Annotated in this window: 112 protein-coding genes, 1 tRNA gene, 1 pseudogene, 1 riboswitch and 1 other annotated feature (2 of these 116 cut by a window edge); of the genes and pseudogenes, 56 read left to right on the forward strand and 58 right to left on the reverse strand. The window is 54.6% G+C overall.

The features are described from left to right. On the forward strand, positions 1-50 hold the 3' end of the coding sequence (locus tag VSX58_RS03345; RefSeq protein WP_327613579.1) for a RidA family protein. 295 nt of this gene lie to the left of the window's left edge; only the last 50 of its 345 coding nucleotides appear in the window; the start codon falls outside the window, past its left edge; its stop codon occupies positions 48-50. A gap of 21 nt (positions 51-71) precedes the next feature. On the opposite strand, the gene VSX58_RS03350 is transcribed toward VSX58_RS03345, so the two are convergent. Further along, a complete protein-coding gene (locus VSX58_RS03350; protein ID WP_327616812.1) occupies positions 72-311 on the reverse strand; it encodes a YoaH family protein in 240 nt (79 codons plus the stop codon). Between the two features lie 147 nt (positions 312-458). On the opposite strand from VSX58_RS03350, the gene pabB reads away from it, so the two are divergent. From pabB to VSX58_RS03375, 5 genes are all read left to right on the forward strand, one after another. Then, positions 459-1,919 carry an aminodeoxychorismate synthase component 1 gene (pabB, locus tag VSX58_RS03355; protein WP_327616813.1) on the forward strand — a complete coding sequence of 487 codons (1,461 nt, stop codon included), beginning with the start codon at positions 459-461 and terminating at the stop codon, positions 1,917-1,919. 30 nt (positions 1,920-1,949) lie between these two features. Then, positions 1,950-2,552, forward strand: coding sequence for a CoA pyrophosphatase (locus VSX58_RS03360; RefSeq protein WP_327617057.1), 603 nt, complete (start codon positions 1,950-1,952; stop codon positions 2,550-2,552). 163 nt (positions 2,553-2,715) lie between these two features. After that, positions 2,716-4,080 carry an L-serine ammonia-lyase gene (locus tag VSX58_RS03365; RefSeq protein ID WP_327616814.1) on the forward strand — a complete coding sequence of 455 codons (1,365 nt, stop codon included), beginning with the start codon at positions 2,716-2,718 and terminating at the stop codon, positions 4,078-4,080. Between the two features lie 174 nt (positions 4,081-4,254). Further along, entirely contained in the window at positions 4,255-4,878 is a 624-nt protein-coding gene (locus VSX58_RS03370) for a LysE family translocator (RefSeq protein WP_327616815.1), read from the forward strand. A gap of 102 nt (positions 4,879-4,980) precedes the next feature. Beyond that, positions 4,981-5,301, forward strand: coding sequence for an isochorismate lyase (locus VSX58_RS03375; protein ID WP_327616816.1), 321 nt, complete (start codon positions 4,981-4,983; stop codon positions 5,299-5,301). Between the two features lie 100 nt (positions 5,302-5,401). Here VSX58_RS03375 and VSX58_RS03380 read toward each other — a convergent pair whose 3' ends face one another. Then, on the reverse strand, positions 5,402-6,952 hold the full coding sequence (locus VSX58_RS03380) for a TerC family protein (protein WP_327613585.1): 1,551 nt from the start codon (positions 6,950-6,952) through the stop codon (positions 5,402-5,404). Between the two features lie 576 nt (positions 6,953-7,528). On the opposite strand from VSX58_RS03380, the gene manX reads away from it, so the two are divergent. The 5 genes from manX to mntP all read left to right on the forward strand — a co-directional run bounded on the left by manX (position 7,529) and on the right by mntP (position 11,919). Next, positions 7,529-8,488 carry a PTS mannose transporter subunit IIAB gene (gene manX / locus VSX58_RS03385; protein WP_327616817.1) on the forward strand — a complete coding sequence of 320 codons (960 nt, stop codon included), beginning with the start codon at positions 7,529-7,531 and terminating at the stop codon, positions 8,486-8,488. Positions 8,489-8,732: 244 nt separating this feature from the next. Further along, on the forward strand, positions 8,733-9,530 hold the full coding sequence (locus tag VSX58_RS03390) for a PTS mannose/fructose/sorbose transporter subunit IIC (protein WP_327616818.1): 798 nt from the start codon (positions 8,733-8,735) through the stop codon (positions 9,528-9,530). 15 nt (positions 9,531-9,545) lie between these two features. After that, positions 9,546-10,388 carry a PTS mannose transporter subunit IID gene (locus VSX58_RS03395; protein WP_327616819.1) on the forward strand — a complete coding sequence of 281 codons (843 nt, stop codon included), beginning with the start codon at positions 9,546-9,548 and terminating at the stop codon, positions 10,386-10,388. Between the two features lie 98 nt (positions 10,389-10,486). Beyond that, positions 10,487-10,945, forward strand: a complete 459-nt coding sequence (locus VSX58_RS03400; protein WP_327616820.1) for a DUF986 family protein — start codon at positions 10,487-10,489, stop codon at positions 10,943-10,945. A 196-nt stretch (positions 10,946-11,141) separates the two neighbouring features. Further along, positions 11,142-11,336, forward strand: a riboswitch (yybP-ykoY riboswitch). Positions 11,337-11,346: 10 nt separating this feature from the next. Next, positions 11,347-11,919, forward strand: coding sequence for a manganese efflux pump MntP (gene mntP / locus VSX58_RS03405; protein ID WP_327616821.1), 573 nt, complete (start codon positions 11,347-11,349; stop codon positions 11,917-11,919). A 98-nt stretch (positions 11,920-12,017) separates the two neighbouring features. Here the strand turns inward: mntP and rlmA are convergent, their stop codons facing one another. The 3 genes from rlmA to VSX58_RS03420 all read right to left on the reverse strand — a co-directional run bounded on the left by rlmA (position 12,018) and on the right by VSX58_RS03420 (position 13,326). Beyond that, positions 12,018-12,869 carry a 23S rRNA (guanine(745)-N(1))-methyltransferase gene (rlmA, locus tag VSX58_RS03410; RefSeq protein WP_327617058.1) on the reverse strand — a complete coding sequence of 284 codons (852 nt, stop codon included), beginning with the start codon at positions 12,867-12,869 and terminating at the stop codon, positions 12,018-12,020. A gap of 91 nt (positions 12,870-12,960) precedes the next feature. Further along, entirely contained in the window at positions 12,961-13,170 is a 210-nt protein-coding gene (cspE, locus tag VSX58_RS03415; RefSeq protein ID WP_048639002.1) for a transcription antiterminator/RNA stability regulator CspE, read from the reverse strand. A 39-nt stretch (positions 13,171-13,209) separates the two neighbouring features. Beyond that, positions 13,210-13,326, reverse strand: coding sequence for a DUF2627 domain-containing protein (locus VSX58_RS03420; RefSeq protein WP_327616029.1), 117 nt, complete (start codon positions 13,324-13,326; stop codon positions 13,210-13,212). A gap of 1,011 nt (positions 13,327-14,337) precedes the next feature. On the opposite strand from VSX58_RS03420, the gene VSX58_RS03425 reads away from it, so the two are divergent. The 5 genes from VSX58_RS03425 to VSX58_RS03445 all read left to right on the forward strand — a co-directional run bounded on the left by VSX58_RS03425 (position 14,338) and on the right by VSX58_RS03445 (position 18,910). Then, a complete protein-coding gene (locus tag VSX58_RS03425) occupies positions 14,338-15,252 on the forward strand; it encodes a metal ABC transporter substrate-binding protein (protein ID WP_327616822.1) in 915 nt (304 codons plus the stop codon). Further along, positions 15,249-16,145: a manganese/iron ABC transporter ATP-binding protein gene (locus VSX58_RS03430; protein WP_327616823.1), complete on the forward strand. Its 897-nt coding sequence runs from the start codon at positions 15,249-15,251 to the stop codon at positions 16,143-16,145. The genes VSX58_RS03425 and VSX58_RS03430 overlap by 4 nt, the downstream gene beginning before the upstream one ends. Continuing rightward, the gene (locus VSX58_RS03435) at positions 16,142-17,005 is read left to right on the forward strand and encodes a metal ABC transporter permease (RefSeq protein WP_327616824.1); all 864 of its coding nucleotides are present in this window, start codon (positions 16,142-16,144) and stop codon (positions 17,003-17,005) included. Before VSX58_RS03430 ends, VSX58_RS03435 begins: the two co-directional genes overlap by 4 nt. Further along, positions 17,002-17,862 (forward strand): metal ABC transporter permease, encoded by an 861-nt coding sequence (locus VSX58_RS03440; protein WP_327616825.1) that lies wholly within the window; start codon positions 17,002-17,004, stop codon positions 17,860-17,862. The genes VSX58_RS03435 and VSX58_RS03440 overlap by 4 nt, the downstream gene beginning before the upstream one ends. Positions 17,863-18,049: 187 nt before the next feature. Further along, positions 18,050-18,910, forward strand: coding sequence for a fructosamine kinase family protein (locus VSX58_RS03445; RefSeq protein ID WP_327616826.1), 861 nt, complete (start codon positions 18,050-18,052; stop codon positions 18,908-18,910). A gap of 43 nt (positions 18,911-18,953) precedes the next feature. On the opposite strand, the gene VSX58_RS03450 is transcribed toward VSX58_RS03445, so the two are convergent. Further along, positions 18,954-19,502, reverse strand: a complete 549-nt coding sequence (locus tag VSX58_RS03450; RefSeq protein ID WP_327616023.1) for a YniB family protein — start codon at positions 19,500-19,502, stop codon at positions 18,954-18,956. A 498-nt stretch (positions 19,503-20,000) separates the two neighbouring features. Here VSX58_RS03450 and hxpB point away from each other — a divergent pair, with 498 nt between their 5' ends. The 4 genes from hxpB (at position 20,001) to VSX58_RS03470 (ending at position 24,316) form a co-directional block, all read left to right on the forward strand. After that, positions 20,001-20,666, forward strand: coding sequence for a hexitol phosphatase HxpB (gene hxpB, locus VSX58_RS03455; RefSeq protein WP_327616827.1), 666 nt, complete (start codon positions 20,001-20,003; stop codon positions 20,664-20,666). A gap of 482 nt (positions 20,667-21,148) precedes the next feature. After that, complete coding sequence (gene kduD / locus VSX58_RS03460; protein WP_327617059.1) at positions 21,149-21,910, forward strand: 2-dehydro-3-deoxy-D-gluconate 5-dehydrogenase KduD; 762 nt, start codon at positions 21,149-21,151, stop codon at positions 21,908-21,910. Between the two features lie 269 nt (positions 21,911-22,179). Further along, entirely contained in the window at positions 22,180-22,755 is a 576-nt protein-coding gene (locus tag VSX58_RS03465) for a metal-dependent hydrolase (RefSeq protein WP_327616828.1), read from the forward strand. Between the two features lie 166 nt (positions 22,756-22,921). Further along, complete coding sequence (locus VSX58_RS03470; RefSeq protein ID WP_327616829.1) at positions 22,922-24,316, forward strand: L-cystine transporter; 1,395 nt, start codon at positions 22,922-22,924, stop codon at positions 24,314-24,316. A gap of 84 nt (positions 24,317-24,400) precedes the next feature. Here the strand turns inward: VSX58_RS03470 and VSX58_RS03475 are convergent, their stop codons facing one another. Together VSX58_RS03475 and osmE are read right to left on the reverse strand one after the other, a co-directional pair. After that, positions 24,401-24,910 carry an RcnB family protein gene (locus VSX58_RS03475; RefSeq protein ID WP_327616830.1) on the reverse strand — a complete coding sequence of 170 codons (510 nt, stop codon included), beginning with the start codon at positions 24,908-24,910 and terminating at the stop codon, positions 24,401-24,403. A 313-nt stretch (positions 24,911-25,223) separates the two neighbouring features. Next, entirely contained in the window at positions 25,224-25,556 is a 333-nt protein-coding gene (gene osmE / locus VSX58_RS03480) for an osmotically-inducible lipoprotein OsmE (RefSeq protein ID WP_327616018.1), read from the reverse strand. Positions 25,557-25,783: 227 nt separating this feature from the next. On the opposite strand from osmE, the gene nadE reads away from it, so the two are divergent. From nadE to VSX58_RS03500, 4 genes are all read left to right on the forward strand, one after another. Continuing rightward, positions 25,784-26,608: an ammonia-dependent NAD(+) synthetase gene (gene nadE, locus VSX58_RS03485; RefSeq protein WP_327616831.1), complete on the forward strand. Its 825-nt coding sequence runs from the start codon at positions 25,784-25,786 to the stop codon at positions 26,606-26,608. Positions 26,609-26,684: 76 nt separating this feature from the next. Next, positions 26,685-27,575 (forward strand): aromatic amino acid DMT transporter YddG, encoded by an 891-nt coding sequence (yddG, locus tag VSX58_RS03490; RefSeq protein ID WP_327616832.1) that lies wholly within the window; start codon positions 26,685-26,687, stop codon positions 27,573-27,575. Positions 27,576-27,662: 87 nt separating this feature from the next. Beyond that, a complete protein-coding gene (locus tag VSX58_RS03495; RefSeq protein ID WP_327616833.1) occupies positions 27,663-29,384 on the forward strand; it encodes an ABC transporter ATP-binding protein in 1,722 nt (573 codons plus the stop codon). Between the two features lie 173 nt (positions 29,385-29,557). Next, positions 29,558-29,914, forward strand: coding sequence for a nitrous oxide-stimulated promoter family protein (locus tag VSX58_RS03500; protein ID WP_327616834.1), 357 nt, complete (start codon positions 29,558-29,560; stop codon positions 29,912-29,914). A 356-nt stretch (positions 29,915-30,270) separates the two neighbouring features. Here VSX58_RS03500 and ihfA read toward each other — a convergent pair whose 3' ends face one another. From ihfA to VSX58_RS03545, 9 genes are all read right to left on the reverse strand, one after another. Next, positions 30,271-30,567, reverse strand: coding sequence for an integration host factor subunit alpha (gene ihfA / locus VSX58_RS03505; RefSeq protein WP_009112984.1), 297 nt, complete (start codon positions 30,565-30,567; stop codon positions 30,271-30,273). 4 nt (positions 30,568-30,571) lie between these two features. Next, the gene (gene pheT, locus VSX58_RS03510) at positions 30,572-32,959 is read right to left on the reverse strand and encodes a phenylalanine--tRNA ligase subunit beta (RefSeq protein ID WP_327616835.1); all 2,388 of its coding nucleotides are present in this window, start codon (positions 32,957-32,959) and stop codon (positions 30,572-30,574) included. A gap of 15 nt (positions 32,960-32,974) precedes the next feature. After that, a complete protein-coding gene (pheS, locus tag VSX58_RS03515; protein WP_327616836.1) occupies positions 32,975-33,958 on the reverse strand; it encodes a phenylalanine--tRNA ligase subunit alpha in 984 nt (327 codons plus the stop codon). A 97-nt stretch (positions 33,959-34,055) separates the two neighbouring features. Continuing rightward, positions 34,056-34,180: a sequence feature (Phe leader region), on the reverse strand. Next, entirely contained in the window at positions 34,130-34,174 is a 45-nt protein-coding gene (gene pheM, locus VSX58_RS03520) for a pheST operon leader peptide PheM (RefSeq protein ID WP_121626058.1), read from the reverse strand. Its footprint overlaps the feature before it by 45 nt. Positions 34,181-34,326: 146 nt before the next feature. After that, the gene (gene rplT / locus VSX58_RS03525) at positions 34,327-34,683 is read right to left on the reverse strand and encodes a 50S ribosomal protein L20 (RefSeq protein WP_327615996.1); all 357 of its coding nucleotides are present in this window, start codon (positions 34,681-34,683) and stop codon (positions 34,327-34,329) included. 43 nt (positions 34,684-34,726) lie between these two features. After that, the gene (gene rpmI / locus VSX58_RS03530; protein WP_048639028.1) at positions 34,727-34,924 is read right to left on the reverse strand and encodes a 50S ribosomal protein L35; all 198 of its coding nucleotides are present in this window, start codon (positions 34,922-34,924) and stop codon (positions 34,727-34,729) included. A gap of 98 nt (positions 34,925-35,022) precedes the next feature. After that, on the reverse strand, positions 35,023-35,565 hold the full coding sequence (gene infC, locus VSX58_RS03535; protein WP_072065893.1) for a translation initiation factor IF-3: 543 nt from the start codon (positions 35,563-35,565) through the stop codon (positions 35,023-35,025). Between the two features lie 3 nt (positions 35,566-35,568). Continuing rightward, positions 35,569-37,497, reverse strand: a complete 1,929-nt coding sequence (gene thrS, locus VSX58_RS03540; protein ID WP_327616837.1) for a threonine--tRNA ligase — start codon at positions 37,495-37,497, stop codon at positions 35,569-35,571. Positions 37,498-37,785: 288 nt separating this feature from the next. After that, entirely contained in the window at positions 37,786-38,208 is a 423-nt protein-coding gene (locus VSX58_RS03545; protein WP_327616838.1) for a hypothetical protein, read from the reverse strand. Between the two features lie 236 nt (positions 38,209-38,444). Here VSX58_RS03545 and VSX58_RS03550 point away from each other — a divergent pair, with 236 nt between their 5' ends. Then, a complete protein-coding gene (locus VSX58_RS03550; RefSeq protein WP_327616839.1) occupies positions 38,445-38,879 on the forward strand; it encodes an FMN-binding protein in 435 nt (144 codons plus the stop codon). Between the two features lie 179 nt (positions 38,880-39,058). On the opposite strand, the gene VSX58_RS03555 is transcribed toward VSX58_RS03550, so the two are convergent. From VSX58_RS03555 to VSX58_RS03585, 7 genes are all read right to left on the reverse strand, one after another. After that, complete coding sequence (locus VSX58_RS03555) at positions 39,059-39,325, reverse strand: YebO family protein (RefSeq protein ID WP_327616840.1); 267 nt, start codon at positions 39,323-39,325, stop codon at positions 39,059-39,061. 201 nt (positions 39,326-39,526) lie between these two features. Then, positions 39,527-40,318 (reverse strand): DNA-binding transcriptional regulator KdgR, encoded by a 792-nt coding sequence (kdgR, locus tag VSX58_RS03560; RefSeq protein WP_327616841.1) that lies wholly within the window; start codon positions 40,316-40,318, stop codon positions 39,527-39,529. A gap of 182 nt (positions 40,319-40,500) precedes the next feature. Further along, complete coding sequence (htpX, locus tag VSX58_RS03565) at positions 40,501-41,382, reverse strand: protease HtpX (RefSeq protein ID WP_327615990.1); 882 nt, start codon at positions 41,380-41,382, stop codon at positions 40,501-40,503. A gap of 285 nt (positions 41,383-41,667) precedes the next feature. Further along, positions 41,668-42,900 (reverse strand): L-lactate MFS transporter, encoded by a 1,233-nt coding sequence (locus tag VSX58_RS03570; protein ID WP_327616842.1) that lies wholly within the window; start codon positions 42,898-42,900, stop codon positions 41,668-41,670. Positions 42,901-43,066: 166 nt separating this feature from the next. Next, positions 43,067-43,816: a LytR/AlgR family response regulator transcription factor gene (locus VSX58_RS03575; protein WP_327616844.1), complete on the reverse strand. Its 750-nt coding sequence runs from the start codon at positions 43,814-43,816 to the stop codon at positions 43,067-43,069. Continuing rightward, complete coding sequence (locus VSX58_RS03580; RefSeq protein WP_327616845.1) at positions 43,813-45,555, reverse strand: sensor histidine kinase; 1,743 nt, start codon at positions 45,553-45,555, stop codon at positions 43,813-43,815. The genes VSX58_RS03575 and VSX58_RS03580 overlap by 4 nt, the downstream gene beginning before the upstream one ends. A gap of 116 nt (positions 45,556-45,671) precedes the next feature. Then, a complete protein-coding gene (locus tag VSX58_RS03585; protein ID WP_327616846.1) occupies positions 45,672-47,840 on the reverse strand; it encodes a sensor domain-containing phosphodiesterase in 2,169 nt (722 codons plus the stop codon). A 612-nt stretch (positions 47,841-48,452) separates the two neighbouring features. Here VSX58_RS03585 and VSX58_RS03590 point away from each other — a divergent pair. After that, complete coding sequence (locus VSX58_RS03590; protein ID WP_327616847.1) at positions 48,453-49,844, forward strand: NAD-dependent succinate-semialdehyde dehydrogenase; 1,392 nt, start codon at positions 48,453-48,455, stop codon at positions 49,842-49,844. A 449-nt stretch (positions 49,845-50,293) separates the two neighbouring features. On the opposite strand, the gene VSX58_RS03595 is transcribed toward VSX58_RS03590, so the two are convergent. From VSX58_RS03595 to icd, 3 genes are all read right to left on the reverse strand, one after another. Beyond that, positions 50,294-50,554 carry a hypothetical protein gene (locus VSX58_RS03595; protein ID WP_327615984.1) on the reverse strand — a complete coding sequence of 87 codons (261 nt, stop codon included), beginning with the start codon at positions 50,552-50,554 and terminating at the stop codon, positions 50,294-50,296. Positions 50,555-51,016: 462 nt separating this feature from the next. Beyond that, positions 51,017-52,207: an MFS transporter gene (locus VSX58_RS03600; protein ID WP_327616848.1), complete on the reverse strand. Its 1,191-nt coding sequence runs from the start codon at positions 52,205-52,207 to the stop codon at positions 51,017-51,019. 289 nt (positions 52,208-52,496) lie between these two features. After that, positions 52,497-53,750, reverse strand: a complete 1,254-nt coding sequence (gene icd / locus VSX58_RS03605) for an NADP-dependent isocitrate dehydrogenase (protein ID WP_327616849.1) — start codon at positions 53,748-53,750, stop codon at positions 52,497-52,499. 101 nt (positions 53,751-53,851) lie between these two features. On the opposite strand from icd, the gene rluE reads away from it, so the two are divergent. The 8 genes from rluE to VSX58_RS03645 all read left to right on the forward strand — a co-directional run bounded on the left by rluE (position 53,852) and on the right by VSX58_RS03645 (position 62,238). Further along, complete coding sequence (gene rluE / locus VSX58_RS03610) at positions 53,852-54,505, forward strand: 23S rRNA pseudouridine(2457) synthase RluE (protein ID WP_407654840.1); 654 nt, start codon at positions 53,852-53,854, stop codon at positions 54,503-54,505. Continuing rightward, entirely contained in the window at positions 54,498-54,950 is a 453-nt protein-coding gene (locus tag VSX58_RS03615; protein WP_327616850.1) for an NUDIX hydrolase, read from the forward strand. Before rluE ends, VSX58_RS03615 begins: the two co-directional genes overlap by 8 nt. A gap of 84 nt (positions 54,951-55,034) precedes the next feature. Further along, on the forward strand, positions 55,035-56,156 hold the full coding sequence (gene mnmA, locus VSX58_RS03620) for a tRNA 2-thiouridine(34) synthase MnmA (protein WP_327616851.1): 1,122 nt from the start codon (positions 55,035-55,037) through the stop codon (positions 56,154-56,156). Continuing rightward, positions 56,149-56,775: a high frequency lysogenization protein HflD gene (hflD, locus tag VSX58_RS03625; protein WP_327616852.1), complete on the forward strand. Its 627-nt coding sequence runs from the start codon at positions 56,149-56,151 to the stop codon at positions 56,773-56,775. The genes mnmA and hflD overlap by 8 nt, the downstream gene beginning before the upstream one ends. A 170-nt stretch (positions 56,776-56,945) precedes the next feature. Next, entirely contained in the window at positions 56,946-58,316 is a 1,371-nt protein-coding gene (purB, locus tag VSX58_RS03630; RefSeq protein ID WP_327616853.1) for an adenylosuccinate lyase, read from the forward strand. A gap of 447 nt (positions 58,317-58,763) precedes the next feature. Beyond that, positions 58,764-59,459, forward strand: coding sequence for a two-component system response regulator PhoP (gene phoP, locus VSX58_RS03635; protein WP_327616854.1), 696 nt, complete (start codon positions 58,764-58,766; stop codon positions 59,457-59,459). Then, on the forward strand, positions 59,452-61,050 hold the full coding sequence (gene phoQ / locus VSX58_RS03640; protein WP_327616855.1) for a two-component system sensor histidine kinase PhoQ: 1,599 nt from the start codon (positions 59,452-59,454) through the stop codon (positions 61,048-61,050). Before phoP ends, phoQ begins: the two co-directional genes overlap by 8 nt. Before the next feature lie 66 nt (positions 61,051-61,116). Next, positions 61,117-62,238, forward strand: coding sequence for a ribosomal protein uL16 3-hydroxylase (locus VSX58_RS03645; RefSeq protein WP_327616856.1), 1,122 nt, complete (start codon positions 61,117-61,119; stop codon positions 62,236-62,238). A gap of 637 nt (positions 62,239-62,875) precedes the next feature. On the opposite strand, the gene pepT is transcribed toward VSX58_RS03645, so the two are convergent. Next, positions 62,876-64,111: a peptidase T gene (pepT, locus tag VSX58_RS03650; RefSeq protein ID WP_327616857.1), complete on the reverse strand. Its 1,236-nt coding sequence runs from the start codon at positions 64,109-64,111 to the stop codon at positions 62,876-62,878. A gap of 420 nt (positions 64,112-64,531) precedes the next feature. On the opposite strand from pepT, the gene potA reads away from it, so the two are divergent. From potA to potD, 4 genes are read left to right on the forward strand one after another with little or no spacing between them, the layout of a single operon-like run. Then, positions 64,532-65,647, forward strand: coding sequence for a spermidine/putrescine ABC transporter ATP-binding protein PotA (potA, locus tag VSX58_RS03655; RefSeq protein ID WP_327616858.1), 1,116 nt, complete (start codon positions 64,532-64,534; stop codon positions 65,645-65,647). Then, complete coding sequence (gene potB, locus VSX58_RS03660; RefSeq protein WP_327616859.1) at positions 65,631-66,491, forward strand: spermidine/putrescine ABC transporter permease PotB; 861 nt, start codon at positions 65,631-65,633, stop codon at positions 66,489-66,491. The genes potA and potB overlap by 17 nt, the downstream gene beginning before the upstream one ends. Next, positions 66,488-67,264 (forward strand): spermidine/putrescine ABC transporter permease PotC, encoded by a 777-nt coding sequence (gene potC, locus VSX58_RS03665; protein ID WP_327616860.1) that lies wholly within the window; start codon positions 66,488-66,490, stop codon positions 67,262-67,264. Before potB ends, potC begins: the two co-directional genes overlap by 4 nt. A gap of 31 nt (positions 67,265-67,295) precedes the next feature. Then, positions 67,296-68,339 carry a spermidine/putrescine ABC transporter substrate-binding protein PotD gene (gene potD / locus VSX58_RS03670; RefSeq protein WP_327616861.1) on the forward strand — a complete coding sequence of 348 codons (1,044 nt, stop codon included), beginning with the start codon at positions 67,296-67,298 and terminating at the stop codon, positions 68,337-68,339. 52 nt (positions 68,340-68,391) lie between these two features. Here potD and VSX58_RS03675 read toward each other — a convergent pair whose 3' ends face one another. From VSX58_RS03675 to VSX58_RS03710, 8 genes are all read right to left on the reverse strand, one after another. Next, complete coding sequence (locus VSX58_RS03675) at positions 68,392-68,619, reverse strand: FeoC-like transcriptional regulator (RefSeq protein WP_327615933.1); 228 nt, start codon at positions 68,617-68,619, stop codon at positions 68,392-68,394. A gap of 45 nt (positions 68,620-68,664) precedes the next feature. After that, the gene (gene feoB / locus VSX58_RS03680) at positions 68,665-70,998 is read right to left on the reverse strand and encodes a Fe(2+) transporter permease subunit FeoB (protein WP_327616862.1); all 2,334 of its coding nucleotides are present in this window, start codon (positions 70,996-70,998) and stop codon (positions 68,665-68,667) included. Between the two features lie 27 nt (positions 70,999-71,025). Continuing rightward, entirely contained in the window at positions 71,026-71,256 is a 231-nt protein-coding gene (locus VSX58_RS03685; RefSeq protein WP_327615931.1) for a FeoA family protein, read from the reverse strand. Between the two features lie 39 nt (positions 71,257-71,295). Further along, the gene (locus VSX58_RS03690) at positions 71,296-71,535 is read right to left on the reverse strand and encodes a FeoA family protein (RefSeq protein WP_327616863.1); all 240 of its coding nucleotides are present in this window, start codon (positions 71,533-71,535) and stop codon (positions 71,296-71,298) included. Between the two features lie 36 nt (positions 71,536-71,571). Then, a complete protein-coding gene (locus tag VSX58_RS03695; protein ID WP_327616865.1) occupies positions 71,572-71,844 on the reverse strand; it encodes a hypothetical protein in 273 nt (90 codons plus the stop codon). A gap of 318 nt (positions 71,845-72,162) precedes the next feature. Next, entirely contained in the window at positions 72,163-74,178 is a 2,016-nt protein-coding gene (prc, locus tag VSX58_RS03700) for a carboxy terminal-processing peptidase (RefSeq protein WP_327616866.1), read from the reverse strand. Between the two features lie 19 nt (positions 74,179-74,197). Continuing rightward, on the reverse strand, positions 74,198-74,926 hold the full coding sequence (proQ, locus tag VSX58_RS03705) for an RNA chaperone ProQ (RefSeq protein ID WP_327616867.1): 729 nt from the start codon (positions 74,924-74,926) through the stop codon (positions 74,198-74,200). A 95-nt stretch (positions 74,927-75,021) separates the two neighbouring features. Then, positions 75,022-75,516 carry a GAF domain-containing protein gene (locus VSX58_RS03710; RefSeq protein WP_327616868.1) on the reverse strand — a complete coding sequence of 165 codons (495 nt, stop codon included), beginning with the start codon at positions 75,514-75,516 and terminating at the stop codon, positions 75,022-75,024. 344 nt (positions 75,517-75,860) lie between these two features. On the opposite strand from VSX58_RS03710, the gene rsmF reads away from it, so the two are divergent. After that, positions 75,861-77,312 (forward strand): 16S rRNA (cytosine(1407)-C(5))-methyltransferase RsmF, encoded by a 1,452-nt coding sequence (gene rsmF, locus VSX58_RS03715; RefSeq protein ID WP_327616869.1) that lies wholly within the window; start codon positions 75,861-75,863, stop codon positions 77,310-77,312. A 124-nt stretch (positions 77,313-77,436) separates the two neighbouring features. Beyond that, positions 77,437-77,628, forward strand: a complete 192-nt coding sequence (locus VSX58_RS03720; RefSeq protein WP_327614867.1) for a YdfD/YebW family protein — start codon at positions 77,437-77,439, stop codon at positions 77,626-77,628. 59 nt (positions 77,629-77,687) lie between these two features. On the opposite strand, the gene VSX58_RS03725 is transcribed toward VSX58_RS03720, so the two are convergent. Then, positions 77,688-78,752: a malate/lactate/ureidoglycolate dehydrogenase gene (locus VSX58_RS03725; RefSeq protein ID WP_327616870.1), complete on the reverse strand. Its 1,065-nt coding sequence runs from the start codon at positions 78,750-78,752 to the stop codon at positions 77,688-77,690. A gap of 380 nt (positions 78,753-79,132) precedes the next feature. Further along, positions 79,133-79,606 (reverse strand): GNAT family N-acetyltransferase, encoded by a 474-nt coding sequence (locus tag VSX58_RS03730; RefSeq protein WP_327616871.1) that lies wholly within the window; start codon positions 79,604-79,606, stop codon positions 79,133-79,135. Positions 79,607-79,743: 137 nt separating this feature from the next. Here VSX58_RS03730 and VSX58_RS03735 point away from each other — a divergent pair, with 137 nt between their 5' ends. From VSX58_RS03735 to VSX58_RS03750, 4 genes are all read left to right on the forward strand, one after another. Further along, a complete protein-coding gene (locus tag VSX58_RS03735; protein WP_327616872.1) occupies positions 79,744-79,920 on the forward strand; it encodes a hypothetical protein in 177 nt (58 codons plus the stop codon). A 297-nt stretch (positions 79,921-80,217) separates the two neighbouring features. After that, entirely contained in the window at positions 80,218-80,673 is a 456-nt protein-coding gene (locus tag VSX58_RS03740) for a cupin domain-containing protein (protein WP_327617061.1), read from the forward strand. Positions 80,674-81,010: 337 nt separating this feature from the next. Further along, positions 81,011-81,667 carry a VOC family protein gene (locus VSX58_RS03745; RefSeq protein WP_327616873.1) on the forward strand — a complete coding sequence of 219 codons (657 nt, stop codon included), beginning with the start codon at positions 81,011-81,013 and terminating at the stop codon, positions 81,665-81,667. A 155-nt stretch (positions 81,668-81,822) separates the two neighbouring features. Next, entirely contained in the window at positions 81,823-82,350 is a 528-nt protein-coding gene (locus tag VSX58_RS03750; protein WP_327616874.1) for a GNAT family N-acetyltransferase, read from the forward strand. Between the two features lie 556 nt (positions 82,351-82,906). On the opposite strand, the gene VSX58_RS03755 is transcribed toward VSX58_RS03750, so the two are convergent. After that, a tRNA-OTHER gene (locus tag VSX58_RS03755) sits at positions 82,907-82,987 on the reverse strand. Positions 82,988-82,998: 11 nt separating this feature from the next. Continuing rightward, positions 82,999-83,211 (reverse strand): transcription antiterminator/RNA stability regulator CspE, encoded by a 213-nt coding sequence (cspE, locus tag VSX58_RS03760; RefSeq protein ID WP_327614873.1) that lies wholly within the window; start codon positions 83,209-83,211, stop codon positions 82,999-83,001. Between the two features lie 382 nt (positions 83,212-83,593). On the opposite strand from cspE (VSX58_RS03760), the pseudogene VSX58_RS03765 reads away from it, so the two are divergent. Next, a pseudogene (locus tag VSX58_RS03765) lies at positions 83,594-83,881 on the forward strand (tyrosine-type recombinase/integrase); the annotation flags it as partial. Between the two features lie 422 nt (positions 83,882-84,303). Here VSX58_RS03765 and VSX58_RS03770 read toward each other — a convergent pair. Both VSX58_RS03770 and ftnA read right to left on the reverse strand, forming a co-directional pair. Next, positions 84,304-84,660 (reverse strand): YebY family protein, encoded by a 357-nt coding sequence (locus VSX58_RS03770; protein WP_327616875.1) that lies wholly within the window; start codon positions 84,658-84,660, stop codon positions 84,304-84,306. 393 nt (positions 84,661-85,053) lie between these two features. After that, positions 85,054-85,569 (reverse strand): non-heme ferritin, encoded by a 516-nt coding sequence (gene ftnA / locus VSX58_RS03775; protein WP_327614877.1) that lies wholly within the window; start codon positions 85,567-85,569, stop codon positions 85,054-85,056. A 524-nt stretch (positions 85,570-86,093) separates the two neighbouring features. Here ftnA and VSX58_RS03780 point away from each other — a divergent pair. Next, positions 86,094-86,324, forward strand: a complete 231-nt coding sequence (locus VSX58_RS03780) for a DNA polymerase III subunit theta (protein WP_327616876.1) — start codon at positions 86,094-86,096, stop codon at positions 86,322-86,324. Between the two features lie 299 nt (positions 86,325-86,623). On the opposite strand, the gene VSX58_RS03785 is transcribed toward VSX58_RS03780, so the two are convergent. After that, complete coding sequence (locus VSX58_RS03785; protein ID WP_327616877.1) at positions 86,624-88,660, reverse strand: S9 family peptidase; 2,037 nt, start codon at positions 88,658-88,660, stop codon at positions 86,624-86,626. 338 nt (positions 88,661-88,998) lie between these two features. Here VSX58_RS03785 and purT point away from each other — a divergent pair, with 338 nt between their 5' ends. Then, positions 88,999-90,180: a formate-dependent phosphoribosylglycinamide formyltransferase gene (purT, locus tag VSX58_RS03790; RefSeq protein ID WP_327616878.1), complete on the forward strand. Its 1,182-nt coding sequence runs from the start codon at positions 88,999-89,001 to the stop codon at positions 90,178-90,180. Between the two features lie 61 nt (positions 90,181-90,241). Here the strand turns inward: purT and VSX58_RS03795 are convergent, their stop codons facing one another. Together VSX58_RS03795 and zwf are read right to left on the reverse strand one after the other, a co-directional pair. After that, on the reverse strand, positions 90,242-90,883 hold the full coding sequence (locus VSX58_RS03795; RefSeq protein ID WP_327616879.1) for a bifunctional 4-hydroxy-2-oxoglutarate aldolase/2-dehydro-3-deoxy-phosphogluconate aldolase: 642 nt from the start codon (positions 90,881-90,883) through the stop codon (positions 90,242-90,244). A gap of 146 nt (positions 90,884-91,029) precedes the next feature. Then, complete coding sequence (gene zwf, locus VSX58_RS03800; RefSeq protein ID WP_327616880.1) at positions 91,030-92,505, reverse strand: glucose-6-phosphate dehydrogenase; 1,476 nt, start codon at positions 92,503-92,505, stop codon at positions 91,030-91,032. A gap of 366 nt (positions 92,506-92,871) precedes the next feature. On the opposite strand from zwf, the gene VSX58_RS03805 reads away from it, so the two are divergent. Continuing rightward, complete coding sequence (locus tag VSX58_RS03805) at positions 92,872-93,765, forward strand: MurR/RpiR family transcriptional regulator (protein WP_327616881.1); 894 nt, start codon at positions 92,872-92,874, stop codon at positions 93,763-93,765. A 160-nt stretch (positions 93,766-93,925) separates the two neighbouring features. Beyond that, on the forward strand, positions 93,926-95,368 hold the full coding sequence (gene pyk, locus VSX58_RS03810; protein WP_327614884.1) for a pyruvate kinase: 1,443 nt from the start codon (positions 93,926-93,928) through the stop codon (positions 95,366-95,368). Between the two features lie 54 nt (positions 95,369-95,422). Here pyk and lpxM read toward each other — a convergent pair whose 3' ends face one another. The 3 genes from lpxM to znuA all read right to left on the reverse strand — a co-directional run bounded on the left by lpxM (position 95,423) and on the right by znuA (position 98,996). After that, the gene (gene lpxM, locus VSX58_RS03815) at positions 95,423-96,403 is read right to left on the reverse strand and encodes a lauroyl-Kdo(2)-lipid IV(A) myristoyltransferase (RefSeq protein ID WP_327614945.1); all 981 of its coding nucleotides are present in this window, start codon (positions 96,401-96,403) and stop codon (positions 95,423-95,425) included. A 226-nt stretch (positions 96,404-96,629) separates the two neighbouring features. Further along, positions 96,630-97,952, reverse strand: a complete 1,323-nt coding sequence (mepM, locus tag VSX58_RS03820) for a murein DD-endopeptidase MepM (RefSeq protein ID WP_327616882.1) — start codon at positions 97,950-97,952, stop codon at positions 96,630-96,632. A 12-nt stretch (positions 97,953-97,964) separates the two neighbouring features. After that, positions 97,965-98,996, reverse strand: coding sequence for a zinc ABC transporter substrate-binding protein ZnuA (znuA, locus tag VSX58_RS03825; RefSeq protein WP_327616883.1), 1,032 nt, complete (start codon positions 98,994-98,996; stop codon positions 97,965-97,967). Positions 98,997-99,071: 75 nt separating this feature from the next. Between znuA and znuC the strand changes: the two genes are divergently transcribed. Together znuC and znuB are read left to right on the forward strand one after the other, a co-directional pair. Further along, positions 99,072-99,830 (forward strand): zinc ABC transporter ATP-binding protein ZnuC, encoded by a 759-nt coding sequence (gene znuC, locus VSX58_RS03830; protein WP_327616884.1) that lies wholly within the window; start codon positions 99,072-99,074, stop codon positions 99,828-99,830. Further along, positions 99,827-100,612, forward strand: coding sequence for a zinc ABC transporter permease subunit ZnuB (gene znuB / locus VSX58_RS03835; protein ID WP_327616885.1), 786 nt, complete (start codon positions 99,827-99,829; stop codon positions 100,610-100,612). The genes znuC and znuB overlap by 4 nt, the downstream gene beginning before the upstream one ends. A gap of 9 nt (positions 100,613-100,621) precedes the next feature. Here the strand turns inward: znuB and ruvB are convergent, their stop codons facing one another. From ruvB to aspS, 6 genes are all read right to left on the reverse strand, one after another. Continuing rightward, positions 100,622-101,626, reverse strand: coding sequence for a Holliday junction branch migration DNA helicase RuvB (gene ruvB, locus VSX58_RS03840; protein ID WP_327614890.1), 1,005 nt, complete (start codon positions 101,624-101,626; stop codon positions 100,622-100,624). A 7-nt stretch (positions 101,627-101,633) separates the two neighbouring features. After that, a complete protein-coding gene (gene ruvA, locus VSX58_RS03845) occupies positions 101,634-102,251 on the reverse strand; it encodes a Holliday junction branch migration protein RuvA (RefSeq protein ID WP_327614891.1) in 618 nt (205 codons plus the stop codon). A gap of 229 nt (positions 102,252-102,480) precedes the next feature. Continuing rightward, a complete protein-coding gene (ruvC, locus tag VSX58_RS03850) occupies positions 102,481-103,002 on the reverse strand; it encodes a crossover junction endodeoxyribonuclease RuvC (protein WP_327614892.1) in 522 nt (173 codons plus the stop codon). A 63-nt stretch (positions 103,003-103,065) separates the two neighbouring features. After that, entirely contained in the window at positions 103,066-103,809 is a 744-nt protein-coding gene (locus tag VSX58_RS03855) for a YebC/PmpR family DNA-binding transcriptional regulator (RefSeq protein ID WP_327614893.1), read from the reverse strand. Between the two features lie 23 nt (positions 103,810-103,832). Further along, positions 103,833-104,285, reverse strand: coding sequence for a dihydroneopterin triphosphate diphosphatase (gene nudB / locus VSX58_RS03860; RefSeq protein ID WP_327617062.1), 453 nt, complete (start codon positions 104,283-104,285; stop codon positions 103,833-103,835). Further along, complete coding sequence (gene aspS / locus VSX58_RS03865; protein ID WP_327616886.1) at positions 104,278-106,074, reverse strand: aspartate--tRNA ligase; 1,797 nt, start codon at positions 106,072-106,074, stop codon at positions 104,278-104,280. The genes nudB and aspS overlap by 8 nt, the downstream gene beginning before the upstream one ends. 266 nt (positions 106,075-106,340) lie before the next feature. On the opposite strand from aspS, the gene VSX58_RS03870 reads away from it, so the two are divergent. From VSX58_RS03870 to cmoB, 4 genes are all read left to right on the forward strand, one after another. Next, positions 106,341-107,156 carry a DUF72 domain-containing protein gene (locus VSX58_RS03870; RefSeq protein ID WP_327616887.1) on the forward strand — a complete coding sequence of 272 codons (816 nt, stop codon included), beginning with the start codon at positions 106,341-106,343 and terminating at the stop codon, positions 107,154-107,156. 202 nt (positions 107,157-107,358) lie between these two features. Beyond that, positions 107,359-107,754, forward strand: coding sequence for an MAPEG family protein (locus VSX58_RS03875; RefSeq protein WP_327616888.1), 396 nt, complete (start codon positions 107,359-107,361; stop codon positions 107,752-107,754). Between the two features lie 212 nt (positions 107,755-107,966). After that, a complete protein-coding gene (gene cmoA / locus VSX58_RS03880; protein ID WP_327616889.1) occupies positions 107,967-108,710 on the forward strand; it encodes a carboxy-S-adenosyl-L-methionine synthase CmoA in 744 nt (247 codons plus the stop codon). Further along, positions 108,707-109,678: a tRNA 5-methoxyuridine(34)/uridine 5-oxyacetic acid(34) synthase CmoB gene (gene cmoB / locus VSX58_RS03885; RefSeq protein WP_327616890.1), complete on the forward strand. Its 972-nt coding sequence runs from the start codon at positions 108,707-108,709 to the stop codon at positions 109,676-109,678. The genes cmoA and cmoB overlap by 4 nt, the downstream gene beginning before the upstream one ends. Before the next feature lie 30 nt (positions 109,679-109,708). Here the strand turns inward: cmoB and VSX58_RS03890 are convergent, their stop codons facing one another. The 3 genes from VSX58_RS03890 to VSX58_RS03900 form a co-directional block, all read right to left on the reverse strand. Continuing rightward, on the reverse strand, positions 109,709-110,248 hold the full coding sequence (locus VSX58_RS03890) for a flavin reductase family protein (protein WP_327616891.1): 540 nt from the start codon (positions 110,246-110,248) through the stop codon (positions 109,709-109,711). 794 nt (positions 110,249-111,042) lie between these two features. Next, a complete protein-coding gene (gene cutC / locus VSX58_RS03895) occupies positions 111,043-111,801 on the reverse strand; it encodes a copper homeostasis protein CutC (protein ID WP_327616892.1) in 759 nt (252 codons plus the stop codon). Between the two features lie 264 nt (positions 111,802-112,065). Then, entirely contained in the window at positions 112,066-112,614 is a 549-nt protein-coding gene (locus VSX58_RS03900) for a VOC family protein (protein ID WP_327616893.1), read from the reverse strand. 776 nt (positions 112,615-113,390) lie between these two features. On the opposite strand from VSX58_RS03900, the gene argS reads away from it, so the two are divergent. Continuing rightward, entirely contained in the window at positions 113,391-115,121 is a 1,731-nt protein-coding gene (argS, locus tag VSX58_RS03905) for an arginine--tRNA ligase (RefSeq protein ID WP_327616894.1), read from the forward strand. A gap of 104 nt (positions 115,122-115,225) precedes the next feature. Here argS and murJ read toward each other — a convergent pair whose 3' ends face one another. Next, positions 115,226-115,343: the 3' portion of a murein biosynthesis integral membrane protein MurJ gene (gene murJ / locus VSX58_RS03910; protein ID WP_327616895.1), read on the reverse strand. Its footprint extends 1,418 nt past the window's final position; 118 of the gene's 1,536 nt are visible here — the last part of the coding sequence; its start codon lies off the right edge, out of view; its stop codon occupies positions 115,226-115,228.

The raw sequence follows: 115,343 nt of genomic DNA on the forward strand, positions 1-115,343 counted from the left end.
TGATGGATCCCAGATACAAAATCGAAATAAAAGCGATCGCCGCGCTGTAACACCGCACCAGAGGAGGATGGCTAGCGCTCTTCCTCTTCTTCTCCATCGTCGAAGAAACCCGGCTCATCGTCATCCGCTGCGGCGGTTTCTTCATCGTCAAACATCGCGACAGCCCTCTCTCCCTGATGTTCTTCACGAATTTCGGCCGCCACCGTCGCGATAGCCTGACCGCTGCTCATTCCCTGCGACATCAACTCCTGAATACGCTCTACGGCTTTTTGCTGCTGCGCATGCGTCAGCGCGGGCATACCTGCAATCATGATAAACTCCCGATGGTTGCAACGGGGCGTATCTCCGCCATACACCGGAGGTTGCGGTTTGTGATACGCTCACCGTTAAAATTTATAAGGCGCCAGGCCAGCACCCAAGACATTCACCTGCCAAGCATGGGATTATACAAAAATACGATGCGCTCATCTCCCGTTTATCACCCGCTACCCTATCGGCCACAGGCGCTGTTGACGCTTTTCGCCGCGTTTTCTCAACAGCCGTGGGCGATGCTATTGCATTCGGGCTTTGCCGATCATCCCCATAGCCGTTTCGACGTCATGGTGGCGGATCCGAAGGCCACGCTATGTACTCGCGGCGAGCGGACCGAAATCACCCAGGGCGGCAGCCGGCGACTCTCCGACGCCGACCCCTTTGAACTGTTGCAACAGCAGATCGACCGGCTGGGGATCGCGGCGGACGCGCACCCCGACTTTCCCTTTCAGGGCGGCGCGCTCGGGCTGTTCGGCTATGATTTGGGGCGGCGCATCGAAACGCTGCCCGCGCGCGCGCGGCGGGATATCAGCCTGCCCGACATGGCCGTCGGCCTGTATGACTGGGCGCTCATCGCCGATCACCGGCGTCAGACGTTAACGCTGGTGACGCAGGGCGATCTCCAGGCGCGTCTGGCGTGGCTAAACAGTCCTCCCGCTTGCCCGGCGCAAACGGATTTTCAGCTGACGAGCCCATGGCGCGCCAATATGTCGCGCGGCGAGTACGGCGACAAGTTTGGTAAAATACAAGATTATCTGCGCTCCGGCGATTGCTATCAGGTCAACCTGGCGCAGCGCTTTGCCGCCGACTACCAAGGCGATGAATGGCAGGCTTTTTTACAGCTATCGGCGAATAATAAAGCGCCCTTTTCCGCCTTTTTGCGGCTGCCGGAAAATACGCTGATCAGCGTCTCTCCCGAGCGTTTTCTGCAGTTGGAGAATCGACGAATCCAGACCCGCCCGATTAAGGGCACGCTGCCGCGGCTGGCGGATAAACGCGCGGATAGCCTGCAGGCCGAGCGGCTGGCGCGCTCGGAGAAAGATCGGTCGGAAAACCTGATGATTGTCGATCTACTGCGTAATGATATCGGCCGGGTCGCGGTTCCCGGCAGCGTGCGCGTACCGGAGTTATTCGTTGTCGAGCCTTTCCCGGCGGTTCACCATCTGGTCAGCACTATCGTCGCCGAATTGCCCGCGGACTGTCATGCGGCCGCGCTGCTGCGCGCCTGCTTCCCCGGCGGCTCCATTACCGGCGCGCCGAAAATTCGGGCGATGCAAATCATCGAAGAGCTGGAGCCGCAGCGGCGCAACGCCTATTGCGGCAGTATCGGCTATCTAAGCGTGTGCGGCACGATGGATACCAGCATAACCATCCGTACCCTACTGACCGAGCGAGGGAAAATATACTGCTGGGCCGGCGGCGGCATCGTCGCCGAGAGTCAGGAGCAGGCGGAATATCAGGAAACTTTTGATAAAATAGATCGCATCCTGCCGCTATTAAGTCAACTGGGCAAAAACCTATCCCCGGCGAACGACGCAAACCACGCCGCACGGCGGGGAACAAACGGCGCGCCGCCGGCTGAAGCCGGCTCCCGCGCAGTCAAATAATTCGGGCTAATATTCGAGACGCCTTCAGTGATTGCAACAGACTCGCCGCAGAACCGCTCAACGCCGCCGCTTAATCTGGCGGAATTTATCACGCGTTTTCAACTACAGGCGCCGCGCGCTTGTCCGCCGGCCCATCAGCTGCGCCGGGCCGCCGTGCTGGTGCCGATTGTCCGCCATACCCCCCCGACGCTGCTCCTGACCCGCCGTTCGTCCGTTCTCAGAAAACATGCCGGACAGGTCGCCTTTCCCGGCGGCGCCGCCGACAGCGGCGACCGCTCGTTAATAGAAACGGCGCTGCGCGAAGCGCAGGAGGAAGTGGCGATCCCTGCACGGAATGTGCAGGTGCTGGGGGTGTTGCCGCCGATCGATAGCGTCAGCGGTTTTCAGGTCACCCCCGTTGTCGGCCTCATCCCCGCCGATACCCGCTTTTATCCGAATGAAAGCGAAGTGGCGGAGCTATTTGAGATGCCGCTTGAGGTTGCCTTCGCCCTGGAGCGCTACCACTCACTCGATATCGAACGGCAGCGCACGCCGCGCCGGGTTTACTTTTCCTGGTATCGGCAGCAGTTCGTCTGGGGGTTGACCGCCTCGATCATCCGCCAGCTTGCGCTGCACGTTTCCAGTAAAGCATGACGCGCCTCGTTATCGCGCTGCGGGGACGAAATGCGCGCCGGTTGGCATAAGTTTATTTCATGCGAAAAAGCGGGCTGCGCCACATATTCCACACTACAATAACCCGCCTTAAGAATTTTATTCTAGCCGTTGGCTATATCTGCGCTGTTAAGGAGTTTTTAGCGTGATAAGCGTTTTCGACATGTTTAAAGTCGGTATCGGCCCTTCCAGCTCTCATACCGTAGGGCCGATGAAAGCCGGCAGGCAATTTGTCGATGAGTTGATAAGCCGGGATCTCCTGAGCGCCGTCACGCGCATCGCCGTTGATGTGTACGGTTCTCTATCGCTAACGGGGAAAGGCCACCATACCGATACCGCCATCGTCATGGGGCTGGCCGGCAATATGCCGGATAGCGTCGATATCGACGCCATTCCCGGCTTCATCCGCGATGTTGAACAGCGCCAGCGCCTGCTGTTGGCCGACGGGCGGCATGAGGTCGATTTTCCCCGTGAAGGCGGCATGGTTTTTCGCAGCGAGTACCTGCCGCGGCACGAAAACGGCATGACAATCACGGCGTTCCGCGGGCCCCAGGTCGCGCTCCGCAAGACCTACTACTCCATCGGCGGCGGATTCATCGTCGACGAAGAGAACTTTGGCGCAAGCGTTTTAAACGAAGTCTCCGTTCCCTATAGCTTTAACTCGGCGCAAGAGATGCTGGCGCACTGCAAACAAAGCGGTCTTTCGCTGTCCGGCCTGCTGCTGCGCAACGAACTGGCGTTGCACAGCCGTCAAGATATCGAGACGTATTTCGCGCATATCTGGCAAACCATGCGCGCCTGCATCGACCGCGGCGTCAACACCGAAGGCGTCTTGCCTGGCCCGCTGCGCGTTCCCCGTCGCGCCTCCGCGCTACGCCGCATGCTGGTGGCGTCCGACAAACTGTCGAACGACCCGATGAACGTCGTTGACTGGGTGAATATGTTCGCCCTGGCGGTGAATGAGGAAAATGCGGCCGGCGGGCGCGTCGTGACCGCGCCGACGAACGGCGCCTGCGGCATCGTACCCGCCGTTCTGGCCTATTACGACCACTTTATCGAGCCGGTAGCGCCGGATATCTATATTCGCTATTTTCTTGCCGCGGGGGCCGTCGGCATTCTGTACAAAATGAACGCCTCCATTTCCGGCGCCGAAGTGGGCTGTCAGGGCGAAGTGGGCGTCGCCTGCTCGATGGCGGCGGCCGGGCTGGCGGAACTGATGGGCGCCAGCCCGGAACAGGCGTGCGTGGCGGCGGAAATCGGCATGGAGCACAATTTGGGCTTAACCTGCGATCCCGTCGCCGGCCAGGTTCAGGTGCCGTGCATCGAGCGCAACGCCATCGCCGCGGTAAAGGCCATCAATGCCGCGCGCATGGCGATGCGCCGCACCAGCGAGGCACGCGTCTCCCTGGATAAGGTCATCGAAACCATGTACGAAACCGGCAAAGACATGAACGCCAAATATCGCGAAACCTCGCGAGGCGGGCTGGCGATAAAGGTTCAATGCGACTAGCGCGCTATCGGCATCTCATTATTCCGTTCTCCCTCTCCTTTCGTCTCTCCTCTCGTTCCGCCGCCGTACGGCGGCGCCGAGATTGCAATAAACTCGCTGGCTACCGTCGCTTGCTAACGCCGCGCCGAAAGCGCACACTTGTACTAGTTAACTGGATCATGCAAAGGGATGAAAATGTCAAATATCCTAATCGTATACGCCATGGCGTCGCTGGCGGTCACCGTTATTCCCGGGCCGACCATGCTGTTGGCGTTAACCAATGGGGTGACAAAAAATATCAAAGTGATTTCTTGCGGTATTCTGGGCGCGGCCTTATCCGATTTTATTCTGATCGGTCTGGTCGCCATCGGCCTGGGTTCATTGATGCTCGCCTCTGAAACCCTGTTTTCGCTGGTGAAATGGATCGGCGTCAGTTACTTATTCTGGCTTTCATTACAACTTTGGCAGGCGAAAACGACGCTCTTGTCGCCAATAGCGCAGCACGGCGGCGCTTCGCACTCGGCCAATCGCGCCTTCGCGCGCAGCCTGTTAGTCGCCCTATCCAATCCCAAAGGGCTGCTGTTTTTCTCCGCTTTTCTGCCGCAATTCATCGTCGTTAATGAACCTCAGCTACCTCAATATATCGCTTTCGCCTGCACCACTGCGGCCATCGATATCGCCATCATGGTCGGATACGCCTTCGGCGGCGTGCAGGCCGCGCGCGCCTTTACTGCGATTGGTTTAAGAAGGCTCAATCGCACCTGCGCCGCCATAATGGCATTTCTGGCCGGGGGGTTGGCGATCTACCGCAAAAGCTGACGCCCACGCAACCGGGGAGCGGATTGCGTTAGGCAAACGGTTAAATTTGAAACGGCGCCGGGAGGGCGCCGGCGGAAAACTTATGATAAAAAAGGAGTGAAAATGGGATACAAACAGGTTAACGCGCCGGAAAACTGCGCCGACATGGGTGAAATAAGAGCGGAAATCGATGCGCTGGACCAGGAGGTCATTCATCTTCTCGGCCAACGTTTCGCCTATGTGAAATCCGCCGCAAAGTTCAAGAAAAGTCCGAATCAGGTTCAGGCCCAGGCCCGGTTTGACAGTATGCTCGCACAGCGCAGAGTCTGGGCGGCAAACGCCGGGCTAAGCCCTGAGGTCATCGAAAAGATGTTTCGCGATCTGGTGACGTGGTTTATCGCGCAAGAAATGGCGCATTGGTCGCAGCCGCAGAGCGCCTCTTAACGAACGAAACGCCGCCGCGTGGTACGGCTTGCCCATCCGGGACAAGCCGTATTGGCGCTCCCGCGCATCGTCGACACGTTACGGCGCGGGAAAGCGGCGATTACTCTTCATCTTCCTCAACCGGCGCGGCGATTTTCTCTACCCGCACCAGTTCGATACGATATTCCGAGACTTCCAGAATTTTGCAGCGTAGTTGATGAACTTCGATGACGTCCCCGACGTTGGGAAACTCGTCGCTGTGCGACAGCAGCATTCCCGCCAGCGAGGAGTAGTCCTCTTTCGGACTGACCAGATCGCTGCTGTTGAGCACCTGCTGCAAAGCGTGCAGGTCCGTGCCGCCTTTTACCAGCCAGCCGTCGCCATCGGCGACGATATCCAGCGTCTCATCTTCATCCGGGAACTCGCCCGCGATGGCTTCCAGCACATCCAGCGGCGTAACCAGGCCCTGTACCACGCCGAACTCGTTGCTGACCATCACCAGGCCGCCCCTGGCGCGACGCAGCACCGGCAGCAGATTGATGACGTCCAGCGTCTCCGGCACCACAATCGGCGGGTTTGCCGCGGCGATGCTTTCCACATCGCTATGCTCTTCTAACGCCACCAGCAGCTCTTTGGCGCGCACCACGCCGACCAATTCATCCAGCGATCCCCGGCATACCGGGAACAGGCTGTGGGGGGTATCCAACAGCTGAATGCGGATCTCTTCAACGGAACGCTCGCAGTCCACCCAGGAAATTTCAGTGCGGGGCGTCATCACGCTGCGCAGAGAGCGCGACGCCAGCGTCAAAACGCCGCTGATCATATAGCGCTCTTCTTCGGCGAAGGCGTCAGACGTCACTTTTTGCGGCGCTTCATCCTCGTCGACGGCGGTCTTGCGGGCGCCCATCAGCCGTAAAATCGCCTCGGCGGTGCGCTCACGCAGAGGCCGTCGCGACTGGTGCTTCATAAAGTTATGCCGGGCAATCTGGTTAAACAGTTCGATCAGAATCGAGAAGCCGATCGCCGCATACAGGTACCCTTTGGGAATGTGGAAACCGAAACCTTCCGCGACCAGGCTCAAGCCAATCATCAGCAGGAAGCTGAGGCACAGCACCACCACGGTGGGATGGGCGTTGACGAAATTGGTGAGCGGCTTGGACGCCAGCAGCATTACCCCCATCGCGATAATCACGGCGGTCATCATCACGCCGAGATGGTTTACCATCCCCACCGCGGTAATCACCGCATCCAGCGAGAAGACCGCATCCAGCACGACAATCTGGGCGACGACCGCCCAAAAGCTGGCGTGCGCGCGGTGGCCGTTCTCATCATGCGCCTTATTTTCCAACCGTTCATGCAATTCCATGGTGGCTTTAAACAGCAGAAACAGCCCCCCCGCCAGCAGAATCAGATCGCGGCCGGAGAAGCTAAACTCGCCGACGTGAAACAACGGACGAGTCAGCGTTACCATCCAGGAAATTAGCGACAACAGTCCCAAACGCATTAACAGGGCCAGCGATAAACCGATAAGACGGGCTTTATCTCGCTGTTTGGGCGGCAATTTATCGGCCAGGATGGCGATAAACACCAAATTGTCGATACCCAGAACAATTTCAAGTACCACCAGCGTCAATAGGCCTGCCCAGATTGAAGGATCTAGCAAAAATTCCATGTCAGACTCCGAAAAATGAACGAGCAAATGACTTCAATGCATGCACGGCATTGAATGGCAATAAGAAGAATGGATGTGAATCAGAATGACGCAGAAGGTGATCGGAATGACCAGCCAAGTACAGAAAACCACCAGCGTTAGCGGGTACGCAGAAAACGTTTTGTCGGTGACAGTCCATGGGAAGGGCTAATGCCCAGCGCTCCTTAGTAATTTAACAGAGGATTACTCTAACAGGTTGATCCCATTTTTCACAAAGAATTTATTGCGCTTGTCCGGCGAGATGTAAAATTTTCGTTATTTACCCCACACTTTCATAACCGCGCAAATATTACGCGATCGCCATCACGCTATTTATTTTTTCGCTGGATAAAATAAATCCGGTAATCCGTTAATAACCAGGCTGCAAATTCATTTAATACCATGAATTAAATATGGATTTTTACTCGTAGGGCAGTCAGGTCAGTTGTTTCGATCGCGCAAAGAGGGTAACGGGCAGTCGTCGGTTTAACAGGCGTTGTCCCGATATCCGGACACATTACACACACTATTCGATCGTGAATAATGAGGAGGTAGCAAGTGAGTATTGCGATAATGCTATGCACTCACGGCACCACCGCGGGGCCGCTGCTTAAAACAGCCGAAATGATTCTGGGTGAACAGCAAAACGTCGCCTGGATAGATTTCGTCCCCGGCGAGAATGCTGAAACATTAATGGAAAAATATCAGGAGAAGCTATCCCAGTTGGATACTTCGCTGGGCGTATTATTTTTAGTCGATACCTGGGGAGGCAGCCCGTTCAACGCCGCCAGCCGGATGGTAACGGACAAGGAGAACTATGAAGTCATTGCCGGGGTGAATATCCCCATGCTGGCGGAAACCTTTATGGCGCGGGACGATAATCCGCAGTTCGCCGAGCTGGTTTCCATCGCCCTTGAAGCGGGCCGCGACGGGGTAAAGGCCCTGAAAACGCAAGAGCGGCGAAAAATCGCCGCATCCCCTCCCCCCAAAGCGCCTTCCGCGGCTCCCGCCGCCGGCTCCGGCGAACATATGAAGATCGGGCTGGCGCGTATCGATGACCGCCTGATTCACGGCCAGGTCGCCACGCGCTGGACAAAAGAGACCAACGTCACCCGCATTATCGTCGTCAGCGACGACGTCGCCGCCGACAACGTGCGCAAAACGTTATTGACGCAGGTCGCTCCGCCGGGCGTTACCGCGCATGTGGTCGACGTGGCGAAAGCGATTCGCGTCTACAACAATCCGAAATACGCCGCCGATCGGGTCATGCTGCTATTCACCAATCCGACCGACGTGCTCACCCTGGTTGAGAATGACGTGCGGATAACCTCGGTCAATATCGGCGGTATGGCGTTCCGGCAAGGGAAAACGCAGGTAAATAATGCGGTCTCTATTGATGAAAAGGATATCGCCGCGTTCAAAACGCTGGATAAACGCGGAATCGAACTGGAAGTCAGAAAAGTTTCAACCGATAGCAAAATCAAAATGATGGACTTAATCAATAAGATGGCCCGTTAGCGCAGGCAGAAATCAGGCTGTGCAACGGTTGATTTTATACCCGAAAAATTTCAAGCGGCAGGACACGGCGCTATCGCTTTGAACAACGCGGCGTACTGATTCTTTACGGGCGAGAGTGATGGATAACCTCGCGACGCGGCGGGAGCGCGATAAATTCGTCGGCGACGAATTTGACCGGCCAACGTACCCGCGGCTTGAAAGATTGACGGGAATACTCAGAAACGTTTTTCATAGGAGAAGTACAATGGAGATGACCACGCTTCAAATTGTGCTGATATTTCTCGTAGCTTGTGTCTCGGGGATGGGCTCGATTCTTGACGAGTTCCAGTTCCACCGCCCGCTTGTCGCCTGTACGCTTATCGGCGCGGTATTGGGCGATCTGCAGACCGGAATTATTATCGGCGGCACGCTGGAAATGATCGCGCTCGGCTGGATGAACATCGGCGCGGCGGTGGCGCCCGATGCGGCTCTGGCTTCCATTATTTCAACCATTCTGGTGATTGCGGGCGGACAGAGCGTCGGCGCGGGGATTGCGCTGGCCATTCCGCTGGCGGCGGCGGGCCAGGTGCTGACCATAATCGTCCGCACCATTACCGTCGCCTTCCAACACGCCGCCGACAGCGCGGCGGAACGCGGCAACCTGAGCGCCATCAGTTGGCTTCACGTCTCAGCGCTGCTGCTCCAGGCCATGCGCATCGCCATCCCTGCCGTTATCGTCGCGATCTCCGTCGGTACGGATGCCGTTCACGCCATGCTGAATTCGATTCCCGATGTCGTCACCAACGGTCTGAATATCGCCGGGGGCATGATCGTCGTCGTGGGTTACGCAATGGTCATTAACATGATGCGCGCCGGTTATCTGATGCCGTTTTTCTACCTCGGCTTCGTCACCGCCGCATTCACCGATTTCAACCTGGTCGCGCTGGGCGTGATTGGCGTGGTGATGGCCGTGCTGTATATCCAGCTCAGCCCGAAATACAACAAGACGCAGAGTCAGCCCGCGGCGGCGGGCGGCGGCGACCTTGATAACGAATTGGACTAACAGGAGTGAGAGAAAATGGTTGAATCAACGCATGTCAAAAAGCTCACTGCCGGCGATATCCGCGGCGTGTTTATACGCTCCAACCTTTTCCAAGGGTCATGGAACTTTGAACGTATGCAGGCGCTCGGTTTCTGTTTTTCCATGGTGCCGGTGATCCGCCGTCTCTATCCTGAAAATTCGGAGGAACGTAAGCAGGCGATTAAGCGCCATCTGGAATTCTTCAACACGCAGCCATTTGTCGCCGCCCCGATTCTGGGAGTGACGATGGCGATGGAAGAGCAGCGCGCAAACGGCGCGCCGATCGATGATGGCGCGATCAACGGTCTAAAGGTCGGCCTGATGGGGCCGCTGGCCGGCGTCGGCGACCCGGTATTCTGGGGGACCGCCCGTCCGGTGTTCGCCGCGTTGGGCGCAGGGATCGCCATGAGCGGCAGTCTGCTGGGCCCGATCCTTTTCTTCGTGCTATTCAATCTGGTGCGGCTGCTGGTTCGCTACTACGGCGTCGCGTACGGCTATCGTAAAGGCGTGGATATCGTCGGCGATATGGGCGGCGGTTTCCTGCAGAAGATGACCGAGGGGGCGTCCATTCTCGGTCTGTTTGTTATGGGGGCGTTGGTCAATAAATGGACGCACGTCAACGTCCCGATGGTCGTCTCAAGGATAACCAATCAAAACGGAGAAACCACGGTCACCACGGTTCAGTCAATCCTGGATCAGCTGATGCCCGGTTTGATTCCCCTGCTGCTCACGTTCGGCTGCATGTGGCTGCTGCGACGCAAGGTGAACGCCCTGTGGCTGATTATGGGATTCTTCGCCATCGGCATCTTTGGCTACTGGATCGGTCTGTTGGGTCTGTAGCGCGTTAATCTGCCGGGGGGCGCCTCCGGCAGACTCCGTTTTGAAGAATCCTGCAGCAAGTCGTCAGAAGCCCCGCCTCTTATTATCTGGAGTTATCTATGACGGTTACGGACATCGCTCTGGTTGTATCGATTACGCTGGCGCTGCTTTATGCTATCTACGACGAATTCATCATGGACAGATTAAAGGGGAAAACCCGGCTGCGGGTGTTGCTAAAACGCGTGAATCGGCTGGATGCGCTTATATTCATCGGCTTAACCGTCATTCTTATTTACCGCAATATCATGAATAAAGGTCCGGTAATTACCACGTCGCTTTTGCTGTTTCTGGCATTCATGGCGATCTACCTCGCCTATATTCGGCGGCCTAAGCTGTTGTTTAAATCGACAGGTTTCTTTTACGCCAATGTATTTATTTTTTATAGCCGAATTAAGAGTATGAATTTATCCGAGGATGGCGTTTTGGTAATCGACTTAGAAAAACGTCGATTATTGATACAGGTCAATCAACTTGACGATCTTGAAAAGATTTATCATTTCATGATTGAAAATCAATGAGTTATGTATAATCCATTATAAAATGAAAATATTGTTAAACATTCCATTAACTTATTTGTGGTATTTTACCCCTATCGACTCCGCTGTTATTTCACTCAATGCTTACACTTATTAAGCAAATGAAAATCATTATCAATCGCATTGTTAACACATAATATTTTTATTGTTGTTTATGCCATAAATAATATGTTAAGGTTGCGCCGTCATTGGGGAGTAGCCGGTTTCTGAGAATTAATTCAGAAATGCTCGTATCAACATACTCGTTTTATCTCCTTACCCAGAAGAGTGTAAAACGTGGTGCGGGCGGCCGATTGGCAGGCGAGACCATAGACACGAAGATCGTCATGAGGTTGGGGACGATCTGCGTGGATATGGAGAAGCACCCAGCCGAGGCTACTTACATGAACCTATCAGCTACTCTCATCCTTGCTTTCGGCATGTCTATGGATGCCTTCGCCGCGTCCATTGGCAAAGGCGCCGTATTGCATAAGCCCAAATTTCGCGACGCCGTACGTACCGGCCTTATCTTCGGCATTATCGAAGCGATTACGCCGCTCATCGGCTGGGCGCTCGGCTTTTTCGCCAGCCGCTTCATTCTTGAATGGGATCACTGGGTTGCATTCAGCCTGCTGTTGATTCTTGGCGTGCGCATGATTATGAACGGCTTCCAGAGCGCGCAGGACGAGGGCGGCGGGCAGCTCAAGAAACATAGCCTGCTGGTTCTGGTTTTTACCGCTATCGCAACCAGTCTGGACGCCATGGCGATTGGCGTGGGGCTTGCCTTCCTGCAGGTCAACATTTTTCATACCGCGATGGTGATTGGCTGCGCCACCATGATCATGGTGACGCTCGGAATGCTGATCGGCCGCTATATCGGCCCGATTCTGGGTAAAAAAGCGGAAATCGTCGGCGGTCTGGTGCTCATCGGCATCGGCTGCAATATTCTTTATGAACACCTTGGCTATTTCGCCTGACGTGCCAAAACGCCGATAAGATATTCATTGGCGGGGACCGACTCCGCGCCCTGCCCGCATTAACTCCCGACCTCGCCGCGCTTCCCGCGCGCTGGAAATTACCCCGCAGCCCGCGTCTCGCTTGCCCCGTCATCCTCGACGCGCCGGTGAAAGCGAATAATAAAGTCGGTTTCGCAGATAAACTGCGCGGTTTCCCGCAGTTTCTTACTCACTTCCGGCGTCGCTCGCCAGGCGAACGGCGTCATCTGCAGTAACGCCGCGCCTTCCGCCCCCGACAGACGAAGCGAATATGCCAGCGTTTGTTGATCGGCCAGATGAAACCCAGACAGCGCTTCATCCCTGAGCGGATGCAGCTGCACCCGGTCATAGACTTCGGCCTTGAGTTGATAAAGATGACGCGGTCCCGGCGATACGGTAACGACCCAGCCACCCGCTTTAACGGTGCGCTGCAATTCGGCGTCATTACATGGCGCATAAATTTTCAATATCGCATCCAACGACCGATCGTTAAACGGCAGCCGCTGGCTTGACGCGACGCAATAATCGACGTCGCGATAACGCTTCGCCGCGCGCTGTATGGCGGCTTTTGAAACATCCAATCCATAAACGGCTATTGCCGTGCGCTGCCGCTTTAGACAGTCGGCCAGGGCCGCCGTGTAGTATCCCTCTCCGCAGCCGATATCCAGCACGGCGCCGGCCTCTTGCGGCAAGAGCGTATTAATGCGCCGCGTGACATATTCGCGCAACGGCTGATAATGCCCCGCGTCCAGAAACATCCTGCGCGCCTGCATCATTTCGGCGCTGTCGCCCGGCTGTCTGGAACGTTTAAACTGTACCGGCAATAGATTCACATAGCCTTCTTTCGCACAATCAAAGCTATGACGGCCGCATGACCACTGTTGTTTGATTCGATGTAATGGGTGCTGACACAGCGGACATTGATAAGCTATCAGCATGTTTTCCTGCTTAAAAAAATAGTATTCATAAAAAATAAGCAACAAAAAACCCGCACCATGGCGGGTTTTGCAACGTAAGCGGTACTTACAGCGCGGTAACGTTGACGGCGGACGGGCCTTTCTGACCATCCTGAATTTCGAATTCTACGCTCTGGCCTTCAGCCAGGGTTTTGAAACCGTTGCCTTGAATCGCAGAGAAGTGTACGAACACATCTTTGCTGCCATCAGCAGGAGTGATGAAACCAAAGCCTTTAGACTCATTGAACCACTTAACCTGACCTTTAATCTTTGCCATTTCAGATATTTCCTTTAATTGTTTAAACCGCCAGAGGCGTTATACAGACAAACCAAAGTCGTTACTGCTTGAGGCACTAAGATAAGGATCGGCAGAGAAGTGGTATTCAACGCTAGCGTTTGTACTCAAGTCTTCTTTACTGAAAATGCCATTCATATACAGAACTGTACCTCGTTTTACCCAAGTGCGTTATTACACACTCCGTAATCAATGGCAAGCCATTTTTTGCCAGTCATCGACGTGCCGCACAGATTGAGGCTTTTGATGCGCCAATAAGTGCTCAATAACGCACTAAATCACTATAAATGATAGGATTAAGTTATCTCTCACCGCACATCCCATCACCCTACAGCTGCTATAGAAAACACCGTCCGCGGCACAATTGCAACTATTACCCACGCCCCGCTCATAGGAAAATTAGATAAGCTTATGAAACGTCGTCAGGCCAGAGTGGCAATCACGGGAAATAAGGAAGTAATGTATTGATTATTATCGAATATCACCGTCATGCTTCAAGTTGCCCATGCGTTGGCTGTGTTACTCGCCCATCCATGGGGCAGCCGCAAGCGCTGGACAAAAACGCTGAAGCGTTTTTGTCCAGCAGTTTGAATTAGTTAGGACATATATCACTGCCATCTCGGCGATGTCTCGCGATAGGGCTTGAGATTGAAAAAGTTAAGAAACGATGCTCCGACCTACTTCGGCCAATCAATTCCCCAGCAGCATAACGATAAACAGCGGAACGAGAACTATCAGTAGAAACCAGCTTGCCAATTTCCAGCGTCTTTCCGATTTGGTGCTCATGAGTTTATGTTCCTTCCAGAAATAAAACGTATGCCAAAAACCCTACACATACTGTTTTATCGGCAGGTTCAGCCATTTTTTTAGCCCCGCTCTCGCATGGCTGCTAATCTCTCTTTATTCCATATAAACAGTGCGAATATCAGCCGTTGGCGTTAGACTTACGTTGCAAGGTTGATTTCGTTTCATTAAATTAGATTAAATTTTTTGTTACCAAAGGAGCATTGTGGACCCTTCACTGCTATGCCTATCGCCTTCAGCCTGCCTGGTCGTCCGACACCTCGCCACTTTTCATCTGCCCCTTGACTTAAATGATATTGATAATTATTCTCAAAAACATCATTCACAGCTTGTAAGGATATATGCATGACTATTTCCCTGATTCGATTACCGACTTTTTGGCATCGAGTCCTGTTGCCTTGCACCCTGCTATTTGCATCCGTTTCCGCCGTTCACGCCGCGGAAAAACTCAAGGTGGTAACCACATTTACCATTATTCAGGATATCGCGCAGAATATTGCCGGCGATGCGGCCACCGTAGAGTCCATCACCAAGCCCGGCGCGGAAATTCATGATTATCAGCCCACCCCGCGCGATATCGTTAAAGCGCAGTCGGCCCAGTTGATATTATGGAACGGCATGAATCTGGAACGCTGGTTCGCACGTTTTTTTGAGAATGTAAAAGATGTCCCGGCGGTGGTGGTGACGGAAGGAATCGCCCCGCTGCCGATCCGCGGCGGCAGCTATAACGGCAACCCCAATCCCCATGCGTGGATGTCGCCGTCTAACGCATTAATCTACATTGAGAATATTCGCGCAGGGCTGGTGAAATATGATCCGGCCAACGCGGAGATCTATAATCGCAATGCCAGCGCCTATGCGGAAAAGATTAAAGCGATCGATGCGCCGTTAAGAGCGCGGCTGGCGCGTATTCCCGCCCAACAGCGCTGGCTGGTGACCAGCGAAGGCGCATTCAGCTATCTGGCGCAAGACTACCAGTTCCGGGAAGCCTATCTATGGCCGATCAACGCGGACGAACAGGGCTCGCCGCAGCAGGTGCGCCAGGTGATTGATACCGTCCGGGCGGAAAAAATCCCCGTAGTATTCAGCGAGAGCACCATCTCGGACAAACCGGCAAAACAGGTGAGCAAGGAGACCGGCGCTAAATACGGCGGCGTGCTCTATGTGGATTCGCTGTCGAACGAAAAAGGCCCGGTCCCCACCTACATCGATCTGTTAAAGGTTACGGTAGAAACCATCGCCAAAGGGTTTGAACAATGAGCAGCAATACCACGGCGACACAGTCATTAGAGGTCAGCGATGTTTCCGTGACCTACAGCAACGGGCATCAGGCGATTCGCCATGCCTCTTTCGCCCTGCATGGCGGCACTATCTGCGCGCTGGTGGGCATTAATGGCAGCGGGAAATCGACGCTGTTCAAAAGCATTATGGGGCTGGTGAAGCCTACCACCGGACAGGTGTTGCTGAATAACAAGCCTATCGCTCAGGCGCTGAAACAGAACCAGGTGGCCTACGTCCCGCAAACCGAAGATGTGGACTGGAACTTTCCGGTGCTGGTCTCCGACGTGGTGATGATGGGACGATATGGAAAGATGAATTTTCTGCGCATTCCCAGCCAGCGGGATCGCGCCCTTGTGACCGACGCGTTGGCGCGCGTCGGCCTGTCGGCGCTGCATCACCGCCAGATAGGCGAACTGTCCGGCGGACAGAAAAAGCGGGTTTTCCTCGCGCGCGCGCTGGCCCAGCAAGGCAGCGTATTGCTTCTGGATGAACCTTTTACCGGCGTCGACGTAAAAACCGAAAATGCGATTATCGATCTGCTGCGCACGCTACGCGACGAAGGGCATCTGATTTTGGTTGCGACGCACAACCTCGGCAGCGTGCCGGAATTTTGCGATAACGTGATTCTGGTGAACGGAACCGTCCTGGCGTCGGGGCCGACCCGCACCACCTTCACCCAAAGTAACCTAGAGAAAACCTTTGGCGGCGTATTGCGTCATATTCATCTTGGCGGCCCCAATCTCCATGACGACGATGACGCCCGTACGGTGACCGTACTGACCGATGACGAGCGCCCCGCCGTTTTCTACGGCTCAACCAAAAGCGATCCTCCCGCCGTCCGCACTCCTCCGGAGGAGAAAGAAAACCGATGATCGACATTTTGTTGCAACCCTTCAGCTACAACTACATGGTTAACGCGATCTGGGTCAGCGCAATCGTAGGCGGCGTCTGCGCGTTTCTTTCCGCCTACCTGATGCTAAAAGGCTGGTCGCTGATGGGCGACGCGCTGTCGCACTCGGTGGTGCCCGGCGTGGCCGGCGCCTATGCCCTGGGGCTGCCTTATGCCGCCGGCGCTTTTTTTACCGGAATGCTGGCGGCGCTGGCGATGACGCTGCTCCGCCACATTACCCGCTTGCGCGAGGATGCGGTGATCGGCTTTATCTTTTCGACTTTTTTCGCCGTCGGCCTGCTGATTATTTCGCTTAACCCCACCTCCGTTAACGTGCAATCGATTATCTTCGGCAATATCTTGGGGATCCCCGAGGAAGACATTATCCAGGTCGAAATCATTATCGGCGTCACCTTTGTGGTGCTATGCCTGCTATGGAAAGATCTGCTCGCGGTGTTCTTTGACGAGAACCACGCCCGCTCCATCGGCCTTTCGCCGCTGAAACTGAAAATTATTTTCTTTACCCTGCTCAGCGCCTGCACCGTGGCTGCGCTGCAAACCGTCGGCGCGATTCTGGTTATCGCGATGGTGATCACCCCCGGCGCAACGGCCTATCTGCTCACTGATCGCTTCAGCCGCCTGGTGTTGATTGCGATCGCGTTCGGCGCGCTGACCAGCGCCCTCGGCGCCTATCTAAGCTTTTTCCTCGACGGCGCCACCGGGGGGGTGATTGTCACGCTGCAAACGGCCCTATTCCTGCTGGCATTTCTATTCGCGCCCAAGCATGGCCTGCTGGCCTCGCGCCGCTTACGCCGACGTATTCAAATGGAGGATGCGCGATGAGCCTGGTTTTCAATTGGATAGTCGAACCGCTATCCTATCCGTTTATGCAGCGCGCGCTGCTCGCAGCCATTGTGACCGGGGCGGTTTGCGCGGTGTTGTCCTGCTATCTGGTGCTGAAAGGCTGGTCGCTGATGGGAGACGCGATATCTCATGCCGTCCTGCCCGGTATCGTGGTGGCCTTTCTGCTGGGCATACCGCTGGTTATCGGCGCCTTTGTGTCCGGTATATTCTGCGCGATCGCCACCGGGTACGTGAAAGAGCACAGCCGAATCAAGGAAGATACCGTGATGGGGATTATTTTTTCCGGCATGTTCGCGCTGGGATTGGTGCTATTCGCGCGTATCGATACCGATCAACACCTGAACCATATTCTATTCGGCAACGTGCTGGGCATCACCGCTCCGGAGCTGACGCAAATACTGCTGATCGCGTTCGTCACGCTCTCCGTGATCCTGCTGAAACGCCGCGATTTCATGCTCTACTGTTTTGATCCCAGCCACGCCCGCGTTATCGGCCTGCCGGTGAAACTACTGCACTATGGGCTGCTCTGCCTGCTGGCGTTGACCATCGTCGCATCGTTGCAGGCGGTCGGCGTTATTCTGGTCATCGCCATGTTGATCGCCCCGGGTATCATCGCTTTTATACTGTGCAAACGCTTTGACCGGATGCTGGCGGCGGCGACGCTGGTTTCCGTGACCTCCTGCATCGCCGGTACGATGATCAGTTTTTATATCGACGGCGCCACCGGTCCCTGCATCGTCATCGTACAGGCGCTGTTTTTCGCGATTGCGCTGATTTATCACCAACTGAAACAGCGCCGCCGCGCCGCCGCGCAGATTTCGGCCACCCCCTCCTAATCCGCTTGCGCGCCGGGCCCGCCGGCGCGCTTATTTTCAATCGCGGCTATACTTTTTCCTGCGGGTTTCTTTTCGCCGCTCCACCAATCATCATCACTGTGCGACAGATTCAGTTTTTATAGAGTTCAATCAATTACCGTAACGGTATAAAGACGGGGTCAGGCAACATCAACGGGAGGATGGTCTTATGTGGCAAGCTGTCAGCCGGCTTTTAGAAGAACATCTCGGTGCTGCTGAAATTCGGGAACGCCGAGAATTGCCGGGGGGCGAGATCCACCCGGCCTGGTATATACGCTATGGCGACCATGAGGTGTTCGTTAAATGCGACGGGCGTGAAATGCTGCCGAAATTCACCGCGGAAGCCGATCAGCTCGCGTTGCTGGCGCGCAGCCATACCGTAAAGGTGCCGGAGGTCTATGGCGTCGGCAGCTCGCGCGCCAACAGTTTCCTGCTGCTGGCGTACCTGCCGGTCAAACCGCTTGATGCCCACAGCGCCTGGTGCCTTGGCGAACAGCTGGCGCGGCTGCATCAATGGAGCGATCAGCCGCAGTTCGGCCTCGACTTTGATAATGACCTGTCGACCACCCCTCAGCCCAACTGCTGGCAGCGCCGCTGGTCATCATTTTTCGCCGAGCAGCGCATTGGCTGGCAGTTACAGCTGGCTGCGGAAAAAGGCATGCACTTCGGCGACGTCGACACCCTGATCGAGCGCGCGGAGGCGCGGTTGGCCGGACATCAGCCGCAGCCGTCGCTGCTGCACGGCGATCTCTGGCCCGATAATTGCGCCAACAGCGGCAACGGATGCTATCTGTTCGATCCGGCCTGTTATTGGGGAGACAGAGAGTGCGATTTGGCGATGCTGCCGCTCTACCCGACGCTGCCGCCTCAGATTTACGATGGCTATCAGAACGTCTGGCCGCTGGATAAGGATTTCATCGATCGGCAGCCCGTCTATCAGATTTACTACCTGCTTAACCGCGCCAATCTTTTTGGCGGGAAACACATTATTGAGGCCCAGCAGGCGATAGAACAGCAGCTCTACGACTGACGGCGCCGGTCAGCCTGGCGCATGGCCGCGCCAGGCTAGCGAGCTACGCCAGCAGCCCCAACAGCCGCAGCGCCATATAACCGACGCCCGCAACGATGAGAGGTAGAATATAGAGCGGAAAGAGTTGCAGAAAAATGGTGTGGCGCGGCACAACGACGCGTGACTCCAGCTTCTCGCGCGAATTGCCTTCTGCGCCCTTCACTTTTTCTAGGATCATCTGATCCTCAATCCCCTCGCGAATCGCCGTCACCTGCCGGGACATACGGGCGCCGGAGCGCTGTAGCGCCAATCCGACGAAAATCAGGAGATAGATCAGCCAAAACATCAGGCTGGCGGATTTAAACAAGTTCGAAAAATCGGGAACCGGCGAGTTATACCAGAATATATTCAGAAAAGGGGTATTGAAACGCGTCATATCGACCATCAGATGCACAAAATCCAGCAATACCGCATCGATGCCCTGTTTTTTCTGAGTAAATGCATAAAGGTAGTTGGCGAATGAGATAATGGTGGACAGCAAAGCCGGAATAAAAATTATCCATCCCGCGATACGTTTAACCACGGCTATACGTCCAGCCTGTTGATACGTCATGAGTTCCCCTTCTGAACGACGCTGTTTTTTACCACGAACCAGTATATACCCTAAAATAATTCGAGTTGCATGCAGGCAAGGTCGCGGCACTCCGAAGTATGACGGGCATACGCATAAAAACGCTAGCAGCCTACTGCAAGTTTATTGTCAGTCAACGTTTTATTGCGCAAGCGCCTTTGATAAGCAAGATATTAACCTATACCCTAAATCATTCGAGTTGCCGGACAAAACGCCAAAAGCGTTTTTGCACAGCGCCTGCGGCGGCCCCAGCGGGGCCAGTAACAAAGCCAACGCACGGGCAACTTGACGTATGGCGGGTATAACCGAATGCTGGTCATTTAAGCCGGTTTTTAGGGGAAACACCGGGGGAGGTTCCCGCAGGGACGCCTCATCCCGCTGGTCGCCCCGTGCATCTCGATGCTTAAACGATCGGCATTAGGGTATAACTTTTTCTTTTCTCAACGGATTCACCTATCTCACTTTTACGGGACCGATGACATGACAGCGAACACCTCTATCCGCGCGGCGATTTTTGATATGGATGGCCTGCTGATTGATTCCGAACCATTATGGGACATGGCCGAGCTGGAGGTCATCTCATCGCTGGGGATTGATACGTCGCTACGCGCATCCATGCGGGATACGCTGGGGCTGCGCATCGATATGGTCGTTGATCTCTGGTATCAGTTGGCGCCATGGCGCGCGCCCAGCCGGGAAACGGTTGTCAATCGGATCATCGAACGGGCGATGGCGCTGGTGGATGAGCGCCGCCCTTTACTACCGGGCGTCGAGCACGCGCTGCAGCTCTGCCGTCGGCAAAATCTTCTCATCGGGTTGGCGTCGGCATCCCCCCTCCCTATGCAAAAACAGGTTTTGCGCACCTTCGATTTAACGCGCTATTTTGACTTTTTAGCCTCGGCGGAACATCTGCCTTACAGCAAGCCGCATCCGCAAGTCTATTTGAACGCGGCGCAGGGGCTGAACGTTTCACCGCTGCAGTGCGTGACATTAGAAGATTCGGTAAACGGCATGATAGCGACCAAGGCCGCCCGTATGCGTTCGATTGTCATACCGCAGGCCGAATTCAGCAACGATGCGCGTTGGGCGCTGGCCGATCATAAGCTGGATTCGCTGCGGCAGCTTAACGTCGGCCATATTGCATAAAGCGATCGTGAAAACCGTGGGCCGTAAGCGCGCAGCAACATGAGTGCGCCGCGGCCATTGCCGGCGTGCTAGCCTTGCCGCTCCGCCATTGCATAAAACCTCTGCGCCTCTGCGTCAAGCCGCCGGCCGGGCGCGCGTTGCCGACAAATTTAACCTTCCTCCGCCGCGCCGGACTCGGCAATAAACCCGCCCGTTTGGCGTCGCGCAAAGCGCTGCGCCCTTGTCCCGCCGTCCGAATAAGCGCGGCATAGATAAAAGCATGATGTTCATCAAAACAAAATAAAACATCATTTCATTTTTATTGAATTAATGTCTCGGTATGACTATCATCAGCATACAACGAGGAAAAGTCGGGCAGAGTAGTATAAATGTGACATTGTCACTGCCACGCGATGTCACCGCTTTGCCCGGCGCTTCTTCAACCTTTTCACTACGGTAACAGCTAACGATAACCTATTGTCGCGGATGGAGAGATTATGGCTATGATTTTAGATTCCTTCGATTTGCAGGGTAAGATCGCGCTCATCACGGGTTGTGATACCGGGCTCGGCCAGGGTATGGCTATCGGATTGGCGCAGGCCGGTTGCGATATTGTCGGCGTCAACATTGTTGAACCCGAAGAGACCATAGAGAAAGTTACCGCCCTGGGTCGCCGCTTTCTCAGTCTGACCGCGGATATGAGCGACATTGCCGGCCATGCCGATCTGGTTGCCCAGGGCGTTGCGGAGTTTGGCAAAATAGACATACTGGTCAATAACGCCGGCATTATCCGCCGCGAAGACGCCATCGCATTCAGCGAAAAGAATTGGGACGACGTGATGAATCTGAACATCAAGAGCGTGTTCTTTATGTCGCAAACCGTTGCCCGGCAGTTCATCAAGCAAGGCCACGGCGGTAAAATCATCAATATCGCGTCCATGCTCTCTTTTCAAGGCGGCATTCGCGTGCCGTCCTACACCGCGTCAAAAAGCGCGGTGATGGGGATTACCCGCCTGCTGGCGAATGAGTGGGCGAAGCACAATATCAATGTTAACGCGATCGCCCCCGGCTACATGGCCACCAACAACACCCGGCAGCTACGCGCGGATGAAGAGCGCAGCAAAGAAATTTTGGATCGCATCCCCGCCGGGCGCTGGGGGTCGCCGCAGGATCTTATGGGCCCGGCGGTGTTCCTGGCTTCCAGCGCATCGGATTATATCAATGGCTACACCATCGCCGTTGACGGCGGCTGGCTGGCTCGTTAACGGCCGTCCTCAGAACGGATTTCATATGCGAAAAATGAGAAAGGCGCGACGCACCGCGCCTTCTTTACCGATCACAGAGGCGGCCGAGACATACCGGCGAGAACGCGGTCGCAACAGAATAAAAACGCGCGGGCATTTTTACCCTGCGACGCGGATTATCCAGGGTATAAAATGCGCGATTGGTAATAAATAGTTACGCCGTAACTACTTCCTGGGATCGGGAGAATCTCATATACTGTATAAAATAACAGTTTAGTATGAGACCCCTCATGACCGCGGAAGGACATGTCCTATTCTCTGTTGCCTGTGTGATCCTGGCTAAAAAAGTGGAGCTATCGCCGGAACTGGCAGCGGGAGACTGGTGGCATCTGCTCCCCGGCGCCCTGCTGACCTCGCTCCTGCCGGATATCGACCATCCCAAATCTCTGCTCGGGCAAAGGCTGAAGTGGATATCGACGCCCATCGCCCGCGCTTTCGGCCATCGGGGATTCACGCACAGTTTGCTCGCCATCGCCGCCGGCATGTTTTTTATGCAAACGCGCATGCCCGCCGGCTGGCTGCTCCCCACCGATGTCTATCACGCCATGATCGTCGGTTACTTAAGCCATATCGCCGCCGATGCTCTCACCTCAGCCGGCGTGCCGCTGCTCTGGCCCTGCCGCTGGCGTTTCCGCTTGCCGGTACTGAATGGGCAAAAGGGCAATCAGTTAGAACGCGTTCTCTGTATCGCCTTTATCGGCTTTTCCCTGTATCAACCGCAAAAAAATCTGAACTGTTGCAGTTATGAACAATCACTCAGCCTCATCCAGTCGGCGCAGGCGCACATTTCCCGGCTGTTAAAGTAACCCCGGCGCCTCAATAGCCGACTGCGGCGGAAAAACGCCGAAATTATTAGCTATAATTTATAACTTATAGCCATATAACAAACTTATGGCGGAGCTGATATTCTTACGCGCGTTTTTTTATTGATGCTGAAAAATTACTTATCTGATTAATTAGGGAGAAGTGGCGATGAACTTTCCGCTGCTATTAAATATTTTGGCGTTTGCCGCCCTCTTGTTGTTGCTGGGATACGCCGGCCGCAACGCGTCGTGGAGCCTGGCGAAGAAAGTCTTGCTGGGCTTGATTATCGGGGTATTGTTCGGCCTGGCGCTGCACCAGATCTACGGCAGCGACCATCCGGTGCTCAAACAGTCCGTCGCCTGGTTTAATATCGTCGGCAACGGCTATGTCCAACTGCTGCAAATGATCGTGATGCCGCTGGTATTCATCTCCATTTTGAATTCGGTCGCGAAGCTGCATAACGCCTCGTCATTAGGGAAAATCAGCATACTGACGCTTGGAACACTGCTGTTCACTACGCTCATCGCCGCATTAATCGGGGTTTTCGTCACCAACCTGTTCGGATTGACCGCCAGCGGGCTGGTTCAGGGCGAGCAGGAAACCGCTCGCCTATCCGCCATCGAAAATAGCTATGCCGGCAAGGTTTCCAATCTGAGCATTCCGCAGATAATCCTTTCCTTTATTCCCAAAAATCCTTTCGCCGAGCTGACCGGCGCCAACCCCACGTCAATCATCAGCGTGGTTATTTTCGCCGTGTTCCTCGGCGTCGCCGCGCTGCAGTTGATGAAAGATGACGCGGCCAAGGGCGAACGCGTCCTGACGGCCATTGATACGCTGCAATCCTGGGTGATGAAGCTGGTTCGTCTGGTGATGAGACTTACCCCGTACGGCGTATTGGCGCTAATGACCAAGATGGTCGCCAGCTCCAACCTGCAAGATATCCTAAAATTGGGCAGTTTTGTGGCGGCGTCCTACCTGGGTCTGGCTATCATGTTCGGGGTACACGCGCTGATTCTGTCGCTAACCGGCATCAACCCCGCCCGCTTCTTCCGCAAGGTATGGCCGGTGCTGACCTTCGCCTTTACCAGCCGCTCCAGCGCGGCGACTATTCCGCTGAGCATTGAGGCGCAAACCCGACGCATCGGCGTGCCGGAATCCATCGCCAGCTTCGCCGCGTCGTTCGGCACCACCATCGGCCAAAACGGCTGCGCCGGGCTTTATCCGGCGATGCTGGCGGTCATGGTCGCCCCGACGGTCGGTATTAATCCGCTCGATCCGCTCTGGATCGCCACGCTGGTCGGCATCGTCACCGTCAGTTCGGCCGGCGTCGCCGGCGTGGGCGGCGGCGCCACCTTCGCCGCGCTGATTGTACTGCCGACGATGGGATTACCCGTTACGCTGGTGGCGCTGCTGATCTCCATAGAACCCCTGATCGATATGGGACGTACGGCATTAAACGTCAGTGGTTCGATGACCGCGGGAACCGTGACCAGCCAGCTATTGAAACAGACGGATAAAGCGCTGTTTAACGCGCAGGAAGAGGCGGAGTTAACGCACCGCTAGCGTGACGCCTTTTACATCGCGATGCCAAAATATAACGAGCCGGCAGTTCACTGCCGGCTCGTTAATTTTTTCGCCGCTTGAGGCTTAATTCTGCAGCGCGCTATTGAGAAGGATAGAGGTGATGATCCCGGTCGCCGCCGCGATCAGCACATAGTTGCCGTCAATATAGGCCCAGTGCTGGCCCGCAGGCGGCTGGCGCAACCCACGGGCGCGCCAGTCGTTAACCCGGTAGTCGTCGCCGCGAAAACGCGGCGGTACGGGGTGCCCTTTCCTGAAATCATTGCCGCGTGCGACAAACCGATCCCGCTCCTGGAAATGGGGCGAATTCCGCTGCTCGCGCGGCGCCTGTTTTGCCGTTTGCCCGCGCCTTTCACCATTGTTGCGTTCGGCGTTATTATTGCGTTCGCCGTTAGGGGCATTTCTCTGATTGCCGTTGGCATTAGGCGCATGTCGCTGTTCGCCGCCGTTTTGATTATTACGCGGCTGCACTCTCTGGTCCTGCGGCCCGTTCATGCCTTCCGCGAAAGTGATGCCGGAGAAAGACCCCGTGGCCAGGAGTAACGACATGATTAGTGCCAGTGTTTTTTTCGTCATTGCATTTTCCTCGATGCATAAACAGCCTTATTGAACTGGTTAACTGCAATATCGGTCACAATATCGTTAGACGAAAGACAGAACTATCTTAAAACCCGCTATCTGACAAGACATTACCGAATCCAAACGGAATCTTAACACTAACGGCCATGGGCCAACGGGAAGCGTATCGGGAGTGGTCGGCGCGCGGAGCGCCGCGGGAGAACATGCTGGAGAGCGCCTAACAGGACGATGCGTATTCCAGCATGTGATTAACGACCAAAAATTATATTTTAAATCAATAAATCATACGGTCAGACGATAAAGAATTGGGTTATCGCTGCGGCGAGGTATCGTATGCCTGGCAGCTCTGGAAACCTTTATTCAGAACGTGTCCGGTTTCGTCATAGCTGACAAAATAATTTTGCGCCGTTCCATCACGGTTTTTCAACAGATAATTAGCGCATGTGCCTTTCGCATTAACCAATTTCACCTCCGATGCGCCCGCTCCGGCAATCTGACGAACCTGCTGCTTCGTCATCCCTTTTTTCACATCCTTGACCACCGGTTCCGTCACTAAACTTTCCGCCTGATTGTAAGTTGTACACCCGGCAAGAAAGAGCGCGCCTACAGCCGCCATACACAGTACGAGTCTATTATTTTTCATTGCATTACCTCATATGAATGGGTCACTGATAAGACTAGATGACAAAAAGCGTTTATTCAAATTATCGCCTTACTTATATCCGCGTTCGCTCAATGGCCGGAAAGCGGCGGCCCATAGGGAAAACATCTGGCGGCAAGCTTGTTCTTTTTCTTCGCGCCAATTAGCTTTACACTCTGACGATCAAGGCAATTTAGGCAGAATCAACCCGTTCAGGAAGGGGGAACCTCATGTCATTACAACAAGACATTATTGGCGCATTGGGCGTCAAGAGCGCTATCGACCCGGCGCAAGAGATCCGCGTCAGCGTTGATTTCTTAAAACGTTATCTGGCGGCGCATCCGTTCGTGAAGTCGTTGGTTCTGGGGATCAGCGGCGGTCAGGACTCCACCTTAACCGGCAAGCTGTGCCAGACCGCCATCACGGAAATGCGCAATGAAACCGGTAATCAAGACTACCAATTCATCGCCGTGCGGCTGCCCTACGGCGTTCAGGCCGATGAAGCCGACTGCCAGGAAGCCATTGCTTTCATCAAGCCGGACAGGGTGCTGACCGTTAATATCAAACCGGCGGTGGAGGCCAGCGAAGCGACGCTGAAGGCGATCGGCATTGAGCTGTCCGACTTCGTGAAAGGCAATGAGAAAGCCCGTGAGCGCATGAAAGCGCAGTACAGCATCGCCGGGATGAATGCGGGCCTGGTGGTGGGAACGGATCACGCCGCGGAAGCGGTAACCGGTTTCTTCACCAAATATGGCGACGGCGGCACCGACATCAATCCGATATTCCGTTTGAACAAACGCCAGGGCAAAGCCCTGCTGCGCGAACTGGGGTGCCCGGCGAAACTTTACACCAAAGCGCCGACCGCCGACCTGGAGGACGACCGCCCGGCGCTGCCGGACGAAGTGGCGCTGGGCGTCATCTATGAAAAAATTGATGACTACCTTGAAGGTAAGACAATCGATGTGAAAGACGCGGCGATTATTGAAAACTGGTACCGCAAGACCGAACATAAACGTCGGCCGCCGGTTACCGTTTTTGACGATTTCTGGCGCTAACGCGCCGTCGATGCGCGATACGGGGCGGATACCGACGCGGTATCCGCTTTTTATTGATATAACCTAGACCCCCATCATGAGCTTAACGCCACAACGCGCGACGCTTGCGGGCTTATCGGCCATCATTCTGTGGAGTACCTCCGTCGGACTGATTCGCAGCCTTACCGAGACGCTCGGCCCCATCGGCGGCGCGGCCATGATCTATTCGGCCAGCACCTTATGTCTGTGCCTATTTTACGGCGTTCCGCGCTTTAAAACGCTGCCGAAGGTTTATCTGCTGATCGGCGGCCCGCTGTTTGTCTGCTATGAAATTTTTCTCTCCCTCTCCATTGGGTTAGCCAATAACCGTTTACAGGCGATGGAGCTGGGCATGATCAACTATCTGTGGCCCTGCCTGACGATTCTGTTTGCTATCTTTATCAATCAGCAAAAAAGCCGCATCCTGCTCTGGCCGGGACTGGCGCTCTCTTTGGCCGGCATCGTCTGGATTATGCAGGGGGACGGCGAGTGGTCACCCAGGGGGCTGTGGCAAAATATCCTCACCAATCCCCTGGCCTATGGATTGGCATTCTCCGCCGCGGCGATATGGGCGCTGTACTGCAACATCACCAAACGTTACGGCCAGGGGAAGAGCGGCATCCCCCTCTTTTTCCTCGTCGTCTCATGCGTACTGTGGGCGCAATATGCGCTCAGCGCCGAAGGCCCGATTGCGTTAACGTTGCCGTCGTCGCTCGAGCTTATCTTTATGGGCGCATCGACCGCGCTGGCCTATTCCGCCTGGAACGCCGGGATTCAATCCGGCAATTTGACCCTGTTGGCGACCGCGTCTTATTTTACGCCGATCCTCTCTACGCTGATGGCCGCGCTATGGCTAAAAACCTCTCCGGCGGTCTCTTTCTGGCAGGGCGTGCTGATGGTGACGGCCGGCTCCCTGCTCTGCTGGCTGGCCACCCGGCGGTCAGGATGACAAACCGTTCATTTTATTTGCGTCTCCCGCTGGAGACGATTACCTGTTATAGTGATTTTCACATTTCTTTAACTCAAGTTTTATTGCATGTTACGGCGTTTCTTCTCTTACTACGCCCCTTATAAGGGGCTGTTCGTGCTCGATTTCGGCTGCGCCATCATCGCCGGTTTGCTCGAACTGGGGTTCCCGATGGCGATCAAATCATTTATCGATACCCTGCTGCCGGCGCAAAACTGGACGCTGATTCTGCTGGCCTCGGTCGGTCTGCTGGCGGTTTACCTGCTGAATACCGGTCTGATGGCGATCGTCAACTATTGGGGACATGCGCTGGGCGTCGGCATAGAAACGGATATGCGGCGGCAGGCCTTTGAGCATCTGCAAAATTTGCCGTTCCGCTATTACGACAATACGAAAACCGGCCATATCATTACCCACGTCACCAAAGATCTGGAGGAGGTGGGCGAGATTGCGCACCACGGCCCGGAAGATCTGTTTATTGCCGTGATGACCTTCATCGGCGCATTTATCCTGATGGCGACGGTACATCTGCCGCTGGCGATGCTGACTATCGTCATCGTGCCGTTTATGACTTTCCTGGTGAGTCGCTATGGCGCTCGGATGACGGAAACCTGGCGCCAGCTCTTCGGCCAGGTGGGTAATTTCAACGCGCGCATTGAAGAGAGCGTGGGCGGCATCCGCGTCGTGAAAGCCTTTGCCAACGAGGCGCATGAAAAGCGGCTATTCTCCCACGACAACGAAAACTACCGCCGTACCAAGCTTCAGGCCTACCGCATCATGACGGCCAGCCTGACTCTCAGCTATCTGAGCACGCGGCTGATACAGCTAATCGTGATGTTGGCCGGCATCTGGTATGTCATCGCAGGCGAACTCAGCTACGGCGGCTTTATCGGCTTTCTGCTGCTGATCGAGGTTTTTTTCCGCCCGGTGGCCAAAATCACCTCCGTACTGGAAAGCTATCCCAAGGGGATCGCCGGCTTCAAACGTTTTACCCAGCTTATCGATACCGTGCCGGAGATTACAGACGCGCCGAACGCGCGGCATATCGCCAGGCTGAAGGGCGATATTCGCTTTAACCAGGTCAGTTTCGGCTATACCGCCGATCGCCCGATCATTCATAACGTGACGCTTTCCATCCGTGCGGGAGAGACCGTCGCCTTCGTCGGCCCCTCCGGCGCGGGGAAAACCACGCTCTGTTCATTACTGCCGCGTTTTTACGATCTGACCGGCGGCGGCATTACCATCGACGGCATAGATATCCGGGAAATGACGCAGGCATCCCTGCGCAGCCAGATCGGCATCGTTCAGCAGGAGGTTTTCCTGTTCGGCGGCACCATTCGCGAAAACATCGCCTACGGCAAGCTCGACGCCAGCGATGAGGAGATCATGCAGGCGGCGCGGCGCGCCAGGCTGGATGAGCTGATCGACGCGCTGCCGGACGGGCTGGATACGGTGGTGGGCGAACGCGGCGTCAAGCTCTCCGGCGGGCAAAAACAGCGTTTGTCCATCGCGCGTATCTTTTTGAAAAATCCGCCGATTCTGATCCTGGACGAGGCCACGTCGGCGCTGGACACCGCGACGGAGCAGGCGATTCAACAGTCGCTGAATGCGCTTTCCAGCGGACGCACCACGTTAGTCATCGCCCACCGCCTGGCGACGATACAGAACGCCGGACGCATCGTGGTGGTGGATAACGGCGGCATTATCGAACAGGGCAGCCACCGAGAGCTGCTGGATCACAGCGGTATTTATGCCAGACTGCACCAGGCGCAGTTCGGACGCGCCTCCTGATTATTTTATGGCGGGCGTCCTGCCCGCCCCCTTTCAGGCCGCCGCAGGCGGCGTTGAAAATCGCTCCCGGCGATTTTCAGCGCTTTTTCCCCGCGCCGCGACGTCCGGAGTTTTAACGCCAGCGAATTGCTTTTAAAATAGCGCGATGGATATCACATCAATACGTGGGCGCTATGGCGAGACAACCTCTGGGCAAGCATCGACGGCGCGAGCTGCGTACCGTCGAACTGATGATCGAACTGTACGAAAAGCATCATCCCGCGCCTGACGACGATCGGCAACAATACCGTCGCCTGTTTGACTACGCGACCAACCGTCTGGAACGCTGCTATTTCGGCGAAGCGAAGCCCGCTTGCAAACACTGCCCCATTCACTGCTATCAGCCGGTAAAGCGGCGGGAAATCAAAGCGATCATGCGCTGGTCCGGGCCGCGCATGCTGCTTCACCACCCTATTCTCGCCATCCGTCATTTGATTGACGATCGCCGACCGGTGCCCGACCACCCGGAAAAAAACGGCGAAAAGAAATAGATGGCGCCCGGACGGCAGGAAAGCCGGCGGCTCGCGCGGATGATCAATCACCATCGCGCGCCCGACATAGGAGGCTCGCCAGCCCTCGATGAACCCCGGCTTCCGGCTAAATTATGCCGGGTAACGGCAAATCCCATCATGACTCCCTGTACTTGTGCCGTAACGCCGATCGTTTAAGCATCGAGATACACCGGGCGACCACCGGGGTGAGGCGTCCCTACGGGAACCTCCCCGGTGTTTCCCCTAAAAACCGGCTTAAGTGAACGGCATTACAGGCATAGTCGGGGGTTTTAATATGCGCTGTAATCCCATGAACAAAAAAAAGGCCGCTTACGCGGCCTTTTGGGACAGGATATTTACTCTTTGGGAGAGGCGTTCTCTACCCTACTCTTTAACTTTTGCCCCGGACGGAACGTGACCACACGGCGCGCCGTAATCGGAATATCTTCGCCAGTTTTTGGGTTACGTCCCGGTCGTTGGTTCTTGTCTCGCAAATCAAAATTGCCGAAGCCCGACAACTTGACCTGCTCGCCATTTTCCAAAGCGCGACGAACTTCTTCAAAAAACAGCTCGACTAGCTCTTTGGCATCCCGTTTGCTCAGCCCAAGCTTCTCAAACAGGTATTCTGACATTTCAGCTTTAGTAAGCGCCATAGGTTCAATCCCTCAAGGATGCTTGGAATCGCTGTTTTAACGCTGCTACGCATTGTGCAACGGTAGCGGCAATTTCCTCTTCTGCCAGTGTACGGGAAGTATCTTGCAAGATCAGACTCACAGCCAGGCTCTTGTACCCATCCGCTACGCCCTTTCCTCGGTACACGTCGAATAAGTTTACGCCAACTAACTGATTTGCGCCAACTTTCTTACATTCGGCTAAAACATCGCCAGCGGGGACGTTTTCAGCCACGACAACTGCGATATCACGACGGTTTGCAGGGAAACGAGAAATATTGCTCGCATCAGGCAGCACGCGGTCTGCAACCTTGCTCCACAACACTTCGAACACCACGGTTCGGCCGTTAAGATCCAGCTTACGTTCCAGTTCCGGATGGATAACCCCAATAAATCCAATACGTTCCCCGCACAGATAAATAGCAGCACTTTGCCCCGGATGCAATGCCGGATTGCTTTCCGCCTTGAATTCAACCGCGGATAATTTACCGGTCAAGGCCAGGACGGCTTCTAAATCGCCTTTCAAATCATAGAAATCCACGCTTTGTCGAGCCAGATCCCAATGCTCTTCGTAGCGGCTGCCGGTAATCACGCCGGCTAACATCAGTTCCTGACGAATGCCCAGATCGGCGCGGCTGTCCGGTACGAAACGCAGGCCGCTTTCAAACAGGCGCAGGCGGCTTTGCTGGCGGTTCTGATTGTAAACCACCGCGCCCAGCAGGCCGCTCCACAGAGACAGACGCATAGCCGACATCTCGGCGGAGATCGGGCTAGGCAGAATCAACGCGTCTTCGCCAGGATGAATTAACTCCTGAACTTTAGGATCGACAAAACTGTAAGTAATTGCTTCCTGATAGCCGTGGTCGACCAATATTGTCTTCACGCGCTTGAGCGAAAGATTCGCTTCGCGATGAGAAGTCATCTGCAGCGGCGCCTGCGTGGCGACATTCGGAATATTGTTATAGCCATAAAGGCGCGCGACCTCTTCCACCAGGTCTTCTTCAATTTCCATGTCAAAACGCCAGCTTGGCGCGACGGCCTGCCAGCCGGCGTCGGTTTTCGTCAATTTACAGCCGAGACGCCGCAAAATATCGCCGACCTGCTCATCGGCGATATCATGGCCGATCAACCGGTCCAGCTTCTCGCGGCGCAGCGTAATAGTGGCCCGGGTCGGCAGATCCGCCGCGCTGGCCGTCTCTACCACCGGACCGGCCTGACCGCCGCAGATATCGAGCAGCAGACGCGTAGCGCGCTCCATCGCCTGGCGCTGCATGGCCGGATCGACGCCGCGTTCATAGCGGTGGGACGCGTCGGTATGCAAGCCGTGGCGACGCGCGCGGCCGGTAATCGACAGCGGATTAAAGTATGCGCACTCCAGCAGCACATTCCGGGTATTCTCATTAACGCCCGAGTGTTCGCCGCCAAAAATCCCGCCTAACGCCAGCGCTTTCCGCGCATCGGCGATCACCAGCGTATCGGATTCCAGCTTCACCTCATTGCCGTCCAGCAGCGTCAGCGCCTCATTTTCCTGCGCCATCCGAACAACGATGCCGCCGTCAAGACGATCGAGGTCGAAGGCATGCATCGGCTGGCCTAATTCCAGCAAGACGTAATTGGTGACGTCAACGACGGGATCGATGGAGCGAATACCGCAGCGGCGCAGCTTTTCGCGCATCCATAGCGGCGTGGCGGCCTTAACGTCAATGCCTTTCACCACCCGGCCGAGGTAACGCGGGCAAGCCTGGGGCGCATCGACCCGGATCGGGAAGGTATCCGCGATCGTGGCCTCGACGGGCGCCACGCTCGGCTCGGTCAGCGCTAACTGATTCAGCGCCGCAACGTCGCGCGCCACCCCGATGATGCCCAGACAGTCGGCGCGGTTCGGCGTAACGCTGATATCAATGGCGTTATCGTCAAGCTTAAGGTAATCGCGAATATCCGCGCCGATCGGCGCATCCTGCGGCAGCTCGATAATACCGTCGTGGTCGTCTGAAATGCCCAGCTCGGAGAACGAGCACAGCATCCCTTCGGACGGCTCGCCGCGCAGCTTGGCCGCCTTGATTTTAAAATCGCCCGGCAATAGCGCGCCGATAGTGGCCACCGCGACCTTTAAGCCCTGACGGCAGTTCGGCGCGCCGCACACGATGTCCAGCAGGCGATCGCCGCCCACGTTGACTTTCGTTACGCGCAATTTATCCGCATTGGGGTGCTGGGCGCACTCCATAATCTCTCCCACGACCACGCCGTGGAAAGCGCCGGCGACCGGCTCAACGCCATCCACTTCCAGACCGGCCATGGTGATCTGTTCTGCCAATGCTTCGCTGTCAATCGCCGGGTTTACCCACTCGCGCAACCAGAGTTCACTGAATTTCATGATGATATTCCCGCCTTACTTAAACTGTTTGAGGAAGCGTAAATCGTTTTCAAAAAACGCGCGCAGATCGGTCACGCCGTAGCGCAACATGGTCAACCGTTCCATACCCATGCCGAAGGCAAAACCGGAGTAGACTTCCGGGTCAATGCCCACGTTGCGCAGCACGTTGGGATGCACCATGCCGCAGCCCAGCACTTCCAGCCACTTGCCGTTTTTGCCCATCACATCGACTTCGGCCGAAGGCTCGGTAAACGGAAAATAGGAAGGACGGAAACGGACCTGAAGATCTTCTTCAAAAAAGTTACGCAGGAAATCATGCAAGGTTCCCTTCAAATTGGTAAAGCTGATGTTTTTATCCACAATCAGCCCCTCCATCTGATGGAACATCGGCGTATGCGTCTGGTCGTAATCATTACGGTATACCCGCCCCGGCGCGATGATGCGAATCGGCGGCTGCTGTGTTTCCATGGTGCGGATTTGCACGCCGGAGGTCTGGGTGCGCAGCAGGCGCGAGGCGTCGAACCAGAAGGTATCGTGATCGGCGCGCGCCGGGTGGTGTCCGGGAATATTCAGCGCGTCGAAGTTATGATAGTCATCCTCAATTTCCGGCCCCGTCGCCACGGAGAAGCCCAGCTCGCCGAAAAAGGTTTCGATGCGATCGATGGTGCGGGTGACCGGGTGCAGACCGCCGTTCTCAATAGTACGGCCCGGCAGGGACACATCGATGGTTTCTTCGGCCAGACGGGCGTTTAGCTCGGCGGATTCCAGCGCCTGCCTGCGCGCATTCAGCGCCTCCTGAACCTCTTGTTTAGCCTGATTAATCACCGCACCCGCGGCGGGACGCTCTTCAGCAGGCAGCTCGCGCAGCGTGGTCATCTGAAGGGTTAAGTGACCTTTTTTGCCGAGATATCCGACGCGCACGGTATCCAGCGCGGCGACGTCCTGGGCCTCTTCTATGGCTGTTCTGGCTTTGGCTACCAGTTCTGCGAGATGTGGCATTGCATTCCTCTTCTTCTGCCTGTATGGCCAACTGTCATGATGGAAAAATGTTACCCAAGAGCGCGATGCTCTCGCGTAGGGAAAATTATGCGCATTAAACAAAAAAGCCTCCCTGAGGGAGGCTTAGGCGCTACTTTTCGTTTCTTTTCTTACGCGCAAAGCCCCCTGAGTTCAGGCGCTAAAGTAAAAAAAGAAACGGAAAATAGCAGCGTGCATACTTGCGTTACCTTGTCGTCATCATAAAACGGGAAAACACCACTGCGTTATTGAAAGATGCGCCAGGCAAAATGTCAACAGTAATGCTAGTTAGCACAGCCGGTGCCGGGACAAAACTAAAAGAGGGAGCAACGCTCCCTCTTTCAACTGGCTTACGCCAGAGCCGATTTCGCTTTTTCGACCAGCGCGCTGAAGGCGACTTTGTCGAATACGGCGATATCAGCCAGAATCTTACGGTCAATTTCAACAGAGGCTTTTTTCAGGCCGTTGATGAATTTGCTGTAAGACAAGCCATTTTGACGGGCTGCTGCGTTGATACGTGCAATCCACAGCTGGCGGAACTGACGCTTACGTTGACGACGGTCGCGGTATGCGTACTGACCAGCTTTGATTACTGCCTGGAAGGCAACACGATAAACGCGCGAACGGGCACCGTAGTAGCCTTTCGCTTGTTTCAATACTTTTTTGTGACGTGCGCGAGCAACCACACCACGTTTTACGCGAGCCATATGCTCTCTCCTAAAGTCTTATTCTAAATTCAAAAAAGGGTGCTTATGCGTAAGGCAGACATGCGATAACCAGGCCCAGATCTCCTTTGGAGACCATGTCCTTCGGACGCAGATGACGTTTACGTTTAGTCGCTTTTTTGGTCAGAATATGACGCAGGTTAGCATGCTTACGCTTGAAACCGCCGCTGGCGGTTTTTTTGAAGCGTTTAGCGGCGCCACGTACTGTTTTAATCTTTGGCATGTTAATTTCCACTTCGCATTGTTAATTACAATGAATCAGATAAGGCGAACAAAACCCGCACGGCGCGAACGCGGCGCGGGTCCAGCTACTTGAATGCCTTACTGTTTCTTCTTAGGTGCGAGCACCATGATCATCTGGCGGCCTTCAATCTTCGATGGGAAGGATTCAACCACCGCCAGTTCACTCAGATCGTCACGAACGCGATTAAGCATTTCGATACCAATCTGTTGGTGCGCCATTTCACGACCGCGGAAACGCAGCGTGATTTTGGCTTTATCGCCATCTTCCAGAAAGCGAACCAGGTTGCGTAGTTTGACCTGATAGTCGCCATCATCGGTACCAGGCCGGAATTTGATTTCCTTGACCTGAATGACTTTTTGCTTCTTCTTCTGTTCCTTAGTGGCCTTACTCTTCTCATAGAGGAACTTGCCGTAATCCATGATTCGGCAAACCGGCGGCTCGGCGTTCGGACTGATTTCAACTAAATCAACACCTGCTTCCTCGGCTTTTTCTAATGCTTCGTTCAGACTTACAATGCCAAGTTGTTCGCCTTCGACGCCGGTCAGGCGTACCTCTTGCGCGCGAATTTCTCTGTTGATGCGATTAGGACGCGCCGGTTGAACTCGTTTTCCGCCTTTAATACCTTATTCCTCCAATTGATGAAGACTACGGCTGCGAATCTCTTGCTGCAGCTTACTGATGACTTCATTGACGTCTATGCTTCCCAAATCTTTGCCCTGGCGGGTGCGGACGGCAACTTTTCCCGCCTCGACCTCTTTATCGCCGCAGACCAGCATATAGGGAACACGCCGTAAAGTGTGCTCGCGGATTTTAAAGCCTATCTTCTCATTTCTCAAGTCTGCTTTTACGCGAATGCCCGCTTCTTGCAATTTTTTGGTCAATTCGCTGACATAATCAGACTGGCTATCGGTGATATTCATAACCACCGCTTGTACCGGGGCTAGCCAGGTTGGGAAGAAACCGGCGAACTCTTCGGTAAGGATACCGATGAAACGCTCCATCGATCCCAAAATGGCCCGGTGAATCATTACCGGCACCTGACGTTCGTTGCTTTCGCCGACATAAGAGGCGTTCAGACGACCCGGTAATGAAAAGTCGAGCTGCACCGTACCACACTGCCAGGCGCGATCCAAACAATCATGCAAAGTAAATTCAATCTTGGGACCGTAAAACGCCCCTTCGCCCGGCTGATATTCAAATTGAATACCGTTCTCCGTCAAGGCGGCGGCCAAATCTTCCTCGGCGCGATCCCAGGTTTCATCGCTGCCGATGCGTTTTTCCGGACGCGTGGAGAGTTTTACCGCGATCTTTTCAAAGCCGAAGGTGCCGTACATATCGTACACCATCTTGATGCAGCTATTGACCTCATCGCGAACCTGCTCTTCAGTACAGAAGATATGCGCATCGTCCTGCGTGAAGCCGCGCACGCGCATCAGGCCGTGCAGCGAGCCCGAAGGTTCGTTGCGGTGGCAGCTGCCGAACTCCGCCATACGCAGCGGCAGATCGCGGTAGGATTTCAATCCCTGATTGAAAATCTGTACGTGCCCCGGACAGTTCATCGGCTTGATGCAATACTCGCGGTTTTCCGACGAGGTGGTGAACATCGCGTCTTTGTAGTTATCCCAGTGTCCGGTTTTTTCCCACAGCACCCGGTCCATCATGAACGGGCCTTTCACTTCCTGATACTGGTACGCTTTTAACTTCATGCGTACGAAGGCTTCCAGCTCGCGGAAAATGGTCCAGCCGTCGTTGTGCCAGAACACCATGCCCGGCGCTTCTTCCTGCATATGGTACAAATCGAGCTGTTTACCGATCTTGCGGTGATCGCGCTTGGCCGCCTCTTCGATACGCTGCAGATAGGCGTTAAGCTGCTTTTTATCCGCCCATGCGGTGCCGTAGATACGCTGCAACATTTTATTTTTACTGTCGCCGCGCCAGTAGGCGCCTGAGGTTTTCTGCAGCTTGAAATGATGACAGAAGCGCATATTCGGCACGTGCGGACCGCGGCACATATCGATATATTCTTCATGATGATACAAGCCTGGGCGATCGTCATGACTGATATTTTCGTCGAGAATGGCTATTTTATAGGTTTCGCCGCGCGCGGAGAAAACGTCACGCGCTTCCTGCCAGCTGACTTTTTTCTTAATGACGTCATAATCTTTGCCGGCAAGCTCATGCATGCGCTTTTCAAGCAAATCGACATCTTCCTGGGTCAGGGTCCGATCGAGATCGACATCATAATAAAAACCGTTGTCAATCACCGGGCCGATGGCCATTTTGGTATCAGGCCATAACTGCTTAATCGCATGCCCCAGCAGGTGCGCGCAAGAGTGACGGATAATCTCCAGGCCGGCTTCATCTTTAGCGGTGATGATGGCTAATTGGGCATCGTTTTCAATCTTGTCGCCGGCATCCACCAGCTCGCCATTCACACGTCCGGCGATGCAGGCTTTTGCCAGTCCTGGTCCGATATCGAGAGCTACATCAAGGGGGGAAACGGCGTGGTCGTAATGACGCTGACTTCCATCAGGAAGAGTAATAACAGGCATTATAATTCCCTTATTTGCAGTGGTGACCCGCACGAAAGATCACATACAAAATATTTTTTCATTTAAATTCAATTTATTACCCATGCTATTCCTCTCTACTCTGCGGAATATGTACACATGGCGAGACATAAAATCAAGCATGCAGCCTGCGTGACATGGATAACGTCCCGGCAATAATACACCGTATAATGCCGGCGTTAAAGCAAAGCGGACAAGGTAATCAACGCGCGAAAGTCATTGATTCTCCCGGTATGACGCGCCACAAACCGCGCTGCGGAAAGCGGATATTTAGTTGAGTTTACTTTCTTGATCCGCGTTCATCGCTATCCGCGCGTATACGGACGCATACCCCATCAAGTCCTGTCTGGCGGCCAAAAATGAAGGATTCTGCGCATTGCGGAAAATCGTGTAATCGCCCTGAGGGTAGAAATCGCTGACAACGGTATGTCTGATCCCGCCGCTTTCATAGGTATAAATGTAGGTATATCGGTTATGGCTTTTTTCCCAACCTCTGCACCTTACGTTGGTATCGCCGTGCTTCTCCAAATAGTGGATCGACTCGATAACCTGCTTAACGGTAAATCCCCCCACGTCGTCGATACCGGATCTCAGAATAATTTTACTGTTCATCACGTTTTCAGGGGGCGTTTCTTCAAGACAGCCCGTCAGGAAGAGTGGGATAAGCAGCGTAAGAGCTATTTTTTTATACATGACAACGACCTAGATTGCTCGACGTTATAGCTCTATCGGTTGTTTCGGCTAAATCTTTAAGAATAGAGCCCGATTGCCACATGAAAAGTGTGGCAATGATTTAAATCTGTTAAATAGCCCGCTTTATTTAGGCGGACGCCGCGCTAATCTACCGATCGTTCCCTGCCGATGATTCGCTTATTAACACGACCGTTATCCCTAGATATCGTTGCCAATCCTTTTTAAGGAAATCACGTATGAAAACTAAGTTGTTGTCTATCATGCTGACGGGATTTTTCGCCGTTACCGTCTTTGCCGCCAACGATGCAATTAAAGATGGCACTTATAAGGCCGAGAGCGCCAAATTTGATGATCATGGCTGGAAACCTTTCCTGGAGCTGATTTACAAGGATGGGAAGATCACCGCGGTAAAATTCGACTACACCAGCGAAAAAGACGGGCGCCTGAAAACCTCGGATCAGGCATATGGAAAAAGCATGACCGCCGCGGCGGGCACGTCGCCGGAAATTTATACGGCAAAACTGGCCGAAAGCCTGGTGGCGAAACAAGATATTGCGGACGTCGACGGGGTGACCGGCGCCACTCACTCAACGGAAGACTTTAAAATACTGGCCAGCGCGGCGATGGAGAACGCGAAAACGGGTAATTTAGAGACCGCGAAAGTGGAATGATTGCGCTCGTCAGCCGCAAAGTGCAGCTATCCCGCCGGAGGCCAACACATGGGATAGTCTGCACTTACGCTACCGCAGCAGGGAAACCTGTGGCCGAGAACGACCTGATATCCTTTGGGCAAATACGCCTGGCGCAGCGCGCCGCCGGCATGAGCCTATTGCCTTACCGCCGGCGGAGACTAGCGCTCCGGGATAATGTTCTTCAAATCAAGCGCGACGTCGTCTTGCCCCGGCGACTTGTCGGCGCCCTGCGGGGTTGGTTTCGGCGCCAGCCTTTTCAAGAGTTCCAACTGCTGTTGCTGCTGTTCAACTATCTCGCGCAACAGTTTAATTTGCTCATTGGCCCTGACGCTCGCCCGGTTGATAAAAAACCAAACCAGCAATATCAGCAGCGCGACCAATGCGGCGAAAACAATTTCTAATGTATCCACACCTATTCCGTTCATAACAATCTGCCAAACGACAACTTACGAGAATCCATCTTAGCACCAAGCTCTGGGTAAGTTCGACAACCCCAGCCGTACCCGACGCATCCAGGCGCGCAAACCGCCGCCGGGAGCGATCTTCAACGCCGCCGGCGACGGCCAGGAGAGAGACGGGAACAAGCCCGCGATAAAAGGCCGCAACAGGCGTGTCAAAGTCCCTGCTCAGAACGGGTAGTCGTGATAGCCCATCTGTTCCGAGATGTTTCTGGCGGCGGTATGTAATATACCGACGTATTCGAGCTTGTTTGCCTCGGAAAAACGGATGGTCGGAAATGAAATGCTTAGGCCCGCGATAACGACCCCGAAGCGGTCGAAAACAGGAACGGCGATGCAGCGCAGCCCTTCTTCCTGTTCTTCGTTATCTTCGCCGTAGCCCTGCGCACGCACGATATCCAGTTGGGCCATCAGCGCGTCAAGCCCGCAGAGCGTATGCGGCGTACTGCGGGTGAACTCGATGTTTTCAAAGATTTCGTTCACCTCCTGGCGATCGCGCCAGGCCAACAGCACCTTACCGATGGCGGTACTGTATAGCGGATTACGGCGGCCGATACGGGAATACATGCGCAGGTTGTACATCGAGTCGATTTTATGGATATAGACAATGCTGTCTTCATCCAACGCGCCAAGGTGAATGGTTTCCCGCGTAAGAGCGGAAAGCTCCCGCATTTGAATATCGGCGCTGCGGATTAAATCGACGTTTTGCAGCGCTTTGGCGCCGAGTTCAAACAGTTTCAACGTCAGCGAATACTTTTCCGATTCCCCTTCCTGCGCCACATAGCCCAACGATTTCATCGTCTGCAAGAATCGATAAACGGTACTTTTAGACATCAGCACGCGCTGAGACAGTTCGGTAATGCCGATTTCGCGCTCTTCGCCCAATGCCTGCAGAATACCGAAAACTTTTAGCACGGATGACACGGAATCAGGCTGTTTATCTAAATCTGCAATCGCCATTTTTCTAGTTACCCTACTTGATTTTTCTTGTTTTAAAAAAATAGAACAGTGGTTTTAGTATAAAGGGAAGATTTTGATTATGGCAATATTTAAGCAGGAGAAGAGACGCATTCGGCATGGTTGCATACGACAAATACGACAAAGGCCCGTAACGGGCCTTTGAGGGGCGATAGCCAATTCGGTTATTTCAGGTAGGCGCCGGAGCGCAGCGCTTCGATTCGTTTGTCCAGCGGCGGATGCGACATAAACAATTCGCTGAACGACTTGGATTTACCATTGATGCAGAAAGCCATAATGCTGCCCTCTTCCTGCGGTTCATAGCTGGTCTTCAAGCGCTGCAAAGCCGCAATCATTTTTTCGCGCCCGACCAGTTTCGCCGACCCGGCGTCCGCATGGAACTCGCGATAGCGCGAGAACCACATGGTAATGATGCTGGCAAGAATACCGAACACCAGTTCCAGCACCGTCGCAACGGCGAAATAGATCATCGGGTTGCCATTGCTGCTTTCGCCCTCGTCGCGATTGCCGGACAGGAAACCGGAAGCAAGCTGGGCAAGAATACGGGAAATAAAGATGACAAAGGTGTTCACGATGCCCTGAATCAGCGTCATGGTCACCATATCGCCATTGGCGACGTGGCTGATTTCGTGCGCGATAACCGCTTCCGCCTCATCGCGGCTCATGTTTTGCAGCAGCCCGGTACTGACCGCAACCAGCGAGGCGTCACGACGGGCGCCCGTGGCGAATGCGTTGATATCCGGCGCATGGTAGATCGCCACCTGAGGCATGACGATGCCGACCTGCTGAGACTGCGAACGGACGGTTTCCAGCAGCCAACGTTCGGTTTCATTGCGTGGCTGCTCGATCACTTCACCACCGACAGATCGTAATGCCATCCATTTAGACATCAACAGCGAAACAAACGCGCCGCCGAAGCCAAACAGCCCAGCCATTATCATTAACCCCTGGACACTGCTGGATTGAATTCCCGTCAGGCTGAGAATCAGCCCGAAAACCAACATCACCGCCAGGTTGGTGATCAGGAAAAGCGCAATACGCATCATAGAAGTTTGATTTCCTCTCGCAGAAAAATAAAAGTTTGCAACGCTTACATCGTATGGGTTGCGATGACATTTTCAAGCATTCTTAACTTTTCAGTTACCAAATCAACATAACTTTACATTTTATAAGGAGAAATGCCGATTATACCGGCAGGTCGGCGACGGCGATTGATAACAAATCCATCACAGAAAGCGGCGGGGCAAACAACAAACGGGAGCGATAACGCCCCCGTTTGCATCAAGCTGATTGACAACGGCGGGACGGCGATGACGGGAGACGTTCGCCCATCAGCTTTGCGCATGAGCCATTGCGGCGTTCGCGCTATTTACAGAGCAGGCGCGCGGCTGTTTCGGCGGTTTTATCCACAGGGCGATCAGCAGTGACGCCGCCGACATAATGACGATCGCCATAAAGGTCGCCTGGAAACCGCCCAATTGCGTGGCGATAAACGAACCGGACAACGCGCCGATGCCGAATCCCTGATAAATCACGCCATAGTTTTTACTGTGATTTTTCAGGCCGAAGAAGTCGCCCACGATTGCCGGGAATACGGTAATGTTGCCGCCGAAGCAGAAGGCGATCGCGCTCACGCAGACAAAGAACAGGAGCGGATTGAGCGGCAGGAAAGTCATAACGGACACCGCGACCGTGGTCACCAGCAGGGTAAAGGATATTACGCGCAGGCGGCCGATATTGTCCGACATGGCGCCAAGAACAATGCGTCCCAGCGTATTGAATACCGCGATCGCAGAAACCGCGTTGGCCGCCGTCTCCATACTCATGCCGGCCATCTGAACGCCGATATCTTTTACCACGCCGATCAGATACAGACCGCTCATGCAGGCGGTAAAAAAGATGACAAACAACAGGTACGACTCTTTCGTCGCCAGCATCTCCCGCAGTGAAAAGTCGTAAACGCGCCCCTGCGCGGACGGCATACGCGCTGCCGCGCTCGCATCGGGCTCCTTCAGCAGCGCGCTGCCGGCGAGGATCATCGCCATCACGATAACGCCCCAGTAGAAGAACGCCGCCGAAACGCCGACCTCAGCGATCAGAAAATGATTAACATACTTGAATAACAGACTGCCCGTACCAAAGGCGCCGACGGAAACGCCGGCGATTAAGCCTTTACGCTCGGGAAACCACTTAATCAGGTTGGACAGCGTGGTGATATATGCGGTGCCATCGGCGAAACCGACCACCACGCCCATCAGAAGATAGACCAGCGTCAGCGATGACGCGCCGGCGCTGGCCATCAGGCCCAACCCCAACGCGATGCCGGCGAACAAAGTCAAACGGCGAATACCGATACGCTCCTGCAATTTGCCGGCAAACAGCGTCGCCACGGCCAGACTGAAACTGGTAATGGAAAACGTGGTGGACACGGAGCTCAGCGACCAGCCGAACTTATCAACCAGAGGCTGATTGAATAGGCTCCAGGTATAAATCGTACCCAGCCCCATTTGCGTAATGATGGTGCCTAAAACAATTAAACTTCGATTTGCTGATTTCGCCTTCATGGGTTTTCCCCTGCGTCAGAAGTCTGGCTAAAAATATAAGCTGACGCGATGGGAAATATATCGCCGCAAACACCGTCAGCCTATGGGCTGAAGCCAGTATACAAGCGGGCTGACAGTGGTTGTTTAAATAGGGAATGAGATGCCTGAAATGCGGAATGAAATGCCGCTAAAGACGCATCAACGACCTAAACTCTTTTATCTTGCTGCGGCTCACCGGCACCTCGAAGTCCAGATCGTTAAGACGCAGGATATAGGTATTGTTGAACCAGGGAACAATTTCGCGGATTTTGGTCAGGTTTACGCAGTAAGAACGGTGACAGCGGAAGAAATACTCCTCCGGCAAACGGTTGCAGAATTCGGTGATATTCATCGGCATGACGAACTCCTCGCGCCGAGTATATACCAGGGTGACTTTCTCCTGCGCCGCCGCGTAATAGATATTGTTAATATCCGTTACGATAATGCGCTCGTCCTTCACCAGATTGATGGTTTGCTGCGTGTTGCGCTGCGCGCCGGCGCCGTTTCCCGGCTCGGCGACCGGCAGCGACTGTCTCTGCCGCCAGAGCGCTTCCAGCTTATTCAGCATCGTCACGATACGCGACTCGTGATAAGGCTTGAGGATATAGTCGAAGGCCTCGACTTCAAAAGCTTCGACCGCATGCTCCTTATACGCGGTAATAAAAATGATATAAGGCTTATGGGCGAATTTACTGATATTTTGCGCCAGGCAAACCCCATCCAGCGATGGGATATTGATATCGAGAAAGATGGCGTCGACTTCGTTATGTTGCAGATATTTTAATACATCAAGTCCGTCGTCGAAGGTCGCCTCAATACTGATATTGCTGTGCGCCTTGATAAGGTAGCTCAACTCTTGCTGAGCCAGGAATTCATCCTCAACAATTATCGCTTTCACTGCCCTTCTCCTGACTGCATGATTCCAGCGCTCAATTTATCCGGCGAACCCTCCGCTTGCGAAGTCGTCGGCTGTTTACTGTGCCGGGGAATATAGAAGTAGATCTCCGTGCCCGGCTCCAGCCGCCGGATGTGTAGCCCTTCGCCATATAATAAACGCACCCGGTGATGAACATTCAGCAGGCCGATCTTATTGCCCGGCACTTCGTTTCTCGCCACCCGATCGATGGTTTCCTGACCGATCCCGTGTCCGGTGTCTTTCACGGCGACCAGTAATTTGTCGCCCAAATCTTTCACCGATACCACCACCGTGCCTTTGCCTCTACAGGGTTGAATGCCATGAACGATGGCGTTCTCCACCAGCGGCTGAATCAGCAAACTGGGAATTCTATAAGAAAGGTCGTCATCAATATCGTAGATAACGGTTAATTTGGCGCCGAAACGCGCCTGCTCAATAGCGATATAGTCGCGGATTTGATAGAGCTCTTTCTTTATATCAATCAGCGAATCGTCGTTAAGCTCAAGGTTATAGCGCAGGTAGCGCGACAAATTGATCACCAGTTGGCGGGCGGTATCCGGATTAATACGAATCGAGGAAGAGATGGCATTCAGCGCATTAAACAGAAAATGAGGATTAATTTTGCTCTGCAACGCCCGCAACTCCGCCTTGTTGGCCATATCGCGCAGCTGTTCCGTGCGCGAAACCTCAATCTGCGTTGACATAATCTGTGATAGCCCCACGGCCATCACCCGAAGCGAATAGGTAATTTTATGCGCGTGACAATAGTAGATCTTTAGCGTGCCGGTCACCTGCCCGTGCTCCCATAAAGGAATTACGATCATGGAGTGAATCTGCGGCGTCAGGTGCTGTTCATCATTATTTTTAATAATGATTTTGCCGTCATTGATCGCCTTCTGCGTCATGGGGCTAATAATATCGTGCCCGACATTGTATTTCTCTTCGCCAACGCCGACATAGGCTAGAATACGTCGCGTATTGGTAATCGCCACCGCATCCGCATTAATTTCCGTGCGGATGATATTGCAGATGGTCGTCAGGGAATCGCTGTTGATATTACGAAAATAGGGCAACGTTTTGTGGGCGATATCCAGCGCCAGCTTAGCCTGCCTGGCGGCGATCACTTCCTTTTCATTGGCGACGCTTTGCACCAGTAAAACTATCAGCCCGATGCACACCGTGCCCAGAATCATCGGCGTGGCAATTTTGGAAACGATATCGAGCCCTAATTCGATCGGCTTCGCCCAGGCCACCACCAGCAGCATCGTGAGCGATTCACACAGCATGCCGCCCAGAATCCCCACGCTCCACTGCTGCTCTTTTTTGACCTTCAGATTAATGTAACCGGCCATGACGCCGGCAATCACGCTGGTAATCAGACAGGGAACGGAGCTAATGCCGCCGATATCGATTAAATAACGGTGAATCCCGGCGATCGCGCCGGTGGCGATGCCGACCCACGGGCCAAACAAGATGCCGCCCGACATCACCGCAATCACGCGCACATTGACCAGAGAGCCTTCGACGTTGATGCCTGAGTAGGTGCCGAACAGCGCGAACAGTGAAAAAATGGCCGTGACCATAATGCGCTCTCTGACCGAGTGCTGCTCCTTTTGCAGCAACTGACGAAACTGACGCGTCCTGGTGAGGAAAAACAGACAGATCAGCATCAGCGCCGCGCGGTCGAACACCGCCAATAGCATCTCAAATATTTCGTGCACAGAACATTCCGCAGCTCAGACGACAGGCTCGCCACTATAGAAAAAATGCGATCCATATTCCACTTTTAACTGCCGGCACGGATTGCGGCGGCGCCGCGTTCAAAACAGAGCGGCGATTACTCGACCAGGGAGTCATTTAACGTCAGCAGCCGGGTGAACTCCTTCGCCGGCATCGGATGACCGAAGAAATACCCCTGAGCCTCGTCGCAACCGCGGCTTTTCAGCAGCTCGCACAACGCCTGCGTTTCGACGCCTTCGGCGATCACCCCGAGGCCAAAACTTTTGCCAAGATAGAGTATCGCCCAGACAATGGCCGCATCCGTCGACGATTCACACATGGTGCGCACAAACGTTTGATCGATTTTGAGGCGCGTGACCGGATAGTTTTTTAACACGCTGAGGGAGGCATAGCCGGTTCCGTAGTCGTCAAACGCGATGCCGATCCCCGCCTTTCGCAGCTCATACAGCGGTTGCAGCATGTTTTCATCCTGACGCAGGATGATATTTTCCGTAATCTCCAACTCCAGCGAACCGGGCCGCAGCCCGGTTTCGCGCAAAATATCGGCAACTTTTTGCGCCAGCGTGCCCGAGCGGAACTGGGCGCTGAACAGGTTGATGCTGATACGAAAATTTTCGACGCCGGCCTCACACCAGGCGGCGGCCTGTTTACAGGCGGTTTTCAGAACCCAGTCGCCGACGCGTTCGGCCCAGGGGCCGCACTCCAGCGCGGTGAGAAACGCATCCGGTCCAAGCAAGCCTTTATCGGGATGACGCCAGCGCAGCAACGCTTCCGCCCCCACTATTTTGTTATTCGCCAAACTGACAAGCGGTTGGTAAAACACCTCAAACTCATGTTTTTCATAGGCCTGGGCGAACTCCGACTGGAACGCCTGCTTGGCCTGAAAATTTTCCCGCAGGGCGCGCGTAAAGAAACGATGGCAATTACGCCCTTCCACCTTGGCCTGATGCAGCGCCAAATCCGCGTTGGTCAACAGCGCCTGAACGGTGACGCCGTTTCCCGGGCTAAACGCCATCCCGATGCTGGCGCTGACGGTAATCTGGCGCGTCTTCGCCGCCATCTTCTGCGATATGGCATAGATAAGCTGCTCGGCAATGTTGGCGGCCACGTCCCGATTGCTCAACCCGGGAAATAACAGAGCGAATTCATCGCCTCCCATACGCGCCACCAAAACGTCGGGACGCACGTTCGCCATGATTTTCTTCGCCACGTTGACCAGAATATCATCGCCGCTGGCGTGTCCCAGTCCATCGTTGACATCCTTAAAATTATCCAGGTCGAGCAGCATAAGACAAAGCGTCGATTCGGTTTTCAGCATCCGCGCCAGGTTTGACGTCAATAAGGTGCGATTCGCCAGCCCGGTCAGCGGATCCCGGTGCGCCAGCAAAAATAGTCGTTCTTCGTTGCGCCGCCGCTCGGCGACGTCATGCAAGACGGCGCCGTAATGTACCTGGTTCTTCTCTTTCCACATACACAGATAGAGTTCGACGAGAAGCGAAGCGCCGCTTTTGGTGCGCACGTTCAGCTCCAGCATGGCGCTTTTGGCCAACGCGATCCTATCCGTGGACAGCGGCTTCAGCCGAGCGATGGAAAAATCAGGAATGATGGTATCGATGCTGCGGCCGAGAATTTCGCCATCGGCGTATTCAAGCATCCTTTGCGCGGCGTCATTCCAAAAAGTAATGGCGCCCTTTTCATTAAGGCAGATAGCGATATCGGAAGAGGTTTGAGCAATATCTTCAAAACGCCGCTGCCCCGCCTTACGCGCCAGATTAAGCCGCCGCATTTCCAGCCGCTCCATCACCAGCGCGGCCAGATCCTGCAAGTTGTGTTCATCTCTGGCGCTGAGAGCGGGCCGCGGCCTGATATCGATAATGCATAGCGCGCCGATAGCGTAGCCGGAAGGCGTGCGTAGCGGAATGCCCGCATAAAAGCGCAGGCAAGGCCCTCCCGTAACCAGCGGATTGTCTTTAAAATGCGGATCTTTACTCGCATCGGGAACAACCAGGATCCCCGTTCCCTGAATCGCATGCGAACAAAAAGCCATTTCTATCGGCGTCTCCTTTACCGACAGGCCAACTCCCGCGGCAAACAGCTGCCGTTCTGACTCCAACAGAGAGACCAAAACAATAGGTACATTAAAAATGTTCGCCGCCAGATTAATCAGGTTGTTAAGACCGGAATCAAACAACACATTTTTAATGCCGTACTCATGAAGAGCAGCAAGGCGATTAGCTTCATCTTTACCTATTGGCGCTCGGCTCATGAAGTCCCCCCGTGGTATCCGTCGTTTTAAAGCATCAGCGTTCAATGTATAAATACAACCAACTATGTAACGGGATAGAACAATATGAACAAAAAAACAACGTCATAAGAGAAGAAAAACATACCGTATCCGCAGTAAAACGATAAAACAAATCATAACTGATAGATTATTATAATAAAAAACCCCACCATTAGTTTCCTGTAGAAATAATAACAATCTTGAATATTAAATCTTAATAATGATTTTTAGGGGTAAGATTAACGCCCGTATCGGGGCGGAATTGGGGGTCGATGCAGGATAAATAGGCGCGGCGCGCCCGCTTGACTTAGCGCTTTTTTGCATGATGATGGACGGACGAAACGCGGCGCAACACAGAATAGGGCGAATATTGAATTGGAATAAAATAAGCGTATTATGATTTTATGTTGAGGCAAAGTTAAATTCACGTCAGAAGATTGATGTAGCTTTGCAAAATTACATAACTAAAAACAGGCGTTCGCTGCTCATCAAGGTATGCTCTATCTTGATACGGCGTCCTACCACAACCACAACTGATTGGATACATTTCAGCTTTTATGCTGCACCCTATTCCATAGATAAAGGAGAAATAACATGGCGTATGCCACAACAAATCCTTATACCGGGGAACTGATCAAAACCTTTCCTGATGCAACCGATGCTGAAGTTTCATCTGCGATTGAACACGCTCATGCTACCTTCCTGACATGGAAAACCAGTTCGTTCGCCGAACGCCGCGCCGTCATGCAACGAGCGGCCGATCTGCTGCGTAAAGACAGCGACGAACACGCGAAATTGCTGACGCTGGAAATGGGCAAACTATTTGCCGAAGCGAAGGCCGAGGTCGAACTATCCGCCCAGATTTTTGAATATTACGCCAAAAACGCCGAATCCCTGCTGGCGCCGGAAAAACTGCCGGTAGCCGATCCCGCTGAAGGCAACGCGGTGGTGTACCATGACCCGCTTGGCGTTCTGCTGGCGATCGAACCCTGGAACTTCCCCTATTATCAGATTGCCCGCATCATCGCTCCGCAGCTCTCCGCCGGCAACACCATTTTGTTGAAACATGCCTCAAACGTTCCGCAGAGCGCCGCGCGTTTTGAACGTCTGATGCTCGACGCGGGCTTGCCCGCCGGCGGCTTCAAGAATCTGTATGCCACGCGTACGCAGATTGAATTAATTCTCAACGACGCGCGCGTGCAGGGCGTAGCGCTGACCGGCTCCGAAGATGCCGGCGCGCTGGTTGCGCAGCAGGCGGCGAAAGCGCTCAAGAAATCAACGCTCGAGCTTGGCGGCGCCGACGCATTTGTCGTGCTGGCCGACGCCGAACTGAAAAAAACCGCCAAATGGGCGGTGTTCGGCCGCCACTGGAACGGCGGACAGGTGTGCGTCTCGTCTAAGCGCATGATCATTGTCGACGAAGTCTATGATGACTTCCTTAAGCTGTACGCCGATGGCGTAGCGGAATTGCGCGCCGGCGACCCCATGTCGCCCGACACCACGCTTGCTCCGCTCTCCTCGCAGAAGGCCGCCGACGAAGTGAAAGAGAAAATTCAGTTCGCCGTGGCTCATGGCGCCACGGCAACCGAAGTCGGCCCTAAGGTGCCGGAAAACGGCGCCTTCGTCCAGCCAACGATTCTGACCAACGTCACGCCGGACAACCCCGCTTATTCCATGGAATTTTTCGGGCCGGTATCCATGCTGTTCCGTGCCAAAGATGAAGACGACGCCATCCGCATCGCCAACGATTCTCCCTTTGGTTTAGGCGGCTCCGTCTTCACCCAGGACGAGCAGCGCGGCGCGGAAGTGGCGAAGAAGATCTCTACCGGGATGATCTTTGTCAACCATCCGACCATGGTAAAAGCCGATCTTCCGTTCGGCGGCGTACGCCGCTCCGGCTATGGGCGCGAATTAATTGGGCTGGGCATCAAGGAGTTCGTTAACCATAAATTGGTCAACATTGTCGATATCGATGCTGAGTTCTAATTCTTTTCGTTTCTGACTCAACGACCCGAATATACCCTAAATAATTCGGGTTGCAGGACAAAAACGGCAAAGCGTTTTTGAACGGCGCTTGCGCTGGCCCCAACGGGGCGAGCCCCACGGATGGGGCGAGTAACAAAGCCAACGCGCATGCAACTTGAAGTATGGCGGGTATAAAATATTTTCTCCGTGAAAATTCAAATACGGGTCTTTATTTTAACCGTGCGGAATTAAGCATAAAAAAATAGTGGCCATCATTAATTATATCGATATTACCTGAGAGCCGCGCCGAATAACGCAATTAAGGATAGCAATGCTAATCGGCGACGATGGCGAAAGAATTGCGGTAAAAATAGATCAGCATAGTCCGCCGAGAAACGCAACCGGACACAGGTAATGCGGCACCAATGATGCTGGCAGAATATGCTGACCGCTACGAACGCCGAATAAAATCAAGCCGGGAAATAGCTTATCGAATGCTCGGGAGTATCATTCTTTGCATGGATGATTAAATCCCAATCGCCGGTATAAGGAACCGTTAAATAAACCTCGTTCTCGGCACTCACGCTAATAGCGTCCTGCATCGCGGCTTCATTCTGAGCGCCCGTTGTATGATGTGAACCACTAATCATCTCAAGATCGAACGCGTTAGAACAACGAACAATTAGCGTATCACCGCCAAAAAGACTCATACATGTGCGAATTACAGACATACATCCTCCGCGGCACACCGCTATCAGCATGCCTTTATGAAACCTAAGCTATGGAGCAATTTTCCCACAACGGGATTTTCATAAGAGCAAAATAGATACCGATAGATTGTGATTTAGATCAATTTAATTCCACGTTTCTGGCGCTTCGCCGGTAAAATAAGATGAACCCATAAGAAGCAAATTTTTATTAGACCTGGTGATAATCACCATAAATCGAATCATAAACCGACCATACCGGGCATTTCACAGAATAAAGTAGCGCATAAATCATCGGATAATATTTTTTACCAATGATGATCCCAATTTCAGCGTAAGCCTCTGCGCGCTGACGGCATCGGCTTAGCCATATCGATATCTTATTCTTAAATAATACGCGTTGCGGGAAGGCGGCGCACATGCGACTTAATGCATAACGCATGTACAACGCCGGGAAAAACCGGATGCGACGGCCTAAAATGTCTCTCACGACGACGGACTTGCCGTCTGCGCCCGATGCGTTTCGCCGGCGGACAGATACTGCGCCGCCAGAAAAATCATCCCCATACCGACAAGACAAAAAATAATCCCGCCGTAGCCGATGAAAGATACGACGACCCCGGTCAACGCCGGCCCCGATATACTTCCGGCGCCCCAGATAACGCCGAAAATAGAGTTGGCGACGATGAGTTTCTGCCCGGAAAAGCGGTTGCCCGCGCGAACAAGCGAAAGCGTATAGATAGCGCCGGCGACGGCGCCCAGGATAAAGCAGTTAAGCATCAGCGCCGGCAGAAAATCGAACGTCAAGGGTACCAGCGTCAGCAGGATACAGAACATTATCCCGCAGCTGATATGAACGCGCCTAACGCCCAATTTATCGGCCATCCACCCCATAAGGGGTTGCAGCAGCGCATCGCCCAGGAAAATAACCGTCACCAGCAGAACCGCGGTTGACTCCGCCAGACCGTTCGCCATGCCATAAAGCGGAAATAACGCGAGCACGCTGGCATCGAAGAAGGAAAAACAGAGTACGCCTACGGCAATGGCCGCCATCGTTTTCAAAATGCGGCGATAAGAGGCCGGCGCCTTCTCCTGCGAACGCGCCATCTCGCGGCAAAAAACAAGCATCAACGCACATAGCGCGGTCGTTATGCCGATGGACCAGGCCGCGAAGCCCGCGTAGTCAGCGCCGGCCGCAATCAGTAACGGCCCCATCAGTTGAAATCCGGTAAACGCAGAGGCGTAAATGCCGGTGAATGTCGCCTTGTAGCGATCCGAGGCCGCGCCGGTTATCCAGCTTTCGCCGATGACAATCACTACGCCGCCGGCAAACCCCGTCGCCAAACGAGGGAGAATCAACGTCAGGGGGTCGATCAACAGGCACGATGCTACGGTTGAGGCGGAGAGGAGCAGCAGACTCAGAATCAGCAGCCTCTTCACATTTATTCGCCGGCAGAGCAGCGGCGTAATAAACGATGAAATAAAAACCCCCACGGCCGGAAGCGCCGAAATCACGCCCAACAATACCGCGTCGTGCCCCAGCGCGGCGAGACGCAGGCTGATAAGCGGCAACGTGTAGCCCGTGATCAACCCCACCAGCGAGGCGGCAATAATCATCATGCAGGTAAAGTAATGCTGCTGAAATTTAGAAGAGAACGTCATTATTGTTTCAGTCATTGATTTAACCGGATGCATGAAGATATCACGCGGAGGAAAAGCATTTACACAAAATCGTAAACCGGTTCGGGGCAATTACACAGAATTAACCAGACAGACATTGACAACGACCATGGTAAAGATTGATTAACAATTACGGCTAGCGGCGGATAAAAAACGACCATCAAACCGGTGATTTTTTAATCCATTTTACTGAAGAATTTTACTAAGGTTTTACTGAATGACTTTCCTAATGTTAAAAATCAGCGGAAGCCAGACGCCCCCGCCGATCAATTTGATAACAATGCGCTTACATGTTATCGATGATGTCCTGCGCGAACTCGCTGCATTTCCGCAGCTTAGCGCCGTCCATCAGGCGTTCGAAATCGTAGGTCACGGTCTTGTTCTTAATCGCGCCCTCAACGCCCTTAACAATCAGGTCGGCGGCTTCGAACCACTGCATGTGGCGCAGCATCATTTCCGCAGACAGGATGATGGAGCCCGGGTTGACTTTATCCTGGCCGGCATACTTCGGCGCGGTGCCGTGAGTCGCTTCAAACAGCGCGCATTCGTCGCCGATGTTGGCGCCCGGCGCGATACCGATGCCGCCGACCTGCGCGGCCAGCGCGTCGGAAATATAGTCGCCGTTCAGGTTCATACAGGCGATAACGTCATATTCGGCCGGACGCAGCAGAATCTGTTGTAAGAACGCATCGGCAATCACGTCTTTAACGATGATATCTTTACCGCTTTTCGGGTTCTTGATTTTAACCCAGGGTCCGCCGTCAATCAGTTCGCCGCCGAACTCTTCGCGCGCCAGCTGATAACCCCAGTCTTTAAAGGCGCCTTCGGTGAACTTCATGATATTGCCTTTATGGACCAGCGTGACCGAGTCACGATCGTTGGTGATGGCGTATTCAATCGCCGCGCGCACCAGGCGCTTCGTTCCCTCTTCGGAACAGGGTTTGATGCCGATGCCGCAGTGCTGCGGGAAACGGATCTTGTTGACGCCCATTTCATCGCGCAAAAAACGGATGACCTTATCCGCTTCCGCCGAATCCGCTTTCCATTCGATACCGGCATAAATATCTTCGGCATTTTCACGGAAGATCACCATATCGGTCAGCTCCGGGTGTTTGACCGGACTCGGCGTACCTTCGTAATAGCGTACCGGACGCAGGCAAATATAGAGATCCAACTGCTGGCGCAACGCGACGTTCAGCGAGCGGATACCGCCGCCGACCGGCGTCGTCAACGGGCCTTTGATCGCCACGCGATATTCGCGGATCAAATCCAGCGTCTCTTCCGGCAGCCAAACGTCTTTACCATAAACCTGCGTTGATTTTTCGCCGGTATAAATTTCCATCCAGGAAATTGCGCGTTCGCCCTGATAGGCTTTTTTTACCGCAGCATTAACAACATCGATCATCGCCGGCGTGACATCGACGCCGATGCCGTCCCCTTCAATAAACGGGATAACCGGATTGTTGGGAACAATCAGCTTGCCTTGAGCATCAACCGCGATCTTTTGACCCGTTGTCGGTACTACTACTTTGCTTTCCATTAACCTCTCCTTCGAGCGCAATTTTGTTAATGACTTGTAAGATGTGAGTCGATACTACTTGAATATTTAGCCCGCGCCAATCGCAAACCTTTTCGAGTATAATGATTTTGTTATCCGCGGCTATAAAGATGATGAATAAATTCTCTGTTAAAAATCACCGAGTTAAACGATTCAGCTCCCAAACTGCGCCAAAACGCGGCGCCGCCGCGCCCCGGCGTATCGTCTTATTCAATAAACCCTTTGACGTGCTGCCCCAGTTCACCGACGAAGCCGGCCGCGCAACGCTGAAAGACTATATCCCCATCCGCGGCGTTTACGCGGCCGGCCGTTTGGATCGCGACAGCGAAGGACTGATGATCCTCACGAATGACGGAAGGCTTCAGTCTAAACTTACTGACCCCGTTCATAAAACAGCAAAAACCTATTATGCCCAGGTTGAAGGGGTTCCCGATGAAGCCGCGCTTTCGCTGTTCCGCAGCGGCCTTGAGCTGAAAGACGGCAAAACCCTGCCCGCCGGCGCCGAGCTGGTGCCGGAGCCTGACTGGCTGTGGGAGCGCGTCCCGCCGATTAGGGAGCGGAAAAACATCCCCGTCAGCTGGCTGAAAATCACCCTGCGCGAAGGCCGCAACCGTCAGGTTCGGCGCATGACGGCCAATATTGGCTACCCCACGCTGCGTCTGATCCGCTACGGCATGGCCAATCAGACCGTGGAAAGCCTGTTACCCGGAGAATGGAAGGAGATCGCCAATGTTTAAGCCGCACGTTACCGTTGCCTGCGTAGTGCAGGCGGAGAACCATTTTCTGATCGTTGAAGAGTTGATTAACGATAAGCTGTTGTGGAATCAGCCCGCGGGGCACCTGGAAGCCGATGAAACGCTGGTGCAGGCCGCCGGCCGCGAGCTCTGGGAAGAGACCGGCATCCGGGCCGAACCGCAGAGTTTCCTGCAATTGCACCAATGGATCGCCCCCGACCGGACGCCGTTCCTGCGTTTCTGTTTCGCCCTCGACCTGCCGTATAAAATGGCGACGCAGCCGCACGACAGCGATATCGAACGCTGCCGCTGGCTGACGGCGCAGGAGATCCTCGACTCCCGCCATCTGCGCTCGCCGTTAGTCGCCGAGAGTATTCGCTGCTATCAGCGGCCCGAGCGCTACCCGTTAACGCTGCTCGGCGCGTTTAACTGGCCGCCGCGGGAATAGCGGTGCAGCCCCGGCCACAACATGATAAAATACGCCGCTTGTTTTTCGCTTTAGTACGTAAGTATTCCAGTTCGTGAGACGTCCATGTCAGATAACAGCCATAAAAAAGTGATTGTCGGTATGTCCGGCGGTGTTGATTCCTCCGTTTCCGCTTACCTGTTGCAGCAACAGGGCTACCATGTCGAAGGCCTGTTTATGAAAAACTGGGAAGAGGACGACGACACGGAGTATTGTTCCGCGGCTGCCGACCTTGCCGACGCGCAGGCCGTCTGCGACAGGCTCGGCATTGAGCTGCATACCGTTAATTTCGCCGCCGAATACTGGGATAACGTCTTTGAACTGTTCCTGGCGGAGTACAAGGCGGGCCGCACGCCCAATCCCGACATCCTGTGCAACAAAGAGATCAAATTCAAAGCCTTTCTCGAGTTCGCCGCCGAAGATTTAGGCGCGGACTATATCGCCACCGGCCACTATGTGCGCCGTCAGGATGTCGACGGGAAAAGCCGTTTACTGCGCGGAATAGACGGCAATAAAGACCAAAGCTACTTCCTCTATACCCTCAGCCATGAACAGATCGCGCAGAGCCTGTTTCCGGTGGGCGAGCTGGAAAAGCCCCAGGTGCGCAACATCGCCGAGCAGTTGGCGCTGGCCACCGCCAAAAAGAAAGACTCCACCGGCATCTGTTTTATCGGCGAGCGTAAATTCACCGAGTTTCTCTCCCGCTATCTGCCGGCGCAGCCGGGCCCGATCTTATCCGTCGATGACAACCGGAACATGGGACAACATCAGGGGCTGATGTATCACACCCTGGGCCAGCGCAAGGGATTGGGGATCGGCGGCGTTAAAGACGGCGGCGAAGACCCCTGGTATGTGGTGGATAAGGACGTAGAAAATAACATTTTATACGTCGCCCAGGGACATGAGCACCCGCGCCTGATGTCATACGGACTCATCGCCCAGCAGCTGCATTGGGTCGATCGTCAGCCGTTGAGCGCGGCGTTCCGCTGCACGGTCAAAACCCGTTATCGTCAGGCGGACATTCCCTGCACGGTCACCCCGCTGGGCGAAGATCGCATAACCGTACGTTTTGATGAGCCGGTCGCGGCCGTCACGCCCGGACAGTCGGCCGTTTTCTATCAGGGTGACGTCTGCCTGGGCGGCGGCGTCATTGAAGAACGTTTACAGGACAGGAGTAGCCGTGGCTAAGAATTATCACGACATTACGCTGGCGCTCGCCGGCATCTGCCAGTCCGCTCACCTGGTGCGGCAGTTGGCCCATACCGGCAACTGCGACCAGGACATTCTGCATACGTCGCTCAACAGTATTCTGGTGGTAAACCCGGCCTCGACGCTCTCCGTCTATGGCGGCGCGGAACAGAACCTGAAAACCGGGCTGGAAACCCTGCTGGGAGTATTGAACACCAGCGGTAAAGGCCAGGGCGCCGAGCTATCGCGCTATGCCTTCAGTCTGATCACCCTGGAGCGTAAGCTACATGGCAATAAGGCGGCGCTCAGCGAGCTGGGGAAACGTATCGGTCAGTTGGAGCGCCAGTTGGAGCATTTTGAACTGCTCTCTGATACGATCGTCAGCGCGCTGGCCGGCATTTATGTGGATATCATCAGTACGCTGGGGCCGCGCATCCAGGTTACCGGTTCGCCGGAGGTGCTGAAAAACAGCCAGATTCAGGCCAAAGTGCGCGCCGCGCTTTTGGCCGGCATTCGTTCCGCGGTGCTGTGGCAGCAGATTGGCGGCGGACGTCTGCAGCTGATGTTCTCCCGCGGCCAGTTGGTGAAAGAAGCGAAACAGATACTGGAACGTTGCTGATCGACGATTAATCACCGGCCTACCGACCCGGTTAATCGCCATATCCGCCGCGGCAGATAGGCTCTCAAAACGGATCCCCGCCTGCGCGGGGACGACGATATGAGAGACATTTGCCGCTAGCATGAACCCGATTTTTATTTTATTGAAACCAATCCCAGGAGTTGCTTGCGATGGAATTATCCTCACTGACCGCCGTGTCCCCGATAGATGGCCGCTACGGCGATAAAGTCAGCTCGCTGCGCGCTATTTTCAGCGAATTCGGTTTGCTGAAGTTCCGCGTACAGGTTGAAGTACGTTGGCTGCAAAAATTGGCGGCCTGTGCAGAAATCCAGGAAGTTCCTGCATTTGACGCCGACGCAAACGCTTTCCTCGACCGGATTGTCGCCGAATTCAACGAACAGGACGCGGCGCGCATTAAAACCATCGAGCGCACCACCAATCACGACGTGAAAGCCGTCGAGTATTTTCTGAAAGAGAAAGTCGCCGCCGTCCCCGCGCTGCACGCCGTCAGCGAATTTATTCACTTCGCCTGTACTTCGGAAGATATCAACAACCTGTCTCACGCCCTGATGCTGGATTCCGCCCGTCGCGAGGTGATTCTTCCCCACTGGCGTAAAATTATCGACGCCCTGGCCGACCTGTCCCTGCAATATCGCGACATCCCGCTGCTGTCGCGCACCCACGGGCAGCCCGCCACCCCCTCCACCATCGGTAAAGAGTTCGCCAACGTAACCTACCGGATGGAGCGTCAATACCGTCAGCTGCAGCAGGTTGAAATCCTGGGCAAAATTAACGGCGCCGTGGGGAACTACAACGCCCACCTCGTCGCCTATCCGGAAATTGACTGGCACCGGTTCAGCGAAAGTTTCGTCACGTCGCTGGGGATCGTCTGGAACCCGTACACCACGCAAATCGAACCGCATGACTACATCGCGGAGCTGTTTGACTGCATCGCCCGTTTCAACACCATCCTGATCGATTTCGACCGCGATATCTGGGGCTATATCGCCCTGAACCACTTCAAACAGAAAACCATCGCCGGTGAAATCGGCTCTTCCACCATGCCGCATAAAGTTAACCCGATTGATTTCGAAAACTCGGAAGGCAACCTGGGATTGGCCAACGCCGTGCTGGGGCATTTAGCCGGGAAATTGCCGGTCTCCCGCTGGCAGCGCGACCTGACCGACTCAACGGTGCTGCGTAACCTGGGCGTCGGCGTGGGCTATGCGCTGATCGCCTATCAGTCGACGTTAAAGGGCATCAGCAAGCTGGAAGTTAACCGCGAGCACCTGAGCGAAGAGCTGGATCGCAACTGGGAGGTTCTGGCTGAGCCTATTCAAACCGTAATGCGCCGTTACGGTATTGAAAAGCCTTATGAAAAGCTGAAAGAACTGACCCGCGGCAAACGCGTCGACGCGGCCGGCCTTCAGGCGTTTATCGACGCGCTTGAGCTGCCGGAGGAAGAAAAGGCGCGGCTGAAAACGCTGACGCCGGCAAACTATATCGGCCGCGCCATTCAGATGGTCGACGATCTGAAATAAAATTATATGTAGCCATAGGCGGACCCGGCGTCCGCCTGTCCCCTCGCCTTCCGGCGCCTGTTTATCCGCTGTTTATTATTCCTATGGATAATTTGTCAGACAAAAATCAATTAATATAATTGATCCCCGTATATGCCCTAAATAATTCGCGTTGCAGGACAAAAACGCCAAGGCGTTCAGACCGTTGACAAAGTCAGATATTACTCGCCCCGTTGACGGGGCTCGCCCTGCGGGCCGCCGCCAGCGACGTACAAAAACGCACGCGTTTTTGTAGGGGAAACACGGGGCAGAGCTGACTGAAGTCAAGCGACCGGGGCGAGCTCCCTGGATGGAGCGAGTAACACAGCCAACGCGCATGCGACTTGAAGTATGACGGGTATAACGATAATGGCGGTGCTGACTGAGATAGCGCCCGGTCTGTTTGACAAAGGAACAGAGGAAATAACAATGCGCATTCTGGTCGTCGAAGATAATGTTTTATTACGCCATCACCTTAGCGTGCAAATGAACGAGATGGGGCATCAGGTCGATGCCGCGGCGGGAGCCAAAGAAGCCGACTATTTCCTGCACGAGCACTCGCCCGACATTGCCATCGTCGACCTTGGCCTGCCGGATGAGGACGGGATGAGTATGATTCGCCGCTGGCGTTTACAGCAGCGCAAGCTCCCCATCCTGGTGCTGACCGCCCGCGAAGGCTGGCAAGACAAAGTGGCCGTGCTGGAAGCCGGCGCGGATGATTACGTCACCAAGCCGTTTCATATGGAAGAGGTGGTCGCCCGTTTACAGGCGTTGATGCGCCGCAATAGCGGCCTGGCGTCGCAAATTATCAGCATATCGCCGTTTGAAATCGATCTGTCGCGGCGCGAAGTGATGATCAAGGGCGCGCCGGTCAAGCTGACCGCCTTCGAATATACCATCATCGAGACGCTGATCCGCAATAACGGCAAGGTCGTCAGCAAGGAGTCGCTGATGCTGCAGCTCTACCCCGACGCCGAACTGCGCGAAAGCCATACCATTGACGTATTGATGGGCCGCCTGCGCAAAAAAATACAGAACGCGGGCTCGCCGGACGTCATCACCACGGTGCGCGGCCAGGGCTATCGTCTCGATATCGACGCCTGTCAGCAGACGCAGCATGAGTAACAGAAAGTCGCCGGGCGCGATTTCCAACGGCGAAAACAGCGGCCCGCAGGACGGCGGGCAGGACGCCCGCCATAAAAAATCTCCGGGAAAGATTTTCAACGCCGCTTGCGGCGGCCCAAAGGGTGAACGGCAGGACGCCCGTCATAAAAAATCGCCCTTTTCGCTGCGCGTGCGTTTTTTGCTTGCCACCGTCGCCATCGTTCTGGCGCTATCCCTCTCCTATGGCATCGTGGCGATTATCGGCTACAGCGTCAATTTCGATAAAACCTCTTTTCGCCTGCTGCGCGGGGAAAGCAACCTGTTTTACCGCCTGGCCCAGTGGCGGGATAATAAATTAACCATCGCGACGCCGCCGGAAATCGATATCAACTTCCCGACGCTGGTGCTAATTTACGATCGGCAGGGAAACATACTCTGGCGCGAACGGGAAGTGCCCCAGTTGGAAGCGCTGATCAAACCCGAGTGGCTGGGGAAAACCGCCTATCATGAGCTGGATATCGATACCAATACCAGCAGCGCCGTTCTGAAGGAAAATACGCTGCTGTTGAATAGCCTACGCGCGCTCAACAGCGTCTACGCGCATACCCTGACCCACTCCGTCGCCGTTAACGTCTATCCGCAGACGGATCATCTGCCGCCTCTGACTATCGTGGTTGTAGACCGTATTCCGCAGGAATTGCAGCAGGAGGACATCGTCTGGGAATGGTTCAGCTACGTGCTGATCGCCAACCTTATTCTGGTGCTTCCCCTGCTGTGGCTGGGCGCGCACTGGAGTCTGCGGCCGATCAAACACCTCGTCAGGCAGATCGCCGAACTGGAAAACGGCACGCGCGAACAGCTGGATGAAAATTCGCCGCGGGAGCTGTTCAGCCTAGTGAAGAATCTGAATATTCTGCTGAATAATGAGCGTCGGCGTTACCACAAATACCGCACCACCCTGACCGATCTTACCCATAGTCTGAAAACGCCGCTGGCCGTGCTGCAAACCACGCTGCGGGCGTTACGCACGGGGAAGGAAACCAGCATCGATCGGGCCGAGCCGATCATGCTGGCGCAGATCAGCAGGATCTCCCAGCAGATTGGCTACTACCTGCACCGCGCCAGCATGCGTTCCGAGCATCCGATGCTGATGCGTGAAGTGCACTCCGTCCCCGCCATGCTGGACGGGCTCTGCTCCGCGCTGAACAAAGTTTACCAGCGTAAAGGGGTGACGCTGACGCTGGATATCTCTCCCGAACTGACTTTCATCGGTGAAAAAAACGATTTTATGGAAATACTGGGCAACGTGCTGGACAACGCCTGCAAATACTGCTTGGAATTTGTCGAGATTAGCGCCCAATATTCCGACCATAAGCTGCATCTGATCGTTGACGACGACGGCCCCGGCATACCGGAAAGCAAGCGCGAACTGATTTTTCAGCGCGGCCAGCGCGCCGACAGGCTGCGTCCCGGCCAGGGCATCGGCCTGTCGGTCGCCGCCGAAATTATTGAACAATATCAGGGCGAGATCGTCATCAGCGACAGTACGCTGGGAGGAGCGCGCGTCGAGGCGATTTTCTCCCGGCAGAATCTTGCCCAGAATGAGCGATGAAAGTCAGTACAGCTCGCCGGGCTTCCGCTATAATTGCCGCGGGTCTCGCTTTCTGGAAGATATGGTATGGACTATCAACTCAATCTCGACTGGCCGGAATTTTTGGCGCGCCACTGGCAAAAGCATCCGGTCATTATCAAACACGGTTTTACGCACTTTATCGATCCTATCTCGCCAGACGAGCTCGCCGGTCTGGCGCTGGAAAATGAAGTCGACAGCCGGCTGATTAGCCATCAGGACGGCCGCTGGCAGGTCAGCCACGGCCCGTTTGAAAGTTTCGACCACCTGGGCGAAAACAACTGGTCGCTATTGGTTCAGGCGGTCGATCACTGGCATGAGCCCTCCAGCGCGCTGATGCGGCCCTTCCGGCGGCTGCCCGACTGGCGGCTTGACGACTTGATGATCTCCTTCTCGGTTCCCGGCGGCGGCGTCGGTCCGCATCTGGACCAATACGACGTGTTCATCATTCAGGGAACCGGACGCCGCCGCTGGCGCGTCGGCGCCAAAGTGCCGATGAAGCAGCACTGCCCCCATCCCGACCTGCTGCAGGTCGACCCTTTCGACGCCATCATTGATGAAGAGATGGAGCCGGGCGACATTCTCTATATCCCGCCGGGTTTCCCGCATGACGGCTACTCGCTGGAGGACTCGCTGAACTACTCGGTCGGTTTTCGCGCGCCGAACGCCCGCGAGCTGGTCAGCGGTTTCGCCGATTATGTGCTGGCCCGCGAACTCGGCAGCCATCGTTACGGCGATCCCGATATTCCCGCCCGCGCCAACCCCGCCGAAGTGCTGCCGCAGGAGCTGGATCGCTTACAGCAAATGATGCTGGATCTGGTTCAGCAGCCCGAACATTTCCACAACTGGTTCGGCGAATTTATTTCCCAGTCGCGCCATGAACTCGATCTGGCGCCGCCGGAGCCGCCGTATCAGGCGCAGGAGGTCCGTGATCTGCTGCAACAGGGGGAACGGCTGCGGCGCCTGGGCGGGCTGCGAGTGCTGTGCGTCGGCGGCAACTGTTACGTCAACGGTGAAAAGATCGACAGCCAGCACCCGCAGGCGCTACTGGCGCTGGCCGAGCGGCACGAAATCGACGCGCCCATGTTGGCGCAGGCGCTGGAGGATGCCTCTTTCCTCGCCAGACTCACAGCGCTGATTAACAGCGGCTATTGGTATTTCGCCGACTAGAAGACGTTCAGAGCTCGGGCAAAGCCGCCTTGTGAGTAACAGCGTTCACTTAAGCCGGTTTTTAGGGGAAACACCGGGGGAGGTTCCTGTAGGGACGCCTCACCCCGGTGGTCGCCCCGTGTATCTCGATGCTTAAACGATCGGCGTTAGCCTTGTGAGCGTTATCCTCGCGAGCGCCTGTCTCTTATGCACAAGTACAGGGATTCTGATGGGGGTTGCCGTTACCCGGCGTAAAAAATTATGCTGAGGAGATAGCCGGCTTCGGATGAGCCGCATGGATGCGGCAACGGCTTGCGCCACGTAGGAACGTGTCGTAAGCGGTCCGTTGAGCTTGATACCGACGAAGGTATCGCGCAGCGACATAATTTAGCCGTAAGCCAGGGGGCACGGGGCGTGCGGCGCTGAGCCGCCCCGTGTCGGGCGCGCGCTGCAAGGCCGCATGAAAACGGCGGCATTGCGGCGCACGAAACCCTCTCTGCGTCGGCATAAAAATGTGACCAAGAGACAGGCGCACGCCGGGATCTTCTTGATGGATAATGCGAGCTTTAAAAGCGGATTCCCGCGCGGGAGCGGCGAGTGGAGAAATTGACCGCACGCCATCGCCCTGGCGGGAACTCCCGCCCTCTTCCCTGCCCGGCTACTGGGCCTTGGCGCGCAGCGCGGTGAGTTCGGCGATACGCATAATCACCGCGACGGATTGCTCCATACCCTCCAGCGTCACGAATTCATGCTTACCGTGATAGTTGTAGCCGCCGGTAAACAAGTTGGGACAAGGCAGCCCCTGGAACGACAGGTGGGCGCCGTCGGTACCGCCGCGGATCGGCTTTAACACCGGCTCGATATCGCAGTCGCGCATCGCCTGCTGCGCCAGTGCGATGATATGCGGATGTTGCTCTACCTGCTCGCGCATATTGTAATAGCTGTCGGTTATCGTCACCTCGATATAGCAGTCGGGGTGCAGCCCTTTTCCTACCTTCTCGGCGATATCCAGCATCTTCTTCTTGCGTTTTTCAAACCCGTCGCGGTCGAAATCACGCACGATATAGTGCAGCTCCGCACGTTCAACCACGCCCTTCATGCTGTGCAGATGATAAAAACCCTGATAGCCGTCGGTGTTTTCCGGCGTTTCTTCGCCCGGGACTTCATGATGATAGCGCGACGCCAGCGTCAGCGCGTTGACCATCACCCCTTTGGCGCTGCCGGGGTGAACATTGTTGCCGACGATTTTCACCGTGACGGAAGCGGCGTTAAAATTTTCAAACTCAAGCTCGCCGACGCCGCCGCCGTCAACGGTGTAAGCCCACTGCGCATCGAACGCGGCGACGTCGAAGAAGTGAGCGCCCTTGCCTATTTCTTCGTCCGGCGTAAACGCAATCCGGATATCCCCGTGCGGGATCTGCCGCTTTCTCAAGCGCGCCATCGCGGTAATAATTTCCGCAATCCCGGCTTTATCATCCGCGCCGAGCAGCGTTTTGCCATCGGTGGTAATCAGCGTATGGCCCAGCAACTGATGCAGCACGGGAAACATCACCGGCGAGAGCACTTCGTCGCCGATGCCCAGCGCGATATCGCCGCCGCGATAGTTTTCCACAATCTGGGGATTGACGTTCTTCCCGCTATAGTCGGGAGAGGTATCCATATGAGAGATAAAGCCGATGGTGGGTACCGGCCAGGCGACGTTGGAGGAGAGCGTCGCCATAACGCAGCCATGTTTGCCTAACGTCACCTGCTCAAATCCCAGCTCAAGCAGTTCCTGTTGCAGCGCCCGGGCAAGTTTCAACTGCCCGTCGGTACTCGGCACCTGCCGGACGCCCGCTTTTGATTGCGTATCAAAAGAAACGTAATTTAAAAATCGATCGAGTAATTTATCCATCACTAATGTGCCTCTTGAGCCCAGGATTTCATTATGGGGACGGCATCCACGGCAAATATTGCGTCAGGTCAGTTTTTACTGTGTTAACCCGCAGATGAGAAATACCCGACTTCTCACCATGTTCCGGCCGAATGCCGGATGTCTGACGCTTATTCCCCGTATTCCCTCGCTGTTCATTACAAAAACATCACAATAAAATAACCATTGAACAGCATAATGCGCCTAACGCATTGTCGCGCAGGTGAACTATTTGCGACAGTCGGCGATAAGTGTGGCGTCACAAGTTGGCGTTCAGTATGGTTTACCGTAAAATGCCGACCCTCAACCAAGCTCGTAGGCTGAAAGGTGATAACCCTTGGCAGATACCGCAAAGCCCTCTGCGCGGATGCGCCATATTAGGAAACAGAGCCATAACCCTAAATGAAAGATAATCGTCCCGCTACCTCGGTCGTTGAACTGCTCGACGTCCATAAAAGTTTTGATGGCAAAGAGATCATTTCCCACTTTAACCTCACCATTAATCACGGCGAGTTTCTGACTATCCTCGGCCCTTCCGGCTGCGGAAAAACCACGGTGCTGCGCCTGATCGCCGGTCTGGAAAGCGTAGACAGCGGCAATGTGATGCTGGAGAACCTGGATATTACCCACCAGCCCGCCGAACAGCGCTACGTCAATACCGTCTTTCAGAGCTACGCGCTATTTCCCCATCTGAGCGTTTTCGACAACGTCGCGTTTGGGCTGCGAATGCAAAAAACGCCGGAAGCGGAAGTGCGGCCGCGCGTGCTGGAAGCGCTAAAAATGGTGCAGCTGGAGGCGATGGCGCCGCGCCGCCCGCAGCAGCTGTCGGGCGGACAGCAGCAGCGCGTGGCCATCGCCAGAGCGGTGGTGAACAAACCCAAGGTCCTGCTGCTGGACGAGCCGCTTTCGGCGCTGGATTACAAACTGCGCAAGCAGATGCAAAACGAGCTGAAGGCCTTGCAGCGCACTCTAGGCATCACCTTTATCTTCGTGACCCACGATCAGGAAGAGGCGCTCACCATGTCCGACCGCATCGTGGTGATGCGCGATGGCCGTATCGAGCAGGACGGCAGCCCCCGCGAAATTTATGAAGAGCCGCGTAACCTGTTTGTGGCCAGCTTTATCGGCGAAATCAATATCTTCGACGCGACCGTTATCGCCCAGGTCGACGCGCAGCGCGTCCGCGCCCGCATTGAGGGCCGGGAGTGCGTGATAACGGTCGGCTTTTCGGTCAATATCGGCCAGCGCCTCAAGGTGCTGCTGCGGCCGGAAGATCTGCGCGTGGAGGAGATCCACGACAGCGCGCAGACCGCGGAGATCGTCGGCTATGTGCGCGAACGCAATTATAAAGGGATGACGCTGGAGTCCAGCATTGAGCTGGAAAGCGGCAAAATGGTCATGGTCAGCGAGTTTTTCAACGAGGACGATCCCGACGTCGACCACTCGCTGAATCAAAAAGTCGCGGTAACCTGGGTAGAGAGCTGGGAGGTCGTTCTGAACGATGAAGACGCCGCGTAAACGCTTTCAAAATAGCATCATCACCGTGATTGTCGCCTGGCTGGTTCTGTTCGTGTTTATGCCGAATCTGATGATTATCGGCGCCAGCTTTTTAACCCGCGACGACACCCACTTTATCAGCCTGGTATTTACGCTGGACAACTACGCGCGGCTGGCCGATCCGATGTACGCCTCCGTCCTACTGCATTCGCTGAACATGGCGGCGATAGCCACGCTGTGCTGCCTGATCCTCGGCTACCCTTTCGCGTTTATTCTGGCCCGGCTGCCGCAGAAAATCCGACCGCTGCTGATGTTTCTGCTGATTGTCCCGTTTTGGACCAACTCGTTAATCCGCATTTACGGGCTGAAACTGTTCCTGAGCACCCGCGGATACCTGAACGAATTTCTGCTATGGAGCGGAGTCATCGAAACGCCGCTGCGCATTATGTACACCTCGGAGGCGGTGATTCTCGGTCTGATCTATATCCTGCTGCCGTTTATGGTGCTGCCGCTCTATTCCAGTATCGAAAAGCTGGATAACGCCTATCTTGAGGCCGCCCGTGATTTGGGGGCGAATAAATGGCAGACGTTTGTAAAAATCGTAATCCCGCTGACCATGCCCGGCATTATCGCCGGCTGCCTGCTGGTTCTGCTGCCGGCGATGGGGCTGTTTTTCGTCGCCGATCTGATGGGCGGCGCCAAAAACCTGCTGATCGGCAACGTGATTAAAAGTCAGTTCCTGAATATTCGCGACTGGCCGTTCGGCGCCGCCACCAGTATTTGCCTGACCCTGCTGATGGGCCTGCTGCTATTGGTTTACTACCGCACCGCCCGCATGCTGAACAAAAAAGGGGAACTAGAATGATAGGACGTCTGCTGCGCGGTGGCTTTATGTCCATCATCTACGCCTATTTATATATTCCCATCATTATTTTGATCGTGAATTCGTTCAATCAGGCGCGCTTCGGCATCAACTGGCAAGGTTTTACCCTGAACTGGTATCGGCTGTTGATGAATAACGACAGCTTGATACAGGCCGCCCGCCATTCGCTCACCATGGCGGTCTTTTCAGCCACCTTCGCTACGCTTATCGGCTCCCTGACCGCGGTGGCGCTTTACCGCTACCGTTTTCGCGGCAAGCCCTTCGTCGGCGGCATGCTGTTTGTGGTGATGATGTCGCCGGATATCGTTATGGCCATCTCTCTGCTGGTGCTTTTCATGCTGCTGGGCGTATCGCTGGGGTTCTGGTCGCTGCTTTTCTCGCATATTACCTTCTGCCTGCCCTTTGTGGTGGTCACCGTTTATTCGCGCTTAAAAGGATTCGACGTGCGTATGCTGGAAGCCGCGCGCGATCTGGGCGCCAGCGAAGCGATTATTCTGCGGAAAATCATCCTGCCGCTGGCGATGCCGGCGGTGGCGGCCGGCTGGCTGCTGAGCTTTACTCTGTCGATGGATGACGTGGTGGTGTCCTCGTTCGTCACCGGGCCGTCGTACGAAATTTTGCCGCTGAAGATTTACTCGATGGTTAAAGTCGGCGTCTCGCCCGAAGTGAATGCGCTGGCGACCATTCTGCTGATACTTTCGCTGATTCTGGTGCTCAGCAGTCAACTTATCCTGCGCGATCGCCCGGCAAAATGATATTTACCCTTTGGGAAAGGAGAGAGACAACATGAAAAAATGGTCACATCTGCTGGCGGCCTGCGCCATGGCTTTCAGCATTAACGCCGCCCACGCCGATGAGGGGAAAACGCTCTATTTCTATAACTGGACGGAGTATGTCCCCCCCGGTTTGCTCGAACAGTTCACCAAAGAGACCGGGATCAAGGTGATATATTCCACCTATGAATCCAACGAGAGCATGTATGCCAAGCTGAAGACCTACCAGGACGGCGCCTACGATCTGGTGGTGCCGTCAACCTACTTCATCGCCAAGATGAGTAAGGAAGGCATGCTGCAGAAGATCGATACCGCTAAGCTGAGCAATTTTCATAACCTCGATCCGCACCTGCTGCATAAGTCGTTCGACCCCAACAACGACTACTCCATCCCTTACATCTGGGGCGCGACAGCCATCGGCGTCAACCGCGATGTTATCGATCCGGCGAGCGTCACCAGTTGGGCCGATTTATGGGATAAAAAATATAAAGGCAGCCTGCTGCTGACCGACGACGCGCGCGAAGTCTTCCAGATCGCCCTGCGCAAGCTCGGTTATTCCGCCAACACCACCGATCCGCAGCAAATCGAGGCGGCCTACAAAGCGCTGCAGCAATTAATGCCCAACGTGCTGGCGTTCAATTCGGATAATCCGGGGAATCCGTTTATGGAAGGCGAGGTCAATCTGGGCATGGTGTGGAATGGTTCAGCCTATGTGGCCCGCCAGGCCGGCACGCCGTTGGAGATAATTTGGCCGAAAGAGGGCGGGATCTTCTGGATGGATAGTCTGGCGATTCCGGCCAACGCCAAAAACGTCGACGGCGCGCTCAAGATGATCGACTTCCTGCTGCGCCCAGAGATCGCGGCGCAGGTTGCGGAAACCATCGGCTACCCCACGCCTAACCTGGCGGCGAAGAAACTGCTGCCGCCGGAGGTTTCGGGCGACAAGACGTTATACCCGGACGATGAGGTGATTAACAAAGGGGAATGGCAAAGCGACGTCGGCGGCGCCAGCACGCTGTACGAAACCTATTTTCAGCAGTTAAAGGCCGGACGCTAATAACAAATCGCTCGGCGGAAGCCCCCCGCCGAGCGCGTTAACAATCGTGATGTTATTGCCCGGCCCATTCATAATACTGGTTCAGGCTCTTATCGCACGAACAGCAGCTTCCGCATTTGCCGCTCGTTTCCGCCTGGTGATAGCGGATCTTCCCTTTCTGAACCCAGATATCCAACATGCCTTCGATAACGCCGGGATCGCTGTGAAACGCGCTGCTGACATCCTGCAGCGACACTCTCTTTTTCTGGCGCACATAGTCGCGCAATTCAATTAAGGTCATACATCCTCCGAACAGGCGGGCTTCCCCGCCTGCGGATTTAACGATTTACAGGGTTCCGTTTAGGTTGCCCAGCGTAACATGCGGTTTGGCATCGCCGTTGCGGCGCAGAAACAGTACGGTTATCAGCAACGCCGCCGCCACGCCGGCAATCGCCAGCGTTGAGTAGAGCGGATGCTGGGCGAAGCGTCCGATCTGATAAACCACCACGGCCGAACCGTAGCCCAATTCAATGGTCCAGGCCACGCAGAATAACGTCCACGCCGTGCCTACCTCGCGCCAGATGGCCGATACCGCGGCCACGCAGGGAACATAGAGCAGCACCATCAGCAGATAGGCAAAGGCGCCCAGGCGGCCGTCGAACATCTGGCCGATCACGGTCAGCGACGAAACGGAGAACTCATTCTCCTCCGCCACCGATGCCGTATCGCTTAAATCGCCCACGTCGATGCCCAGCGGATCCAGAAACGCGTTACCCAGCTTGCTGAAGTTTTCAGGAATGGTCGCCAGCGCCTCGACGGCCGCGTCCTGCAGGCTAAAAGGCGGCTCCGCCTCTTCGGCCGCGTCATTTTGCGCATCCGCCATCGTGCCGTAGAGCGAGTCCAGCGTCCCCACCACCGCCTCTTTGGCGAAAATACCGGTGAACACGCCGACGGCCGCCGGCCAGTTCTCCGTTTTTATCCCCATCGGCGCGAAGACCGGAACAATCTTTTGCCCGATGGACGACAGGACCGATTTATCGCTATCCTGATTGCCGAACGTGCCGTCGGTGCCCATAGAGTTCAGAAAGCCCAATACCGTCACTACGATAACGATCAGCTTACCGGCGCGGAAAATAAAGTTTTTCAGCCGATCCCAAGTACGGATCAGCACGCTGCGCAGACCGGGCAAATGGTAAGGCGGAATCTCCATCACGAAGGTGGAGGCTTCGCCCTGCAGCGCAGTGTTTTTCAGCATAAAGCCGGTGGCGACGGCGGCGATAATGCCGATCAGATAGAGACCGAACACCAGATTCTGCCCGCCGTTGGTAAACAGCGCCGTGGCAAACAGCACATACACCGGCAGACGCGCGCCGCACGACATAAAAGGCGCCATCATCACGGTGACGATACGGTCGCTGTGCCTTTCCATGGTGCGGGTCGCCATCACCGCCGGCACGTTGCAGCCGAAGCCGACGATAAGCGGAACGAACGCTTTGCCCGGCAGACCGATGCTGCGCATAAAACGGTCCATAACGAACGCCGCCCGCGCCATATAGCCCGAGTCTTCCAGGTAAGAGAGGAACAGATAGAGGCAGCCGATCACCGGAATAAACGTCGATACCGTCTGAATGCCGCCGCCGATCCCGTCGGCGAGCAGCGTTTTCAGCCATTCCGGGGTGTTGACGGCGAGCAGCAGTTCGCCCAGGCCGTCGACGAAAACCGCGCCGAAGAATTTATCGAAGAAATCGATAAAGGCGCTGCCGATGTTAATAGTAAAAATAAACATCAGGTACATCACCGCCAGGAAGATCGGTATCCCCAGAAAGCGGTGCAATACGATGCGGTCGATTTTATCCGTCAGCGTTGCCGACATCTCGCCGCGGCGGGTAATCACCGACGCCGCAATCGCCGACACAAACTGATAGCGGGCATCCGCCAGGAAAATATCCAGCTCATCGTCATAGTGTTCGATCAGCTCGGCGACTTTGGCGTCGGCTATCGCCAGCAGTTGCCCGGGCAGGGCTCCCCGAACCGTGCTGTCGCCCTCCAGCAGCTGCAGCGCCAGCCAATAAGGATTATTGACGCCGCCGTGTGCGGAAAACTGCGCGGCAAGCTCTTTCGCCGCCTGTCGCAGCGGCTCGTCATAAGGGATCGCGACGTTAGGGGCGGCGGGATGCGACATCGCCTCCGCGCACACCTGCCGTAAATTATCGATGCCTTTTTTCCGGCTGGCGGTAATAGGGATGACCGGGCATCCCAACTTCTGCCGCAACGCCGCGATGTCAATATCCAGCTTACGCGAGGCGGCGATATCCATCATATTGACGGCGACCACCATCGGGACATTCATATCCAATAGCTGCGCGGTTAAATAGAGATTTCGCTCCAGATTGGAGGCGTCGACAATATTCAGCACCAGATCCGCCGCGCCGGATAAAATATAATCCCTGGCGACGCGCTCATCTTCGGAACTCTCCGACGAAGGGTTAAGTGAATAAACGCCGGGCAGGTCGACCAGCGTCGTCTGCTGGTTTTGATAACGATAGTGTCCGACCTTTTTCTCTACCGTCACGCCCGGCCAGTTGCCTACGGTCTGCTTACCGCCGGTAAGCACGTTGAAGAGTGTTGTCTTGCCGCAGTTAGGGTTGCCGACAACGCAAATGACGGGTTGTGCATCCATAAAATTTTCCTACCTGATTTTATTGATTCAGCATTTTTCAAGAATAAGGATTTGCGCTTCGCCCTTACGAACGCTGATGGCGGCGCCGCGTAGGCGCAGCTCGATCGGATCGCCCAGGGGCGCAATGCGGGAGACGGAAAACTCCACTCCCGGCGTAACGCCTAACGCCAATAACCGCTTACGGTAATCCGCCGAACCTTTTTGAAAGCCAATGACGCGCCATCTGCTCGCGACCGTTAATTCTTCCAAAGACATCATCAGTCACCTTTTACTGTTAGCATGATTGTTTTGTTGACCTTATCGTTGCGGGGAAACCCACACCTGTTTGCCCAAATCCCAGTTAATGGCGATGCGGCCATCGCCGGCGGCAAGCATTAGCGGCTGATTCTCTTCTCGTTGAATAACACGTACATTACCGCCCACGCGAATACCCAGTTCGATTAAGCGCTGCCGGCTCTCTCCGTTCAGACGAATACGCGCGACAACCGCATTCATATTAAGAGGAATATCCAATAATGTTTGCAGGAGTAACGCCATGCATAGCTTCCTTTACTTTTGTATACCCTTCATCTTTCAAGCTGCAGGCGCGTTGGCTTTGTTACTCGCTCCATCCAGGGAGATCGCCCCGTCGGGGCCGCCGCAGGCGGCGTTCAAATCCGCTCCCGGCAGATTTATCATCCACCCCTGTCGCTTAATTAAGTAAGCGACAGGGATTTCACGCGGTTGCCGCCTTCCTGCAATTCGAAATTCATTGAGTATAAAGTTGATATTAATCAGTAGGTTAATAAAAAATGAACGATGAGTTATTAAAGTTTTAAAATGAACATAAGTAATAACTATTATCAATCATATTCCTTACTCTTAGTGCGCCATTGACTCACATCAAGCAAAGTGAAAATAGCGGGGAGAGAGCCGCCGAGATGCGCCCTCGCGTTCGCAGGCGGGAATCAGTCGATAACCGTTTACGGTTGAGTTTGCTGACAAACCCGTCCGTCGGAGCAAAATGCGCGGGTCGACGAATTCAGCAGGTGACGCAGGGGGAACGCATTCAGGGAGTGACGTCTGGAACGACGTCGGGACGGAAATGAAGGTGGAACGCGACGCCTCTTCCGTCATCCCCGCGCGGGCGGGGATTTCAGGGCGGCGTCGCGCTATGCGCAAAAACTATTCTTTCTCTTCCTGCGCCAAATCCTGGGCGATCTTCACCGTTTCATCCAGGTAGGGGTCGGGAGCCTGGTAATCCTTCGGCAAATCCTCCAGCGACTTCAGCGGCTTTTTCCCTTCGCGGATCAGACGATCGTTAATCCGGTTCAGACGCATCGCTTCGTCGTCATTATTCTCTTTCTCGCGCTGGGCAAGATTGAGTGAAACCGTATTACGCTTATCTTTCATTGCGTTATAACGGGCGATATCCTCGGCGATATATTGGAACTCGGGATCCCGGGCGATACGCTGCTGATGGATCTCATTCAGCTCGCCGATGACGGGTTTCAGATCGCCGCTCTTGGCGTAGTCCGCGGCTTTGATACTATCCCACGGCAGCGCGTTATCCTCGAATTTCTCCCCGGTATCGACGGTTTCGGTGCCGGTGGGCATCATGATATCCGGCGTCACGCCTTTCATCTGCGTGCTGCCGCCGTCAATACGGTAGAACTTCTGAATGGTGTACTGAACCGAGCCCAGCGCCGGCCAGTCAGGGCGCAGCATCTGATCGTAAATACGGCTCAGGGAGCGATATTGCTGTACGGTGCCTTTACCGAAGGTCGGTTCGCCGACAATCAGGGCGCGACCATAATCCTGCATCGCGGCGGCGAAGATTTCAGATGCCGAAGCGCTGAAGCGGTCCACCAGCACCACCAGCGGCCCTTTATAGTAAACCGTGCCGTCGGTATCGCTATCCTCGCGCACCTTGCCGTTGTTATCGCGGATCTGCACCACCGGCCCGCTGGGAATAAACAGACCGGACAGCCCGACCGCTTCGGTCAGCGCCCCGCCGCCGTTGCTGCGCAGGTCGATAACGATACTGCCGACATGCTGTTTTTCCAGCTTCTGGAGCTGAACCTTGACGTCATCCGTCAGGCCCACGTAGAAGCCGGGAATATCCAGCACGCCCACTTTTTCTTTACCGACGTTCTTGACCGACATTTTAACCGCGCGGTCCTCAAGGCGGATGCGCTCGCGCGTCAACGTCACGATACGGGTTTTCGTGCCTTTGCCGGCGGGCAGAATCTCCAGCCGCACCTTGCTGCCCTTGGGACCTTTAATCAGCGCGACCACGTCGTCAAGACGCCAGCCGATGACGTCGACTATCGGTTTATCGCCCTGACCGACGCCCACCACGCGATCGCCCACGGTGATGTTTTTACTTTTTCCCGCCGGACCGCCGGGCACCATGGAGTTGATCACGGTATAATCGTCATCCATCTGCAATACCGCGCCGATCCCTTCGAGCGACAGGCTCATTTCGGTGTTGAACTGTTCGGTATTTCTTGGCGACAGGTAGCTGGTATGGGGATCGATCTCCCGCGCAAAGGCGTTCATGATCAGTTGGAAGACATCTTCGCTGTTGCTTTGCGCCAGGCGACGAATCGCAAACTGATAGCGCTTGGTCAACGTTTCTTTGATGTCCTTATCGTCTTTACCGGTCAGCTTCAGACTCAGCCAGTCATATTTGACCTTCGCGTCCCATAGCCGGTTCAGCTCATCGACGTTTTGCGGCCAGGGCGCCTTGCTGCGATCGAGGTCGATAGTGTCGTTGCCGGTAAGATCCACCGGTTTTTCCAATAATGACAGCGCATACTGATAACGCTCAAAGCGCCGTTTCTGCGTCAGATTATACAGCACATAAACGACATCCAGTTTTCCGGATTTCAGCTCATCGCCCATCTGCGCTTTTTTATTGGCGAACAGGGCGATATCGGAAGCCAGCAGCACATTATGGCTGTAGTCCAACATATTGAGATAGCGAGAGAAAATTTTCTCGGAAAAGGCGTTGTCCAGAGCGAACTGGCGATAGTGGGAGCGCAGAAAGCGCGAGGTGACCCTGTCACTGACAGTGGCGTGTTGAGACTCCGGGCGTAGCTGCGGAATTTGCTCAACGCGCGTGATATTCTCATTGGCAAAACTTGCTCCCGCCAGCAGTAGGCCTGCGATGGCGGTCATTTTAGCTAAATTGTTCATGCCCAGGCTGGCCTCCGTATCAGAACTGCAAATGTTCTGCGCGTACAATCATAGCCAACCCTGAAGCCAACTGGACCCTGACCTCACCTTTGGCAATTTCAAGCACAGTGGCATCCATGGCGTCTTTACCGGCTCTGACTTTGATTTCCTGGCCGATTTGCAGTTTGGAAACATCCGTAACCGCGACACGCTGTTGAGACTCGCGACCGGCAGGTTTTTCCTGGCGGGGCTGAGCTTTGGCGGGTTGCTGAGAAGAGGACCGCGACTGACGGGAAGAAGGCTGGCGCGCTCTGCGCGGCGCGGCGCCGTCACGCTCGCGGCGCGGCGCGTTCTTGCCATCGGCCGGGCGGGTACGCGCCGGTTCGGCGATTTCTCCGGCTTCCCGTTTCTTCGCCTGTTGCGCCGCGCGCTGGGCCTGAACCCGCGCCTTCGCTTCTTCCAGTTGCTTACGTGCATGATCGACATGCTGCTGTTCCAGCTCGCCGCAGGGATTTCCATCCAAATCCACACGCTGGGCGCCAAGTTTCACACCGTACAGATAACGCCAGCTTGAGGTATAAAGCCTCAGAGCGGAACGCAGCTGCGTTTTACTGATGTTATCCAACTCGGATACGCGCTCAACAAGATCTTGAAAAATACCGATCTTTAACGGGCGAGTTTCACCTTCGGTAGTGAAACAATGCGGGAAATGCTTTGCCAAAAGGGCAATAACTTCTTTGCTGCTGTTCAACTTAGGTTGATTTTCCATGAAATTTCCTGATTACAACGGGTTTGCCAACCGGCGCAGGCATGAACAGGCGTCATTATAATGACGCCATCGGCAATTGCTACGTTATCCTTATCTCAACGTGAGAAATTGATAAAAGTCAGCGCATCGCTCTCTTCAAGCTGTGCGCAAAGCGTCGCCGCCACCGCCCTGAGCCCTTCTTCATCATCTGCGTCAAACCGTTGATAAACAGTGCTATCAATATCCAAAACGCCGATTAGCCGTCCGCCGACCATCAGCGGCAGTACGATTTCGGCGTTGCTCGCGGCATCGCAGGCGATATGGCCGGGAAACGCATGCACATCGCCGACGCGCTGCACCTGATTCTCGGCGACCGCCCGGCCGCATACCCCTTTTCCCACTGGAATACGCACGCACGCGACCCGTCCCTGAAACGGCCCCAGGAATAGCGCGTCTTGCTCCAGCAGATAAAAACCAGCCCAGTTAACCCCGTCCAAACGCTCAAACAGCAATGCGCTGCTGTTTGACAAAATGGTGATGAAACGACGTTCTCCCGCAATCAGCGCTGATAAATCGCGGACCAGTTCCTGATAAAACGCTTGTTTACTCATAAATAACTAATTGTCTTCTCGGATCGAATTAAGCCCCCACCCGGCGCAGCGATAAGACGAGGGGATCGCGTGAAATTGCAATACAACATCGCCGGGCGCGATTTTAAACCTCGCTTACGACGGCCAACGCGTGATGAGCGGCAGGCCATTACCGTTACAGCATGCCACAAGATTCAATCATCCGCGCGCAGAATCAGCCGTTTTCAATCAATGACGATGTACATATCGTGCTCTCAACCGGCGGCGCGCGGCGTTGCGGCGCGTTGCGCCCTCCGCGCGCTCCGCGAAACCCGGCAGGTATGCTACACTCCGCGGTTTATATTTTAGCTGTAACGGAACCCGCCGTGGCCAAACAGACAACCGCTCATTTGCCCCCAGAATTTCTCTCCGCCATTCAATCCATCATGCCGGCGCGCCTGTCGATGGATGAGTTCGTCTCCGCCTGTCGACGTCCGTTGCGGCGCAGCATTCGCGTCAATACGTTAAAAATCAGCACCGAGGCGTTTCTTCGGCTGATCGCGCCCTATCAATGGCAGTTGGAGCCGATTCCCTGGTGTAGCGACGGCTTTTGGCTATTGAACGCGGATGATGAGATCGTCCGGCTGGGCAATACGTTGGAACACCTGTGCGGATTGTTCTACATCCAGGAAGCCAGCTCCATGCTGCCGGTCAGCGCTCTTTTTCAGCACGACCCTGCGCCGGAGCGGGTATTGGACGTGGCTGCGGCGCCCGGCTCCAAAACCACGCAAATCGCCGCTCGGATGAATAACCGGGGGGGAATTATCGCCAATGAATACGCCGCCAGCCGGATAAAAGTGCTGCATGCCAACATCAGCCGCTGCGGCGTCGGCAATACGGCGCTGACCCACTTCGACGGACGGGTGTTCGGCGCGGCGTTGCCCGAGTATTTCGACGCGATTTTGCTCGATGCGCCCTGCTCCGGCGAAGGCGTAGTGCGTAAAGATCCCGCGGCGATGAGCCACTGGTCGCCGGAAAGCATCGTCGACCTGGCCGCCACCCAGCGCGAACTGATCCTTAGCGCCTTTTATGCCTTGAAGCCCGGCGGCGTCATGATCTACTCCACCTGCACGCTTAACGAGCAGGAAAATCAGCAGGTGTGCCATTGGCTGCGGCAAACCTTCCCCACGGCCTGCGAGTTCGAACCGTTAACCGATCTGTTCCCGGGCGCCGAGCTGTCCGCGACGCAAGAAGGATTTTTACACGTTTTTCCCCAGATTTATGACAGCGAAGGTTTTTTCGTGGCGCGTTTGCGTAAAACGGCCAGCGTACCGCCGCTTCCCGCGCCAGGCTATAAAATCGGCAATTTCCCGTTCGTCCCGCTAAGCGCCAAAGATCGCGCCCAGGTAACGCTGGCGGCGAACCAGCAAGGCCTGGAATGGGACGGCGAGCGGCTGCAGCTATGGCAGCGCGATAATGAGATCTGGCTTTTCCCTGGCGAACTGGCATCCGCGTTTGGCAAAATTCGCTTCTCGCGCATCGGCATCAAGCTGGCGGAGCGTTTTGCCAAAGGTTACCGCTGGCAGCATGAAGCCATTATTGCGCTGGCTAACGCGGATGCCGAACATGCCTATGCGCTGAGCGACCGGATGGCCTGCGAATGGTTTCAGGGTAAAGACGGCTATCCACAGCAAATTCCCGCCGCCGGCGAACTGTTGCTGACCTATCGCCTCTGCCCGGTGGGGCTGGCCAAACGCATCGGCAGCCGGATAAAAAACAGTCTGCCGCGCGATCTGGTGCGCGATGGCGCCTGCTGCGCCGAACGGGAAAATGACTAATCCCCGCCTCTGCTTATCCGGCGGCTCGACGTCGCCTGATATAAAGCGCGCCGCCTCATTCTCCGCTATTTTCATCTACAATTGTCCGTAGCGACACGGTTTGTTGGTGATAAGCGGGGACGTCATGTTCGCACTGGTGATATTTGTTTGTTATCTCGGCAATGGCTGCGATGAACTGGTGATCGGCGCGTACAACACGGAACATCAGTGCCTTAACGCGATTTCCGAACAACGATTACGCCGCGCCGGATGCTACCCCATCGAAGAGTTTATCGACGGCTTTTGGCTGCCCGCGCGCGAGTATGCCGATTTTTAGCCGGCGAGGGGTTTATGCCTTCCCGCCGGCGCCGCCGGGGGAAGGGGCGGGTGAAATAGTTATTCGGCGGCGAAATCCGCCGACGTCATGCCGAGCGATAACCCCGCATCGACAATCTTTTGCCACTCTTGATCGGAAATCATGATGCCGTCGGCCAGACGCCGCGCCCTGGTGTTAATTTCCGGCTCGCCGGCAATCAAAATCGGCTGTTCGGGATCCGGCGCGCGCGAAGAGCGCACATAGTCCAACATCGCGTCGTACTCTTTCTGCAGCCACGCCATCGACACCATATTGGCGGGATCGATCACAATGGTGGTCATATTATTCACTATCGCCCCGTGGCGCGGATTTTCCGGCTGAATCGTGCCGCCGCCGGACAACAGCCCGGCCAGCATTTCCGCCGCCAGCACCAGGCCTCCGCCTTTATGCCGGGCAATCGGTTTCAGGGCGCCGTGCTTTTCCCCTTCCCACATCACGCGCGGATCGTTGGTTGACACACCGTTGGCGTCGAGCATCACCTCTTCATCGAACTTCTTGCCCGCCAGATAGGCTACCCGGGTTTTCCCCAGCGCCACGATACTGGTGGCGAAGTCGAGCACAAAGGCGGCATTGTTGTCGCTCTTCGGAAACGCGATGCAAATGGGGTTGGTGCCAAAGCGCGCTTCGCTGCCGCACCAGGGCGCGACGATAGGATCGAGGTCGTTGACGTTCACGAAATGAATCGACACCAGGCCCGCGGCGGCGGCCATCTCGCCGTAGGTGCCGATACGCCCTAAATGACAGGTCGACGATAAGGTCATCAGGCATACTCCAGTGGTTTTTACCCGCTCGATCGCCGCCTGCATCGCCTCTTTGCCGGTACGCTGGCCGAAACCCCGATCGCCGGAAAACTGCAATACCGCGCCGCCGTCGCGGATCATCCTGGCCGGCGTGTTCGGCTGCATAATGCCGCTGGCGATGAAACTCACGTAGTGCGGCAGCATCCCTACGCCATGGCTATCGTGCCCTTTCAGGTTGGCACCGACCAAATGTTCCGCCACGCAGGCGGCTTCCGTCTTCTCACTGCCCGCTTTCTGCAACAGCGACTGGGCAATCGCAATTAAGCGACTTTCTGAAATCTGCATCCTTCCCTTCACCTTATACGAATAAATACGTTATCTGTCTGCGTTTATCCTACTGCCGAAGCTCTCGAGGTTAAAACCTTTTCCCTTATTGAATCCCGCGGCAAGCGGCCAACTCCCGCCGCCGACGGAGATACGGGTACGGGAGCCGTTTCCGCTTCAATTTCGCTTTACATCCGACAATGTAACCTTACCCACGCAATACAGTTCTATACACTTAGCGTGCTATCTTTCTATCAACCCTTTGATGTTGTGTGTGTGTCTTTAATGTTGTGTTACCCATCCCTGCCAAGAGTCGTTTTCCCGCCCTGCGGCGGGATTTTTTTTGCCTGCATCCGGCGAACGCTTACGCCGCTCCGCTGCTCACGCCGTTTTGACGCGCCTTACGCCTGCCAACGCATTTCCATACAGCGAAGATTCGCCCCCGCCAGCCTGGAAGGATAAAGACTCTCTCCGAGCGGCGTGAATCCGTTTTTTTCATAGAAGCCACAGGCATTCGGCGTAGAGGCGAGCATCAGCGTGTTGAAACCGCGCCGTTTAGCTTCTTCTTTGATCGCATTCAGAATCGATGTCGCCATCCCTCTGCCGGCGAACTCGGGCAGGGTGAAAATCGCCTCTACGCATCCGATCGCGAGATCCAAAAAACCCGTGGCCGCAGGATATTGGCCGCTCGGATCGTCAACGACGAAGAACGGATTATCCGCTACGGCCCGGCGATATCCTTCCGGCATGCGTTCTGGCGTCCAGGCCGCGAGTATCTTTGCGTCATAGACATTCTTGCAACCGTGTCTGAGCGCTCTGTTCCTGACAATCCATAGCTTTTCTGCTTCATCGGGCGATGCTCGTCTAACGTTCATAGCGCCTCCGGCGGGGAGTGTTGCTTCATGGGTTGCCAAATCGACTTGCCGTAAAATAAAAACCATTTAATCTAAATAGATATCACCTGCTGATTCAACTATCATTTCACAATCGTTTTATTTTAAATGGATTTTATATGGCAATATTTATTCGCATATGGTTTCAGTTCGCAACCATTTATACCTGTTTGACCATCAGCGACCAAATTAGCGATCTCTACTTTAACTGCGCGCAGTGGCCGTGGATTATTGGTCTGTTGGCCGCCGTGATTATCGGCGCCGTAGCTATCGGCAAACTTAATACGCTGCGCTAACGATTTATCGGCGTTCATATTAATTAGCCGCATAATCCATGATGCGTAAAACGCGACGCCTATTCAGTAACAAACATACTCATACCTGGTAACAAAAAAGGTTCGCCGGAATAAATCAAAAAATAAATTAATTTTTATTTTTCAAATTCTTATAAAAATTACCGTGCGCTATCCCGCGCTGGTTATCAGAAAAGCGGTTGAGGTAAAATGTTACGCTGTATGAAACGCGTTCCACGTGTTTCAGGGAGTGCGGCATTGCGTCGTTCGGCATCAATATCTTATATAGGTCATGAGTTAATGAAAAAATCGAAACTGTTTCTTTTGACGGTTGCCAGTTTATCCCTTCCCCTTGCCGGATATGGCGAATCCGCAAAAACAGCGAACAATAGCGACGCGCGGATACCGGCAATCAAGCTTATTAATACATCCGACAACCATTCCGCCTTTTTAACCGGGAGTATTCCGGCGCTGGAAAAAATTCCGGCTAAACAATTCTGGATCAGCAACTCCACCGAGGAGTGGGAGAAAAACACGCATCCGGCGCCGAGAAAACAGTATGTCGTCACGCTAAAAGGCAAGCTGAAGTTTAAAGTCAGCGACGGTTCGACATTCACCATCGCCCCGGGTACCGTACTGCTTGCAGAAGATACCCAAGGCGAAGGACACAGTTGGGAAATGGTCGAAGGCAGCGAATGGGTAAGAGCCTATATTCCAATCACCGACGCCAACGATTATTTTACTTCGGACAAATAACCATTAATTCGCGGAAAGCCCCGGACGAACCGGCCGCATAAAATCGGACCGTTTGCATCCGGCGCCTGACAAAGAGTCGGCTGATTGATACACTCAATCGGCCTCTCTATTCACCGTAACCAAATGAATAACAATCAGAAGGCGGGGATAAAACCTAATAGCCTCTCCCTTAGGCTATGGGCTAATGCCGATCGTTTAAGCATCGAGATACACGGGGCGACCACCGGGGTGAGGCGTCCCTACGGGAACCTCCCCCGGTGTTTTCCCTAAAAATCAGCTTAAGTGACCCGCATTCGGCTATAGGCTGTCTTTTCACCAAACGATAAAACGAGTTGTTATGGAAGTTGACCATATTCTTATCTGCTCCCCCAACCGAGCAAATATTGCAGACGCGCTGGTTAATGCCGGTTTTGCTGAAGGATCAGGAAACAGCCATCCGGGACAGGGCACCGCCAACCGCCGCTTTTTCTTTAACAATGCCTACCTGGAATTCCTCTATCTGGAAGAGAGCCTGGAATTGACGCCGGCCGATCGGGATAAGCTGGATATCCGGAGAAGATTTAACCGCGCTGACCACGGACGCTCCCCTTTCGGCGTCGGTTTCCGCCCGTCTGAATTGAACGAAAACGCGCCCTTCCCTCATTGGGTGTATAAACCGTCCTATTTACCGGACGGATATAGCATTAACGTTGGCGACGCCTCAACCAACGAGCCGTTATGGTTCTTCCTGGATTTCGTTTGCCGTCCGGACCGACTACCGTCAGCAAAACAGCAGCCCCTCAATCACCCATGCGGCGTAGCAACACTGACCTCGGTGCGGCTGTCGGTCAGCAAAGGGACGGCGCTTTCACCGGCAACGCAGCGTATTATTGAGTCTGGCGCGGTTGCAGTGAACTTTGATACGCGGCATTCACTGGAAATGACTTTTGACCATCGCCGGCAAAATAAGCGCCTCAGCCTTCTACCGGACGCATCCGTGACGATTTACTATTAACGCCGTTTTTCACCAACGTATCGGTTAACAAGCCGCGCATCACGCGGGAGGTTAACCGACGCAGCCGATATAAATAGCGCCTCACGGCGTAAATATTCTGGATGCATTCATGTATCCTCTCCAGAAATAACACGCGCACTCCGGGGTTAATATAAATGAATAGCTATAGAATCAGGCCGGCCTCTCACCGCGAAATAGAACAACTACTGATAATAGAAAAGAAGGCGGGTGATATATTTTCATCATTGCCTGATGATTTTTTATCCCGACTGCCCAGCGACATGCCAACTCACGGCGTTGAATTTTATAAAAAATCGATCGATGAAGGCTGCTGCTGGGTGATTGAGGATGATTCAAAAATCGCCGGTTTTATATGCACGGAAAACATAGAAAGCGAAGAGACAATACATATCAATGAATTAGATGTTCTTTACGGTGAACAAGGCAAAGGTCTGGGAAGACGATTATTGGATTTTATTATCGATGACGCCAAAAGAAAAAATAAGAAAATAACATTAACGACATTCAGAAATGTGCCGTGGAATGCGCCCTTCTATAAAAAGGCCGGCTTTCGTTTTACGCACAATAGCGAGCTAACCGCTAGATTAAGATCCATATTGGCGGAGGAGTCAGCGCTAGGATTGCCGCTAGAATATAGATGCGCCATGATTCTCCATAGCTGAGCGGTGATGGCACACTTTGGACTCAGTTTGCTATCCGCCACCGCCTCTGCGCTTTTCTCCTTTTGCGTAGATTTTTGCGCAGTTAGCGTAATGGGTTTCTTGATATATTATCGGCGAGCAGTCATGTAGCTCAGTCCCTGCGCTTCACACTGATTTTTCGGTAACCCCCAGCCTAGATCTGAGGGAGCCCTATAAATTTGGGAAAGAATTCTGTCAGTGCGACGAAGGTTTCGTGCGCACTAACCATTGTCGAATTATGCGGTTATCGCCGAATGCGCCCGACACGGAGCTACACTCCAGCCCCCCGAGCCCGGGCTTTTCGCGGGAAATGATGAACCCCGTTGGGGGTCACCCTAGGGGCCAGCGCAAGCGCTGGCTTTCGCGGCGGCCTCGCCCACCTCAGCGCGATTTTTTTTACGCGAAGGAAAAAACAACATACTGTTATTTATGATAATTCATTAAATAACGTTTAATTATTTTCTAGGGATTCCTTAGCAGCCTAGCTGGGGGTTTTTATGCACAAAAAAGCCACCGCGTTAGCAGTGGCTTAATGAATTGGGCCGCCATCGAGGATTCGAACCCCGGCCCTACTTCCTAAAACAAAAGCATCGCTCTAACCGTGCTGAGCTAATGGCGGATTTGGCGATTTTAAATCGCGGACACATTACCAGCGGAAGGACCTTTCGCACCACTTTCGATGGTAAATTCGACACGCTGACCTTCAGCCAGAGTTTTGAAACCGTTATTTTGGATAGCAGAAAAATGTACGAATACGTCTTTGCTACCATCTTCTGGCGTAATGAAACCGAACCCTTTGGATTCATTAAACCATTTTACTGAACCAGTCATCTTGTTAGACATAGATATCACCTTAATATACAGAGCCTTTCGGCGAAGAAGGTTCGCGCCACAGGATTTAATTAATAACGATAAGAAGGCTCAAAAAGAAGGATTATCTATGGATAACGCTTGAGATGAGAACTGCTTTACTAAACCGCTTTATTAGGTCTGTGTACCAAACCGATGAGTCATTAACGCACGTTTAACATTTTTAAGCAAGCAATAAAAAAACAAAAAATCTGCTCAAATGGCGGGTTTTATAGTTCTACACAAACACAACATACCGCTAAGCCGCGACCAGCTCCAGTCGCTTACCCAAAGCTGTAATTACCTTTTGTATGGTGTCGATTTTCGTTGAGTGATGCAGGTCAAAAGCCGGGTTACCTCCTGCTTTTTAACGCCCATAGCCAGCAAGGGCGATTATTTGATTAGCGCCGGCGTCAGAAAAAATAGTCCTGACGGCGTCATGAACCCGACAGTCTGACTGAGGGGTTTGTCAAAGCGAGAACGTCCGCGGGGATCATGTTTGATGATAATCCCCCAACCTTTCATGGAATACGAAGTCTGGCTGGTCGACTCTATGAGAAGGAACGAGGAAAGGAGTTTGCCCAGAAGTTATTGGGGGCATAAATCGGCCAAAATGACAGACAAGTATCTGGATACCAGGGGCAAAGAATACACCTATCTATAAAAAGACCGAATATAGAATCTTAACGCCGATCGTTTAAGCATCGAGATACGCGGGGCGACCACCGGGGTGAGACGTCCCTGCGGGAACCTCCCCCGGTGTTTCCCCTAAAAACCGGCTTAAGTGAACGGCATTAGAATATAGAATCTCGGGTCAATTAAAATAAAATTCTTATAAATCAATAAATTAAAAAAAGACCGGATACGATTCCTGTACCCGGTCTAGGGAAACGGCTCTTGGGAGAGAGCCTTGCGCTAAAAGTTGGCATTTTTACAAGCTGAACTAGCCTTGTAACCTAAGCGTAGTCAACTCCCCCACATTTTCCAGTTCTCCGCCAGGCGTAATTATTACAATTGGAACAAATATCACACTATCGGTTAACTGAAAAAATCAAGGCATTAACATTTACATAAAAATCAGTGCCTTCACGGCTGGCCGTCGGGTTGGCAAAGCTGTTCGGCAAGCTGAACAAAAGGTTGCAGGCTCTTCTTATGTCCTGGGTTATTGGCATCGTCCAGCCAGATGGCGTCTATCGGTTGCGCCTTTACCAATCCGGCTTTCATCTGCGCGATTGCGGCGTCATTGAGCGGATATTGCATCAACGTGCCGGTATGGAGGGCAAACAGCGCTTTTCCCGGCCGGCAAATCAACTGCACCTCTTCCCGCGTGAAGGCCCATCGATCTCCGTACTGTAACCGGCTGATATTCGCCAGTTTTGCCGCAGCAAAAGCATCCGCCGAGGCGGAAACGAGAATAAGAGTTAGCATTAGTTTCTTCATCATGATGTTCCTGAGCATGATTGTTTAGACGCCTGCGCCCATCGCGGCCATATCGCTTTCCGCCCTCAAAAGACGGACCTCAAACCCTATAAAACAGAAGGTTACTAGATATATGCCGTCTGAGAAGATCATAACGATAGCGATCGCCGAAGTCGAGCGGCAAGGCCCGCATCCCGGCAAGGTGGATGACTTAAAAGAGACATAACAAGGTGCGGCGACGGGGCGTTTACCGGCGCGCAATCAGAAGGCGCGGCGAAATGGGGTTCTTCGTTTAACGGCAATGCGCGCCGATGCGCATTGCCGCTCTCTCTTACTCTGGCACACTCGCGACGAATTGCCTCAGTCAGGTCGTTTTTTGCACTCGGTCCGGACTGGCGATATGTCAGGCCGGAATACTCAGGCTGACGCGCCGCCTGCGACGCCGGCCGCCATTTTCTTCAGATCCTGATCGATAAAGAACAGGCCGCCTTCGCTGGTATTAACCAGCGACAGCTTATCGAGGATGGAGTTGAACAGTTTTTCTTCTTCATGCTGTTCCGCGACATACCATTGCAGGAAGTTGAATGTAGAATAATCCTGTAAGGTCATGGCCTCATGAGCCAGCTCATTAATTTTCGCCGTGATCAGTTGCTCATGTTCATAGGTCTGTTTGAATACGTCGGCCAGCGAGGCGAAATCCACCGGCGGCGCAGGAATAGCGCCTAAAATCGGCAGGCTGCCGGTATCATTAAGATAGTCGAACAGGCGTTGCATATGCTCCATTTCTTCCTGAGAGTGCACTTTCAGAAAAGCGGATGCGCCTTCAAAACCTTTATCGCCACACCAGGCGCTCATCTGTAAGTATAAATTAGCGGAATAAAACTCGAGGTTAAGCTGCTCGTTTAGTTTTTGAATCATTTCTTTTTTTAACATGGTTATTCCCTATTTCTCTGGCAGGTAAATGTGTTGCGGCTTATTATGCCTGAATATCAAAAATAAAAACATATTATTAACCAAATTAACATTAAATATTTTAACATTTAAAATCATATAGTTAACTATTATTTATTGATATTGATTTTTATTTACAATAAACAATCGCGATTATTATTGATAATCATTTTTATTATCGATGATAAAAGTTAAATATATATACCCAATAGATTTCGCGCTGCAGGAAAAAAACGCCGAAGCGTTCGAGTTTGCTGACAAAGTCCGATGAACGGCAATAATGGGTGATAGGTTTGTCAACAGTCTGAAACGCCACAGCGCTTGCGTCACCCCCGAAGGAGCGAGGCCGGCGATGGGCCGGGTAATAAAGTCAACGCCCAGGCAACGTAAAATCCGACCGGGAGATTTCCCTTATTTTGAATATCAGGCGATATTGCCGAGACTTGCCATTTTTCAGACTCTGCTTTACCTTGACGCACAACGCGTCTTAGCAGGAGAACCTTCCCATGGGATACAATTTGGCGGATCTTTCCAAAGAAGAGATGGACAAAGTCAATGTGGATTTGGCGGCATCAGGCGTCGCCTTCAAAGAACGCTATAACATGCCGGTGATCCCGGAGATGGTGGAGAAGGAACAACCGGAACATCTGCGCGGCTATTTCCGTGAACGCGTCGGGTTTTACCGCCAGCTCTCTTTGCAGTTCTCTCGCCTGCCCTACGAGCCAAAATCAAAATAACATCCGGTAATTATTGCGCTGTCGACCCATTTTATCTTGAAAAAAGATATTTTTCCCCTTGCATCTCGGGCAAAACAGGCGGTTAATAGATTGGCAAACCAACCTTTTACCAAGCGAGGTCAGAAATGAGTAAAGGAATGGACAGCAAAAAGAACGGCAAGAAAAAACCCCTGAAAACCGCGGCGGAAAAACGCGCGGAAAAAAGGGCCAAGAAGGCGCAGCCACAGGCGGACGCCGCTCGTTAAGGTCAGCTGTTGCCGCTCGGTAAACCCGCCGTCAGCGGGTTTACCCTCAGAGGCTCACGCCGTTTCCAGCACCATCAGCAAAAACGCATACTCCAGCGCAACATCCTCGTAGTGTTTAAAGCGGCCCGATTTCCCGCCGTGTCCCGCATCCATGTCGGTATAGAGCAATAGAAGACGCTCGTCCGTTTTCATTTCACGCAGCTTGGCCACCCATTTCGCCGGCTCCCAATACTGCACCTGCGAGTCATGCAATCCGGTGGTAACCAACATATGCGGATAATCCTGCGCCTTTACCCCGTCATACGGGCTGTACTGCTTGATATAGTCATAGTACGCGCGATCGTTGGGGTTGCCCCACTCGTCATATTCGCCGGTGGTCAGGGGAATCGACTCATCCAGCATTGTGGTCAGGACGTCGACAAACGGAACCTGGGCGACAACGCCCTTAAATAAATCCGGCGCAAAATTCACTACGGCCCCCATCAATAGCCCGCCGGCGCTGCCGCCCATGGCAAATATTTTTTGTCGCTCGCCGTAGCCTTTTTCCGCCAGCGCGGTTGAGATATCGATAAAATCGGTGAACGAATGCATTTTGTTCAGTAGTCGTCCGTCGTCATACCACTGCTGCCCCAATTCGCCGCCGCCGCGAATATGGGCCAGGGCGAAGACAAAACCCCGGTCCAGCAGGCTCAGACGGCTCACGCTAAAATCCGGCTCCATGCTGCTGCCATAGGCGCCATAACCATATACCAGTATAGGATTCCGTCCCGGCTGGAAATGTTCGCGGTGATACACCAGGGAAACCGGAACTTCAATGCCGTCCCGGGCGGTGATCCACAGACGCTCGCTGCAATAGTTATCCGAAGTGAAGTTCCGCACTTCGGCCTGCTTGAGCAACTGCTGCCGGCCGGTATCCATATTCAGCTCGTAAAGTGAACTTGGCGTGGTCATTGAAGCATAGCCGTAACGCAGCAGTGCGGTTTCCGGCGTCGGATTATAGGACAGCCAGGTGACATAACTGGGGTCATGGAAAGTGATATTTTTCTCTTCCCGCGTCTGCCAGTGGATTTGCCGCAGACGGGTTAACCCGCGCTCCCGCTCTTCCAGCACCAGCCAGTCGCGAAACAGTTCAAAACTTTCCAGCACCCGATGCTCCTGCGGCGCAACCAGCGTTTCCAGCTCCGCTTCCCCCGCCGTCCGCGTGCGGTACAGGCCAAAGTTTTTCCCCTCCCGGTTGGAGCGCAGATAAAACGCGTCCCGATAGTGGTCCACGTCATACTCATGATCCTTACGCCGGCCGATAAACGCCAGCGGCGCCGCGTCATCCTTCGCCGCATCGATCAGCAACACTTCCGTACTGGTAGTGCTGCTGAGATAAATCGTGATATAGCGTTCCGAGGTTGTTTTCCCCAGGCTGACGTAATAGGCATCGTCCCGCTCTTCATACACCAGTTCGTCGTCCGCTGGCTCGCAGCCCAGACGATGGCGATAAACCTGGTACGGCAACAGCGTTTGCGGATGTTTGCGCACGTAATAGAGAATGCGGGAATCGGCCGCCCATTCCGCCCCGGAAGAGACCTTTTCGATAACATCAGGCAGCCACTCGCCGCTCTTAAGATCGCGAAAACGGATGTCATACTGCCGGCGCGAGAGAAAATCTTCCGATAACGCCAAAATTTGATTATCAGGGCTGACCTCCAGCGCCCCCAAACTATAGAACTCGTGATTTTCCGCCCGTTGATTGCCGTCCAGCAGCGTCTCCCACTCATCCGTCGCGGACTCGGGCTGACGCCGGTAAATGGGATATTCCTTACCCGGGTCATAACGACTCTGATAGCGGTAACCCTTTCTGACGTAGGGAACCGACATATCCTCCGACGGTATTCGGGCGACCATTTCATGATAGAGCGACTGCTTCAGGCCGTCATAGGGCGCCATCACCGCGCCGCTATAGTCATTCTCCTCGCGGAGATAGGCCAATATATCCGGGTCGGCCCGCTCATCGTCGCGCAGCCAATAGTAGTTATCGATGCGGGTATCGTTATGAATAGTCAAAGGATGGGGTCTTTTTGCTGCTTGCGGTGGGGTCATGGTGGTCCTTCTGTTGTTAAGTCGCGCCGATGGATCTAATGCCGATCGTTTAAGTATCGAGATACACGGGGCGACCACCGGGGTGAGGCACCCCTACGGGAAGCTCCCCCGGTGTTTCCCCTAAAAATGGGCTTAAGTGAACAGCATTGCGCCTATGGATCAGGGATAAAAGCTGCTGAAATCTAGAGTGGCACGATTACCCGATTATGCCAAGCGACGGGGAAACATTACCGGTGCGCATTGGCGCGGGCGCGATCTCCCGTCTCCGCCCCGGATGCGCGCGCAAACGTTTTCGTTTATACTGCGCCGGTTTTTCACTACCAGATCAGGATAGCATTATGTCAACGATTGGAACCGCCCTGCGTCCCGACGCCACGCGCGTGATGTTGCTGGGCTCCGGCGAATTAGGCAAAGAAGTGGCGATTGAGTGCCAGCGGTTGGGTCTTGAGGTTATCGCGGTCGATCGCTATGCCGACGCGCCGGCCATGCAGGTTGCGCATCGCAGCCACGTCATTAACATGCTGGACGCCGAGGCGCTGAAGGCGTTGGTCGAGGCGGAACGCCCTGACTATATCGTGCCGGAAATTGAAGCGCTGGCCACCGATATGCTGGTTCAGCTCGAACAACAGGGGAACCGCGTCGTCCCCTGCGCGCAGGCAACCCGGCTGACGATGAATCGTGAAGGGATTCGCCGTCTGGCCGCCGAAACCCTGGGCGTTCCCACCTCTAGCTACCGCTTTGCCGACAGCGAGGCTGGCTTTCGTCAAGCCGTCGCGGACATCGGTTATCCCTGTATCGTAAAACCGGTGATGAGCTCATCCGGCAAAGGACAAAGCCTGATCCGCGAACCCCGGCAGTTGGAGAAAGCTTGGCAATATGCTCAGCAAGGCGGACGGGCCGGCGGTGGGCGGGTTATCGTTGAAGGTTTGGTTAATTTCGATTTTGAAATCACGCTGCTGACCGTTCATGCGGTGGATGGCATCCACTTCTGCGCCCCGATAGGGCATCGTCAGGAGGACGGCGATTATCGCGAATCCTGGCAGCCGCAGCAGATGAGCGCGCAGGCGCTGACGCGGGCGCGGGCAATAGCCGGCGAGGTGGTTAAGGCGCTGGGCGGCTACGGGTTATTTGGCGTTGAACTGTTCGTATGCGGCGACGAGGTGATCTTCAGCGAAGTTTCTCCGCGCCCGCATGATACCGGCATGGTGACGATGATCTCTCAGAATCTGTCAGAATTCGCGCTGCATGTACGCGCATTTCTAGGGCTGCCCATCGGCGCCATTCGTCAATACGACGGCGCCGCCGCATCCGCGGTGATTCTCCCCGAGCTGGAAAGCCGGAACGTTCGCTATCAGGGGCTGGAAAACGCGCTACTGCCCTTTACGCAGATTCGTCTGTTCGGCAAGCCGGAAATCGGCGGTAAACGCCGTATGGGCGTGGCGCTGGCCGCCGCGCCCACCGTTGACGAAGCCGTGGAGCTGGCGAAAAAGGCCGCGTCCGCCGTCAAGGTCAGCGGATAGTTTTTAGCGGGAGAGTAAAAAGCCGCCCATAAAACATAGGCGGCTTCAGCAAGGCAAAACGTTACGCCTGCGCGCCCGCGACCGCTTCACGCGCCAGTTGGGTAATACGCGCATAGTCGCCGCTTTCCAGCGCGTCGTTCGGCACCAGCCAGGAGCCGCCGACGCACAGTACGCTTTTCAGCGCCAGATAATCGCGGTAGTTTTTCGGCGAAATGCCGCCGGTCGGGCAGAAACGAATCTGGGCGAACGGGCCGGCGATCGCCTGCAGCGCTTTCACGCCGCCGTTGGCCTCGGCCGGGAAGAACTTAAACTCGCGCAGACCATAATCCATGCCCAGCATCAGTTCGGATACGGTGCTGATGCCCGGAATCAGCGGAATGCTGCCGGCCGTCGCCGCCTTCAGCAGCGGCTCGGTTAGCCCCGGGCTGATGGCGAACTGCGCGCCGGCTGCGGTTACGTCGGCCAGCTGCTGCGGGTTGGTCACCGTACCGGCGCCGACAATCGCTTCGGGAACTTCTTTGGCGATGGCGCGAATAGCCTCTACGGCGCAATCGGTGCGCAGAGTCAGCTCCAGAACGCGGACGCCGCCGGCGACCAGGGCTTTCGCCATCGGCACCGCATGCTCCGGTTTGTTGACCACAATCACCGGAACGACGGGACCCGCCGTCAAAATTTGTTCCGCGCTGGTTTTCCAGTTTTTCATCAAAAGTTATCTCCAGTCATGCCACCAGGCAATCATTAATCATCTGGCGCGCCCCTGCCACAGGGATCTGCATGAACTGCAGACGTCCGACCGCACCGTTAGCCATACATAAAACCGCAATTACCCTATGCGTCATCACGCCGACGCTATTCAAATTCATTCCAGGAACGACCGTCGCGGGTGATCATCGCCACCGATGCCACCGGCCCCCAGCTACCGGCCTGGTAGGGCTTCGGCGCGTCGTTATCCATGGACCATGCGTCCATAATCGAATCCACCCACTTCCAGGCTTCTTCAACCTCATCCCGGCGCACGAACAGCGCCTGGATCCCGCGCATGGTTTCCAGCAGCAGACGTTCATAGGCGTCGGCCAGGTGCTGCTGATTAAATGTTTCCGAGAAGCTCAAATCCAGCTTCACCGTTTGCAAACGGTGCTTATGCTCCAGTCCGGGGATCTTATTCAGGATCTGAATTTCGACGCCTTCATCCGGCTGTAAGCGAATAATCAGTTTATTCTGCGGGAGCTGCTGATAAGAGTCGCGAAACAGATTCAGCGCGGGATTTTTAAAGTACACCACGACTTCAGAGCATTTAGTCGGCAGGCGTTTACCGGTGCGCAGATAAAAAGGCACGCCGGACCAGCGCCAGTCGTCGATATCAACCCGAATGGCGACGAACGTTTCGGTGTCGCTGGTCTTATTGGCGCCCTCTTCCTCCAGGTAGCCGGGGACTTTGTTCCCCTGAACAAAGCCGGAGGTATACTGACCCCGCACCGTCGTTTCATGCACGTTGTTGCGATCGATACGGCGTAATGAGCGCAGCACTTTGACTTTTTCGTCGCGAATACGGTCGGTGGTCAGATCGGAAGGCGGCGACATGGCGATCATGGTCAGAATCTGCAACAGGTGATTCTGAATCATATCGCGCATCTGGCCCGCTTTATCAAAATAGCCCCAACGCCCTTCAATCCCGACCTCTTCCGCAACCGTGATTTGCACATGATCTATCGTGCGGTTGTCCCAGTTGGCGGAGAACAGAGAGTTGGCGAAACGCAGCGCCAATAGGTTCAGCACCGTCTCTTTACCCAGGTAATGGTCAATGCGGTAAACCTGGCACTCATTAAAATACTCGGCCACCCGATCGTTAATCGCCCGGGAAGAGGCCAGATCCGTACCCAGCGGCTTCTCCATCACCACGCGAGACGGCTCTTTGTTCAGCCCGGCGGCGCCCAGCCCGCGGCAAATCGCGCCGAAGGTGCTGGGCGGCATGGCGAAATAGTTGATCGTGGTGCGATTTTCCTGGTCGAGCATATCGCCCAACTTGCCAAAGCCTTGGGTATCTTCCACATCAAGATTGCAGAAATCCAACCGGCTGCTTAACGTGTCCCACAACGCTTCATCAATCGGCTCTTTCATAAAGGTATCCAGCGCTTCGCGGATAACGCGGGTGTATGCCGCTTTATTCCAATCGGCTCGCCCTACGCCGATGATCCGCGTGTCTGGATGAATATGGCCTGCTTTTTCCAGTTGATACAGTGAAGGCAGCAATTTACGGCGCGCCAAATCGCCCTTAGCGCCGAAAATAACCAGGTCGCACGCCTGGGCTGTTGAAGTTACCGCCATGTTTATCTCCTCGTTGCGGGATTTTGTAATTTTATTACAAGCGTAATGTACTCTTTTTGACGCCGGCCAGTAAACCCGGTAAAAAGCGCAAACATCATCTTGATGGCTTACCGGCGCAGGCGAAAAAACCGGCCTGTCGCCAGGAATCACGCGCGCGTCGCATTCCCTGGAAGAGAAATTTTTTACCGTTTCTGACAGCGGATTACCTTTCTGAAAGTTAGACACATGTCATGTTCTGGTAAAAAAAGCGCGCGACTTCCGGCTTCGCCCTCTGCCAACCGTCGCCAGGTCGGTGTATATTTTCACAAAATCCGTATCGTGTGCGCCTTTGACTGCAATCGGAAAAACTGACATGGCCCTTTTTATATGAATATGCTGGAAAAAATTCAGAACCACCTGGAACTGCTAAGCAAGTCGGAAAGAAAGGTCGCCGAAGTTATTCTGAGCGCGCCGCAAACGGCCATCCATTCCAGCATCGCGACCCTGGCCAAAATGGCCGCAGTCAGCGAGCCTACCGTCAACCGCTTCTGCCGGCGGTTGGAAACCAAAGGCTTTCCCGATTTTAAACTGCGTCTAGCGCAGAGCCTGGCGAACGGCACACCTTATGTGAATCGTAACGTCGAAGAAGATGATAATGTCGACGCCTATACCAGCAAAATCTTTGAATCGACGATGGCGGGACTCGAGCATGTGAAATCCCGTCTCGATATCGCCGCCGTTAACCGGGCCGTGGATGTGCTGACGCAAGCGAAAAAAATCTCTTTCTTCGGCTTCGGCGCGTCGGCCGCCGTAGCGCATGACGCCATGAACAAGTTTTTCCGCTTCAATATCCCGGTGGTTTATTTCGACGATATCGTGATGCAGCGCATGAGCTGTATGAATTCCGCCGACGGCGATGTCGTCGTGCTCATTTCTCATACCGGCAGAACTAAAAGCCTGGTTGAAATGGCTCGCCTGGCGCGTGAGAATGATGCGACGGTGATTGCGATAACGTCCGAGGGCACGCCCCTCGCTCGCGAATCTTCTCTGGTGCTGCTCGTCGATGTGCCGGAAGATACCGATGTTTATATGCCAATGGTATCCCGTATCGCGCAGCTTACGCTGATTGACGTGCTGGCTACCGGTTTCACGCTGCGGCGCGGAGCAAAATTCAGGGATAACTTGAAGCGAGTCAAAGAAGCGTTGCGAGAATCGCGTTTTGATAAAGAGGAACCGTTTATTAACCCCCTCAATGAGTTCGTTAACCGCGGTTCCTTTTAAAGCGTCATTGCTATTTGACGCAATACACTTACACCATACGCCAGGTTCAATACGGAATTCGGGTAACCCAGATGAAATAGTTTCGTTGTAAAGTTACATTTCATCGCGTTATCCGACATTAATCGAAACACTACTGCTTCACAAGTCAACGGAGTTATACATGTCCAGACGGCTCAGAAGAACCAAAATCGTCACTACCCTGGGGCCAGCCACCGATCGCGATAATAATCTGGAAAAGATTATCGCCGCAGGCGCGAACGTAGTACGCCTGAACTTTTCTCACGGCACCGCGGAAGATCACCAGCTGCGCGCCAATAAAGTTCGCGAAATCGCCGCCAGACTAGGTTGCCACGTCGCTATTCTCGGGGATTTACAGGGTCCAAAAATTCGCGTATCTACCTTCAAGGAAGGTAAAATTTTCCTGAACATCGGCGATAAATTCCTGCTGGATGCGAACCTGCCCAAAGGCGAAGGCGATAAAGAAAAAGTCGGTATTGATTACAAAGGCCTCCCCGCCGACGTTGTCGCCGGCGATATTCTGCTGCTGGATGACGGCCGCGTGCAGCTGAAGGTCCTGCGGGTCGAAGGCATGAAGGTTTACACCGAAGTCACCGTCGGCGGTCCCTTGTCCAACAATAAAGGAATTAACAAACTCGGCGGCGGCCTTTCCGCCGAAGCGCTGACGGAAAAAGATAAAGAGGACATCGTCACCGCCGCTAAAATCGGCGTGGATTATCTGGCGGTATCCTTCCCCCGCACCGGTGAGGATCTCAATTACGCGCGCCGTCTTGCTCGCGATGCGGGCTGCCACGCGAAAATCGTCTCCAAAGTGGAGCGCGCCGAAGCGGTCGCCTCCGATGAGGCCATGGACGATATCATTCTTGCGTCCGATGTCGTCATGGTCGCCCGCGGCGATCTGGGCGTCGAAATCGGCGATCCCGAACTGGTTGGCATCCAGAAAAAACTGATTCGCCGTGCCCGCAAGCTCAACCGCGCGGTCATCACGGCGACACAGATGATGGAATCCATGATCACCAATCCGATGCCGACGCGCGCGGAGGTGATGGATGTGGCCAACGCCGTGCTGGATGGCACCGACGCCGTGATGCTTTCCGCTGAAACCGCCGCCGGGCAGTATCCGGCCGAAACCGTGGCCGCAATGGCGAAAGTCTGTCTTGGCGCGGAGAAAATTCCCAGCATCAACGTCTCCAAACACCGTCTTGACGTTCAGTTCGATAATATTGAAGAGTCAATCGCCATGTCGGCGATGTATGCCGCCAACCACCTGAAAGGGGTGACGGCGCTGATCGCCATGACGGAATCCGGGCGCACCGCGCTGATGATGTCGCGTATCAGTTCCGGCCTGCCCATTTTCGCTATGTCGCGTCATGAACGCACGCTGAATCTGACCGCGCTTTATCGCGGCGTAACGCCGGTACACTTCGACAGCTATACCGACGGCGTCGCCGCCGCCAACGACGCGGTCATCCGGCTGCGGGATAAAGGCTTCCTGATGTCCGGGGATCTGGTGATTGTGACCCAGGGCGATGTGATGGGCACCGTGGGAACCACCAACACCACGCGCATCCTGCGGGTGGAATAACCGGTAAAAGTAGAGCGGCCATGCCTGAAAAAACGGGCATGACCGCAAAAAGCGCTATGTCCGCTTTTTGCGGTACAGATCGTCCCGGCAATAGGGTTCGATTTCGCCCGGCTTACGGGTTTTCAACAGCTTTAGGATCCAGGTGTACTGCTCCGGATTCGGTCTGACCAGAATTTCAACTTCCTCATTCATGCGGCGAGCGATGTATTTGTCGTCGGCATCGGCCAAGTCGTCCATTGGCGGTCGGATAAAAACGTCGAGACGGCTCTCTTTGGCGTTATACGCCGGAAACAGCGGAACGATATCGGCGCGACAAACTTTCATCAGGCGGCCAATCGCCGGCAGCGTCGCCTTGTAAGTGGCGAAAAAATCGACGAACTCGCTGTGCTCCGCCCCGTGGTCCTGGTCGGGAAGATAATACCCCCAGCACCCTTGCCGCACGGAAGTGATGAAGGGCTTGATACCGTCATTGCGCGCGTGTATACGCCCGCCGAAACGACGGCGCAGCGTATTCCACCAATAGTCCACCAGTTCGTTTTTCTGGTTGTGAAACATCGCGGCCATGCGCTGTCCGCGGGAGGTCATCAGCATAGCCGGAATATCGACGGCCCAGCCATGCGGCACCAGAAAAATCACATTCCGGCCCTGCGCTTTTAATTTATTCAGTATCTCTTCGCCGTGCCAGCGGACGTGTTTCTCCACCTTTTTAGGGTCGCGGATGCCCACATCCACCATCATCACCATCGCCTGCGGCGCCGTGGCGAACATATCATCGATAATCGCTTCACGCTGCGCCTCGGTTAACTCAGGCATGCAATACAGCAGGTTAATACGCGCCCGTCGACGGGCGCCCTTGGCAAACCGCCCGACCAGACGGCCTAATCCGCCCAAAACCGGGTTTCTCAAACGCGCGGGGATATAGGCGGCGACGGCTATCGCCCCGATGCCCAGCCAGGTTCCCCAATATTGCGGGTAATAAAAGGCTTTCTTGAACTGAGGAATAAACTCAGCGCTGGTTTTTTTCTCTTTTTCCATCATCAACTCTTCAAATAAAGCGCAAGCAAAAACATCAAGAACCGATATCCCATCAATCCACCGGCGCCGGGCGTTTTTTCCAGGGCGCGGAAAAACGTCGACCGGGGAGACGAAATCTGTAAAAGCCGCTATTGAGGTTAACATACCGGCAACGTGCAAAAATGAAAGGGGTAATAAATGAAAACGCCGGCAGCAAGCTGCCGGCTGGATAATTCGCCATCAGCGACTAATCAAACTGAAGCTGCGGCACAACTTCTTTTACCTGCGCCAGATAATCGCGACGTTCCTTACCGCTCAGGCCTTCAGAACGCGGCAGCTGCGCGGTTAGCGGATTGACGGCCTGCTGGTTTATCCAAAACTCATAGTGCAGATGCGGGCCGGTGGAACGCCCGGTGTTGCCGGACAGACCGATGCGATCGCCGCGCTTAACCTTTTGCCCCGGCTTCACCAATATACGATTCAAATGCATATAGCGCGTGGTGTACTGTCGGCCGTGTCGTATCGCGACATAGTTGCCCGCCGCGCCGCTGCGCTTGGCGATAAGCACTTCCCCATCGCCGACGGCCAGCACCGGCGACCCCACCGGCATGGCGAAGTCGACGCCCTTATGCGGCGCCACGCGGCCGGTAACGGGGTTAAGACGTCGCGGATTGAAATTAGAAGAGATGCGGAACTGCTTGATGGTTGGAAAACGCATGAACCCGCGCGTTAAACCGGAGCCTTCGCGATCGTAAAATTTGCCGTCTTCGGCGCGGATAGCGTAATAATCCTTCCCGCCGCTATTCAGGCGAACGCCCAGTAATTCGCTCTGTTCGCTACGTCCATCCAGCATCTCGCGGGACATCAGCACCGCGAAGGAGTCATCTTTACGCAGCTTGCGGAAATCCAGCTGCCACTGCAGCGCTTTGATCACCGCGCTGATTTCACCGTGGGTTAACCCGGCGTTTTTCGCGCTGTTGACGAAACTGCCGTTTAAGCGCCCCGAAAGCACGCTGTTGCGCCACTCGCCTTTCAGGGTGTCGATCCGCTCTTTAAAATCGGCGCCTACGCGTTCATACACCCGGGTTTCACGCCTCGACATTTGCCAGGTCAGACTCTGTAAGTCGCCATTCTCATTGAGCGTCCAGGATATCTGCTGACCGATTTTAAGATTACGCAGCGCCGGATTTCCTTCGGCAAGCTGGGTGACGTCCGCAATGTCGATGCCGTACTGGGTTAGGATGCTGCTTAACGTATCGCCGGTCGAAACGACATATTCATGCACGGCGCCGTCTTCATCGGTTTTGTCATCCAGCTCATCCTGAGGAATATCATCATCAGGCGTGGGCTGATCGATAGGTTCGCTGGCTTCCGGGGTGAGCGTGCGCAGTTGGTTGGCTTCCAGCGCGACGTCTTTCACCAGTACCGGCGCGTCGTTAACGGGGGGATAAACAAAAGGCCGCCAAACGGCGACGGCCAGTGTAATAACGGTAAGCGACCCCAGCATCACGCGGTGGGGTCGAGGTAGGCTGTTATACGCCAGAGAGATAGTTCGGACTATCCGCTGCACTTATTCGTATCCTCATGATTTTTCCTCCAGGCAGCTCAGATACTGGCTCGACAGATGCGACAAGAAGTTCACATAGCTATCTTTACCCAGTGCGATATCGCTTCCCAACGGATCCAGCACGCCCGAGCGCACGTCGGTTCCTTTGGCGACAGCATTAATAACGGCCGGCCTGAATTGTGGCTCAGCAAAAACACATACGGCTTTATGCTCAACCAACTGTGTTCGAATCTGATGTAAACGCTGCGCTCCAGGTTGGATGGCGGGGTTAATCGTAAAATAGCCTAATGGACTTAAACCGTAGCGTTGCTCAAAGTAGCCGTAGGCGTCATGAAACACGAAATAACCCTTACCCCGCACAGGCGCTAGCATGTTAGCAATTTTTTTGTCTGTCTGCGCGATTTTATCTGTGAAATAAAGCAGATTCGCGTCTAGTTTGTCCTTATTTTGAGGCATAAGTTCCAATAATTTTGCGTGAATGGCGACGGCGGCCTGTTTCGACATCTCGGGAGAGAGCCAAATGTGCATATTGTACTCGCCGTGATGATGCCCATCGTCCCCCTCTTCAGGCTCTGAAGCGGCGCTTTGGCGGTGTTCATCCGCATGTTGGGCATCATGATGATGCTCATCGTCATGCTCATGATGGTGTTCGTCGTCATGTTCATGGTGATGTTCAGTTTCTTTTATCAATTGCGCTTTTATTGACGGTAATTCCGATAACTTGATTTGTTTTGCCGGCGCAATCTGCGACAATGGCTTCCCTAAAAAGGCTTCCATCTCCGGGCCGACCCAAATGACCAGTTCGGCGGACTGTAAACGCTGGACATCGGACGGACGCAAGGCATAATCGTGAGGCGAAGCCCCGTTGGGCAGCAGAACGCCCGTCGGCGTAATGCCCTCCGCGATCGCCGCGGCGATAAACCCCAGCGGGCGGATTGATGTGACCACCTCAGCGGAAGCGGTATCGATCGACGCACCGGAAGCGATCAGTGCGCTGGCGACAAACACACTTTTTAACCATGTTTTTTGCTGAATATGCTGTTGCATCGCATGTTATCTCATTATTTTTAACGTGTAGTTTGTTATATTATAACATTACAGAATCTCTGCAAATCGAATTCTATGTCCACATTGGTATCACTCAATCATATTGCGGTGTCATTCGGCAGCCGCAACGTGCTGTCGGATGTCTCGCTGTCGCTACAGGCGGGACGTATTCTTACGCTGCTCGGGCCTAACGGCGCGGGCAAATCAACGCTGGTTCGCATCGTGCTTGGCCTGCTGTCGCCCACATCGGGCACGCTGCAAAAAACGCCGGGGCTACGGATTGGCTATGTCCCGCAAAAACTGCACCTGGATGCGACGCTGCCTTTGACCGTCAGCCGTTTTATGCGCCTGCGGCCCGGCGTTAAACGACAGGATATTCTGCCGGCGCTGAAACGCGTTCAGGCGGCGCATCTGCTGGAGCAGCCGATGCAAAAGCTGTCCGGCGGGGAGAATCAGCGCGTCCTTCTGGCCCGGGCGTTATTGAATCACCCGCAGTTGCTGGTGTTGGACGAACCGACGCAGGGCGTGGACGTCAACGGCCAGCTCGCGCTGTACGATCTTATCAACCAGCTGCGTCAGGAATTTAACTGCGGCGTACTGATGGTCTCTCACGATCTCCATCTGGTTATGGCGAAAACGGATGAAGTGCTGTGCCTCAACCAGCATGTCTGCTGTTCCGGCACCCCCGAAGTGGTCTCCCTGCATCCCGAATTTCTGGCCATGTTCGGCCATCGCGGCGCCGAACAGCTGGCGGTTTACCGCCATCATCATAATCATCGTCACGATTTGAACGGACGCGTCATTCTGAAAAGACAGGGGGGAAACGACGCATGATTGAGCTTTTGTTTCCCGGCTGGCTGGCGGGGATTTTCCTGGCCGTTGCGGCGGGTCCGCTGGGTTCGTTCGTCGTCTGGCGACGTATGTCCTACTTCGGCGATACGCTGGCTCACGCGTCGCTGCTGGGCGTCGCCTTCGGTTTGCTGCTGGACGTTAATCTGTTTTATGCCGTCATTGTTGTTACCCTGGCGCTGGCGCTTGGGCTGGTGTGGCTGGAACGGCGTCCCTATCTGTCGATTGATACCCTGCTGGGAATTATGGCGCACAGCGCGCTGTCGCTCGGGCTGGTGGTTGTGAGCCTGATGGATAACGTCCGGGTGGATCTGATGGCGTATCTGTTCGGGGATTTGCTCTCCGTTACCCGCGACGATCTCGGGATAATCGGCTGCGGCGTCGCCGTGGTGATTGCGGTGCTGGGCTGGCAATGGCGGGCGCTATTATCCATGACGATTAGCCCCGAACTGGCGCATGTCGACGGCGTCAATCTCCAGCGTACCAAGCTGATTCTGATGCTGGTCACCGCGCTGACGATCGGCATATCCATGAAGTTTGTCGGCGCGCTCATCATTACGTCGCTATTGATTATCCCCGCCGCCAGCGCCCGGCGTTTCGCCCGGACCCCGGAGCAGATGGCCGCTTTGGCGATAGGCATCGGCATGGCCGCCATTACCGGCGGCCTGGCGTTTTCCGCCGGCTACAACACGCCGGCCGGCCCTTCAGTGGTACTTTGCGCGTCTCTGTTGTTTGCCGTCAGTTTAATCAAGAAACAGCCTGCGTAACGCAGGCTATCACGCTTCGCGCGTCAGGCCGAAATGGCGGTACGCGTGTTGCGTCGCCATTCTTCCCCGCGGCGTCCGCTGAATAAACCCTTGCTGAATCAGAAAAGGCTCGATGACGTCTTCTATGGTTTCCCGCTCTTCGCCGATGGCCGCCGCCAGGTTATCCAACCCTACCGGGCCGCCGGTGAATTTATCAATAATCGCCAGCAACAGTTTCCGGTCCATGTAGTCGAAACCTTCGGTATCCACCGCCAGCATATCCAACGCCAGCATGGCTACCTCGGCGGTAATCGCGCCCTCGGATTTAACCTCCGAGAAGTCGCGCACCCGCCTCAGCAGCCGGTTGGCGATACGCGGCGTACCGCGCGAACGCCTGGCGACTTCCCGCGCGCCGTCATCGGTGAGGTCAAGCCCCAGGCACCGCGCGCTGCGGCTGACGATATATTGCAAATCCTCAACCTTATAAAATTCGAGCCGTTGGACGATGCCAAAACGATCGCGCAACGGCGAGGTCAGGGATCCGGCGCGGGTCGTGGCGCCGATCAGCGTGAACGGCGGCAAATCCAGCTTAATCGAACGGGCCGCCGGCCCCTCGCCAATCATGATATCCAGTTGGTAATCTTCCATCGCCGGATACAGCACCTCTTCAACGACGGGCGACATGCGGTGGATCTCATCGATAAACAGCACGTCATGCGGTTCCAGATTGGTCAGCAGCGCCGCCAAATCCCCGGCTTTTTCCAGTATCGGACCGGATGTGGTGCGCAGATTCACGCCCATTTCATTCGCGACGATATTCGCCAGCGTGGTTTTCCCCAGCCCCGGCGGGCCGAAAATCAACAGATGATCCAGCGCGTCGCCGCGCTTACGCGCCGCCTGAATGAAAATTTCCATCTGCTCGCGCACCTGAGGCTGCCCGACGTACTCCGCCAGCAGTTTCGGCCGAATGGCGCGGTCAATAAATTCCTCTTCGGGGATAGCCTCCGCGGAAATCAAGCGATCTGCTTCAATCATGAATACCTCACAGCGCAGCGCGCAGCGCGTCCCTGATCAGGGTTTCGCAGTCTGCGTCAGGACGAGCGACCTTGGAAATCAGCCGGCTGGCCTCCTGCGGCTTATAGCCTAAAGATACCAATGCCGCAGCCGCTTCGGCTTCAGGATCGCCGATATCGCTATCGGCGGCCGACGCCGGCGTTAACGGAACATCGCCTGTTGAATTAAATAAATCTCCGCTCAGGCCCTTAAAGCGGCCTTTCATCTCCACCATCAGCCGTTCGGCGGTTTTCTTACCCACGCCAGGCAACTTAATCAGCGCGCCGATCTCTTCCCGCTCCACCGCGCCGACGAACTGCGAGGCGGACATCCCCGAAAGAATGGCCAGCGCCAGCTTGGGGCCCACGCCGTTGACTTTAATCAGTTCGCGAAATAGCGCCCTCTCCTGCTTATCATTGAAGCCGAACAGCAGTTGCGCGTCTTCGCGCACCACGAAATGGGTGAAGATGACGGCTTCCTGAGAAAGCTCGGGAAGTTCGTAAAAGCAGGTCATCGGCATGTGGACTTCATAGCCAACGCCGTTGGCTTCTATCAGCACCTGCGGCGGCTGTTTTTCCAGAATAATGCCTCTGAGACGACCGATCACGTTCTCTTCCTTTTACGTTTATTGGCAAAGATTGAATATCGTATAGCTTATAACATAAAAAAAGCTGGATGAATATCCAGCCTGAGTTTGCTGACAACCCCGTCTGTCAGATCGAGATACACGGGGCGACCACGGGGGTGAGGCATCCCTGCGGGAACCTCCCCCCGTGTTTCCCCTCATATCTGACTTTGTCAGTAGCCCTAGTGGGATGAATATCCAGCTTCAAATTTCAGCGTAGCCGCCCTGGCGCCGGATGCCGTTTCTCAACGCCCATCCGGATAAGGCTCTGGCTGGAATGACAGTGGGTAATGGCGATCGCCAGCGCGTCCGCCGCATCGGCCTGCGGGCTGGCGGATAGCTTAAGCAGCGATCGCACCATATGCTGCACCTGCTTTTTATCCGCCGCCCCAGTGCCCACCACGGTCTGCTTTACCAGACGCGCCGCATACTCGAACACCGGCAGATCCTGATTCACCGCCGCGACGATCGCCGCGCCGCGCGCCTGCCCCAGCTTGAGCGCCGAGTCGGGGTTCTTCGCCATAAAGACCTGCTCGATGGCGAAACAATCCGGATGAAACTGGGTGATGATTTCACTCACGCCGGCATAAATCAGCTTAAGACGCGTGGGCAAATCATCAACCACCGTACGGATGCAACCGCTGCCGAGGTAGGCGATATGACGCCCCCGCTGGCGAACGATGCCATACCCCGTCACGCGCGAACCGGGGTCGATGCCGAGTATCACCGTCATCGCGACGCTCCGTCGGTTCGCCGGGCGGAAAGGCGCGGCCGTCCCATCACCATACCGCCCCGCTTACAGTAATGCGGCCACCTCATCGGAGATCTCGCCGTTGTGGTAAACCTCCTGCACGTCGTCGCAGTCTTCCAGCATATCGATCAGGCGCATCAGTTTCGGCGCGGTTTCCGCGTCCATATCCGCTTTGGTCGACGGCACCATGGAAACTTCGGCCGCTTCCGCCACCAGACCGGCCGCATCCAGCGCATCTTTTACTTCGCCAAAGGTTTCCCACGGCGTGTAGACATCGATAGCGCCGTCGTCATAGGTGACGACGTCGTCCGCGCCGGCTTCCAGCGCGGCATCCATCACCGTATCTTCATCCAGGCCCGGCGCGTAAGAGATCACGCCCTTTTTGCTGAACAGGTAGGCGACGGAGCCGTCGGTTCCCAGGTTGCCGCCGCTTTTGGTGAACGCATGGCGAACCTCGGAAACGGTGCGGTTGCGGTTGTCGCTCAGGCATTCAACCATCACGGCCGTGCCGCCGGGACCGTATCCTTCATAGATGATGGTTTCCATGTTGGCGTCGTCGTCGCCGCCCACGCCGCGGGCGATGGCGCGGTTCAGGGTATCGCGCGTCATGTTGTTGGACAGGGCTTTATCGACGGCGGCACGCAGGCGCGGGTTCGCTCCCGGGTCGCCGCCGCCCAATCTGGCGGCGGTAACCAATTCGCGGATAATTTTGGTGAAAATTTTACCGCGCTTCGCGTCCTGCGCTGCTTTACGATGCTTTGTGTTGGCCCACTTACTATGACCTGCCATAAAAATCTCCGAAAAAAGCCTGTTCAGGCCGGATAAATAACAAATTCCTCAATCGCCTGCCGGTTACTCCACGACTTGGTAAGCTGCGCCGCGCTCGGCGCATCCAGCCACTGGTAGGCGAGGTGTTCGCTAATCTCCACCTCGCGTTCCCCAGGCAACGCCAGACAGAACCAGTGCTCCGTGTTGCGCGTTATTCCCGGCGCATAGCGACGTCTTAAATGAGCGAAAAGCTCAAACTCAATACAGCGCTGACAGTCAAAGAGCGATAATGCCTCGGCGGATATATCAATATTAACCTCTTCTTTAACTTCACGCCGTGCGGCGCACGCCGCGCTCTCCCCCTCTTCCAGGCTACCGGTTACCGATTGCCAGAAGTCGGGATCGTCACGCCGTTGCAGCATCAGCACCCGCCCGGTATCGCGGGCGTAAATCACCACCAGAACCGAGACGGGCCGCTTGTATGTCATATCATTGATTCTCGAATTTACTGTCCTGTGCGGCTTTGCCTTTTCCCACCACGGCAATGGAGAGCTCATCCAGCGCGTCGGGGTTGGCGAAACTTGGCGCTTCCGTCATCAGACAGGCGGCGGCCGTCGTTTTCGGGAAGGCGATAACATCACGGATATTATCGGTTCCGGTCAACAGCATGACCAGACGATCCAGTCCGAAAGCCAGCCCGGCGTGCGGCGGCGTGCCGAATTTCAGCGCGTCCAGCAGGAAGCCGAACTTCTCGCGCTGCTCGCGCTCGTTGATGCCCAGGATGCCGAACACCGTTTGCTGCATGTCGCCGTTATGAATGCGCACCGAACCGCCGCCTACTTCATAGCCGTTCAATACCATGTCATAAGCGTTGGCGATCGCCGCTACCGGCTGCGCCGCCAGCTCGGCGGGCGTCATATCGCGCGGAGCGGTAAACGGATGGTGCATCGCCGTCAGGCCTCCCTCTCCGTCGTCTTCAAACATCGGGAAATCGATAACCCACAGCGGCCGCCAGCTATCTTCGTCGGTCAGACTCAGATCGCGCCCCAGCTTCAGGCGCAGCGCGCCCAGCGCATCCGTGACCACGCTGGCGCTGTCGGCGCCGAAGAACAGAATATCGCCGTCGACGGCGGCGGTGCGTTCCAATAACGCGGACAGTAGCGCCTCGTTAAGGAATTTCGCCACCGGACTCTGTATCCCTTCAAGCCCTTTGGCGCGCTCATTGACTTTGATATAAGCCAATCCTTTCGCGCCGTAAATTTCGATAAATTTGCCGTATTCATCAATTTGCTTACGGCTCAGTTTCGCGCCGCCCGGCACCCGAATCGCCGCGACGCGGCCTTTGGCGTCATTCGCCGGGCCGGAGAATACTTTAAATTCAATATCCTTAACCAGATCGTCCACATCAACCAGCTCCAGTGGATTACGCAGATCCGGCTTGTCCGAACCAAAACGGCGCATGGCTTCGGCGAAGGTCATGATCGGGAAATCGCCCAGCTCGACGCCGTTGATTTCCAGCCACAGCTGGCGCACCATTTTTTCCATCACCTCGCGCACCTGCGGCGCGGTCATGAATGAGGTTTCGACGTCGATCTGCGTAAATTCAGGCTGACGGTCGGCGCGCAAATCTTCATCGCGGAAGCATTTGACGATTTGGTAATAGCGGTCGAAACCGGACATCATCAGCAGCTGTTTGAATAGCTGGGGAGACTGCGGCAAGGCGTAAAATTTGCCCTTATGCACCCGGCTTGGCACCAGATAGTCACGCGCGCCCTCCGGCGTCGCTTTGGTCAGCATCGGCGTTTCAATATCCAGAAAGCCATGCGCATCCATGAACCGCCGGACAAAGCTGGTAATGCGCGCACGGGTTTTCAGGCGCTGCGCCATTTCAGGACGGCGCAGGTCCAGATAACGGTACTTAAGGCGCGCCTCTTCCGTATTGGTCTGGTTCGAATCCAGCGGCAGCGGCTCGGCGCGGTTGATGATCGTCAGCGCAGTGGCCAGGACTTCGACTTCACCGGTGGCCATATCCTTATTAATCTGATTATCCGGACGGGCGCGTACGACGCCTTTAAGCTGGATACAGAATTCGTTGCGCAGTTCGGCCGCCTGTTTCAGCACATCCTGACGATCCGGGTCAAAAAACACCTGAACCAGACCTTCGCGGTCACGCATGTCGATAAAAATCAAACCACCCAGATCGCGGCGGCGGTTAACCCAACCGCACAATGTCACTTCCTGGCCCACATGGGACAAATTCAACTGTCCGCAATATTCAGTACGCATCGCTATGTCCTTTTACTCAGCCGCGCAACTCACCCTTTTCGTCAGCCTCTGGCGGTTGAAAAAGCCGTGGTCTCTTCGCTGGGCGGCATGGTTTTTCTGGATTACTGTCCGGTGAAAAAAGGCGGCTATTATAAAGGAAATTCACCCGGACGATAAGTGTGAAGGTAACGCTCTACAGGGTGTCCGCACACTCTTTTTACTAATTTTCGTTATCGGTTAATAAAATGACCGTTAATATAAGGCCAATTTGTTACCGGAACAAAATCATGCATATCGGATTACCCCAGTGGCAACATCCCGCCTGGAGCCGTTTAGGGCTGTGCGATCTGGCCGACTATTCCCGCTACTTTAACTGCGTTGAAGGGAATACCACGTTTTACGCCTTACCCGGTCGCGAGCTGGTTATGCGCTGGCGGGGCATGACGACGGATGATTTTCGCTTCTGTTTTAAATTCCCGTCCGTCATCAGCCACCAGGCGGCCCTGCGTCACTGCGAACAGGATGTGGCCAGCTTTTTTCAGTGTCTGGAACCGCTTGCCGCGCGCATCGGACAACTCTGGCTGCAACTGCCGGCGGCCTTTGGTCCGGCGCAACTCCCCGCGCTGTGGCAATTCCTCGATGCGCTGCCCCAAGGGTTCAGCTACGGCGTGGAGGTCCGCCACCCTCGGTTTTTCGCCAAGGGCGACGATGAGCGCGCCTTGAACCAGGGGCTACGGCAGCGCGGCGTCAACCGAACGATCATGGACAGCCGGCCCGTCCATCATGCCGCGCCGGACAGCCCGGCGATGCGCGAGGCGCAGCGCAAAAAACCGCGCGTGCCGGTGCATGCGGTATTAACCGCGTCTCAGCCCATTATTCGTTTTATCGGCAGCGAAAATCTTGCGGAAAACCTGCATTGGTTTCAACCCTGGCTAACCAAACTGCCGCAGTGGACGGACAGCGCGCGGCCCTTTCTGTTTATTCATACGCCGGATATCGGCGACGCCCCCGCGCTGGCGCAACAGCTTTGGCCGCTGCTCGCCGCTGTCGTCCCCGCGCTGCCGGCGCCGCCGGACTGGCCTCAGCAGGCATCTCTGTTTTAGCCGCCGGCGATGAGCCGCGGTTAGTCGCCGCCAACGCTTAGCCATTCGGGCTCCATTAGTCTTTTTACTTATAAAAAAGATCGTCGCCGCTTTTCTTTTTAATAAGGTATTCCAATAAAAAAAGTTGGCTTTACAGGCGACAGCTTTGATGCGGAAAGCTATCATTCTGCAAGCCGTTTTCGGTTAGATCATGGAGTTAAAAATGGTAAGCGCACTCTACGTAGTGCTTGGCGCATTGTTGCTGATTAAGCTATCTATCGACGTCGTGAAACTCAGAATGCAGTACCGCGTGGCCTATGGAGACGGCGGGTTTTACGAACTGCAAACGGCCATTCGGGTACATGGCAATGCGGTGGAATATATTCCTATCGGCGCGATTTTACTGGTGCTGATGGAAATGAACGGCGCGATGGTGGCAACCATCCATCTATGCGGCATTTTGCTGATTATTGGGCGTTTATTTCACTACTACGGCCTGCGCCAGCGCGAATTCCGCTGGCGGCGCTCGGGCATGATGGCAACCTATGTCTCCCTGGTTCTGATGTCGCTGCTCAATCTCTACTACCTGCCGTGGGAAATGGTATTTACACTGAGCTAATCGCTTATATCAACTTGCCGACGCCGCCGAATCGCGCGCCCGTCCGCCTGCCGGCTGAAAGATGACGGCGATATCGCCCAAATAATGCGCGCTGTCGGACAAAGCCGACACGCCCGCAGTTTGCAGTATGTATGAAGGGCATACATGCTTTCTTACGCCATTCTGCTAGAATGCTTTCCCTCATTTATTTATCTCAGCCACTATTTTTCGCCATGCCAAACCGCGACATGCTTTTTTCCGCGCCGATCGCCAATCTGGGCGATTGGACATTCGACGAACGCGTTGCCGAAGTTTTTCCCGATATGATTCAACGATCGGTGCCCGGCTATTCCAACATCATTTCGATGATCGGCATGCTGGCGGAACGTTTTGTCCAACCGGATAGCCAGATCTACGATCTGGGCTGCTCGTTAGGCGCCGCCACGCTGTCGATGCGGCGTAATATTCGCGTTCCGGGCTGTAAAATCATCGCGGTGGATAACTCCCCGGCGATGGTCAAACGCTGCCGCAACCATATTGACGCCTTTCGCGCCGACACGCCGGTCGACATTCTAGAGGCCGATATCCTCGATGTTGAAATCGAAAACGCGTCTATGGTCGTTCTGAACTTTACGCTGCAGTTTCTCGAACCGAACCAGCGTCAGCGGCTGATCGATAGGATTTATCAGGGCTTAATACCGGGCGGCGCGCTGGTGCTGTCTGAAAAATTCAGCTTTGCCGACGCCGAAGTGGATGAGCTGTTATTCAATATGCACCACGACTTCAAGCGCGCAAACGGCTATAGCGAATTGGAGATAAGCCAGAAGCGCAGCATGCTGGAAAACGTCATGCTGACGGACTCCGTCGACACGCATAAAAATCGGTTGAAACTGGCGGGCTTTGAGCACGGCGAACTCTGGTTCCAGTGCTTCAATTTTGGTTCATTATTAGCGATCAAAACAGGGGAACAGGGATGATCGATTTCGGCAACTTTTATCAGCAAATCGCCACAGGACCGCTCAGCCACTGGCTGAATACGCTGCCCTCGCAGTTGAGCAGTTGGCAGCAGGAGTCGCTGCACGGTAAATTCAAGCTGTGGTTCAATACGCTGGAGCATCTTCCCGCCCTGACGCCCACGCACCTGGATCTCGCCGCCGGCGTCGCCGCCGCTATGGCGCCCGATATTGCCGCCGGACAGCGGGAAGGCATTGAAATGCTGCTGCGCAACCTGATGCCGTGGCGAAAAGGCCCGTTCTCCCTTTACGGCGTCGATATCAATACCGAATGGCGATCCGACTGGAAATGGCAGCGCGTGCTTCCCCACATCAGCCCGTTACGAGATCGCCTGGTTCTCGATGTCGGTTGCGGCAGCGGCTATCATCTGTGGCGCATGGTAGGCGAAGGCGCGCGGCTGGCCGTCGGCATTGATCCCATGCAGCTGTTCTTATGCCAGTTTGAAGCGGTACGTAAACTGTTGGGCGGCGATCGGCGCGCCCACGTTCTGCCCCTGGGAATAGAACAGCTGCCTGAACTGGCGGCGTTTGACAGCGTATTTTCCATGGGCGTGCTGTATCACCGCCGCTCCCCGCTCGACCACCTATGGCAATTGAAAAACCAGCTGGTGTCCGGCGGCGAGCTGGTGTTGGAAACGCTGGTCGTCGAAGGGGACGAACATCAGGTGCTGGTGCCGGGAGATCGCTATGCGCAGATGCGCAACGTCTACTTTATCCCCTCGCCCGCCGCGCTGACGCAATGGCTGGCGAAATGTGGATTTATCGACGTTCGGGTCGTGGATATTTGCGTCACCACGCCGGAGGAACAGCGCACAACCGATTGGATGCCCACCGAATCGCTGGCCGATTTTCTCGATCCGAACGACCGCGGCAAAACCATCGAGGGCTACCCCGCGCCGGTGCGCGCCGTATTGGTCGCCCGTAAACCCTGATGCCATTCCCGGCGACGCGCCGGGATTTTATCACCCTTCCGGAAGTTTGGATCGCATCATCTCTTTTCGATCAATCCGCCGGCCATCCACAATAAAGGTACCGTCGCCCACCGCGTGAATCGTTCTCTTCTCGATCCGCGCGGCGTCGTAATACGCGGCGACACCGTCCAGCACGACGATGTCGTGCTGCGCGATAATATCGACCACCCGGCACTCTATGTTGGCCAGGCTCTCCTTGATAAGGGGCGCCCGGACATGCCTGCCGCGCACCGGCGTAAGGCCGAACCGGTGAAATTTATCGGTGTTCCGCCCTGAACAGATCCCGATACCGACGACCGTATCTATCATATCGACGGTGGGAATTGAAAGAACGCACTCTCTTGATGTTCGCAGCGCGGCATAGGAGTAATTCCACGCCCCGGTGGTAATGGCGAACGACGCCGAGAACCCCAGCACCATCGTCCAACTGATGGTCATTACATTGTCTTTCTTGCCATCATGGGTCGTAACCAGGATAACCGGCCCCGCCTCTATCAGGGTGAACGCTTTTTCAATAGGAAGATCTTGCATTTCTCCTCCATACTCCACTCATGGAGCGCGTATGCTAAAAGCTAGTATTGATAATGATTCCTATTATCAATACAATATCAGCGTTGGGTATAGCCGATGACCAACATATATCTCCTAAGTGTTGACGCTAGGCTACGTCACCTTCGGGCGACTCTTTTGGAGGAACAATGGTTGGTTGCCGACAATAAAAAGCATCTACGGCGGATGATGCGTCCATGTAGCGCGCTTTTCCAACGGCTATCTGCCAGTAAACCACAACCCGCGCGCGTATCGTTTGTCGCAGGAACAGATCGATGTCTGCTACGCGCGATAGATACGCAGCCCAAGAGATAGCATAAGTATGATTTATCCGCCTTTCGTTTCCCTGTTGGTCTTTTTGTATATCCTGATAATGATCCCGGCGTTGTCGCTTATCGAGAAAGCCCTGGCATCAACCAAGATCGGGAAGATACCTTTTCTACGCAAGGCCATTACGACGATTATCATCGTCGCCTCTACTTTGCTATTTTTTGCCGTTTTATCTCAACTTAGATAAACGGCGGCGTTTTCGCCACGGCCTCGCGCCGCCGGACGCCACGAGATTTTCTCCGGGCGGTGGACATATCGCCCCACACCATAACCGGATACGGCCCATCCTGGTTCGAAACCTAACGCCTCGCTACAAAAACGACGCATCAAGATTAAAGAAAAAAAGCCCCGGCAACGCGCCGGGGCTTGGTACTCGCAAGCAGACCTGATGGCGTGCTGCGCGGCAAGGTGCTCTGGCAGGCAGACTCTCCCTCGGCCTGATATATTTATGAAACCGGCGATGTCGTACAGTCCGAGTCCAGCGCCCGCTTCATCGCGGCGACCACGTCGCCATCGACGCAGTAGTGGCTGAACTCATCAACATCGCTGTCAAAACACATGGAAACGCCGATTTTGCAATAGCGCATGGCGGATGGCGACCACTGGCCCGCGGAACTGTGTAGCTCCCGAATGCCGCTCTGCTGAAACTTATGGAGATTGGTCAGACGCACGCCGGAACCGGCCATAATGATTGGACCACGGCTGGCATGGGTTAGTTCACGTAATAACGCCAATCCGTTTTCCGCGGTCTGCTGCTGGCCGGAAGTCAGGATGCGCGAAACGCCCAAATCGGTCAGCTGTTGCAGCGCGACATAAGGGTTCAGGCACATATCGAATGCGCGATGAAAGGTCACCTCCATCCCCTGGGAGAGCGTCATCACCTCCCGCATTTTCGGCAGGTCAATATGGCCTTCCGCGTCGAGCATACCCAGAACAACGCCCGGAAAGCCCATCGCCTTTATTTGTTCAAGATCGTATTTCATCGCGGCGAACTCCGCCGCGCTATAGCAGAAGTCGCCGCCGCGCGGCCGCACCATCGGATGAACGGGAATGCCTATTTTTTCACGAGCGGTTCGCAGTAGTCCGTATGCCGGGGTTAACCCGCCATCCCGCAGACCGGAACAGAGCTCAACCCGGTCAGCCCCTGCCTGCTCGGCGGTTAGCGCGCACTCAATGCTATAGCAGCACACCTCCAGTTTTGCCATCTCCACCTCCATTAAAACAACTGAATACCGCTGGATTTCATTTCCCTTAAATTAGCCAAAGAACGTGGCATCATCCTAAATTGCGTGATCGACTAACTATGGCATTCAAGCGAGGAGAGTAAGGAGATGATGGTCACAATGAACGCGATAACAGATTGAAATAAATATGACATAAAGCACAGTTTCATTAATACGGGTTATGTGACGCAAAGACGTCAGCCTGATTAATGTTCATTAATCCGCTATCGTCAATTGCAATCGCTTTTATTTGCTATCGCTTTCGCTTATGACAATATCGCGAATATCGCATGAATGAAATTTTATCGTTATCTTACCGTTGGAGACGGCCAGCGTGGGATTAGGCAGCCGCTCTCTTTCGCCCTGCGGCGAGCTGAAGTTAATTTTTACGCCGGGAGAACGCAAGGCTTCATCCGATAAACAGGCCAGCGCCCGTTGATGCAGCGTATCAGGCATACCCGGCAATACTAATTCCACATGTTCCCATCCTTCATGGGGATAATGTTTCTTTCCCGGCCAGGGTAACTCAATACAATCAATCCGCCAGGGGCCGACGTCGATTTTCATATCTAATATAAACAGGCAGATAATCCGACCATTAATCATCTTTTCAGAAAACAGGGTTCCTCTGCTCAGCATTTGCGTCTTCCAGCGTTCGGCGGTGGCATATTGGTGACAGCGCAGCGAAATGTGATCGGCGCTAAACTGCGTCAAATCCAGCTGCAGCTGCGCCGCAAAGCTATTTAATTCTTGTTCGAAACGCGCCAAATCGAGAGCCAAATCTTCAGGTAACATACTGGTTATAAGTCCTTTACTAGTTATTTTAACTGTTAAAGAATAATCTACATGGTGATAATATCTGTATCCATATTTTTTGTTAAAAACGCTATATTTTATCCATTTTTGATTTTTAGTGCTTTTGGCGCAAAAAAAACGACATACGATTATTATGATAAATGAACGAAAAAAGATTGATTATTAAACAAATAGCCAAATTATTGATGCCATGACGCAAAAGAACGGATTCTAATAAACTTACAAAAACAGGTGGCTTGGTAAGTAAAAACCGCCGACCATGCTGCCATGATGAACAAAAATGGTATAAATAACTTTTATTATCGATTTATGCATATAGCGAAACGACGTACGATTCCCGCCTTATTTTTATTGAGAGTTATCTTAAATAAAACCCTCTCCCATTGAATGGGGGAAAGAAACAGGATAGTTTAAATTATCAAATAATACGCTTGAGTCATATACCATGATGCTATTAATCATATCAGTTTTGCTGATTATCATTGCGGCCTATGCTATTTTTCGCCACTTTAGGATCAGAAACGAACAAAAAATTGGCGCTCATCCCAGAACGAGGAAACGTTAAAAACAGTTTATCTATTGTTCTCGGGCTGTTACATAAAAACTATAAGCATTGCCAATATCTCACTGTTCCACTTTCCCATCCGCGTTTAATGTGAGCATGTCATCTTTTACCGTAACACTTCCCCCATCTGCTGACTCGTCAAGGCAAATATGGTATAAGCAGGGCTTGATTTTTTATTTAAGGTAAACCGGTGAATATACAGGCTCTTCTCTCCGAAAAAGTCAGCCAGGCATTGACCGCAGCGGGTGCTCCAATCGGTAGCGAAGCTCAGGTCCGTCAATCGGCAAAAGCACAGTTTGGTGATTATCAGGCCAACGGCGTAATGGCCGTTGCCAAAAAGCTCGGCATGCCGCCGCGTCAGCTGGCGGAAAAAGTCGTTCAGCATTTGGCATTGGACGGCATCGCCGAAAAAACAGACATCGCCGGTCCCGGCTTTATTAATATTTTTCTTGATAAACAGTGGCTGGCCAGCCAGGTAGAGAATGCATTGCGCGCGCCTAAACTGGGCGTGACGCCGGTTGAGCCGCAAACCATCGTTATCGATTACTCCGCCCCCAATGTGGCGAAAGAAATGCACGTCGGCCATTTGCGTTCCACCATTATCGGCGACGCCGCCGTACGCACGCAGGAATTTCTTGGCCATCATGTCATTCGCGCCAACCACGTCGGCGACTGGGGAACGCAGTTCGGGATGCTGATCGCCTACCTTGAAAAAGTGCAGAGCGATCGTGCCGATGATATGGTGCTGTCCGATTTTGAAGCATTCTATCGCGAAGCGAAAAAGCATTACGACGAAGATGCCGAGTTTGCTGAAAAATCCCGCGGCTATGTGGTGAAACTGCAGGGCGGCGATGAATATTGCCGCCAGATGTGGCGCAAGCTCGTCGACATCACCATGACGCAGAATCAGATTACCTATGATCGTCTTAACGTCACGCTGACGAAAGACGACGTGATGGGCGAGAGCCTCTACAACAGCATGTTGCCGGGCATTGTCGCCGATCTCAAAGCCAAAGGTCTGGCGGTAGAGAGCGAAGGCGCGACGGTGGTATTCCTTGATGAGTTTAAAAACAAGGAAGGCGACCCCATGGGCGTCATCATCCAGAAAAAAGATGGCGGCTATCTCTACACCACCACCGACATCGCCTGCGCGAAATACCGTTACGAGACGCTGCATGCCGACCGGGTGCTTTACTACATCGACTCCCGCCAGCATCAGCATCTTATGCAGGCCTGGACCATCGTGCGTAAGGCCGGCTATGTGCCGGACTCCGTCAGCCTGGAACATCATATGTTCGGCATGATGCTGGGCAAAGACGGCAAACCGTTTAAAACCCGCTCGGGCGGTACGATTAAGCTCGCCGATTTGCTGGATGAGGCTTATGAGCGCGCCAGTAAACTCATCGCTGAAAAAAATCCGCAGATGGACGGCGATGAACTGCGCGAACTGGCGAACGCGGTCTCTATCGGCGCGGTAAAATACGCCGACCTGTCGAAAAGCCGCACCACCGATTACATCTTTGACTGGGACAACATGTTGTCATTCGAGGGCAATACCGCGCCCTATATGCAATATGCCTACACTCGCGTGGCGTCGATCTTTAAACGTGCCGGCATTCAGGAAGAGAGCCTGACGCAGCCGGTTGTTTTGCACGACGACCGCGAGTTCGCCCTCGCCGCTCGCCTGCTGCAATTTGAAGAGGTCATCACCACCGTTGCGCGCGATGGCACGCCCCACGTGATGTGCGCTTACCTTTACGATCTGGCGGGTTTGTTCTCCGGCTTCTACGAGCATTGCCCGATTTTGAATGCGCAAAGCGACGAGATTCGCCAAAGCCGTCTGAAATTGGCTCTGCTAACGGCCAAGACGCTGAAACAGGGTTTGGATACGCTGGGAATCGAAACCGTAGAGAAGATGTAATCTTTTTCCCCGCCAATCCGTCATTCCCGCGGCAGCAGGCGGGAATGACGGTTTTAGGAAGGTTTATCGCAAACGCAGACGCCCGTCCCCGGGCGTTTATTATTTCAGATGCTGCGGCGCGCGAAGTCGCGCGGACGGAAGCCCAGCAGGGCCAGCATGACAAAGTAAGAGGCGGCCCCGGCCGCCACAACCGCCAGCAGCCGAACGATCCTGACGGCCATG

It is taken from the genome of Brenneria populi, assembly GCF_036016195.1.
Taxonomy (GTDB): Bacteria; Pseudomonadota; Gammaproteobacteria; order Enterobacterales; family Enterobacteriaceae; genus Brenneria; species Brenneria populi.

Coding starts and splice junctions, on each gene's coding strand:
- potB (WP_327616859.1), top strand. CDS start 65,631: ATGAAGACGCCGCGTAAACGCTTTCAAAATAGCATCATCACCGTGATT.
- ihfA (WP_009112984.1), bottom strand. CDS start 30,567: ATGGCGCTTACTAAAGCTGAAATGTCAGAATACCTGTTTGAGAAGCTT.
- purB (WP_327616853.1), top strand. CDS start 56,946: ATGGAATTATCCTCACTGACCGCCGTGTCCCCGATAGATGGCCGCTAC.
- ruvB (WP_327614890.1), bottom strand. CDS start 101,626: ATGATTGAAGCAGATCGCTTGATTTCCGCGGAGGCTATCCCCGAAGAG.
- VSX58_RS03570 (WP_327616842.1), bottom strand. CDS start 42,900: ATGAAGGCGAAATCAGCAAATCGAAGTTTAATTGTTTTAGGCACCATC.
- purT (WP_327616878.1), top strand. CDS start 88,999: ATGTCAACGATTGGAACCGCCCTGCGTCCCGACGCCACGCGCGTGATG.
- VSX58_RS03805 (WP_327616881.1), top strand. CDS start 92,872: ATGAATATGCTGGAAAAAATTCAGAACCACCTGGAACTGCTAAGCAAG.
- zwf (WP_327616880.1), bottom strand. CDS start 92,505: ATGGCGGTAACTTCAACAGCCCAGGCGTGCGACCTGGTTATTTTCGGC.
- ftnA (WP_327614877.1), bottom strand. CDS start 85,569: ATGTTAAAAAAAGAAATGATTCAAAAACTAAACGAGCAGCTTAACCTC.
- htpX (WP_327615990.1), bottom strand. CDS start 41,382: ATGATGCGTATTGCGCTTTTCCTGATCACCAACCTGGCGGTGATGTTG.
- VSX58_RS03475 (WP_327616830.1), bottom strand. CDS start 24,910: ATGACGAAAAAAACACTGGCACTAATCATGTCGTTACTCCTGGCCACG.
- VSX58_RS03870 (WP_327616887.1), top strand. CDS start 106,341: ATGCATATCGGATTACCCCAGTGGCAACATCCCGCCTGGAGCCGTTTA.
- VSX58_RS03400 (WP_327616820.1), top strand. CDS start 10,487: ATGACGGTTACGGACATCGCTCTGGTTGTATCGATTACGCTGGCGCTG.
- VSX58_RS03615 (WP_327616850.1), top strand. CDS start 54,498: ATGTTTAAGCCGCACGTTACCGTTGCCTGCGTAGTGCAGGCGGAGAAC.
- yddG (WP_327616832.1), top strand. CDS start 26,685: ATGAGCTTAACGCCACAACGCGCGACGCTTGCGGGCTTATCGGCCATC.
- pheS (WP_327616836.1), bottom strand. CDS start 33,958: ATGCCACATCTCGCAGAACTGGTAGCCAAAGCCAGAACAGCCATAGAA.
- potD (WP_327616861.1), top strand. CDS start 67,296: ATGAAAAAATGGTCACATCTGCTGGCGGCCTGCGCCATGGCTTTCAGC.
- hxpB (WP_327616827.1), top strand. CDS start 20,001: ATGACAGCGAACACCTCTATCCGCGCGGCGATTTTTGATATGGATGGC.
- VSX58_RS03430 (WP_327616823.1), top strand. CDS start 15,249: ATGAGCAGCAATACCACGGCGACACAGTCATTAGAGGTCAGCGATGTT.
- VSX58_RS03720 (WP_327614867.1), top strand. CDS start 77,437: ATGTTCGCACTGGTGATATTTGTTTGTTATCTCGGCAATGGCTGCGAT.
- VSX58_RS03545 (WP_327616838.1), bottom strand. CDS start 38,208: ATGTATAAAAAAATAGCTCTTACGCTGCTTATCCCACTCTTCCTGACG.
- VSX58_RS03550 (WP_327616839.1), top strand. CDS start 38,445: ATGAAAACTAAGTTGTTGTCTATCATGCTGACGGGATTTTTCGCCGTT.
- prc (WP_327616866.1), bottom strand. CDS start 74,178: ATGAACAATTTAGCTAAAATGACCGCCATCGCAGGCCTACTGCTGGCG.
- VSX58_RS03470 (WP_327616829.1), top strand. CDS start 22,922: ATGAACTTTCCGCTGCTATTAAATATTTTGGCGTTTGCCGCCCTCTTG.
- VSX58_RS03855 (WP_327614893.1), bottom strand. CDS start 103,809: ATGGCAGGTCATAGTAAGTGGGCCAACACAAAGCATCGTAAAGCAGCG.
- VSX58_RS03450 (WP_327616023.1), bottom strand. CDS start 19,502: ATGACGTATCAACAGGCTGGACGTATAGCCGTGGTTAAACGTATCGCG.
- kdgR (WP_327616841.1), bottom strand. CDS start 40,318: ATGGCGATTGCAGATTTAGATAAACAGCCTGATTCCGTGTCATCCGTG.
- VSX58_RS03900 (WP_327616893.1), bottom strand. CDS start 112,614: ATGTTACCTGAAGATTTGGCTCTCGATTTGGCGCGTTTCGAACAAGAA.
- lpxM (WP_327614945.1), bottom strand. CDS start 96,403: ATGGAAAAAGAGAAAAAAACCAGCGCTGAGTTTATTCCTCAGTTCAAG.
- aspS (WP_327616886.1), bottom strand. CDS start 106,074: ATGCGTACTGAATATTGCGGACAGTTGAATTTGTCCCATGTGGGCCAG.
- VSX58_RS03350 (WP_327616812.1), bottom strand. CDS start 311: ATGATTGCAGGTATGCCCGCGCTGACGCATGCGCAGCAGCAAAAAGCC.
- cutC (WP_327616892.1), bottom strand. CDS start 111,801: ATGGCAAAACTGGAGGTGTGCTGCTATAGCATTGAGTGCGCGCTAACC.
- VSX58_RS03380 (WP_327613585.1), bottom strand. CDS start 6,952: ATGGAATTTTTGCTAGATCCTTCAATCTGGGCAGGCCTATTGACGCTG.
- feoB (WP_327616862.1), bottom strand. CDS start 70,998: ATGGATGCACAACCCGTCATTTGCGTTGTCGGCAACCCTAACTGCGGC.
- VSX58_RS03770 (WP_327616875.1), bottom strand. CDS start 84,660: ATGATGAAGAAACTAATGCTAACTCTTATTCTCGTTTCCGCCTCGGCG.
- cspE (WP_048639002.1), bottom strand. CDS start 13,170: ATGGCAAAGATTAAAGGTCAGGTTAAGTGGTTCAATGAGTCTAAAGGC.
- VSX58_RS03750 (WP_327616874.1), top strand. CDS start 81,823: ATGAATAGCTATAGAATCAGGCCGGCCTCTCACCGCGAAATAGAACAA.
- VSX58_RS03710 (WP_327616868.1), bottom strand. CDS start 75,516: ATGAGTAAACAAGCGTTTTATCAGGAACTGGTCCGCGATTTATCAGCG.
- VSX58_RS03465 (WP_327616828.1), top strand. CDS start 22,180: ATGACCGCGGAAGGACATGTCCTATTCTCTGTTGCCTGTGTGATCCTG.
- VSX58_RS03780 (WP_327616876.1), top strand. CDS start 86,094: ATGGGATACAATTTGGCGGATCTTTCCAAAGAAGAGATGGACAAAGTC.
- nadE (WP_327616831.1), top strand. CDS start 25,784: ATGTCATTACAACAAGACATTATTGGCGCATTGGGCGTCAAGAGCGCT.
- VSX58_RS03595 (WP_327615984.1), bottom strand. CDS start 50,554: ATGTCTGTAATTCGCACATGTATGAGTCTTTTTGGCGGTGATACGCTA.
- pepT (WP_327616857.1), bottom strand. CDS start 64,111: ATGGATAAATTACTCGATCGATTTTTAAATTACGTTTCTTTTGATACG.
- VSX58_RS03600 (WP_327616848.1), bottom strand. CDS start 52,207: ATGACTGAAACAATAATGACGTTCTCTTCTAAATTTCAGCAGCATTAC.
- VSX58_RS03740 (WP_327617061.1), top strand. CDS start 80,218: ATGAAAAAATCGAAACTGTTTCTTTTGACGGTTGCCAGTTTATCCCTT.
- VSX58_RS03645 (WP_327616856.1), top strand. CDS start 61,117: ATGGACTATCAACTCAATCTCGACTGGCCGGAATTTTTGGCGCGCCAC.
- VSX58_RS03795 (WP_327616879.1), bottom strand. CDS start 90,883: ATGAAAAACTGGAAAACCAGCGCGGAACAAATTTTGACGGCGGGTCCC.
- VSX58_RS03440 (WP_327616825.1), top strand. CDS start 17,002: ATGAGCCTGGTTTTCAATTGGATAGTCGAACCGCTATCCTATCCGTTT.
- VSX58_RS03735 (WP_327616872.1), top strand. CDS start 79,744: ATGGCAATATTTATTCGCATATGGTTTCAGTTCGCAACCATTTATACC.
- ruvC (WP_327614892.1), bottom strand. CDS start 103,002: ATGACGGTGATACTCGGCATCGACCCCGGTTCGCGCGTGACGGGGTAT.
- osmE (WP_327616018.1), bottom strand. CDS start 25,556: ATGAAAAATAATAGACTCGTACTGTGTATGGCGGCTGTAGGCGCGCTC.
- pheT (WP_327616835.1), bottom strand. CDS start 32,959: ATGAAATTCAGTGAACTCTGGTTGCGCGAGTGGGTAAACCCGGCGATT.
- rluE (WP_407654840.1), top strand. CDS start 53,852: ATGATTTTGTTATCCGCGGCTATAAAGATGATGAATAAATTCTCTGTT.
- pabB (WP_327616813.1), top strand. CDS start 459: ATGCGCTCATCTCCCGTTTATCACCCGCTACCCTATCGGCCACAGGCG.
- VSX58_RS03745 (WP_327616873.1), top strand. CDS start 81,011: ATGGAAGTTGACCATATTCTTATCTGCTCCCCCAACCGAGCAAATATT.
- kduD (WP_327617059.1), top strand. CDS start 21,149: ATGATTTTAGATTCCTTCGATTTGCAGGGTAAGATCGCGCTCATCACG.
- VSX58_RS03785 (WP_327616877.1), bottom strand. CDS start 88,660: ATGACCCCACCGCAAGCAGCAAAAAGACCCCATCCTTTGACTATTCAT.
- proQ (WP_327616867.1), bottom strand. CDS start 74,926: ATGGAAAATCAACCTAAGTTGAACAGCAGCAAAGAAGTTATTGCCCTT.
- potA (WP_327616858.1), top strand. CDS start 64,532: ATGAAAGATAATCGTCCCGCTACCTCGGTCGTTGAACTGCTCGACGTC.
- znuA (WP_327616883.1), bottom strand. CDS start 98,996: ATGCAACAGCATATTCAGCAAAAAACATGGTTAAAAAGTGTGTTTGTC.
- mnmA (WP_327616851.1), top strand. CDS start 55,035: ATGTCAGATAACAGCCATAAAAAAGTGATTGTCGGTATGTCCGGCGGT.
- VSX58_RS03395 (WP_327616819.1), top strand. CDS start 9,546: ATGGTTGAATCAACGCATGTCAAAAAGCTCACTGCCGGCGATATCCGC.
- VSX58_RS03690 (WP_327616863.1), bottom strand. CDS start 71,535: ATGGCGTTACTCCTGCAAACATTATTGGATATTCCTCTTAATATGAAT.
- VSX58_RS03390 (WP_327616818.1), top strand. CDS start 8,733: ATGGAGATGACCACGCTTCAAATTGTGCTGATATTTCTCGTAGCTTGT.
- VSX58_RS03370 (WP_327616815.1), top strand. CDS start 4,255: ATGTCAAATATCCTAATCGTATACGCCATGGCGTCGCTGGCGGTCACC.
- thrS (WP_327616837.1), bottom strand. CDS start 37,497: ATGCCTGTTATTACTCTTCCTGATGGAAGTCAGCGTCATTACGACCAC.
- VSX58_RS03585 (WP_327616846.1), bottom strand. CDS start 47,840: ATGAGCCGAGCGCCAATAGGTAAAGATGAAGCTAATCGCCTTGCTGCT.
- mntP (WP_327616821.1), top strand. CDS start 11,347: ATGAACCTATCAGCTACTCTCATCCTTGCTTTCGGCATGTCTATGGAT.
- VSX58_RS03375 (WP_327616816.1), top strand. CDS start 4,981: ATGGGATACAAACAGGTTAACGCGCCGGAAAACTGCGCCGACATGGGT.
- VSX58_RS03890 (WP_327616891.1), bottom strand. CDS start 110,248: ATGCAAGATCTTCCTATTGAAAAAGCGTTCACCCTGATAGAGGCGGGG.
- VSX58_RS03495 (WP_327616833.1), top strand. CDS start 27,663: ATGTTACGGCGTTTCTTCTCTTACTACGCCCCTTATAAGGGGCTGTTC.
- VSX58_RS03730 (WP_327616871.1), bottom strand. CDS start 79,606: ATGAACGTTAGACGAGCATCGCCCGATGAAGCAGAAAAGCTATGGATT.
- VSX58_RS03675 (WP_327615933.1), bottom strand. CDS start 68,619: ATGACCTTAATTGAATTGCGCGACTATGTGCGCCAGAAAAAGAGAGTG.
- cmoA (WP_327616889.1), top strand. CDS start 107,967: ATGCCAAACCGCGACATGCTTTTTTCCGCGCCGATCGCCAATCTGGGC.
- rplT (WP_327615996.1), bottom strand. CDS start 34,683: ATGGCTCGCGTAAAACGTGGTGTGGTTGCTCGCGCACGTCACAAAAAA.
- VSX58_RS03435 (WP_327616824.1), top strand. CDS start 16,142: ATGATCGACATTTTGTTGCAACCCTTCAGCTACAACTACATGGTTAAC.
- pyk (WP_327614884.1), top strand. CDS start 93,926: ATGTCCAGACGGCTCAGAAGAACCAAAATCGTCACTACCCTGGGGCCA.
- potC (WP_327616860.1), top strand. CDS start 66,488: ATGATAGGACGTCTGCTGCGCGGTGGCTTTATGTCCATCATCTACGCC.
- VSX58_RS03425 (WP_327616822.1), top strand. CDS start 14,338: ATGACTATTTCCCTGATTCGATTACCGACTTTTTGGCATCGAGTCCTG.
- znuC (WP_327616884.1), top strand. CDS start 99,072: ATGTCCACATTGGTATCACTCAATCATATTGCGGTGTCATTCGGCAGC.
- VSX58_RS03590 (WP_327616847.1), top strand. CDS start 48,453: ATGGCGTATGCCACAACAAATCCTTATACCGGGGAACTGATCAAAACC.
- icd (WP_327616849.1), bottom strand. CDS start 53,750: ATGGAAAGCAAAGTAGTAGTACCGACAACGGGTCAAAAGATCGCGGTT.
- cspE (WP_327614873.1), bottom strand. CDS start 83,211: ATGTCTAACAAGATGACTGGTTCAGTAAAATGGTTTAATGAATCCAAA.
- VSX58_RS03445 (WP_327616826.1), top strand. CDS start 18,050: ATGTGGCAAGCTGTCAGCCGGCTTTTAGAAGAACATCTCGGTGCTGCT.
- VSX58_RS03500 (WP_327616834.1), top strand. CDS start 29,558: ATGGCGAGACAACCTCTGGGCAAGCATCGACGGCGCGAGCTGCGTACC.
- VSX58_RS03555 (WP_327616840.1), bottom strand. CDS start 39,325: ATGAACGGAATAGGTGTGGATACATTAGAAATTGTTTTCGCCGCATTG.
- phoQ (WP_327616855.1), top strand. CDS start 59,452: ATGAGTAACAGAAAGTCGCCGGGCGCGATTTCCAACGGCGAAAACAGC.
- VSX58_RS03725 (WP_327616870.1), bottom strand. CDS start 78,752: ATGCAGATTTCAGAAAGTCGCTTAATTGCGATTGCCCAGTCGCTGTTG.
- cmoB (WP_327616890.1), top strand. CDS start 108,707: ATGATCGATTTCGGCAACTTTTATCAGCAAATCGCCACAGGACCGCTC.
- znuB (WP_327616885.1), top strand. CDS start 99,827: ATGATTGAGCTTTTGTTTCCCGGCTGGCTGGCGGGGATTTTCCTGGCC.
- phoP (WP_327616854.1), top strand. CDS start 58,764: ATGCGCATTCTGGTCGTCGAAGATAATGTTTTATTACGCCATCACCTT.
- VSX58_RS03875 (WP_327616888.1), top strand. CDS start 107,359: ATGGTAAGCGCACTCTACGTAGTGCTTGGCGCATTGTTGCTGATTAAG.
- VSX58_RS03685 (WP_327615931.1), bottom strand. CDS start 71,256: ATGATGTCTTTGGAAGAATTAACGGTCGCGAGCAGATGGCGCGTCATT.
- VSX58_RS03420 (WP_327616029.1), bottom strand. CDS start 13,326: ATGAATGGCATTTTCAGTAAAGAAGACTTGAGTACAAACGCTAGCGTT.
- rpmI (WP_048639028.1), bottom strand. CDS start 34,924: ATGCCAAAGATTAAAACAGTACGTGGCGCCGCTAAACGCTTCAAAAAA.